The organism is Citrobacter sp. Cy070 (assembly GCF_030332245.1).
GTDB lineage: Bacteria > Pseudomonadota > Gammaproteobacteria > Enterobacterales > Enterobacteriaceae > Citrobacter > Citrobacter youngae.
The window spans coordinates 86,932-202,274 of sequence record NZ_JAOWIG010000091.1 but is presented as its reverse complement, the minus strand read 5'-3'; the positions used below and the strand labels follow the sequence as shown (position 1 = coordinate 202,274).

At 52.4% G+C, this 115,343-nt stretch carries 103 protein-coding genes, 1 tRNA gene, 1 other RNA gene, 3 pseudogenes and 1 other annotated feature (2 of these 109 only partly in view); of the genes and pseudogenes, 54 read left to right on the top strand and 54 right to left on the bottom strand.

All coding sequences use genetic code 11. The annotated features are described in order from the left end of the window. Together OGY19_RS22840 and OGY19_RS22835 are read right to left on the bottom strand one after the other, a co-directional pair. Window positions 1–27, bottom strand: partial view of a TonB-dependent receptor gene (locus OGY19_RS22840; RefSeq protein ID WP_286597260.1) — the start only. Its footprint begins 2,172 nt before the window's first position; only the first 27 of its 2,199 coding nucleotides appear in the window; the start codon lies at window positions 25–27; its stop codon lies off the left edge, out of view. 59 nt (window positions 28–86) lie between these two features. Next, on the bottom strand, window positions 87–1,169 hold the full coding sequence (locus tag OGY19_RS22835; protein ID WP_115600798.1) for a YncE family protein: 1,083 nt from the start codon (window positions 1,167–1,169) through the stop codon (window positions 87–89). A 300-nt stretch (window positions 1,170–1,469) separates the two neighbouring features. On the opposite strand from OGY19_RS22835, the gene OGY19_RS22830 reads away from it, so the two are divergent. The 4 genes from OGY19_RS22830 to OGY19_RS22815 all read left to right on the top strand — a co-directional run bounded on the left by OGY19_RS22830 (window position 1,470) and on the right by OGY19_RS22815 (window position 13,488). Beyond that, window positions 1,470–2,645, top strand: a complete 1,176-nt coding sequence (locus OGY19_RS22830; RefSeq protein ID WP_048212354.1) for a coiled-coil domain-containing protein — start codon at window positions 1,470–1,472, stop codon at window positions 2,643–2,645. Between the two features lie 784 nt (window positions 2,646–3,429). After that, the gene (locus tag OGY19_RS22825; protein WP_286597259.1) at window positions 3,430–3,780 is read left to right on the top strand and encodes a hypothetical protein; all 351 of its coding nucleotides are present in this window, start codon (window positions 3,430–3,432) and stop codon (window positions 3,778–3,780) included. Between the two features lie 20 nt (window positions 3,781–3,800). After that, the gene (locus OGY19_RS22820; protein ID WP_286597257.1) at window positions 3,801–3,959 is read left to right on the top strand and encodes a LuxR C-terminal-related transcriptional regulator; all 159 of its coding nucleotides are present in this window, start codon (window positions 3,801–3,803) and stop codon (window positions 3,957–3,959) included. Window positions 3,960–4,155: 196 nt separating this feature from the next. Then, entirely contained in the window at window positions 4,156–13,488 is a 9,333-nt protein-coding gene (locus OGY19_RS22815) for an autotransporter outer membrane beta-barrel domain-containing protein (RefSeq protein WP_286597255.1), read from the top strand. Window positions 13,489–13,682: 194 nt separating this feature from the next. On the opposite strand, the gene OGY19_RS22810 is transcribed toward OGY19_RS22815, so the two are convergent. The 6 genes and pseudogenes from OGY19_RS22810 to rclA form a co-directional block, all read right to left on the bottom strand. Continuing rightward, window positions 13,683–14,450, bottom strand: coding sequence for a putative bifunctional diguanylate cyclase/phosphodiesterase (locus OGY19_RS22810; protein ID WP_048212357.1), 768 nt, complete (start codon window positions 14,448–14,450; stop codon window positions 13,683–13,685). 102 nt (window positions 14,451–14,552) lie between these two features. Then, the gene (locus OGY19_RS22805) at window positions 14,553–15,134 is read right to left on the bottom strand and encodes a helix-turn-helix transcriptional regulator (RefSeq protein WP_170927356.1); all 582 of its coding nucleotides are present in this window, start codon (window positions 15,132–15,134) and stop codon (window positions 14,553–14,555) included. A gap of 21 nt (window positions 15,135–15,155) precedes the next feature. After that, window positions 15,156–15,851, bottom strand: coding sequence for a flagellar brake protein (locus OGY19_RS22800; protein WP_061067471.1), 696 nt, complete (start codon window positions 15,849–15,851; stop codon window positions 15,156–15,158). A gap of 583 nt (window positions 15,852–16,434) precedes the next feature. Further along, window positions 16,435–16,674: pseudogene (locus OGY19_RS22795) on the bottom strand (DUF417 family protein); the annotation flags it as partial. 65 nt (window positions 16,675–16,739) lie between these two features. Further along, a pseudogene (locus tag OGY19_RS22790) lies at window positions 16,740–16,889 on the bottom strand (YdgH/BhsA/McbA-like domain containing protein); the annotation flags it as partial. Window positions 16,890–16,939: 50 nt separating this feature from the next. Then, a complete protein-coding gene (rclA, locus tag OGY19_RS22785) occupies window positions 16,940–18,265 on the bottom strand; it encodes a reactive chlorine resistance oxidoreductase RclA (RefSeq protein WP_115600799.1) in 1,326 nt (441 codons plus the stop codon). Window positions 18,266–18,501: 236 nt separating this feature from the next. On the opposite strand from rclA, the gene rclR reads away from it, so the two are divergent. Beyond that, window positions 18,502–19,356, top strand: a complete 855-nt coding sequence (rclR, locus tag OGY19_RS22780; RefSeq protein WP_048212362.1) for a reactive chlorine-specific transcriptional regulator RclR — start codon at window positions 18,502–18,504, stop codon at window positions 19,354–19,356. A 40-nt stretch (window positions 19,357–19,396) separates the two neighbouring features. Here rclR and OGY19_RS22775 read toward each other — a convergent pair whose 3' ends face one another. The 4 genes from OGY19_RS22775 to OGY19_RS22760 form a co-directional block, all read right to left on the bottom strand. After that, window positions 19,397–22,540: a CusA/CzcA family heavy metal efflux RND transporter gene (locus OGY19_RS22775; RefSeq protein ID WP_115600800.1), complete on the bottom strand. Its 3,144-nt coding sequence runs from the start codon at window positions 22,538–22,540 to the stop codon at window positions 19,397–19,399. Between the two features lie 11 nt (window positions 22,541–22,551). After that, window positions 22,552–23,844, bottom strand: coding sequence for an efflux RND transporter periplasmic adaptor subunit (locus OGY19_RS22770; protein ID WP_115600801.1), 1,293 nt, complete (start codon window positions 23,842–23,844; stop codon window positions 22,552–22,554). 77 nt (window positions 23,845–23,921) lie between these two features. Next, the gene (cusF, locus tag OGY19_RS22765; protein WP_061067467.1) at window positions 23,922–24,269 is read right to left on the bottom strand and encodes a cation efflux system protein CusF; all 348 of its coding nucleotides are present in this window, start codon (window positions 24,267–24,269) and stop codon (window positions 23,922–23,924) included. Between the two features lie 32 nt (window positions 24,270–24,301). Beyond that, a complete protein-coding gene (locus OGY19_RS22760) occupies window positions 24,302–25,684 on the bottom strand; it encodes an efflux transporter outer membrane subunit (protein WP_048212366.1) in 1,383 nt (460 codons plus the stop codon). A gap of 182 nt (window positions 25,685–25,866) precedes the next feature. Here OGY19_RS22760 and cusR point away from each other — a divergent pair, with 182 nt between their 5' ends. The 5 genes from cusR to uspF all read left to right on the top strand — a co-directional run bounded on the left by cusR (window position 25,867) and on the right by uspF (window position 30,000). Beyond that, window positions 25,867–26,550, top strand: a complete 684-nt coding sequence (gene cusR, locus OGY19_RS22755) for a copper response regulator transcription factor CusR (RefSeq protein ID WP_048212367.1) — start codon at window positions 25,867–25,869, stop codon at window positions 26,548–26,550. Next, window positions 26,540–27,991 carry a Cu(+)/Ag(+) sensor histidine kinase gene (locus OGY19_RS22750; protein WP_101742357.1) on the top strand — a complete coding sequence of 484 codons (1,452 nt, stop codon included), beginning with the start codon at window positions 26,540–26,542 and terminating at the stop codon, window positions 27,989–27,991. The genes cusR and OGY19_RS22750 overlap by 11 nt, the downstream gene beginning before the upstream one ends. 143 nt (window positions 27,992–28,134) lie before the next feature. After that, on the top strand, window positions 28,135–28,461 hold the full coding sequence (locus OGY19_RS22745) for a PcoE/SilE family metal-binding protein (RefSeq protein ID WP_115600802.1): 327 nt from the start codon (window positions 28,135–28,137) through the stop codon (window positions 28,459–28,461). Between the two features lie 161 nt (window positions 28,462–28,622). Then, a complete protein-coding gene (locus tag OGY19_RS22740; RefSeq protein WP_286597251.1) occupies window positions 28,623–29,426 on the top strand; it encodes an MBL fold metallo-hydrolase in 804 nt (267 codons plus the stop codon). Between the two features lie 145 nt (window positions 29,427–29,571). After that, window positions 29,572–30,000, top strand: coding sequence for a universal stress protein UspF (gene uspF, locus OGY19_RS22735; RefSeq protein WP_115600803.1), 429 nt, complete (start codon window positions 29,572–29,574; stop codon window positions 29,998–30,000). 148 nt (window positions 30,001–30,148) lie between these two features. Here the strand turns inward: uspF and OGY19_RS22730 are convergent. Continuing rightward, a tRNA-Arg gene (locus OGY19_RS22730) sits at window positions 30,149–30,225 on the bottom strand. A gap of 39 nt (window positions 30,226–30,264) precedes the next feature. After that, window positions 30,265–30,444 (bottom strand): hypothetical protein, encoded by a 180-nt coding sequence (locus tag OGY19_RS22725; protein WP_040232627.1) that lies wholly within the window; start codon window positions 30,442–30,444, stop codon window positions 30,265–30,267. Between the two features lie 36 nt (window positions 30,445–30,480). On the opposite strand from OGY19_RS22725, the gene fimW reads away from it, so the two are divergent. The 4 genes from fimW (at window position 30,481) to fimZ (ending at window position 33,938) form a co-directional block, all read left to right on the top strand. After that, a complete protein-coding gene (fimW, locus tag OGY19_RS22720) occupies window positions 30,481–31,074 on the top strand; it encodes a fimbria biosynthesis transcriptional regulator FimW (protein WP_048212373.1) in 594 nt (197 codons plus the stop codon). A gap of 167 nt (window positions 31,075–31,241) precedes the next feature. Beyond that, window positions 31,242–31,970: an EAL domain-containing protein gene (locus OGY19_RS22715; protein WP_075551397.1), complete on the top strand. Its 729-nt coding sequence runs from the start codon at window positions 31,242–31,244 to the stop codon at window positions 31,968–31,970. A gap of 23 nt (window positions 31,971–31,993) precedes the next feature. Further along, the gene (fimY, locus tag OGY19_RS22710) at window positions 31,994–32,716 is read left to right on the top strand and encodes a fimbria biosynthesis regulator FimY (RefSeq protein WP_115600804.1); all 723 of its coding nucleotides are present in this window, start codon (window positions 31,994–31,996) and stop codon (window positions 32,714–32,716) included. Window positions 32,717–33,305: 589 nt separating this feature from the next. Next, complete coding sequence (gene fimZ / locus OGY19_RS22705) at window positions 33,306–33,938, top strand: fimbria biosynthesis transcriptional regulator FimZ (protein ID WP_286597249.1); 633 nt, start codon at window positions 33,306–33,308, stop codon at window positions 33,936–33,938. Window positions 33,939–33,988: 50 nt separating this feature from the next. Here the strand turns inward: fimZ and sfmF are convergent, their stop codons facing one another. From sfmF to fimA, 6 genes are all read right to left on the bottom strand, one after another. After that, on the bottom strand, window positions 33,989–34,507 hold the full coding sequence (sfmF, locus tag OGY19_RS22700; protein WP_048212618.1) for a fimbria assembly protein: 519 nt from the start codon (window positions 34,505–34,507) through the stop codon (window positions 33,989–33,991). 10 nt (window positions 34,508–34,517) lie between these two features. Then, on the bottom strand, window positions 34,518–35,525 hold the full coding sequence (gene fimH / locus OGY19_RS22695; RefSeq protein ID WP_005122052.1) for a type 1 fimbria D-mannose specific adhesin FimH: 1,008 nt from the start codon (window positions 35,523–35,525) through the stop codon (window positions 34,518–34,520). Window positions 35,526–35,529: 4 nt separating this feature from the next. Continuing rightward, on the bottom strand, window positions 35,530–38,151 hold the full coding sequence (locus tag OGY19_RS22690; RefSeq protein WP_286597246.1) for a fimbrial biogenesis usher protein: 2,622 nt from the start codon (window positions 38,149–38,151) through the stop codon (window positions 35,530–35,532). Window positions 38,152–38,158: 7 nt separating this feature from the next. Then, window positions 38,159–38,851, bottom strand: a complete 693-nt coding sequence (fimC, locus tag OGY19_RS22685; RefSeq protein WP_005122054.1) for a type 1 fimbria chaperone FimC — start codon at window positions 38,849–38,851, stop codon at window positions 38,159–38,161. 41 nt (window positions 38,852–38,892) lie between these two features. Then, a complete protein-coding gene (gene fimI / locus OGY19_RS22680; protein WP_048212376.1) occupies window positions 38,893–39,426 on the bottom strand; it encodes a type 1 fimbrial protein subunit FimI in 534 nt (177 codons plus the stop codon). 76 nt (window positions 39,427–39,502) lie between these two features. Beyond that, window positions 39,503–40,057 carry a type 1 fimbrial major subunit FimA gene (gene fimA / locus OGY19_RS22675; protein ID WP_005122056.1) on the bottom strand — a complete coding sequence of 185 codons (555 nt, stop codon included), beginning with the start codon at window positions 40,055–40,057 and terminating at the stop codon, window positions 39,503–39,505. Window positions 40,058–40,631: 574 nt separating this feature from the next. On the opposite strand from fimA, the gene folD reads away from it, so the two are divergent. The 3 genes from folD to OGY19_RS22660 all read left to right on the top strand — a co-directional run bounded on the left by folD (window position 40,632) and on the right by OGY19_RS22660 (window position 42,361). Next, window positions 40,632–41,498, top strand: coding sequence for a bifunctional methylenetetrahydrofolate dehydrogenase/methenyltetrahydrofolate cyclohydrolase FolD (gene folD, locus OGY19_RS22670; protein WP_005122057.1), 867 nt, complete (start codon window positions 40,632–40,634; stop codon window positions 41,496–41,498). A gap of 1 nt (window position 41,499) precedes the next feature. After that, window positions 41,500–41,712 carry a ribosome-associated protein YbcJ gene (ybcJ, locus tag OGY19_RS22665; protein ID WP_048212377.1) on the top strand — a complete coding sequence of 71 codons (213 nt, stop codon included), beginning with the start codon at window positions 41,500–41,502 and terminating at the stop codon, window positions 41,710–41,712. Between the two features lie 124 nt (window positions 41,713–41,836). Continuing rightward, on the top strand, window positions 41,837–42,361 hold the full coding sequence (locus OGY19_RS22660) for a metal-dependent hydrolase (protein ID WP_048212378.1): 525 nt from the start codon (window positions 41,837–41,839) through the stop codon (window positions 42,359–42,361). A 91-nt stretch (window positions 42,362–42,452) separates the two neighbouring features. On the opposite strand, the gene cysS is transcribed toward OGY19_RS22660, so the two are convergent. Further along, entirely contained in the window at window positions 42,453–43,838 is a 1,386-nt protein-coding gene (gene cysS / locus OGY19_RS22655; protein ID WP_286597244.1) for a cysteine--tRNA ligase, read from the bottom strand. Between the two features lie 173 nt (window positions 43,839–44,011). Here cysS and ppiB point away from each other — a divergent pair, with 173 nt between their 5' ends. From ppiB to mnmH, 5 genes are all read left to right on the top strand, one after another. Beyond that, window positions 44,012–44,506 (top strand): peptidylprolyl isomerase B, encoded by a 495-nt coding sequence (ppiB, locus tag OGY19_RS22650; protein WP_003021875.1) that lies wholly within the window; start codon window positions 44,012–44,014, stop codon window positions 44,504–44,506. Between the two features lie 2 nt (window positions 44,507–44,508). Beyond that, on the top strand, window positions 44,509–45,231 hold the full coding sequence (lpxH, locus tag OGY19_RS22645) for a UDP-2,3-diacylglucosamine diphosphatase (protein WP_048212380.1): 723 nt from the start codon (window positions 44,509–44,511) through the stop codon (window positions 45,229–45,231). Between the two features lie 117 nt (window positions 45,232–45,348). Beyond that, on the top strand, window positions 45,349–45,858 hold the full coding sequence (gene purE, locus OGY19_RS22640) for a 5-(carboxyamino)imidazole ribonucleotide mutase (protein WP_005125240.1): 510 nt from the start codon (window positions 45,349–45,351) through the stop codon (window positions 45,856–45,858). Continuing rightward, the gene (gene purK, locus OGY19_RS22635; protein WP_115600807.1) at window positions 45,855–46,922 is read left to right on the top strand and encodes a 5-(carboxyamino)imidazole ribonucleotide synthase; all 1,068 of its coding nucleotides are present in this window, start codon (window positions 45,855–45,857) and stop codon (window positions 46,920–46,922) included. Before purE ends, purK begins: the two co-directional genes overlap by 4 nt. Window positions 46,923–47,018: 96 nt before the next feature. Further along, window positions 47,019–48,104 (top strand): tRNA 2-selenouridine(34) synthase MnmH, encoded by a 1,086-nt coding sequence (gene mnmH, locus OGY19_RS22630; RefSeq protein ID WP_115600808.1) that lies wholly within the window; start codon window positions 47,019–47,021, stop codon window positions 48,102–48,104. Here the strand turns inward: mnmH and OGY19_RS22625 are convergent, their stop codons facing one another. From OGY19_RS22625 to ybbA, 6 genes and pseudogenes are all read right to left on the bottom strand, one after another. Next, window positions 48,105–48,764 carry a methionine ABC transporter permease gene (locus OGY19_RS22625; protein ID WP_048212383.1) on the bottom strand — a complete coding sequence of 220 codons (660 nt, stop codon included), beginning with the start codon at window positions 48,762–48,764 and terminating at the stop codon, window positions 48,105–48,107. It abuts the gene before it with no gap. Continuing rightward, on the bottom strand, window positions 48,757–49,773 hold the full coding sequence (gene sfbB / locus OGY19_RS22620; RefSeq protein WP_115600809.1) for a virulence-associated ABC transporter ATP-binding protein SfbB: 1,017 nt from the start codon (window positions 49,771–49,773) through the stop codon (window positions 48,757–48,759). Before sfbB ends, OGY19_RS22625 begins: the two co-directional genes overlap by 8 nt. A 63-nt stretch (window positions 49,774–49,836) precedes the next feature. Next, window positions 49,837–50,667: a MetQ/NlpA family ABC transporter substrate-binding protein gene (locus OGY19_RS22615; RefSeq protein ID WP_115600810.1), complete on the bottom strand. Its 831-nt coding sequence runs from the start codon at window positions 50,665–50,667 to the stop codon at window positions 49,837–49,839. A gap of 256 nt (window positions 50,668–50,923) precedes the next feature. Then, window positions 50,924–52,057, bottom strand: coding sequence for a porin (locus OGY19_RS22610; protein ID WP_048212385.1), 1,134 nt, complete (start codon window positions 52,055–52,057; stop codon window positions 50,924–50,926). A 188-nt stretch (window positions 52,058–52,245) separates the two neighbouring features. Continuing rightward, window positions 52,246–54,660 (bottom strand): annotated as a pseudogene (gene ybbP / locus OGY19_RS22605) (putative ABC transporter permease subunit YbbP). Next, window positions 54,657–55,343, bottom strand: coding sequence for a putative ABC transporter ATP-binding protein YbbA (ybbA, locus tag OGY19_RS22600; RefSeq protein WP_048212387.1), 687 nt, complete (start codon window positions 55,341–55,343; stop codon window positions 54,657–54,659). Before ybbA ends, ybbP begins: the two are co-directional and overlap by 4 nt. Between ybbA and tesA the strand changes: the two genes are divergently transcribed. Genes tesA through OGY19_RS22585 form a run of 3 tightly spaced genes read left to right on the top strand, consistent with a single transcriptional unit; the run spans window position 55,314 to window position 57,649 of the window. Beyond that, on the top strand, window positions 55,314–55,937 hold the full coding sequence (gene tesA / locus OGY19_RS22595; RefSeq protein ID WP_147293157.1) for a multifunctional acyl-CoA thioesterase I/protease I/lysophospholipase L1: 624 nt from the start codon (window positions 55,314–55,316) through the stop codon (window positions 55,935–55,937). The genes ybbA and tesA overlap by 30 nt on opposite strands. A 28-nt stretch (window positions 55,938–55,965) precedes the next feature. Further along, window positions 55,966–56,736: an SDR family oxidoreductase gene (locus OGY19_RS22590; RefSeq protein WP_003021847.1), complete on the top strand. Its 771-nt coding sequence runs from the start codon at window positions 55,966–55,968 to the stop codon at window positions 56,734–56,736. 58 nt (window positions 56,737–56,794) lie between these two features. Further along, on the top strand, window positions 56,795–57,649 hold the full coding sequence (locus OGY19_RS22585) for a co-chaperone YbbN (RefSeq protein ID WP_048226259.1): 855 nt from the start codon (window positions 56,795–56,797) through the stop codon (window positions 57,647–57,649). 45 nt (window positions 57,650–57,694) lie between these two features. Here the strand turns inward: OGY19_RS22585 and fetB are convergent, their stop codons facing one another. Both fetB and fetA read right to left on the bottom strand, forming a co-directional pair. Next, window positions 57,695–58,474, bottom strand: coding sequence for an iron efflux ABC transporter permease subunit FetB (gene fetB / locus OGY19_RS22580; protein ID WP_016149725.1), 780 nt, complete (start codon window positions 58,472–58,474; stop codon window positions 57,695–57,697). After that, complete coding sequence (fetA, locus tag OGY19_RS22575) at window positions 58,461–59,138, bottom strand: iron efflux ABC transporter ATP-binding subunit FetA (RefSeq protein ID WP_115600814.1); 678 nt, start codon at window positions 59,136–59,138, stop codon at window positions 58,461–58,463. Before fetA ends, fetB begins: the two co-directional genes overlap by 14 nt. Window positions 59,139–59,397: 259 nt before the next feature. Between fetA and OGY19_RS22570 the strand changes: the two genes are divergently transcribed. From OGY19_RS22570 to OGY19_RS22555, 4 genes are read left to right on the top strand one after another with little or no spacing between them, the layout of a single operon-like run. Next, window positions 59,398–60,315 carry an SPFH domain-containing protein gene (locus OGY19_RS22570; RefSeq protein ID WP_003021835.1) on the top strand — a complete coding sequence of 306 codons (918 nt, stop codon included), beginning with the start codon at window positions 59,398–59,400 and terminating at the stop codon, window positions 60,313–60,315. Next, window positions 60,312–60,770: an NfeD family protein gene (locus OGY19_RS22565; protein WP_101741765.1), complete on the top strand. Its 459-nt coding sequence runs from the start codon at window positions 60,312–60,314 to the stop codon at window positions 60,768–60,770. Before OGY19_RS22570 ends, OGY19_RS22565 begins: the two co-directional genes overlap by 4 nt. Window positions 60,771–60,789: 19 nt before the next feature. Further along, the gene (locus OGY19_RS22560; protein WP_115600815.1) at window positions 60,790–62,931 is read left to right on the top strand and encodes a PA5441 family protein; all 2,142 of its coding nucleotides are present in this window, start codon (window positions 60,790–60,792) and stop codon (window positions 62,929–62,931) included. Then, entirely contained in the window at window positions 62,901–63,617 is a 717-nt protein-coding gene (locus OGY19_RS22555; protein WP_115600816.1) for a DUF3142 domain-containing protein, read from the top strand. The genes OGY19_RS22560 and OGY19_RS22555 overlap by 31 nt, the downstream gene beginning before the upstream one ends. Here the strand turns inward: OGY19_RS22555 and cueR are convergent. After that, entirely contained in the window at window positions 63,614–64,024 is a 411-nt protein-coding gene (gene cueR / locus OGY19_RS22550) for a Cu(I)-responsive transcriptional regulator (protein ID WP_003021822.1), read from the bottom strand. The two genes, OGY19_RS22555 and cueR, sit on opposite strands and share 4 nt — an antisense overlap. A 290-nt stretch (window positions 64,025–64,314) precedes the next feature. Here cueR and OGY19_RS22545 point away from each other — a divergent pair, with 290 nt between their 5' ends. The 10 genes from OGY19_RS22545 to ybaK all read left to right on the top strand — a co-directional run bounded on the left by OGY19_RS22545 (window position 64,315) and on the right by ybaK (window position 75,806). Further along, window positions 64,315–66,459: a TonB-dependent receptor plug domain-containing protein gene (locus tag OGY19_RS22545; protein WP_115600817.1), complete on the top strand. Its 2,145-nt coding sequence runs from the start codon at window positions 64,315–64,317 to the stop codon at window positions 66,457–66,459. Window positions 66,460–66,461: 2 nt separating this feature from the next. Then, window positions 66,462–67,286: a heme/hemin ABC transporter substrate-binding protein gene (locus tag OGY19_RS22540; RefSeq protein ID WP_115600818.1), complete on the top strand. Its 825-nt coding sequence runs from the start codon at window positions 66,462–66,464 to the stop codon at window positions 67,284–67,286. 18 nt (window positions 67,287–67,304) lie between these two features. Then, a complete protein-coding gene (gene hutW / locus OGY19_RS22535; RefSeq protein ID WP_115600819.1) occupies window positions 67,305–68,642 on the top strand; it encodes a heme anaerobic degradation radical SAM methyltransferase ChuW/HutW in 1,338 nt (445 codons plus the stop codon). Window positions 68,643–68,654: 12 nt separating this feature from the next. Then, entirely contained in the window at window positions 68,655–69,149 is a 495-nt protein-coding gene (gene hutX, locus OGY19_RS22530) for a heme utilization cystosolic carrier protein HutX (RefSeq protein ID WP_003847520.1), read from the top strand. Continuing rightward, window positions 69,149–69,772 (top strand): anaerobilin reductase, encoded by a 624-nt coding sequence (gene chuY / locus OGY19_RS22525; protein ID WP_048212395.1) that lies wholly within the window; start codon window positions 69,149–69,151, stop codon window positions 69,770–69,772. Before hutX ends, chuY begins: the two co-directional genes overlap by 1 nt. Window positions 69,773–69,823: 51 nt before the next feature. Further along, window positions 69,824–70,816, top strand: a complete 993-nt coding sequence (locus OGY19_RS22520) for a FecCD family ABC transporter permease (protein WP_003021806.1) — start codon at window positions 69,824–69,826, stop codon at window positions 70,814–70,816. Then, a complete protein-coding gene (locus tag OGY19_RS22515) occupies window positions 70,813–71,583 on the top strand; it encodes a heme ABC transporter ATP-binding protein (RefSeq protein ID WP_115600820.1) in 771 nt (256 codons plus the stop codon). The genes OGY19_RS22520 and OGY19_RS22515 overlap by 4 nt, the downstream gene beginning before the upstream one ends. A 145-nt stretch (window positions 71,584–71,728) precedes the next feature. Next, window positions 71,729–74,230: a copper-exporting P-type ATPase CopA gene (gene copA / locus OGY19_RS22510; RefSeq protein ID WP_115600821.1), complete on the top strand. Its 2,502-nt coding sequence runs from the start codon at window positions 71,729–71,731 to the stop codon at window positions 74,228–74,230. A 100-nt stretch (window positions 74,231–74,330) separates the two neighbouring features. After that, window positions 74,331–75,125 (top strand): TraB/GumN family protein, encoded by a 795-nt coding sequence (locus OGY19_RS22505; RefSeq protein ID WP_115600822.1) that lies wholly within the window; start codon window positions 74,331–74,333, stop codon window positions 75,123–75,125. Window positions 75,126–75,326: 201 nt separating this feature from the next. Beyond that, entirely contained in the window at window positions 75,327–75,806 is a 480-nt protein-coding gene (gene ybaK, locus OGY19_RS22500) for a Cys-tRNA(Pro)/Cys-tRNA(Cys) deacylase YbaK (protein WP_003021794.1), read from the top strand. Window positions 75,807–75,858: 52 nt separating this feature from the next. Here the strand turns inward: ybaK and ushA are convergent, their stop codons facing one another. Next, the gene (gene ushA / locus OGY19_RS22495; RefSeq protein ID WP_115600823.1) at window positions 75,859–77,511 is read right to left on the bottom strand and encodes a bifunctional UDP-sugar hydrolase/5'-nucleotidase UshA; all 1,653 of its coding nucleotides are present in this window, start codon (window positions 77,509–77,511) and stop codon (window positions 75,859–75,861) included. Between the two features lie 174 nt (window positions 77,512–77,685). Between ushA and fsr the strand changes: the two genes are divergently transcribed. Both fsr and ybaL read left to right on the top strand, forming a co-directional pair. Next, complete coding sequence (gene fsr / locus OGY19_RS22490) at window positions 77,686–78,906, top strand: fosmidomycin MFS transporter (RefSeq protein ID WP_003021788.1); 1,221 nt, start codon at window positions 77,686–77,688, stop codon at window positions 78,904–78,906. A 225-nt stretch (window positions 78,907–79,131) separates the two neighbouring features. Beyond that, the gene (gene ybaL / locus OGY19_RS22485) at window positions 79,132–80,811 is read left to right on the top strand and encodes a YbaL family putative K(+) efflux transporter (protein ID WP_003835904.1); all 1,680 of its coding nucleotides are present in this window, start codon (window positions 79,132–79,134) and stop codon (window positions 80,809–80,811) included. A 92-nt stretch (window positions 80,812–80,903) separates the two neighbouring features. Here ybaL and gsk read toward each other — a convergent pair whose 3' ends face one another. Beyond that, window positions 80,904–82,208: an inosine/guanosine kinase gene (gsk, locus tag OGY19_RS22480; protein ID WP_048212401.1), complete on the bottom strand. Its 1,305-nt coding sequence runs from the start codon at window positions 82,206–82,208 to the stop codon at window positions 80,904–80,906. A 152-nt stretch (window positions 82,209–82,360) separates the two neighbouring features. Between gsk and aes the strand changes: the two genes are divergently transcribed. Further along, a complete protein-coding gene (gene aes / locus OGY19_RS22475) occupies window positions 82,361–83,320 on the top strand; it encodes an acetyl esterase (RefSeq protein WP_115600824.1) in 960 nt (319 codons plus the stop codon). Here aes and hemH read toward each other — a convergent pair. The 8 genes from hemH to OGY19_RS22435 form a co-directional block, all read right to left on the bottom strand. After that, on the bottom strand, window positions 83,317–84,279 hold the full coding sequence (hemH, locus tag OGY19_RS22470) for a ferrochelatase (RefSeq protein ID WP_048212403.1): 963 nt from the start codon (window positions 84,277–84,279) through the stop codon (window positions 83,317–83,319). The genes aes and hemH overlap by 4 nt on opposite strands. 163 nt (window positions 84,280–84,442) lie before the next feature. Next, on the bottom strand, window positions 84,443–85,087 hold the full coding sequence (gene adk / locus OGY19_RS22465; RefSeq protein WP_003021773.1) for an adenylate kinase: 645 nt from the start codon (window positions 85,085–85,087) through the stop codon (window positions 84,443–84,445). Between the two features lie 231 nt (window positions 85,088–85,318). Further along, window positions 85,319–87,193, bottom strand: coding sequence for a molecular chaperone HtpG (gene htpG, locus OGY19_RS22460; protein ID WP_115600825.1), 1,875 nt, complete (start codon window positions 87,191–87,193; stop codon window positions 85,319–85,321). Window positions 87,194–87,303: 110 nt separating this feature from the next. After that, window positions 87,304–87,909 carry a recombination mediator RecR gene (recR, locus tag OGY19_RS22455; protein WP_003021767.1) on the bottom strand — a complete coding sequence of 202 codons (606 nt, stop codon included), beginning with the start codon at window positions 87,907–87,909 and terminating at the stop codon, window positions 87,304–87,306. Then, window positions 87,909–88,238 (bottom strand): YbaB/EbfC family nucleoid-associated protein, encoded by a 330-nt coding sequence (locus OGY19_RS22450; protein ID WP_003021764.1) that lies wholly within the window; start codon window positions 88,236–88,238, stop codon window positions 87,909–87,911. The genes recR and OGY19_RS22450 overlap by 1 nt, the downstream gene beginning before the upstream one ends. Window positions 88,239–88,295: 57 nt before the next feature. Continuing rightward, a complete protein-coding gene (gene dnaX, locus OGY19_RS22445) occupies window positions 88,296–90,227 on the bottom strand; it encodes a DNA polymerase III subunit gamma/tau (protein ID WP_115600826.1) in 1,932 nt (643 codons plus the stop codon). Continuing rightward, window positions 88,899–88,963 (bottom strand) — a sequence feature (DnaX frameshifting element). Its footprint overlaps the gene before it by 65 nt. Window positions 90,228–90,328: 101 nt before the next feature. Continuing rightward, window positions 90,329–90,880, bottom strand: a complete 552-nt coding sequence (gene apt / locus OGY19_RS22440; protein ID WP_005125198.1) for an adenine phosphoribosyltransferase — start codon at window positions 90,878–90,880, stop codon at window positions 90,329–90,331. Window positions 90,881–91,073: 193 nt separating this feature from the next. Then, on the bottom strand, window positions 91,074–91,451 hold the full coding sequence (locus OGY19_RS22435) for a DUF454 family protein (protein ID WP_003847534.1): 378 nt from the start codon (window positions 91,449–91,451) through the stop codon (window positions 91,074–91,076). A gap of 69 nt (window positions 91,452–91,520) precedes the next feature. Between OGY19_RS22435 and priC the strand changes: the two genes are divergently transcribed. Together priC and rsmS are read left to right on the top strand one after the other, a co-directional pair. Further along, on the top strand, window positions 91,521–92,048 hold the full coding sequence (gene priC, locus OGY19_RS22430; protein WP_186336723.1) for a primosomal replication protein N'': 528 nt from the start codon (window positions 91,521–91,523) through the stop codon (window positions 92,046–92,048). A 14-nt stretch (window positions 92,049–92,062) separates the two neighbouring features. Beyond that, window positions 92,063–92,224, top strand: coding sequence for a pleiotropic regulatory protein RsmS (gene rsmS, locus OGY19_RS22425; protein ID WP_071887323.1), 162 nt, complete (start codon window positions 92,063–92,065; stop codon window positions 92,222–92,224). A gap of 74 nt (window positions 92,225–92,298) precedes the next feature. On the opposite strand, the gene mscK is transcribed toward rsmS, so the two are convergent. Both mscK and acrR read right to left on the bottom strand, forming a co-directional pair. Then, window positions 92,299–95,664, bottom strand: a complete 3,366-nt coding sequence (gene mscK, locus OGY19_RS22420; protein WP_115600828.1) for a mechanosensitive channel MscK — start codon at window positions 95,662–95,664, stop codon at window positions 92,299–92,301. A 127-nt stretch (window positions 95,665–95,791) separates the two neighbouring features. Then, window positions 95,792–96,442, bottom strand: coding sequence for a multidrug efflux transporter transcriptional repressor AcrR (acrR, locus tag OGY19_RS22415; RefSeq protein WP_061067439.1), 651 nt, complete (start codon window positions 96,440–96,442; stop codon window positions 95,792–95,794). A gap of 141 nt (window positions 96,443–96,583) precedes the next feature. Between acrR and acrA the strand changes: the two genes are divergently transcribed. From acrA to OGY19_RS22385, 6 genes are all read left to right on the top strand, one after another. Then, window positions 96,584–97,777 carry a multidrug efflux RND transporter periplasmic adaptor subunit AcrA gene (gene acrA, locus OGY19_RS22410; protein ID WP_101741783.1) on the top strand — a complete coding sequence of 398 codons (1,194 nt, stop codon included), beginning with the start codon at window positions 96,584–96,586 and terminating at the stop codon, window positions 97,775–97,777. Window positions 97,778–97,799: 22 nt separating this feature from the next. Next, on the top strand, window positions 97,800–100,949 hold the full coding sequence (gene acrB, locus OGY19_RS22405; RefSeq protein WP_286597227.1) for an efflux RND transporter permease AcrB: 3,150 nt from the start codon (window positions 97,800–97,802) through the stop codon (window positions 100,947–100,949). 488 nt (window positions 100,950–101,437) lie between these two features. Next, complete coding sequence (gene tomB / locus OGY19_RS22400) at window positions 101,438–101,812, top strand: Hha toxicity modulator TomB (protein ID WP_003021733.1); 375 nt, start codon at window positions 101,438–101,440, stop codon at window positions 101,810–101,812. Between the two features lie 27 nt (window positions 101,813–101,839). Beyond that, window positions 101,840–102,058 carry a hemolysin expression-modulating protein Hha gene (gene hha, locus OGY19_RS22395; RefSeq protein WP_002892050.1) on the top strand — a complete coding sequence of 73 codons (219 nt, stop codon included), beginning with the start codon at window positions 101,840–101,842 and terminating at the stop codon, window positions 102,056–102,058. 188 nt (window positions 102,059–102,246) lie between these two features. Continuing rightward, window positions 102,247–102,798 (top strand): maltose O-acetyltransferase, encoded by a 552-nt coding sequence (gene maa / locus OGY19_RS22390; RefSeq protein WP_115600829.1) that lies wholly within the window; start codon window positions 102,247–102,249, stop codon window positions 102,796–102,798. A gap of 116 nt (window positions 102,799–102,914) precedes the next feature. Next, window positions 102,915–103,385: a YlaC family protein gene (locus OGY19_RS22385; RefSeq protein ID WP_040232692.1), complete on the top strand. Its 471-nt coding sequence runs from the start codon at window positions 102,915–102,917 to the stop codon at window positions 103,383–103,385. Window positions 103,386–103,463: 78 nt separating this feature from the next. On the opposite strand, the gene ykgO is transcribed toward OGY19_RS22385, so the two are convergent. After that, a complete protein-coding gene (gene ykgO, locus OGY19_RS22380) occupies window positions 103,464–103,604 on the bottom strand; it encodes a type B 50S ribosomal protein L36 (RefSeq protein ID WP_005125190.1) in 141 nt (46 codons plus the stop codon). A gap of 1 nt (window position 103,605) precedes the next feature. After that, the gene (locus OGY19_RS22375; protein ID WP_005125189.1) at window positions 103,606–103,866 is read right to left on the bottom strand and encodes a type B 50S ribosomal protein L31; all 261 of its coding nucleotides are present in this window, start codon (window positions 103,864–103,866) and stop codon (window positions 103,606–103,608) included. 188 nt (window positions 103,867–104,054) lie between these two features. Between OGY19_RS22375 and pdeB the strand changes: the two genes are divergently transcribed. Beyond that, window positions 104,055–105,608 carry a cyclic di-3',5'-guanosine monophosphate phosphodiesterase PdeB gene (pdeB, locus tag OGY19_RS22370; protein WP_115600830.1) on the top strand — a complete coding sequence of 518 codons (1,554 nt, stop codon included), beginning with the start codon at window positions 104,055–104,057 and terminating at the stop codon, window positions 105,606–105,608. A 54-nt stretch (window positions 105,609–105,662) separates the two neighbouring features. On the opposite strand, the gene OGY19_RS22365 is transcribed toward pdeB, so the two are convergent. After that, window positions 105,663–106,016 carry a DUF1428 domain-containing protein gene (locus OGY19_RS22365; protein WP_061067436.1) on the bottom strand — a complete coding sequence of 118 codons (354 nt, stop codon included), beginning with the start codon at window positions 106,014–106,016 and terminating at the stop codon, window positions 105,663–105,665. Between the two features lie 48 nt (window positions 106,017–106,064). Beyond that, a complete protein-coding gene (gene yczE, locus OGY19_RS22360; RefSeq protein ID WP_115600831.1) occupies window positions 106,065–106,709 on the bottom strand; it encodes a membrane protein YczE in 645 nt (214 codons plus the stop codon). Window positions 106,710–106,795: 86 nt separating this feature from the next. Between yczE and yczR the strand changes: the two genes are divergently transcribed. Further along, window positions 106,796–108,223 carry a MocR-like transcription factor YczR gene (gene yczR / locus OGY19_RS22355; RefSeq protein ID WP_115600832.1) on the top strand — a complete coding sequence of 476 codons (1,428 nt, stop codon included), beginning with the start codon at window positions 106,796–106,798 and terminating at the stop codon, window positions 108,221–108,223. Window positions 108,224–108,282: 59 nt separating this feature from the next. On the opposite strand, the gene OGY19_RS22350 is transcribed toward yczR, so the two are convergent. The 3 genes from OGY19_RS22350 to ffs form a co-directional block, all read right to left on the bottom strand. Beyond that, a complete protein-coding gene (locus OGY19_RS22350; RefSeq protein ID WP_005125184.1) occupies window positions 108,283–108,501 on the bottom strand; it encodes a hypothetical protein in 219 nt (72 codons plus the stop codon). Continuing rightward, on the bottom strand, window positions 108,498–108,749 hold the full coding sequence (locus tag OGY19_RS22345; protein WP_048212417.1) for a hypothetical protein: 252 nt from the start codon (window positions 108,747–108,749) through the stop codon (window positions 108,498–108,500). The genes OGY19_RS22350 and OGY19_RS22345 overlap by 4 nt, the downstream gene beginning before the upstream one ends. 198 nt (window positions 108,750–108,947) lie before the next feature. Next, window positions 108,948–109,044, bottom strand: an RNA gene (gene ffs / locus OGY19_RS22340) — signal recognition particle sRNA small type. Between the two features lie 84 nt (window positions 109,045–109,128). On the opposite strand from ffs, the gene OGY19_RS22335 reads away from it, so the two are divergent. After that, on the top strand, window positions 109,129–109,518 hold the full coding sequence (locus OGY19_RS22335) for an MGMT family protein (protein WP_086523608.1): 390 nt from the start codon (window positions 109,129–109,131) through the stop codon (window positions 109,516–109,518). A 31-nt stretch (window positions 109,519–109,549) separates the two neighbouring features. Here OGY19_RS22335 and OGY19_RS22330 read toward each other — a convergent pair whose 3' ends face one another. After that, window positions 109,550–110,119 (bottom strand): YbaY family lipoprotein, encoded by a 570-nt coding sequence (locus OGY19_RS22330; RefSeq protein WP_048212418.1) that lies wholly within the window; start codon window positions 110,117–110,119, stop codon window positions 109,550–109,552. A gap of 212 nt (window positions 110,120–110,331) precedes the next feature. Between OGY19_RS22330 and tesB the strand changes: the two genes are divergently transcribed. After that, window positions 110,332–111,192, top strand: coding sequence for an acyl-CoA thioesterase II (tesB, locus tag OGY19_RS22325; protein WP_061067433.1), 861 nt, complete (start codon window positions 110,332–110,334; stop codon window positions 111,190–111,192). Window positions 111,193–111,242: 50 nt separating this feature from the next. On the opposite strand, the gene amtB is transcribed toward tesB, so the two are convergent. The 4 genes from amtB to OGY19_RS22305 form a co-directional block, all read right to left on the bottom strand. After that, window positions 111,243–112,529, bottom strand: a complete 1,287-nt coding sequence (amtB, locus tag OGY19_RS22320; protein ID WP_115600833.1) for an ammonium transporter AmtB — start codon at window positions 112,527–112,529, stop codon at window positions 111,243–111,245. A 31-nt stretch (window positions 112,530–112,560) separates the two neighbouring features. Further along, the gene (gene glnK / locus OGY19_RS22315; protein WP_003021657.1) at window positions 112,561–112,899 is read right to left on the bottom strand and encodes a P-II family nitrogen regulator; all 339 of its coding nucleotides are present in this window, start codon (window positions 112,897–112,899) and stop codon (window positions 112,561–112,563) included. Window positions 112,900–113,155: 256 nt separating this feature from the next. After that, window positions 113,156–114,934 (bottom strand): SmdB family multidrug efflux ABC transporter permease/ATP-binding protein, encoded by a 1,779-nt coding sequence (locus OGY19_RS22310; RefSeq protein WP_286597221.1) that lies wholly within the window; start codon window positions 114,932–114,934, stop codon window positions 113,156–113,158. Next, window positions 114,927–115,343, bottom strand: the final stretch of a protein-coding gene (locus OGY19_RS22305; RefSeq protein ID WP_115600835.1) for a SmdA family multidrug ABC transporter permease/ATP-binding protein. It continues 1,356 nt past the right edge of the window; only the last 417 of its 1,773 coding nucleotides appear in the window; its start codon lies beyond the right edge, outside the window; the stop codon is at window positions 114,927–114,929. Before OGY19_RS22305 ends, OGY19_RS22310 begins: the two co-directional genes overlap by 8 nt.

Below are 115,343 nucleotides of genomic sequence, written 5' to 3'. Positions count from 1 at the left end.
TTGTGCGTATGTTTTAGTGTTGTCCATAGCCATGCCATTTAAAGTCTGACGACGTTGCCGGAGAGCGCCCCGGCAACATGTTGTTATTATTTATTCAGTTCAATACGCACCACGTTATCTGGCGCGGAGGTGGAGTGGTCTTTATTGAATTTCTGTTTCACGGTGACAAACAAGGTTTGGCCATCAGCAGAGAGCAACAGGCTGTTTGGATTGGGGAGGAGCTCCCAGCTTTTCTTCACGCTGTAATCCGTTGCGTTCAGGCTAAGCAATTTTCCGGAATCACGCTGGGTAATATAGATTTCATTACGCTTCGCATTGAATTTCACCGCCAGAGAATCCCCGATATCCAGTTGTTTGAGCAGCTTGCCCGTATGAATATCCAACACCAATGTCGTTTTCGCTTTGGAATTGTCGGTGACAAACAGGCGACCGGTTTGCGGGTCTTCCGCCATATTCAACAGCAACGCGGGTTTATCGCCCAGCGGCTGCCAGCGTTTTTCAACGCGCTGAGTACGCGGGTTGATAACCAGGATTTCACCGCCGCCATTTGCCGCATAAATACGCTGCGTCATTTCTGAGTAATGCAGTCCGGTCATCCATTTACCGGTATTTTTAATCCGGGTTTTTAGTTTCAGCGTTTCGGCATCAACCACCCAGATCACCGCCGGATCGGCAACGGCGCCAATATAGAGCAGACCGTTATGCAGCAGTACCTGACGCGCACCGTATGGGAAACCTTGCGGGTTACGTTCCGGGAACAGCACGCGATTCTTCACTTTGCCGTCTGCGGCATTCAGCGCGCTTAGACCACCATCCAGAGAGTTGGTGACATACACCGTTTTACCGTCTGGCGAGATAGCCATACCAAAGTTTTTCAGATCGGTGTGGCTCAGACCGATGGTCTTCAGCGTTTGCGGATCCAGCTTGTAAACCACCCCACCCTGAACATCTTTGAACCCTTCCGCGCTGGCGACGTACAGCGCATCACCCGCAGGACTCAGCGCCATTTCATACAAGCCGTCAGCCAGTGCGCGTTGCTGAATATCCGTTGCTGCCGGTGCGATTGCTTTTTCCTGTGCCAGCGGGTTACTGGCTGGCGTGGCGTTAGCTGTGCAGCCACTCAATGCAACGGCAGCCAACAATGCCAGAGCGGATGTTGTTTTTTTCATTGTCAGGATCCTTACCAGAATTCACGCAGATTGTTAATATCAAAAGAGAATGAGAACTATACGCATTATCTTTATCAGATCAAGAATAATTAGCCGGTGAATAAAAAAGATGAAACGAGGGTTTAAAGACATGAAGAAGTGCGCGCCAGTACCGCTTTTTCATAATTACAGTTAATTATTCTGGACGAAAAGGCATCGCAGGCCACAGAATGCACTTTACTGTTTTTCCAACATTTTCAAACGGGTGAACCTGTCGTGGTTCAGTCACTCGTTTTTGAACCACGCCAGGCAACGACTGTCATGAATAAGATCATTAAACGACTTGAGATCGTCAAAAGCGCCATCGAACTGGAAGATGAAGAGATTATTTTCCAGCAGCTGGCGCATCTGAAAAATGAACCTTTGCCAGTCATTCCCGGCGTCATCGTGCAGGCGATTGAAGAACGGCGTTTCGGCGATGCCCTGCGTGAAATTACGCACTGGCTACAATCCCAGCGCGCAGTATCAACGTGGCAGGACCCCGGCATTGCCGCCAGTAAGCTCGAACTGAAAGCGCTTGAAACCCAACTGCGTGATCTGATTGATAAGCGCAACACGCGCATTCAAATCCTCGATGATTTCAATGACCTGTATCATCTTCGCCTCGGACCGTTAATGAGCCGAATTCTCGAACTGCGTAAGCAGTTGGCCGCCAGCGCACAACGTAAGCAGGAAGCAGAACGAAAACGTCGCGAAAAAGATTATCAGTCCTGTCTGCACTATATTTCACAGGCCGTTGATCAACTGGCGAAACTCAAGCAGCACTGGGTAAATCTGAGTTCGGACTCCCGCGAATCCGTGGAAACTCGCCAGCGCATTCAGCAACAGACTGAGCTTATCACCGCCCTGCTGGCGGAAATTCGTGAACTGGAAAACGACTTTTCTCGCCAGGACGACAGCGCGACCCGTCAGGCACAGGAGGAAGCCAGCCACGAATATGATGAATATCAGGAACAACAGCAGGATGCGCAGCACCGCTACACCCGCGACCAGCGGCTTTCAGCGGATGAACGTAATGAGTTAAAACGCCTGTGGCGTCAGGCCAGTCGCCTTTGCCACCCGGACGTGGTAGCGGATGACCTGAAAGAGAAAGCCCATCAGATGATGGTGCAGCTTAATCAGGCACGACAAAATGCCGATCTGGCCGCAGTTCGGGCATTGCTGACCCAGTTACAAAGCGGACTCGAACCGATGATGGCAAGTGACCGATTAAACGATCTGCAGCATTTACGTAGCAAGATTCAGCAGCTCAGGGAGCAAATTAATGCGCTGCTCAAAGAGATTAGCGATCTGGAAGCGGAAAACGCCTGGCGTCTTGCTACTTCAGTAACAGACAAAGAAGCCTACTTCTCCGATCAGCAACGGGCACTGACCGAAATCCGCACTACGCTGGAAATGCAGGTACAACAAGTGGAGCAAGAGCTATTGGCTGGCTGAGAAAATGCGCGTACAAAAAGCAGACAAAAAAGCGGCTGCAAGACTGATTTTCAGATTAAGCACAAAAAGCTTACTTCAGATTAAACACCTTAAAATATTAACAAAACAAGAATATAAATCTAAATTATTTTCATTTTCAGCCCATTAATTCAAATTAAACACTATTTTCTCCTTCCAAACATTTAGCTCCTTCCCTGCCCGGCCTTTGATTAAGAATTCTCCTGGTTGTTTCCTACCCCGTTAAGAAAATCACATATCTGTTTGAAATTAATAACAATTAACAGTATTCCCCCTCTAAACCTATAGGAATCCCCTGTCATTATCGAATCGACGGACACAAAACTTCGCAGATCAATAAGCGAAATCTATCAATCATCTTCACAGAGGTGATATAAACGATTTATCTTAAATTTTAACAAAGTGTAATATCCACTTTAAGAATAGTTAATGATTTAAATAAAGACAGATATTATCTGTTGATATCCGAATAAATAAGGATACGTTCAAAGCAAAGAGCGAAATATACCCGTCATACTTCAAGTTACATATGCGTTGGCTGCGTTAGTTCACCTCAGCCACATAGTATCTGTACGCCAGGGAATTCTCTCCCCGGACTTCCTGTAACTTGAATTATTTAGGGCATACGAGAATTAATTAACATTTCATGCATCGCGAGAAACTCTTTTTTAACCAAAAAAAGAGGCGACTGCTTGCACCAAAATTTCAAGGAGATCGTTATGTCTAAAGCTATTTTTTGGGTGACTCAATTTACCCCTGGCTAGGCATGCGAGAAATCCTACGTGGCTCATCATTATATATTGATATCGCGTACCATTCCTCCCAGACGCTTTCTGCCGTCCAAACGCTATCTTATGAAACGGATTGCATCATTATTAATCCTGACAAGTCAGATTTTTTAAAATATGCCAGGATTATCCGCAACATGGCTATACGACCATCCACAACGATCATCGTGTTAGCCGATGAAGCCACTTTTTCTATTTTTCAAACAGTGTGCGGAATGGCCCTGCAGTTCCTCGATCAGGACACCAGTCTTGATCAGCTATTGCAAACAATCACTCGTATCATCGACAGAAAAATCCACGCAATATCAAAGAACTACAAACAAAAATAACGACCAACGAATTCAATGTGATGATGATGCTAGCCCGCGGGTGGTCACTGGCACAAATCGCCGGAGTATCGCAAAAAAGCGAAAAAACAATCGGGGCGTACAAAAGCAACATTGCCAGAAAGCTGGGTAAAAGTAATACCCGGCTCAAGTACACCATTTCTCACTATAGCCAGCCGTAACTGACTTATTTAAGGATAGTAATCACAGTTAATTATTAACAGATTTTCTTTCGGCTCATTTTTTAATTCCGCCTGGCCCGGAAGGGATCGCTATTTTCGAAAATCGACATACCGGGTAGCACATCCGCGTGCCAACCATCGCCAACAACTCAACGCATTAACACATACATAACAGGAATGTAAACGAGGGTTATATATGAATAAGGTTTACAGCATTATTTGGAACGCGGCACTCGGCATCTGGGTTGTCGTCTCTGAATTAACCAGAGGTAAGAAAAAAAGCAGTTCACGTAAAACTGTTGCGGTACTGGCCGCCAGCGCATTAAGTGGCGCTACGATGATGGCCTCAGCTGCGCAGATTACCACTACGGGCGATCGAAATATTTCTGACGACTTCCAGAACGGTATTTCTGCGGGCGTTTATCAGGTTCCCCACGACTACGGCTTCTTATATGAAAATAATACTACCAGTCAGACACTCAATATCAGCGGCGCAATCCCGACGATTAATCCGGGTCAAAGCGGCGTTGTAGAATCAACCACCATCAGTGAGTTACTGCGAACAGGAAAAATCACGCTGCAGGCTACCAGCCCAGGCCAGGGTGCAAAAACAATCACCACAGCAGAAGAGCTGGCGGAATACCTGACGTATAACCAATCGGCTACGCCTTCTCAAAGCGAAAACTTCGAGGTGGTTGACCCGGCATTCCCGGACGGCACAGAAACCATTAAGGTCTATGATACCAATGTGTTAAGTCGCTTTCTTACTAAATCGCAAATCGGCGATTCCGTATTAAATACTTATGATGCAACCAGGTCTGAAATCTATAAGCAGTTTGGTATCGCGCTGGCAACCAATGGTGCTACGGCCAACCTGAACATAGGTAATGACACGCTCAATGTACGCGACAAAGCCAATACCATCGAGTTACTGGCCAAAGACTCCTCCTTACTGGAAGCACAAGGCGCCAACAGCCAGGTAAACTGGCAGTCTGACAACTATATAAAATTTAACGCAGCACCCGTGATCCCCACACAAACGTTCACCGGCTCAGCGCAAACCTCTGTCTTTGGCGATGATGTGTCGCTGATGACTTATGGCTATGATGCAGATGGCAAGGTTATCGAAACCGGGGTGCGCACATTCACCATTACCAGTACGCAGGAGTTGGCTGATTTTAACGACTTCCTGTTGGGCAGAAGTGCCGACGCCGCAGAAAATGCCAATGGCGATAAGGTCAGCCAAATCCAATTGTGGCTGGAGGCTGAAGAGGTCACCACCGTCACAGCAGCACAAGCAAAGTATGCCGGGTATATCGATAGCTTAATTAATTCCAGTCAGCCGTCTGATGAACTCACCTGGGACTACAAAGTCTGGACCGATGGAAAGTCACATATCAACAACGCCACTGCCGCCCGCGGTGAGTTGCATGCCATTTATGCCAACGGCGCTGGCACCACCGGTACTCTGAACAAAGAGGCGATAATTGCCGTTGACGGCAGTATCAATGGCGTCATGAAAGCCATTGACGGTGGGGTTATCAACAACCTCGGCGAGCTGAACGCGCTACGCAGTTCTGGCGGGCAAAGCCTGGCGATTGGCATGTTGGCGCAAAACGCCGAGGCAACCAACCGCGGGACTATCAACTCAGGTCTGTTCATTGATAAAGATGGTAATCAGAACGTTAACAGCTACGGCGCATTCGGTATGCAGGGACAAGGTACCAGCGTTATCACCAACGAAGGCACCATCAACCAGGCGATCACCACCGATAACTTCGGCACCGCATCTGCCGCCGATCCCTGGAGCAAGGATAAACCTGATACTTCGCTGACGTTGGCTATTGGTATGCAGTTGTCCGGCGAGGCAAAAGGTGTCAATAACGGCAATATTAACGTCGTCGACGGACGTAAAAACGGTGCATCTTACGGTGACGGCACCGCCTTTGGCGTGGAAGTCGCGGGAAATGCGACCTTTACCAACAGTGCTGATGCCGCTATTTACCTTGGTCGTGACGCAAGTAACCTGACCCAGGATGTCATCATGCCAGGTGGTGCCAGCCTGAGCGCCGGAATTATGACCAAAAGCGCCAAAGAGGTTATTAACAACGGTCTCATCACGTTGGGCACCGGTGTCAGTAACGCGGCAGGAATTTTGATCGGCAACGCAACAGGCAACGTACTGAATACGGGCAACATCGTCATCAATGGTAATGGGGATGCGGGGAACAACAAGAACTACGGTATCTCCGTGCGTGACAGCGGCACGGAAAATAATCAGGAAATCCGCAACGACGGCAAGATTAACGTCAACGGCACGAATAACGTGGGGATCCACGTCAGCGCCAATAACAAAAATGCCGAAGTAACCACCAGTGCCACAGGCTCTATTATCGTGGGCGGTACGGGTGGCATCAACGATCGTAACTACGCCATCTGGGCTGAAGGAGGCGCCAAAGGTCAGGCCGTGGTCAACGTCTACTCCAACATTACGCTGGACAAAGCCGGGAACATCGGCGTACACGTGCGTGATAACGCCATTGCTAACGTTGATAGCCTGAGTAGCCCGGTGTTCAACAACACCGATCAGATTGGCTATTATCTGTATGGGAAAGACGCGATCGCCAATATTGGTCAGGCGGTGATGAATGACAACGGTCAGGATCGCACCACCATTTTCCGTATCGCCAATGGCGCATTGCTGGCCGGTAACACCACCCCTCCTGGCGGCCAGGCCAGCTCCAACCTTGACCTTACCCTCAGCGGTAAGAACTCCGTTGGCGTTCTCGCTACCGGTGCAGGCAGTCAAGTCGATACTGGTGAAGCCACATTTACCGTGCAGGGTAGCGATTCCGCAGCACTGGTCATCGAAGGCGGCGCCAGCGGTAATATCAGCGACAAAACCACCATTAATTTAACAGGTGAACGTACCGTTGCCGGGGTGGTTGATGGCCAGGCGCATCGGTTGAATGGCAGCGCAGAGGGTAATGCCACCAGCACTACGCTTACTTCAAACGCGAAGATCACCTCTGAAGCCAGTGGCAATGAAGTGATCGCCTATATAGCGAGAAATCTGGGTAACCTGATCCTCGATACCAAATCAATTATCGATCTGGCCAGCATCGACAGTATCGGCGTGGACGTTCAACAAGGCGGTAGCTTAACCAACAACTCCTCCAGCGCCCTGCATGTCAGCAACGGCATCGGCGTTCGCGCGTCGGGTGCCAGTGCACAAATTAATCAACTGGGCCAGGTTAAGGTTGATGATGGCACCGCTGGCGTATTACTGACGGAAGGGGCCAGCCTGCAGATTAACGGCATTAGTGGCGACAGCATTACCACCAACGGTACTGCTGATGGCATTCGCCTGGCAGATAAAGCCGGCGACCTGTCAGCGCAGCATGTGAAGATCCGTGCTGATGGCACGGGCGCAGGCATTCAAAACGATGCTAACAACACCAATATCACACTGCAAAATGTGACCATCGATTCCAACGATGGCGCGGGGATCCGCACCAGCGTAGCCCTGAACATGAAAAATGGGCTTAACAACATCCTTAACGTCAATGGTAAAGGTACCGGCTTCGCTTTTGAGCAGCACGACGGGAGCGCGACAACGGGTAACCTGGACATCGGCACAGGCTATACCATTGAGGTACTGAACAGTGAAGGCAGCGGTATCCGCGCCAATACTGATGGCCGCATCGACACCAAGGCCGACATTAACGTACACGACAGCGCTGGCGGTTCGGCAATCATCGCGAAAAACGTCAGCGCGTTAACCAACCGTGGCAAGATTATCTCTGCCAGCACCACCTCCCCGGTAATCGACGCCAGCGGTGACAGCAGTAAAGCCATTACCAACACCGGCACCCTGCAGGCCATCACCGACACTGCGGTGGCCATTCAGTCTGGTAAAGGCAATGACACCATTGATATCAGCGGCGGTGTCACCAGCGGCGTAATCAATACCGGTGAAGGTATGGACACCTTCAACTGGCGTAGCGGCACCTATGCCGGTGAAGTGAATTTCGCCGGTACTGGCGGTAACAATAAAGCCAACATCGGCAATGTGACGCTGGAGAACACGCGCCACATCATTACCGCTGCCGGTACGGGCAACGCCCTCACCTTCACCGATACAAAAGATGCGAAGATTGGAACGCTGGTCAGCGACAACCTGACTACCGGCACGAATATTGGCACCGGCTGGGATTCGCTGACACTCAGCGGGTCAAACGCGGATGTCCGCATCGTTGAAAACCTGAGTCTGGCAAGCAAAACTATTGCTGTAAACAATGGTGCAACGCTGCGCACCGGCGACCATGTCGAGCCAACCAGTACTGCCGCCAGTATTGGCGACTACAATGTCACAACCCAGGGCGCAGGCAGCAGGGTTATCTTCGATACCCAGGGTGATAACACCGCGGCGCAAATCTATAACGGTACTATCAGCGGTGACGGGAAGTTTGAACGTGCGGCGGGCGGCACCACGGTCTTTACCGCCAACAACAGCTACACAGGCTCTACCACCATTGCGCAAACAGGTACGTTGCAGTTAGGTTCCGGCGGAAACACGGGCGAAGTCAGCACCGAATCTGACATCATCGATAACGGCATACTGGCAATTAATCGCGCCAACGACGTCCTGCTGAACGGCGTTATATCCGGTATCGGTGCACTGCAGCAAATAGGTGGCGGCATTACCCGTCTGACCGGCAACAACACCTATACCGGCGACACAACTGTCACCCATGGCACGCTGTTGGTGAATGGCGATCAAAGCGCGGCACGTGGCGCAACCACCGTCAGCGGCACCTCCACACTGGGTGGGAATGGCATTATCGGCGGCAACGTGTTGATGAACGACGCCACAACGATTAGCGCTGGTGACGGCGGTGCGGGTACGTTATCCATTAACGGTAATCTGCAGCTTGGCAGCAAAACGACTTCCGCCTTCGAACTGGGCCAGGCCTATACGCCGGGCGGTAAGCTGAATGACCTGATTAACGTCACAGGCGATCTGCAACTGGACGGGACTCTGGATGTCACCACGTCATCGGGCGGGAATTTCGGGCCTGGTGTGTACCGTATTTATAACTATGGCGGTACGCTGAATAACCAGACGCTGGAGTTAGGTGCTGTACCGGACACTCAGGATAAGAGCAACATCTTTGTCCAGACCTCTATCGACAAACAGGTCAACCTGGTGAACGCCAACGGCGTTACCCTGCAGTTCTGGGACGGTGCAACCGTCAATCAGAGCCATGGTGCATCCGGCATCGAAGGCAACAGCAAGATTGACGGTGGCGATGGTAAATGGATGGCGATCGGTGCTCAGGGCGACAACAACTGGACAACATCCACCGGTGAGGGCAACGCCCCGTGGGCGCAGAAATCCTTTGCTGTCTTCACCACCAAGGGCGGTACCGTTACCGTGGATAACGCTGCAGGTGAGGTTAACTTCTCCGGGGCACAGTTTGATGCCGATGGCTATGTCGTAAAAGGTAATGCACTTAACGCATATGCCACCACGGAAAGCGCGACCCACGCAGGCCAGACGCCGGGAACCGGTGAGCTGATGCTGCGCGTCGGAGCCGGTGGCGCGGGGCAAAACTATACCGCGACCATTGAGTCCGTCATCCGTGAAGCCAGCACCAACGACAAACTGACACTGGTGAAAACCGACCTCGGTCGCCTGATCCTCAGTGGTGATAACGCGTATCGTGGCGGTACGCGCATTGATAGCGGCACGTTGCAGATCTCCTCCGACAACAACCTCGGACAGAGCGGAACCGATTTGGCGATTAACAACGCCTCGACGCTGCAATTAGGCGCGGATTTGACCAGCAATCGCACCATCGAGCTGGGCGCCAATGCTAATGCGGCCGTATTCGATCTCAATTCGCACCACTTCACGCCGACCGGGGAGATTACCGGTGATGGCAAACTGAAAGTCACCAGTAGCTCAAGCGATGCCGGCAGTATTCTGACGCTCGACCGTACCAACAGCTACAAAGGCGACACAGAAATTGCCGGTACCGGTAATAGCAACAATGTGACGGTCAATGCCAGCAAAACCGGCGTGTTCGGCAGCAACGAGAGCAGCACCATCACGGTTAATAATGGGGCAACGCTCAACGTCAGCGGCGCAGACACCCGTCTGCAATCACTGACCATGAACATTGCCGACAGCCTGTTAACGCTGGCCGATACCGTCACAGCAGCCAGTGCCAAACTGAATCTGACAGGTAAAGCCAAAGCCGTACTCTCAAACAATGCAACAGCCGGTGACGCGACGGTCAGCGTGGCAAAAGACAGCACGCTGGCGCTGGAAGACAATGCCAGCGGCGGGAATGCCATGGTGACCAACAGTGGGCTGATGACCATGGCCGATGAGGCGATGGCAGAAAATACCCGCGTGGTTAACCTTGCAGGCGGTCTGGTAGATGTCAGCGCAGTCAACAGCAAGACTTCCATCGGTTCATTGTCCGGTGCGGGTAATGTCGAACTGGGTAATAAGCAACTGTCGCTGGGGAATCTACACCTTCCAGACACCATCAGCGGCATTATCAGCGGCAACGACGGCAGCCTGGTGAAAGTGGGTAACGGTACGTTAATCCTGACAGGCGACAACACCTACACCGGTATCACGGATGTCAATGAGGGTGTGTTGCTGGTCAACGGCAATCAATCTGCTTCTACCGGACAGGTCACAGTGAAATCGGGTGCCACCCTCGGTGGAAACGGTATTATCGGCGGCGCGGTTGATGTGCTGGACGACGGTCATATTACCGCCGGTGCCGCCATCAACAGCGTGGGCAAACTGACCACCGGTTCACTGACGCTGAGCGATAACGCCCAACTGGATTATCAGTTTGGTCAGGCTTATACCCCGGGCGGTGCTTTCAACGACCTGATCGACGTGAATGGCTCCCTGACGCTCGACGGTAAGCTCAACATTGAAACCTCACCGGGCGGTAGCTTTGATGTTGGTGTCTATCGCGTCATCAACTACACCGGCACATTGACTAACAATGTGATGGATATTGCTAACGCGCCGGAAGCGGCTGACAGCCTGTATGTACAAACATCGGTGAAAAATCAGGTCAACCTGGTCAACCATGCCGGACTGACGCTGCGCTTCTGGGACGGCACCGGCGGTGAGAATGGCGAGCTGAAAAATAACGGCGTCATCAACGGCGGCGACGGTATCTGGCAATCCAGCCAGGGGAACGACAACTGGACCACCGATGAATCGACACCAGAAGGCGCGCTGAATGCACCGTTTACCGATGCCGCATTTGCCGTCTTCCAGGGGGAAGCCGGTAATGTGACCGTCGATAACAGTAAAGGCGATGTCATCATCAGCGGCGCGCAGTTCGCTACCGATGGTTATCGCGTCGGCGGTGAAGCCATTACTACCGATACCGCCAATACGTTGATTCGCGTCGGTGATGGTACGGTCGATGGCGTCAACTACACCGCAACCATTGACAGCGTGATCCGCGGTACCGGTGGTCTGAATAAAGGCGACCTCGGTACGTTAATTCTGACGGGCAACAACACCTACAGCGGCGGCACGACTATCACGTCAGGGACGCTTCAGGTTGCAGGCGATACCAACCTCGGCGCAGCAGAGACCGGAATCACCTTTAACGGCGGTACGCTGAAATATGGTGAAGCGTTTGATACCGCCCGTCAGGTGACGCTGGAATCTGGTGGTGGGACATTCGACACCAACGGACATGATGTGTCCCTGCTGACGGAAGTCGAAGGTAACGGTCAACTGACCAAAACCGGTAAAGGTTCACTGACGCTGACGCTGGATAACACCTATACCGGCGGCACCACCATCGAACAAGGTGTATTGCAGCTCGGCACGGGCGGTACGATAGGGAGTATTGAAGGGGATATCGTTGATAACGGCGTGCTCAACGTTAATCGCGCCGATACGTTGGCGTTAAGCGGAAACATCAGTGGTGCAGGCCAACTGCATCAGACCGGTAGCGGTACAACGGAGCTGCAAGGCCAAAACAGCTACAGCGGTGCAACGCTCATCACCAGCGGGGTATTGCAAGCCGGTGATACCAATACTCTGAGCGCCGCCTCGCACCACTATGTTGTCGCGGGCACCACCCTGAATACCCAGGGTTATAGCCAGACAGTCGCAGGGCTGAGCAACGGTGGCGATGTGTCGCTCACCGGCCAGCAACCAGGCACAACCTTAACGGTTAAAGGGGATTACAGCGGCGAACAAGGCACTATCAACATGGCTGCCCGGCAGAATGCCGGCGGCACAGGTATTGCTGACCGACTGATTATTGATGGCGGTAAAGCCAGCGGAAGCACGCTGCTGGATGTCGACGGCTCCGGCCTTGGCGCACCGACCGTGGGTGACGGTATCGAAGTGGTCACGGCGCTCAACGGTGCAACGACGACGGCGCAAACGTCGCGGGATGCCTTCCATCTTGTCGCTGAACGTATGGCTGCGGGTGCCTTTGAGTATCAGCTCCACGCCGGAAACGCTCAGGGCCAGGGCGAAAACTGGTACCTGAGGAGTGAATATCGTCCGGAAACCATGCTGTATTCCGGTCTCGCCAGCGTGGTTCGCCAGGGGGACATCAGTCTGTTGGGCAACATGCACCAGCGTATGGGTGATGAGGTTAAACCGGGTATTGATGAAGACAATCGCGCCTGGGCGAGAATGATTGGTTATTCCGGTAAAACCAAACTGGATGATGCAGCCGGTACGCAAACCAGTTCCCATACCATGGGTATTCAGGTCGGCGTCGATATGTACGCCAATGAAAGCTGGAAAGCCGGTATGTATACCAGCATTCTGGATATCGACAGCAATGTAAAAGGCAGTAAAACGGGCAGCAACGGCAAAGGCGGCAACATCGACGACAACGCATTTTACGTTGGCGGTTATGCTACCTGGTTCTCTGGTGACGGTATGTATGTCGATAACGTGCTGCAATACGGGAACCATAAATCCCGCCTGTCAGCATCGGGTAACAACGGCTCTTACACCGTCAAAGGCAATACGCTGACGGCCTCAACTGAAGTGGGTAAAGCATTCCGTTTAGGTGCCAGCGCATGGAGCCTGGAACCGCAGGCCCAGTTGATCTATCAGTACAGCAACTTTGATAACAGCACGCTGGATGGTGTGACCCAAACGAAAGTGAAAATGGATACCGCCGATTCGTTTACCGCGCGTCTGGGCGTGCGTCTGGTCGCGGACTACGACACCAACCATGGCAAGTTCCAGCCGTACGGCCGGGTAAACGTCTGGCAGGGTCTGGGTTCCAAAGATAAAACGCACTTCAGCAACGCGGTCGCCACCACCACGCTGGAATCTTCACAGCAGTACTCCAGCACCGAGGTTGCAGCGGGTCTGTCATGGTCTATCGACCGAAATCTGCAGGTCTACGGCGAACTGGGGACACAGTTCAGCAACGGCAGCAATAAATCGCAGGTTGAAGCCCCGGTCAATGCGTCGATTGGCTTTAAGAAATCGTTTTAAGCAGGCATAAACTCGCAAGCCCCCTGTTCACAGGGGGCTTTTTTTGTCACTCCAGAATACAGCGCTGCCTGAAACGCTGCACTTATCACGCCTACGGATTAGTGTTCGTTCTTGCAGGTCGGATAAGGCACAGGCGCCGCCACCCGACAACGCGAAAGAATTCAGACTAAGGGGAACAACAAAGAGGGATGAGATTAACGGCTATATTGCGCTAAGAGTGAAGGAATCTCTTCTGCCAACACCGGGGGAGAAATGAAGAAGCCTTGAATTTTGTCACAGCCAATCTGCGTCAGGCGATCAAGTTGAGACTGGGTTTCAACCCCTTCGGCCAGGACTTCAATGCCAAAATTGTGCGCTAAAGAAATGATACCCTCAATAATCCTTGTCGATTTAGTGTCGGGCTCTATTTCGGTGACAAACTCTTTATCAATTTTTAAGGTATCAAAAGGATATTTCAACAGATAATTAAGATTAGCGTGCCCGGTACCAAAATCATCAAGCGCTAACTTGACCCCGATAGCCTTCAGTTCCGTCATATTTTTCGCCGCTATTTGGCTGTCACACAGCGGCGATGTTTCCGTTACTTCAATCTGGCAGCGATGAACCGGAAGGCCGGAAGCGGCCAGGTTTTGTCTGATTCGTTGAGGTAAAAGAGGATCGCAGAATTCAAGCGCAGAAATATTTACTGATAATACAAGAGGTTCGGGCCAGGTACTCGCAACATTCCACGGCGGGCTGGCAACCATATCTTCAATTGAAAATATATTGCCGCTGTCTTCCAGTAACGTAATAAATACATCAGGAGAAATCATACCCATCTGAGGGCTGTTCCACCGCATTAATGCTTCAAATCCGCTAATACACTCGGTATGTAAATTAAAAATAGGCTGATAAACCATATAAAGTTGACTGGTATTCAATGCCTTTTCAAGCGCGGTGAGCACCTCATCGGAATTAAACATTCCCCCTCTCCCTCTACAAATCATATAAATTAAAAACCAGTCAAAGTCACTCCCGAGTTGTACCTGCTGTTAAATGCGTTACATCAGAAAAGAATAGCCAGGTTAGGGTAAAAAAGACATGCTGTGGGTAAATCTGACAATCAGTTTATTCAGATCAGAGGTATTAGTCAGTCCCAGCTTGGCGACAACTCTCATCTTATGCGCCTGAATAGTCTTATAGTTCAGACTAACCAACTCAGAGATTTCCTTGGCAGAATAACCACTTACCAATAGATTGAGGATTTGTTGTTCTCTTTCCGTCAATCTCTTCTGCGAACGATACAGTCGGGGATTCCATTTCCCGACCGACAACGTAGCCAACTGAGCAAAATCACGCAATGAGGATTTCTCAGTCAATACTATGGTTTTTTCAACGTATAATAATTCAACACATAATTTCGCCACCAAACTATCAGCAACGATAACGACAACGCTATTATAAAACTTGAACCGGTTTTTATTCAAAAACTGCACAATGGCAGAACAAGGCTGTTCATTGTTAATGATATTAAAAACCATTGTCTGATGCTGGCATAATGACGACTGCTGCAACATATCCTCAAACTGGAATGTTTTTATCGGCACATGTTTGCTTGTCAGGTAGGCAAACATACCGTTGCCCACAAAATTATCACTGCCACACATCAACATCCTGTTCACCGCTCCTTATAAGCTTCTAATTTTATTACTCATTAAAAATTTAATAATGGTTTTCTCAACTTCAGCCTCTTCACGACGGTTCTTAAAATCGAACTCGCAAGAAACCTGATGACAGGAATACAATTGATTATCCTCATCAAATTCGTTGATCGCGACGACATCAATGACTTTTAGATCAAGCTGAAAACTGCCGAACGTATCAAAATCCAGAGCAGCATTTTTAATCACTGCATCCTTGTAAAGAAAACGGGCATTAACATCTTTAGCGATTAACGCACAACCACCCTGAGAGATGTTTTTAATCTTAAGTGAGTAGTTCTCTCCGTTTTTGTAACGACCAAAACAGAAAAAATCGAACCCCTTCAGAAAAGAAAACCGCTGATTCTGTCGCTGTTGGGCAAAGAAAATCATATCCGGGATGAGGTAGGATAATCCTGCCTCAGCACCTGTTGATGGGGTGGCTTCAAATCTGGCGCTAAATTTTATAATCCCGCTGTCACTGTGCAGGATAAAGTATTGGATCTTTTCAGGAATGATGTCTTCATGACCGGTGACCACAAAGCGTTCGAAATCGATCCTTTCTAACTGCGTGATGACGCTGGTGTTTTCACATAAAACTTCCAGCTTCGTCTTCTTATGCAGCTCTTCACGAAGGATAGCGATGATCTCAAACTTGTTGTCCTTTGCTAATCCAAAGTTCATTCTAAAACCCTTATTTCCATATTTAAGATATGTCTCGGCCCCGGTCTGATGACAGACAAAAACGCGAGATCAGCATCCACCCCTGGTGCCTAATTACCATAGTGGATTCCATGTCGAACAGTTGATTAAAACTTAAGTTTTTAACTATCTTTCGTCATTTATTGATACGTAAAAACATTTAATCAGAATTAATTTTAGCTTAAGCCATGCCTAAAACCATGCAAACCTACGCAATAGCTATAACAAAAGCGAATAACAAGACTTTTCAAAATGCGATTTTGAGATAATAAATAGCAATAATCGCATAGAAATAAAATAGAAAAAATGCTGTAAAACTAAGGAGTTGACAATACAGAGCGTGGACGGGGGGGCTGAACCTATAGGCACAATATCCAGCAGGTGGTCATTAGCCAACTGATACCAATACCATGACGTCTCATTTCACAGGAATGAATGTATCATTCAGGTATATTAATCGTAATTTAACTTAAGTGATAAAAAGGCCAGCATGATGCTGGCCCCGGTAAATACCGAATTAAATTAGAGTGGCAAACTCTCTTACAGAGGGTACAGCGTTAAAAATTCAATACCGTTGTTTAACGATTGCCCGGGCAGAATCAGCAATTATCATCACTGCCCCAGCCAACATTAACGTGTTTTTTAGCACCAGACGTCCCGCCCCCGATAAATACGGAAAGCCGTAGTGTAAATCACCCAATGGCATAACCCATACTTCTGGTGTGGTAATTAAAAGCAACAAGGTGACCACCGGCGTTGCAAATGCCAGAATTTCCCCCATCAATCCTGACCAACGGCTAATCGGTCAAGGTTAATCCAATTCGATCCCCCTGCCCCAGTAAACGAAGATATTTTTCCATGATGGCAATCCTACTTGTACAAAATTGCAGTGACATAAGTACTGCTATCAATTCTCATCGAAGTAATTTTCCATGATGATGCCAGCTTTTCTTGCGCCAGTTTAGCAATGTCCTCTTCGACATCAGAAGGTGCCGCTGAAACAGCGGATACACTGACGTGGGCCAAAAAACCCCCACACAGGTGGGGCAAAGATGCAGACTCTATATTTATTATTGAACGAGAGAAAACAGATCGTTTAATGACTCACTCATACTTGGATGGGTAAATATTTGGTCACGCAACACGGTATAAGGTAACCCGGCATCCATCACAGTTTTAATGATATTAATCATCTCATGCGAATCCACACACAGCAGTGAGACACCTAATATCTGCTGCGTATCCGTGTCCACCACAGCTTTAAGTACACCACGCGTATCATCCATGACTCGCGCCCGTGGAATCGCAGCGACGGGAAGCGTCACCACCTGTACCGCCGCACCGCTGGCACGGGCCTGCTCTTCTGTCATCCCCACGCGGGAAAGTGGTGGTGTCATAAAGACGGAATATGGCACATTTTGCCGATCGCCGGTGTTTCTCACCCCTTCGCCTAACAGGCCATCACGCACAATACGGAAGTCGTCCAGTGAGATATAGGTAAATTGCAGCCCCCCTGTTACATCTCCCATAGCCCAGATGTTATCCGCCGACGTCCGCAAATATTTATTCACAATAATGCTGCCACGATCGTTCACATCGACACCGGCTTTTTTCAGTTGCAGTTGTTCCGTCGCCGGCTTGCGGCCTGATGCGACCAACAGTGCGTCAACAACCTGTTCCCCTTCCGGCATCTGTAGCTGCACCGCGCCATCATGAGACGAAACCAACTGCACCTTAGCATTGAGGATCAGCTCTACGCCTTTATCGCGTAAAATATCAGCGATCGCATCGGCGATATCCCGGTCCTCGCGGGGCAAAAACAGCGGTGCAGCCTCAAAAATAGTGACCTGACTGCCGAAGTTGGCAAACATCGACGCGAACTCAACGCCGATATAGCCACCCCCCAGGATACCCAGGCGCTGTGGGCGTTGGGTCAAATTCAGCAACCCGGTGCTGTCAAAGACGCCCGGCGTACTGGATAATCCCTCAATATCCGGAATCGTCGACTGTGCACCGGTATTAATAAAAATCTTCTCACCGCTCAGCTCAAGCGTTCCTGTCGACTGCATTACCCGCACGGTATGGTTGTCGACAAATTCAGCACGCCCTTCAATCACGTCCACATTTTCCAGATTGGCCAGATTATGGAAGTTTTTATCGCGCAGAAAACTGACCACGGAAGCCTTACGCTGCATCGCAGTTGCAAAGTCATGCTGCAGCTCAGCATCGTGTACCAGGGTTTTGGTTGGAATACAGCCGATATTAATGCATGTTCCGCCATACATGGTGTTGGATTGCTCAATAATTGCTACCCGCCAGCCCGTCTTTGCCAGCGTAGCCGCCAGCGTCTTACCTGCTTTGCCAAATCCAATAATGATCGCCTGATATTGTTTCATGCTGCCTCTCCGCAAAGTCATTGTTCATTTGTTACTCTGGATTATAGGCAGTGCCCTGTCAGGCCAGCATATCCATAACGCGCATTTTTTTGTTCAATCGTCTAAGACCAAATAATAAAAACTAAAAACCCGCCAAACGAAAAAAAAAGTAACTATTTGATAAAATTAATTTAATGTAAAAATATAGCGATAATTACGGTTCTATCAACAACAATAAAAATTGTTCAGGAGTCTTTATGGATGCACTTAGCCGCTTGCTAATGCTTAACGATCCGCAGGGTTCTATTGATCAAAACTGCGTATTGAGCAGAGACTGGCAACTCCCTCATGCAGCAGGTGAGTTATCCGTGATCCGCTGGCATACGGTAACCCAGGGTAGCGCTTTACTGGAGATGCCTGATGGCAACACTTATACACTGCGTCCTGGTACGGTAGTCATCTTGCCGCAAAACTCCGCGCATCGGTTGTGCCAGTCAGGTGAGGAGCAAACGCATATTGTCTGCGGAAGTCTGCAACTACAGACATCCTCCCGCTATTTTTTAACCGCGCTGCCGGAAGTTTTGCTGCTGGCACCTGGCGAAAATAGCCCCGTTTACCACTGGCTTAAGGCGATGATCGGGCTGATGCAGCAGGAATCATTGAGCATGCTGCCCGGTTCCAACGTTGTGTGCAGCCAGCAATGCGCCACGCTGTTCACGCTTGCCGTTCGCGAATGGTTATCTCAGGCCCCCCCTGCCAAAAATGTGTTGAATCTGCTATTACATCCCCGACTGGGAGCGGTGGTGTTCCAGATGCTGGAATCACCCGCACATCCCTGGAGTGTTGAAGAACTGGCGCAGCGCGCGCATATGTCCCGGGCCAGTTTTGCTCAACTGTTTCGCGAGGTTTCAAACTCCACGCCGCTCGCCGTACTCACTACATTGCGTCTGCAATTCGCCGCCCAGATGCTGTCGCGCGGCGCCCAGCCGTTGGTCGTGATTGCCGAATCGGTGGGATATGCCAGTGAGTCATCTTTTCACAAAGTTTTTCTGCGTGAATTCGGCTGTACGCCTGGTGAGTACCGTAAACGGGTGAAGGCGCTGGAATCATAGCGCCCACCTTCAAAGGATTGAAGGCGAGCGCTACCAGGGGCTATTTCTGGGTGCGATGCCTGTGTAGCCACATCAGCTTATACGCTGCCGGAATGATGAACAGTGACAGCAAAGGTGCCGTGATCATGCCGCCAATCATCGGTGCAGCGATACGACTCATGACTTCAGACCCGGCTCCCGTTCCCCATAAAATCGGCAGCAGACCCGCAATGATGACCGCGACAGTCATTGCTTTAGGACGCACACGCAGTACCGCTCCGTGGTACAACGCCTCATCCAGTTTATCTACGGTAAAGGTTTGCGGGTTTTCCAGCGCAGGCTCTGCTTCAATGGCGTGGCGCAGGTACATCAGCATCACCACGCCAAATTCGGCAGCCACGCCTGCCAGTGCGATGAATCCTGTCCCGGTCGCGACCGACATATGGAATCCCATCCAGTAGAGAAACCAAATTCCGCCTACCAACGCAAAGGGCACACTGGTGATAATCAACAGTGCTTCGCCAAAACGACGGAATGCCAGATACAGCAGCACGAAGATAATCATCAGCGTCATCGGCACCATCAGTTTAAGCTTGTGGCTGGCGCGCTCAAGCAGTTCAAACTGCCCGGAGAATGCCACGCTGGTTCCCGGTTTTAGCTGGACGTTTTCAGCAATCGCTTTTTTCAGATCGTTCACCACCGACACCATGTCGCGATCGCGGGCATCAATATAGATCCAACTGGTTGGCCGCGCGTTCTCGGTTTTCAACATCGACGGCCCCGAAACCACCTGCACATCTGCAACATCAGCCAGCGTGATTTGCTGTTTCATTGGCGTCAGTATCGGCAGATGCCGTAGCGTTTCCGGGCTATCGCGATAGCTTTGTGGATAACGCAGATTGATCGGATAGCGGGCGATACCTTCAACCGTTTCACTTACCATGGCACCGCCTACCGCTGAGGTGATAAACAGTTGCACATCGCCGACGGTCATCCCATAACGGGCGGCCTTTTCACGATGAATATCTACGCTAAGATAACGTCCGCCGACCAGACGTTCAGCCAATGCGGATGCCACGCCAGGCACCGTTCTTGCGACTTCTTCGATTTGCTCTGCCGTGGCGTCAATATCCGACAACACGGTACCCGAAACCTTAATACCGATAGGACTTTTAATCCCCGTAGAGAGCATATCGATACGGTTACGAATTGGCGGGACCCACAGATTCGCCAGCCCCGGTAAACGAACGGTTTTGTCCAGTTCCTCAATGATTTTGTCCATCGTCATCCCCGGACGCCACTGATCCTGCGGCTTCAGTTGGATGGTGGTTTCCACCATTTCCAACGGCGCGGAGTCGGTCGCCGTTTCAGCTTTACCGGTTTTACCAAACACGCGCGCCACTTCAGGAACCGTCATGATGAGCTTATCGGTTTTTTGCAGCATATCTGCCGCCTGCACTGCGGAAATCCCCGGCAAGGTTGAAGGCATATACAACAGATCGCCTTCGTTAATCTGCGGTAGGAATTCGCCCCCAACCTTATTCAGCGGGAAGATGACGGTCAGGATCGACAGCACCGCCACCAGCAGGGTCGTTTTCGGCCAGTGCAGCACTTTCAACAATAACGGGTGGTAAAGACGAATCAGGAAACGGTTAAGCGGGTTGCTGCTTTCCGCCGGGATCTTGCCACGGATCCAAAATCCCATCAGGATCGGGATCACCACAATGGCCAGAAACGCAGCACCTGCCATAGCGTAGGTTTTGGTAAACGCCAGCGGACCAAACAACCGCCCTTCCTGCCCTTCAAGGGTGAAGATAGGGATAAACGACAGCGTGATAATCAGTAAGCTAATGAACAGCGCCGGACCGACTTCCACCGAGGCGTTGGTGATGACTTTCCAGCGAGTTTCGTTATCCAGCGTTTCACCCGGATGCTGATGCCCCCACTCTTCCAGCCGCTTATGCGCGTTCTCAATCATCACGATTGCGGCATCGACCATCGCCCCGACCGCGATGGCTATCCCCCCAAGCGACATAATGTTGGCGTTCAGTCCCTGGAAATGCATCACGATAAACGCGATACACAGTCCCAGCGGCAGAGAAATAATGGCCACCAGCGCCGAGCGGATATGCCACAGGAACAGCGCGCACACCAGCGCCACAACGATAAACTCTTCCAGCAGCTTGTGGCTCAGGTTATCAATCGCGCGATCGATCAGTTGACTGCGATCATATGTTGTAACTACTTCAACGCCTTCCGGCAGACTGCTCTTCAGCGTTTCAAGTTTAGCCTTAACCGCGGAGATCACCTCGCGCGCATTTTTACCGGAGCGCAGGATCACTACGCCGCCTGCCACTTCGCCTTCGCCATTCAGCTCGGCGATCCCGCGGCGCATTTCCGGCCCAATTTGTACGCGGGCAACATCACGCAGATAGACCGGAACGCCATCTGTGCCAGTTTTCAGCACGATATTATTAAAGTCATCAAGGGACTGCAGATATCCACTGGCGCGGACCATATATTCCGCTTCTGCCATTTCGACAGATGAACCACCGGCTTCCTGGTTTGAGGCATCCAGCGCCGATTTCACCTCACCCAGACTGATGCCATATTGCGTCAGCTTCATCGGATCGATGACAACCTGGTACTCTTTGACCACACCACCCACCGAGGCAACTTCCGCCACGTTAGGGATAGTTTTCAATTCATATTTTAAGAACCAGTCCTGCAGGGAACGTAATTGGGCAAGATCATGTTTGCCGCTGCGATCCACCAGCGCATATTCAAATATCCAGCCGACCCCTGTCGCATCTGGTCCCATTTCAGCACTGACGCCAGCGGGTAATTTCCCCTGCACCTGGTTGAGATATTCCAGGACACGGGAGCGCGCCCAATAAGGATCGGTCCCGTCTTCAAAAATGACATATACGTAAGAGTCGCCAAATTGCGAGAAACCACGCACCGTTTTCGCTCCCGGCACCGACAGCATGGTGGTGGTCAGCGGATAGGTCACCTGATTTTCAACAATTTGCGGCGCTTGCCCCGGATAACTGGTTTTGATGATCACCTGCACATCAGAGAGATCGGGCAGCGCGTCAACCGGCGTATTCACAATGGTCCAGGTGCCCCAGATGCTGAGAAACAGCGCCCCCATCATCACCAGGAAACGGTTTGCCACCGAGCGGCGAATAATCCATTCAATCATTTATCATGTCCTCAGTGTGAATGGGTCGCCTGGGCTGGCATCGCGAGTACAGAGAGCGTCCCGTTTGCCTGGGCGCGCATACGATCCAGGGCGCCAGAAATATTCGCTTCGGAATCGATCAGGAACAGACCGCTGGACACCACGTTTTCACCTTCGCTCAAACCAGAGCGAATGGCCGTTAACCCCTGAGACTCATGGAATACCGCTACCTGCTTAGGTACAAATCGTCCTTCATTATCGACGGTGATAACCCGCTGTTCGGTACCGGTATCAATCAGCGCTTTAGACGGGATCAGCAGCATCGGCTCGCTTTGCGTTTTTAGTTGCAGATAGGCATTCATTCCCGGCTTAAGGGCCTCATCCGGGTTATCAACCTGTAGACGAAGCTGGAGCGTGCGCGTCGTGGAATCCACACTCGGCAAAATACTCCATTTGCTAATGGTGAAGGATTTACCCGGCCAGGCAGGTACGGTAATGGTGAATTGCGAGGCGTCTTTAATCAGCCAGGCGATAGATTCCGGGACTGAAGCACTGACCCAAACCGGATCCATTCCCTGAATTTTCGCGACCACATTATCTTTTGAGATGTTCATACCAGTACGTAAATCAAACGCGGTAATCACCCCATCAATAGGGGCCTTCAGGGTAAAGCGGGTCTGAATTTTCCGCGTCGCTTTCAAGCGTTGAATGTCCGCCTCCGGCATTCCCGCCAGGCGTAATCTCTCCAGAATACCTTCAACCTGCGTCGCGCTGCCGCCCGTTTCCCGCAGCAGTAAATATTCACTTTGTGCTTCTACCCAGTCAGGAATTGTCAGATCGATAAGCGGCGAGCCCTGCTTAATTTTGTCGCCCACAGTCAGCGGATAAACTTTCTCGATAAAGCCTGCCGAACGCGCCTGGACAATGACAAATTGATATTCGTTATAACTGACGTTCGCCGGGAAAGTTTGTGCATATTGCAATGGCCCACGGCGCACGGGTTCGGTTTTTAGCCCCAGATTCTGAGTCTGTGTCGGGTCAATACGCACACCCGGTGCGGATGTACTCGCCGTCTCTTCATCGGCATATTTCGGGATCAAATCCATATCCATAAACGGAGATTTACCCGGTTTATCAAAACGCGTATTGGGATACATGGGGTCGTACCAGAATAAAACTCTACGCTCTTCTTTTTTTTGAGCAGCGCCGGTATCGGCCGATACTTTTGCGGATGAATAATAGGTATACACACCGACAGAAATAATTCCGCCGACAATCATGCTGCCGAGAATAAGCGCGGTATTTTTAATATTTAAAGACGCCATAGTGATTTCCATTGCGCGATAGTCTCGCCCGTGTCCAGGAAAACCCGGGCAAGAATAAAAGAGACCAGCGAGATCCGTTATTTACTGATGTGAATATCGCGTAAGACAGAGAGATTTCCCTGCTGAACAAACGTAAATGCAACTTTATCGCCTGGCTGAATATCGTCGGCCCTGGTATCAGATACCAGCGTGAAACGCATCGTCATTGCCGGCCAGTTCACTGCGGGAATAGGTTCATGTTTAATCGTGACTTTTTTGCTATCCATATCAATAGATTCAATCACGCCTGTCGCACTAATCACTTGCTCCTGCTGGGCCGCAGGCGCCATATTCATCATCTCGCCATGCTGATGTTCATTGGCCTGAGCGTTAAACATGACTACAGATAACACAGTAAACAAAGCGGCTTTAGCGGTAGTTTTCATGCAATATACTCCTGAGAATTTAAGATTAAAGATCATTCAACCCAGCCACCGCCTAAGGCAGCAAACAGCTTAATTTCATTAACCTGTTGGGCATAGTTAAGGTCGAGCAACGATTGCTGTGTAGTGAATAAAGAACGCTCGGCGTCCAGTACTTCGATATAACTAACCGCACCATGTTGATAGAGTGCACGAGCGCGTTGCAGCGTGATTTGTAATGAGTCCAGATAACGCTGTTGTCCGGTAATTTGATCGGCAAGGCTTTGACGCAACACCAGTGCATCCGCAACTTCTTTAAATGCGTTCTGAATTTTTTGCTCGTAATTCACCACCGATTGCTGCTGGCGGATTTCTGCTAAATCGAGATTTGACTGATTACGTCCAGCGTTAAAGATCGGAATGTCTATTTTCGGGACAAAATTCCACATGCCGCTGGCCGCATTAAAGAGGCTGGAGAGATCGCCACTGCTGCTGGATACAGAGCTGGTCAGCGTAATCGATGGGAAAAATGCGGCTCGTGCAGCGCCAATATTGGCGTTCGCCGCCAGCAATCCATGTTCGGCCTCCATAATATCCGGGCGCTGCAATAATATTTGCGATGGGAGTGCGGGGGGCAGTGTCACGGGTTTTATATCACCGCGACTGCGCACGCGGTCGTCCGGTAATTTTCCGTACGTCCCCAGCAATAGCTGCAGTGCGTTGTTCGCCTGCGCCAGTTCGCCTTGACGTTTGGCAATATCGCTGCGTGTGCTTTCAATCACGCCGCGAGCCTGCTCCAGTGCCAGCACGTTCGTACTGCCGGTCATCAACTGTTTCTCGACAAACGCATATGAGCGCTGGTAGTTTTGCAACGTTTCTTCGGCAATTTGCAGTTGCGCATAAGCCAGACGCTGGTTGAAATAACTTTGCGCCACGTTAGAAATTAATGAGATATGCACCATTCGACGCGCTTCTTCACTGGCGAAAAAATTCTGCCGATCGGCTTCACTCATATTTTTCAGTCGTCCAAAGAAATCCAGATCGAAACTGAGATTCAGTCCCGCTTCAAATTCCCGGTTGGTGCTGCTATCGCCTTTTAATTTCCCGCTATAGGTACCGCTGGAGCCAGCGTTAAGCTGTGGGTAACGATCGGCATCCGTCACACCGTATTGCGCTTTCGCTTCCTGAACCTTCAGTACCGCCATGCGTAAATCACGGTTATTGACCAGCGCCTCACCAATCAACGCCTTCACCTGGGAGTCAACAAAAAAGTTACGCCAGCCCGTATCCTGATATCCCGTCGGGGCCGAAACCAGCGTGTGCTGACTTAAGGAGAATTGCTGCGGAACCGGCAATGCCGGACGTTGATAGTCCGGAGCCAACGAGCAGCCAGCCAGAACAAAAATAGCGCTGAGGGTAAGAAGCTTAAATTTGTACATAGTTCTTCTCGTCCAGACCGGACTGATAACCATAAAAGATGTGTGAATTTATACCTGAATGACTCTGTTTAAGCGGTGACAGGAAAATGACAAAACTGTCATTTTCCCAATAACCGATTGCTATCCGATCCGCCTTCTCTAGAATTGAAAATCCGCACAGCCAGTGCGTGATGGAGAATGTCATGAAGATTTTGATTGTCGAAGATGAAAAAAAAACCGGCGAATACCTGACGAAAGGCCTGACGGAAGCGGGTTTTGTTGTGGATTTGGCGGACAACGGTCTGAACGGATATCACCTGGCAATGACCGGTGATTATGACCTGCTCATTCTCGACATCATGCTGCCCGATGTAAACGGCTGGGATATCGTGCGGATGCTGCGCACCGCCAATAAAGGCATGCCCATTCTGCTACTCACCGCACTGGGTACCATTGAGCATCGGGTCAAAGGTCTGGAGCTGGGGGCTGATGATTATTTGGTTAAACCGTTTGCCTTTGCAGAATTGCTGGCGCGGGTCAGAACGCTGCTGCGACGGGGAGCCGCGGTCATTGTCGAAAGTCAGTTTCAGGTCGCGGATTTAATGGTCGATCTGGTCAGCAGAAAGGTCACCCGCAACGGCACACGCATCACCCTGACCAGTAAAGAGTTTACGCTGCTTGAATTTTTCCTGCGTCATCAGGGAGAAGTGTTGCCGCGTTCGCTGATTGCCTCTCAGGTTTGGGATATGAATTTTGACAGCGACACCAATGCGATTGATGTCGCCGTGAAGCGTCTGCGGGCCAAAATCGATAATGACTTTGAGCCGAAACTGATTCAGACCGTGCGTGGCGTGGGGTACATGCTTGAGGTGCCGGATGGCAACTAAACGATTACAGCGCCCTTTTTCGCTGGCAACACGGTTAACCTTTTTTATCAGTCTGGCGACTATCGCCTCATTTTTCGCTTTCGCATGGATAATGATCCACTCGGTGAAAGTCCATTTCGCAGAGCAGGATATCAATGATTTAAAAGAGATCAGCGCGACGCTGGAGCGTATTATTAACCACCCGAACGAACCGGAATCGCGTCGGCTGGAAACACTAAAAAACGTAGTTTCGGGTTATTCTAACGTCATTATTTCTCTGGAAGATGCCAATCAGAGGGCCATTTTCCATTCACCTAATGCGCCGGATCTTCGTCAGTTTATCGCCACGGCAACGCCGGATAAAAATGCACATACCCGTAATGTCTTTTTAATTTCCGGCCCAACGCTGCAAACATCAGAACATGCGCACGGGAAAAACGCATCCTCCAACTGGCGAATGATTCGTTTACCCATTGGGCAGTTGCCAGACGGAAAACCGGCCTATACGTTGTTTATGGCGTTATCGATTGATTTTCATCTGCACTATATTAACGATCTGAAAAACAAACTGATCATGACGGCATCGTTAATTAGCATGATGATTGTTTTTATTGTGCTGTTCGCCGTCTATAAAGGTCATGAACCGATCCGTAATGTCAGTCGGCGCATCCAAAATATCACCTCTAAAGATCTCGATGTTCGCCTGGACCCGCAGGCCGTGCCGATTGAGCTTGAGCAACTGGTCGAGTCATTTAATCATATGATTGAACGAATCGAAGATGTGTTTAAACGTCAGTCCAATTTTTCTGCTGATATTGCTCACGAAATCCGCACGCCAATCACCAACCTGGTCACGCAAACAGAAATTGCCCTCAGCCATCCCCGCAGCACGAAAGAGCTGGAAGATGTGCTCTACTCTAATCTCGAAGAGTTTGGGCGTATGTCGAAGATGGTGAGTGATATGTTGTTTTTGGCACAGGCAGACAATAATCAGTTGATCCCGGAAAAAACAGCGCTGAATCTTGCGGATGAGGTCAGTAAAGTGTTCGACTTTTTCGAAGCCTGGGCGGAAGAACGCGAAGTCAGCCTGCGCTTTGAAGGTCGGGCATGCCGGGTTTCTGGCGACCCGTTAATGTTACGCCGGGCAATGAGCAACCTGCTCTCTAACGCAATGCGCTATACGCCCAAAGGCGAATCTGTCACCGTGCGAGTGAAAGAGGCTGATGATCTCGTGCATATTATTGTGGAAAATCCTGGTACGCCAATAGCCGCGGAACATCTGCCACGACTCTTTGACCGGTTTTATCGCGTCGATCCCTCACGACAGCGTAAAGGCGAAGGTAGCGGTATTGGCCTGGCGATAGTGAAATCGATTGTGATTGCCCACCAGGGAAAAGTCTCCGTGACATCCGACGCTCGCGCTACCCGCTTTATTCTGACATTACCCAAATATGCCGCTTAATAATTATTGGTGGCGCTAATGCGCCATCGATTAAACCTGATATTAATATTATTATTCTCTGACATCATCGTCATAATCCTGTCACCTCACTGACAGCCCCTGATTATTATAATTCTCCTGTAAACCGACACTGGAGAAATATGATGAAGAAGATATCTTCCTTTTTAGCTATCGCCTTTTTTATCTCAGCTGGCGTTAATGCGGCAGAAACATCCACAACGCATCAGCAGGCAGCTATGGCTCACGAGATGGTGAATAACAGCGATACACCTGCTCATCAGCAAATGGCACAAACACATAAAGCACAGGTGCAGAATAGCCAATCCACGCGGGCTAGTGCACCGTCTTTTTCGCAAATGAATGAACATGAAAAAGCGATGGTCGTTCATCAGTCAATGAATAACAGTCATTCATATTCACATGAGCTGCAGGCGAAAAAACATCGCGAACAGGCAGCAACGCAAGGGTAATCCATCTCTCCACCAAGACACGCGTGCGGGCCAGGATAGCAACATAGCCTGCGCGCTTTCCCGTGGTTAGTGTCAATTTTAACCGTCCCAAAGAGCGCTGAGATCACAGCGCTCTTACATTCTGTGCGTTACAGTATGCTGCTTTAACGCTGGAGTCAGGCATGGCTTTAACCCTTACGGTGTTACTTGAAAACAGGCGCGCCCGCGGTGCAGAAAAAGTCCTACGGGCAAAACCTGGATTAAGTCTGTTAGTTCAGGATGAAACTACCACGATATTATTTGATACCGGGCCTGATGACAGTTTTAGGCACAATGCCGCATTAATGGGCGTAGACTTGTCTCAGTTAACCGCTGTCGTGCTCTCACATGGTCACTATGATCACTGTGGCGGCGTCCCGTGGCTTCCCGATAACAGCCGCATCATCTGTCATCCACACATTGCCTGCGAACGTTACGCTGCGTTCACGCTTGCAGGATATACCCGTAAAATCAAGAAATTATCGCGCGATAATGATTACTCTCGTCTGCAGATGGCGTACTCCCGTGAGCCTTTGCCCCTTAGCGAACGCTTTCTGTGGTCAGGAGAAATATCCGTATCCGCACCGCAGGCCTACGGTGTCATCAATGAGAATCCTCCCCAACGCGACTACATCACTGACGAAGGGGTATTGATCTACAAGTCAGACCGTGGATTAGTCATCATTACCGGCTGCGGACACCGGGACATCGCCAATATCGTCGCTCACTGCCAGCAAATAACGGGCATCAGCAAAATTCATGCCCTGGTCGGCGGCTTCCATTTACGCTGCGCATCGCCCTATACGTTATGGCAAACCCGACGATTTATTAAACAACAGCAGCCAGAAAAACTTCTCGGCTGCCACTGCACCGGCGCGTGGGGACGTTTGTGGTTACCAGGACAAGAAGCCCCCGCGACAGGAGATGTTATTGTGCTGGCCGAATAATAATCACCATTGTGGTTGTTGTATCTTCATCACATAACATTCATGAATATCAAAATGCGCGCACAATCTTGATCTGGTCACTTATTATACAGAAATAAAGTTCGCTACACTCAGGACAGAGGTAAACAAACAGGAGGTAGTGAATATGTATCGCTCTATTCTGGTGCCCATTGATATCTCTGAAGCCGATTTAACTCGCCATGTTATTCCGCAGGTTGAAGCGCATGCAAAAACCGCTAAGGTCCATTTTTTAGCGGTCATTCCTACCGTTCCGTTCTACGCATCACTCGGGCTTGCCTACTCCAACGAGTTCCCGGACAGAAGTGGTATACAGGCGAAAGCCACCGAAAAGCTCGACGACATTGTTACGCAATTCAATATCCCCGCCGGCAGAACGCAGACCCATGTGGTTTATGGCCCACCGAAAGATCAGATCCTTAAACTGGCAGATGCCGTAGACGCCGAATTGATCGTCATTGCATCCCATAAACCGGGTTTCAGCACCTATCTGTTGGGGTCAACCGCCGCTGCCGTAGTACGTCATGCCAAATGCCCCGTACTTGTTGTGCGGTGATATTGGTTAGAAAAACAGGAAAACGGGAGCGATCAGGCTCCCGTTTTTATATCCCCAAAACGCTGCAGAAAAAGTTAAATTCAGAGCCGCTGATGTAGACGTTATGCCTACTGGAATAAAACTTTGCCGGGAGGATATTTTATCGAAATGGTACGCCCTGTAGGATTCGAACCTACGACCTACGGCTTAGAAGGCCGTTGCTCTATCCAACTGAGCTAAGGGCGCATAGAGAAGTGATGACTTCATGCAGATGAAACGCGTGAATTATACGGTCAGCGCCTGCTGAGTCAATGCCTTTTGTTCCGGTTGCTGACGAAGTGTACGAATGTTGTTTTTTTCTGGTCGTTCATGGGGTTCCAGGAAATCACCTGGTAATAACTCAGCCAGCATAATGCGGGATTTAAGGTTACAAGTATTTAGAAAATTAATGATTTTGCTTAACATTCCCCAACCCCTTCCCTGCTGTTCAGGACCTCGTCAATGTTAAGTATCGCTATCAAGGAAGAAAATAGTCATTTCGAACATGGGCTGAAAATCATCATCTCCCGCCTGGCAAATGAGTGGCATCAGGACATCTGCTTTTTACCTACCGAAGATATCGATCGCGCAGACATCGCCTTTATTTCACTGGATGACGATTGGCTCAGCGCAGGATGTTATCAGGTTCCCGTCCACACCAGACGCCAGCATCGGGTTATCATCTGCAACGGAGGCGATAAAGATAAGCTGATGTTTCGTCCCTGCCTGTATATGCTGCCGCTGATCTATCGCGAAGATAATGTTGAAGCGATAACCCAAAAATTGATCCTGATTCTGCAAAAACGCGCGCTCCGCCACAGTGTGCCTGCAACCATCTGCCATTACTGTACCACCCGCCACTTTTCAGTGGAGGAACGCCAGTTTTTAATGCTACTTGCCAGCGGTAACACGCTCGCTGAAACAGCACATCTTCTCTCCATCAGCGATATCCAGGCCAGAGCAACTCGCCGCCGTATTATGAAAAAGCTGGATGTGAAAAATGATCAGCAATTTTTAAGGTATATCAGGGCGCACCTGAGTTTTCTGCAACAGTAGAGTGAATCTTGCGGTCGGGCATTTTATTGAGAAATGTCTCATCATCAATTAAGTATCGGCACCTACTGTACCTAATCGCATGCTGCCAGAATACCCTATGTATATTATTTCCGGGGAAACAAATAGACACACTCGGTAATATTTGCTCTGACGCCAGGGGGGATATCGTGGCACCGAGCCTGCTATTATGGAATGATAAATCTGAGTACTCGGTCTTTACCGCCAAAAACAGCGATGCAGAACCCCTGCAATTCGCACTTAAATTCGAGCCCATTGTCGATTTGTCTACCGCGTTGAGATACGGTTGTGAGGTCCTCACACATCTTCCCGCCAATATAAACAGTGAGAAATATTTTCACCAACTGTCGGTTCAGCATCGACAGCATCTGTTTTATCAGCAAATTGACAAAATTAAGTGCTACCAACAGGGACTGCGCTACTCACTGAATTTACCGATGCAAGCCTTTCTGAGTTGGCCGCTATTCCATTCCCTGATTACGCCCTCTCCGTCCAGCTTGATTATCGAAATACAAGATCCAAATACGTTTTATTCTTTAAGTACACCCCAGCGGGCGATCGTCTACGGCGTAATTCAACATCTTGAAGACCATGGTATCCCAATATGGCTGGATGACGTCAATGAGGAACTGCTTGGCACATTCACCGCAGCCAACTGGCATTTGTCAGGGGTGAAGTTAGATAAAAATACGTTCTGGACACTCAGTCATGTGCCGGAAAAACTCCGCCAGGTTATTCAGATGGGGCGCGCAATCGCCAGCCTGGTGGTAGTTGAAGGAATTGAAACGCAAAAACAGCAGGAAATTGCCCTGCGCGCTGGCGCAAATTTGGGTCAGGGATATTTGTGGCCAGCCATTTATCCAGAGCAGGCGCAATAGATACGGACAGGGAAAAAGGAAGGATGCGCAGTGTAAAACGCCGGGAACGGCATCGCCGTTTACGAAACGCCCACTGTACCTGGCAATATGATCACTGTGCGCCGCAGGAATTTGACAGAATTGAGTATCTGGCTCAAAAACTTGATTACACATTACCGGGCGACACAATATCTCAAGCGATTATCACAACAGACAACTATCTCGGCTATACGTTAAATCGCTATTTATTTTCTGGTACACACACGGCCATCTTCCAGACGATTGAATCGGCCCTGCCACTGTTGAAAGAGTCTGAAGCGAGTCAGTTAGTGGTTGATATGGATGGTGCATCAAGCTCATATTTCGATGTTCTGGAATATCTTCGCCGACTCATTAAAGAACAGGATAATATTCAAATTTTCATATTACTTCCCAGTCGCCACGAAGCGCTCAGGCACTTTATTGCGATGGCTGGGCCATTCTATATCCTGTCGCGCCGTCAGCGCCTCCCGGAGATGCGCCATGCTTTATTATCTATGCCGCCAGACCATATTCACTCCGGGCACATAAATCAGGCTGACTGGGAGATGATCTCATTACTGTCACAAGGTAAATCATTAAAGAAGATTGCTCTGCTGCAGGCTCAACCCTATCACCGCGTTATCTATCGCCTGAACCAGCTGATCACGCTGCTGGGGTTGCCACATCGTCAGCGTTTTTTGCATCTGATACATCGCCTCAGCGTTACCTATCCCCATTTAATTTAACACCCTAACCCTCTGTGATATAAGAATTTATAGGAAATTACTTATTTTCAACTGAGAAAACGAATGTGATTTTTACAAACATTTAATATTTACAACTATTCCTGGTATTATATGTCGCGCAGGTATCCTGCTTTAGCTGACAGATTCAGTACATTTCGACAAAAAAGAATTGCCTCGCCGCCTTAACAAAACCTAAACAATTAGTCCATTGTGTCGTTTTTACTATTTAAAAAATTTTTTCAATCTGCCATAATTCAAACAGCAGGAGATTAATATCAATAGTCATTACCATGCCCTGATCTTTCAGGATATCCTAACAGACATTATGAACTTACGTGCTGTAAGCCTTTTCCGAAAGTGCAGAGCAGGTATAATCCTCACTGTTTTCTGATTAATTGTAAGTTTTCCCTGGTGTGAAATGGATATTCCACAAACTCATTGTTCTGACGTAGAACAACCGAATAAACAAGGATGACATAATATTTATTCGGTTCTTCTTCCAGAGCAATCCTTGGCTATTTGACAATATTATAACGCCTGATGTTTTATCAAAATCGCAAGATACACAAACAGTTTGAGGCATACAACAATGAAACCAGCATCCGTTATCATTATGGACGAACCCCCTATTGTCAGAATGTCGATAGAAGTACTGCTCGAAAAGAATAGTAATATTCAGGTTGTTCTGGAAACCGATGACAGCCGCGCAGCAATAGATCATCTACGGACTTATCCAGTCGATCTGGTCATTCTGGATATTGAACTACCTGGCTCCGATGGGTTTACATTACTCAAGAGAATAAAATCTCTGCAGGAAAAAACCCGGGTACTGTTTCTATCCTCAAAGTCTGAATCATTTTATGCCGGACGGGCGATCCGTGCCGGTGCCAATGGCTTCGTCAGCAAGCGAAAGGATCTCAATGATATCTATAACGCGGTGAAAATGATTTTATCAGGATATTCATTTTTCCCTTCAGACACGCTTAACTTTATTAATAATATTAATATACGTAAAGGTGTGCTGAATGACATGCCGTTATCGAACCGCGAGGTAACGGTTTTACGTTATCTGGCGAATGGGTTATCTAATAAAGAAATTGCTGAGCAACTTTTATTGAGTAATAAAACAATCAGCGCTCACAAAGCTAACATCTATTCCAAGCTCGGACTACATACCATTGTTGAGCTTATTGATTATGCAAAGATGCATGAATTAATGTGATCGCACTCCCGGCGAGGCGTCGTTCGGGAGTGCGTTATCAGCGCATGATGTCAATTGTAGTTAATCATAAACGTAGCATCTGCTTTCGCGATCCCCGGTTGAACGCCATCTGCCAGCGCAATATAGTTGGCAAAAAAAGTCAGCATAGCGTTGCCATTTTCATCAATGCTTACTGTCTGGCTGGCTTGTTCAAGCGGTAATCGCGTACGGTCGCTATCGTGCAATTCAATCGCGACCTTTTGTGCCATCACGGCATCGTCCAGCGCCAACAACGTGGTACCCGCTGCCGGCGTGCCGGAAAAGGTTATCGAGGCCGACCCCGGCGGGCAGCCTTCAAGTTTCAACGTGAAGGGAACCGGTTGGGTCGTATCCCCGGTGGTCTTTAATTGTTTTGTCGGCCAGGTGCCTAGTTCAACCAACTTATTATTGTCACTGGCAATAACCGCACAGGTAAAGTCCACAATATTACCGTGCAGTTCGATATTAATCTCACCCAGCGAGGTATCCGCCTGGCATAGTGAACTGGCTGACACTGCGGATATCAATACAAAAAGTGCACGACGTCTCATTGTTTTCTGCTTATTCATAATCAACTCGCAGATAGCCACGGGCGGTGAAAGGCCCTTCCGCTGGTTTATTGCCCGTCACGCTGACTGGCCATGCTCTAATGCCAACCCGCGCGGCAGCGTTATCATCCAACTGAAAGGGAATGGTGCTGGACAGATTGTTGGGTGTCAGCGGTTTACCGCTGCTGTCGGCCACGATAAAACCTAAATCCGGGTTGTCCGATATCATCATTTGCCCGGACGCTTTTTCGGCCTCGACCCGCATGGTCAGATAAGCTTGCGCGGCAACATTTGTACATTTTATGGCGACCGTTTTCGTTTGCGTATTGATACCTTCGGGCCGGTTACCGGCTCCCGCCTTGCTGAACAGCGAGGCACCAATATCGCCAAAATCAAACTCCACGATTTGCCCGGCATTCACCTCGCAGTTTTGTGGAACTTCCACCTTGCCGCTGTAGCTTATGGTGTAAACCGGCGTACTCAGCGCATCTCCCGTACTGGTAGTGACATAGACGCTGAACATCGTCTGTCGCGGGATCGGCACCATGTTGATAAATGAACGAATCACTTTTAATTTAAACACCAGCTTCGAATCCATCACGCCAAAAGGCTGCTGTTTGGAAACGTTTGGGTGATTCCCCATGCGGATATAATTACGTGGAGGATAAAACAACCCCGCGTAGCTATCGGTAATACTCATGGCCCCCAACAGGTAATCATTGAGTTTCAGATACTGAAAGTTATTTTCCGTACTTTGCACGGGGAGTTCTGTCACATAACTTCGGTAGGTGTAATTCACCGTCGTCCCTGCCGGGCAGGTTGCATTCACCCCAACCCAGCCTGACTTTTCAGGCAATGTCACTACCTGGCCCGGTTGGTTATTGCTGCTGTTAAACACATTCGACAGATCGTAATAAACGTCCGTTGGCGTTCCGTTCGAGTTATGGCAGACCGTCGCCCATGACGTATTAGCTATAAGCAGTAAAGCGCTTCCCAGTAGCAAACCGGTTTGTCGTTTCATCATATTATCCCTGTCGTGCCGACGGTCGTTGGCACATCACGTTGGTGAGCGTTACAGCCTGTTTCAGGCTCTCTTCAGGCAAGGTATAGTGCGCTTCACAGCGTGCGTTTGCGCCTTCACCCCATTGGATCAACAAGTTGCCTTTGAGCGGCAGACCACTCAGATAAATTTGTCCATCCTCACCGACCATGCTGGTGACGCCGCTCGTGGTTTCGCGAACCATCGACCCAAATGGCACCGGTTTTCCATCCCGATTCACCGTGATAAGCGCCCGCACGCCAATGCGTGTATCAAACGCCGCACGTACCAGTGCCCCCTGCGTGGGCACGACGCTGCTAACGTTATTTTCCACATCGGTGTTGTTATTCATTGAATTGGTATCCAGCGCGACGCGGTTGTAACGATAAACGGTGGCATACGGCATGACCGCGTAGCCACGCCAGTCGGTCTGCACGCCGGTCTGGTTTTCTATCCGCACCCCCTGGGCCCCAGGTGCTTTTATCAGTACGTTGGTATCGCCCAGTGGTTGGCTGAGCGTAATGCCGTCCGCATGTCCGATGACGCCACCGGAGAGTTGCCAGTTATAGTCATGCTGGTCACGGTCATAGTTGTAACCCACGCCCAGCGTGCCATAGGCCGCCTGCCAGTTCGCGTTAGCGCTCCCGCTGTATCCGTTGGAGCTGCTGTGTCCCTGATTAACGCTGTAGCTGAGATTGCGTCCATCTAACAGCGTGCCGCCAATACCGCTTTGCCAGCTGTTTTGTCCATTGCTGTTACGGTTCGCATTGAAAGTGGCGTAGGTGCGATCGAGTGCGTTATCACGCGAGTAGCGCCGCCCGGTCAGCAGACTGAACGGTACAGACACATTGAAGGCCAGGATGCGGTCGGTATCAGAGATCCCGACCGATTCATTCCATGACCAGGAGAGTGAATAGCTAATCCCCTGCCAACCGCTGGCATACCCCAGCTGGTACCAGGTATTGGTATCTGAGGTGTTCCAGTACGTTTGCTGGCTACCCGATACATAGAGTGATCCGTAATCGCCAAGGTTCTGCGAAATGTTGATCTGAAAACGTCCCTTTTTGCTGTAGCTCAGATTGTGGTAGCTCTTCACCTGTGGAACATCGTGGCGATTCCCTTCGCTGTCATATTCGTACTCGTAACCTTCCATACTGCGATACGCCACATCATCGAGGGTATAAAACCCGCGCGTCGAATAGCGGTACCCCAACAGCTGGAAGTTGGTACCGAAGTTGTTCAGTGATTTTGCATACAGAAAACGCAGCGATTGCCCCTGATGCGTACTGTCATCCGCCAGTTGGCTCCGGGCATGCGTTAAATCGACAGAGACAGCTCCCCAGTCTCCCAGGTTGCGGCCAGTACCTAGCACCAGTGCGGTGTAGCGTGAAGCTAACTGCGTGCCGCCATACGCGGTGTAACCTTCTGGTAACCCGGCAATTAACGTTCCCTGGAAAAAGAATGGCGAAGACTGCTGGCTATTACCGCTGCGAAAATCCCCGGCGACAACATCATATTTGAAACGTCCTTCACGCTGGAGCAGAGGTACCGTGGAATACGGCACCGTATAGCGCTGTTGACTGCCGTCCTTCTCATCAACCGTTACGTCCAGGTCACCACTCGACGAGGTGGGGTTAAGATCGGTTATCGAAAAAGCGCCTGGCGAAACATAGCTTTGATAAATCACGTAGCCATTCTGGCGAATAGTCAGTTTCGCTGCGGTACGCGCAATCCCACGGACGGTTGGCGCATAGCCCTGTAAGCTGTCGGGATACATGCTGTCGGACGAATAGAGACGAGCACCACGAAAACCGATACTGTCAAAAACGTCGTTGCCGGTGTTGCTGTCCCCCATAACCAGCTCACCCTTCAGCGGAATAATCGCGCGCTGAAGCCATGTGCCAATATTTTTCCAGCTTTGCGAATGGTAGCCGTCACCTTTCGAGTAGTTCCATGCACCGTTATTCCTCAGCCGCCATGGGCCATAGTTCAGGCCGCTTAACATGCTTAAGAAATAGCTGTCGGTATCGCTGCCGCGACTGCCGGTAAAGCTGTAGTTAACCAGCGCCGCCGGAATACCTTCATCCCACTCCTCTGGCGGAATATAGCCACGCGCACTGTTCAACATTGAGGCTTGCGGCAGGCTGACATTTAAACGCAGTGTAGAAAAATCGAAGGCAATTTCGCTACCAGGAATCGCCTCTGGCAAATTAATACAGGTATTGTTCGCATCCTGACTGAGTGCCGGAAACGCAGTGATATTGACGCCAAGGCGTTTAACCCAGTCGAGATCAAAGCACGGCATCAGCCCGCCGGATTTTTCTCCGGCTTTCCCCGCACTGGTGGCGAAACGAATATCCTGGGTAGCCACAAACTCATCATTGCGCCAAATATCCACACGATAAACGCCTTCAGGCTGGTGATTCCCTTTTTCGAAACGAGACAAATCCGCCACAGTAGCGGTATCGGCAGATAAAAACGCCGGATTGAAATAGCTTTCACCCTGGCTGAAGGAGGGAAAGAGCGCGGCCAGCGTGGACAACGCCACCCCCGCCAGCGGTGGCGTAACCCCCGGTAACAGGCCAGGAAAATACGTTGTCTTATTCATCGTTTTCTCAACGCACGCTAACCGTTTTAGCGGTGGTGACTGCGCCATAATCGTTCACCGTCTGGAACGTAACGTTTCCCTGAACGCCAGTCGGCAACAGGACCTGCGTGTCATTTTTTGGCGCAACCATAACGTTATCAATCTTCGTATTTCCGACATTGAGATTGACCAGCGTGACGTAATACGCTGACGGGTTGGTGATTTTCAGGTGGTTGCCAGTACGGGAAAACTGCAGCATGCCTGGCGCATCTTCCGCGATTTGTGGCAGATTATTTGGGCGGACAAAGAGTTTGATGCGCGACAAAATCGCCAGTTGCAGAACGTTTTTCCCCTCAAGGCTATTTTTATTGACCGACGGAATAGCCTTCACATTCATCCAGAACAGCGATTCACGGTCTTTGGGCAGCGGCTCGCCCGCGTAGATGATACGCAGCGTGTTTTCGCTTTTAGGTTCACTGACAAACAGCGGCGGTGTGACCACAAACGATTTATCTTTGACGCCTGCGCTGTTCTCTATCCATGAATTAATCAGGAAACGTTCTTTGGTATCACTATTACTAATGGCGAGGGACGTTTGTTTAGCCTCGGCAGGATAAATAACGCGAGTTGCACCTAATGCAATTCCACCAGATGCCTGCACACTGGTGGCAGAAAATAAGGCCAGTAAAATGATAAAGCCTGATTTTAGATAATTAAACATAGCTACAAATACCTTTGGCGTGATTATCGTTAGGAAATAAATCAGGGATACACCAACGTAAACCACACATCTGAACGAAGCGTTCCCGGCGTTATATATTCCGAGACAGCCCGATAGCGAGCAGTGAAATGAAACGTCATCTCTTGCGTTAAAATCGGGGCATAATGAAGCGGCAGCGCATTCGGAATTATTTGTCGCTGTCGCTCATCAAACAACGCCAGACCAATACCCGAAACCGCAGACGCATCGCCGCTGGCAAGAAAGACCTGTGGATCTTCGGCTGGCGTAACGCCCGCAAAGGCAATCCCCACATGGTCATAAACATCAGCACTGCACGACGTTAGTCGCAGCGAAAACGGTACGCTGGTAGAAGCAAAGCTTCCCGTCCCGGAAAACGCGTTAGTGCGGTACTGCCCCATCTGCACCCGTAAGCTCTGGCTGTCTGTGGCAACCGTACAGGCACCATTAACCAGTTGCCCACGTAAATGAAGACGGCCACTTTCCAGTATCACGGTGTGAGCAAACGCCGGCATTACGCAGACCATTCCCGCCAGCGCTACGCCTTTCCCTATCATCTGCCACATCCTTCATCATCCCCGGATAGTGCCTCATCCCATGAGGCGGTAGTCTTCCCTGCAAGAATCAAACGGCTTATTCGTACTTCATGATGAAGGTCGCATCCGCATTTGCCTGACCCGGCGTGGCGCTGGTTGCTGTGGCTTTATAACGCGCGGAGAAACGCAGGGTGTTGGTGCCTTCCACCAGCGCCTGAGCGGTTGAGAAGGTCGCGCCATCTGGCTTCAGTGCGGTAGAGGTGTTGTCCAGGATTTCGATCCCTACGCCGCCCGCTGTGGTGCTGTTATCCGAAGAGGAGAGAGCCAACAGGCTGTTGTTGGTGAGGTCCGTCTGGCCCGAGAAAGCAACAGCAGCAGTCGCAGCAACTTTCGGGTCACAGTCGTTCAGCACGATGGAAAACGGAATTTGCGCCGTGGTGTCACCGACTGCGGTGAAGCTGGCGGTACGATATTGGCCTAATGTGACAACCTGGTCGGCTGACTGAGTGCTCACTGCACAGGCTGCATTGACCAGCTCACCTTCAAAGTGAACCGTACCGCCGCTCACGCTTACCGGATCTGCCGCCACCGCTGCGCCCGCCATTAACATCATGCTGGCAAAAACAGAAGAGGTCATTAATTTACGTTTCATGGATTTCCCTTGAATTACACACATCCGGCTCCAGCGTCCTGCGGGATCCGTTTGAATCATTATCGACATTAAATGTCAGGCAAATTATCTCTGCATCCTGTAAAGATATATATCGAGAGAGAATTAGCGAAACATGTACTCCCACTCTCCTGAGTATTTGATTCACTAATTAATCTTCACGAATATGACAATTCGTCACCGGGATAAATTAAACATTTCAATTAATGAAAAATACCTGCAATTCCTTTTAATGACCCTGGCTTATTCTTATTGGACTCTAAGAAAATTCCGGATGGAAATGAGGCAAAAACGGCCATAACAAGACGTAACAGTCTGGTTTCTGAGATATTACCCATGAAAATAGCAGGGTGATGAGTTGTTTCATTTAGGTTAAGTTTCGTTAGCATGCTTATGAATTACGTACCAACGTCCAACACCTGTTGCCGCGCTCACGGGCTATGCGAAACACTCCACCGCACGTAAAAACGCAAACGAAAACTGACAGCACGCCCCGCTTCTGACAAAATAGTGACATCCCCTTCGACTTAACGTAACAGACGGAATCCTCTCTCTGATGGCAGCAAAGATTATTGACGGTAAAACGATTGCGCAGCAGGTGCGCTCTGAGGTTGCTCAAAAAGTTCAGGCGCGTTTAGCGGCTGGATTACGCGCCCCAGGACTGGCTGTTGTGCTGGTAGGTAGCAACCCGGCTTCGCAGATTTACGTGGCAAGTAAACGCAAAGCTTGTGACGAAGTGGGTTTTGTCTCCCGCTCCTGGGACCTGCCTGAAACCACCAGCGAGGCGGAACTTCTTGAGCTGATCGATACGCTCAATGCAGATGCCACCATCGATGGTATCCTGGTACAACTGCCGTTGCCGGCGGGTATCGACAACGTCAAAGTGCTGGAGCGTATTGCACCGGATAAAGACGTTGACGGTTTCCACCCGTATAACGTCGGTCGCCTGTGCCAACGCGCGCCGCGCCTGCGTCCATGTACCCCACGCGGTATCGTGACCCTGCTTGAACGCTACAACATCGACACGTATGGCCTGAACGCCGTGGTGATTGGCGCCTCCAATATTGTTGGTCGCCCGATGAGCATGGAACTGCTGCTGGCTGGCTGCACCACCACCGTTACCCACCGGTTCACCAAAGATCTGCGTCGCCACGTTGAGCATGCTGACCTGCTGATCGTCGCCGTCGGTAAACCAGGCTTTATTCCCGGTGAGTGGATTAAAGAAGGTGCGATTGTGATTGATGTCGGCATCAACCGTCTGGAGAATGGTAAGGTTGTTGGCGATGTGGTCTTTGAAGATGCTGCCGCACGCGCGTCATATATCACGCCAGTGCCGGGAGGCGTTGGCCCTATGACCGTCGCCACGCTTATCGAAAACACGCTGCAGGCGTGTGTTGAATATCATGATGTAAAGGACGTTTAAGATGGCCACATTTTCACTGGGTAAACACCCACATGTTGAACTCTGCGATCTGCTGAAGCTGGAAGGCTGGAGCGAAAGTGGCGCCCAGGCAAAAATCGCCATTGGCGAAGGGTTAGTGAAGGTCGACGGCGTTGTTGAAACGCGTAAACGCTGCAAAATCGTTGCCGGACAGACCGTAAGCTTTGAAGGCCAAAGTATTACCGTCGTGGCGTGATCCCCGGTGCCGGATGAGGCTAACCCCCTGTCCGGCCACTTCCTCTCTCATTTTCAGATAATCACTTCATCACCACTTCACAGTGAATTGTTAGCATGTCGTTTTTCCACACGAAGCGATCATCATGCCAACAATTGTTACCCACGCGGCCGTGCCACTCTGCTTAGGGTTAGGTCTCGGGCTTAAAGTCATCCCCCCGCGCTTACTGTTTACTGGCGTCATTCTGGCTATGTTGCCGGATGCCGACGTGCTGTCGTTTAAGCTTGGCATCGCCTACGGCAACGTATTTGGTCACCGTGGTTTTACCCACTCGCTGCTGTTCGCCTTTGTCGTGCCACTACTCTGTGTTTTGATTGGCCGACGATGGTTTAAGGTGGGATTGATTCGCTGCTGGTTATTCCTGACGGTTTCACTGCTGTCGCACAGCCTGCTGGATTCTGTCACTACCGGGGGAAAAGGCGTCGGCTGGCTGTGGCCGTGGTCAGATGAACGCTTCTTCGCACCGTGGCAGGTCATTAAGGTCGCCCCGTTTGCGCTATCACGCTACGCCACGCCGTACGGGCATCAGGTTATTCTTTCGGAGCTAATGTGGGTATGGCTGCCGGGAGCCGTCATGATGGGTGTGTTGTGGTGGTACAGACGTCATTAATAGTGCCTGATGGCGCTACGCTTATCAGGCCTACCGATCATTCCATCGTAGGCCGGATAAGGCACTAGCCGCCATCCGGCAATATAGAGATTTACTTACGACGCCAGGTGGTGCCCTGCGGACCGTCTTCCAGCACGATGCCCATCTCATTGAGACGGTCACGCGCGGCGTCAGCTGCCGCCCAGTCTTTCGCCTTACGGGCATCCAGACGTTGTTGGATTAACGCTTCAATTTCAGCAACTTCACCATCATCCGCCTGCGCACCGATTTGCAGGAAGGCTTCTGGCTCCTGTTCCAGCAGGCCCAGCACGCCGGACAGCTTACGCAGATGCGCAGCCATAGCGTTAGCTGCCGCCATATCTTCGCCCTTCAGACGGTTAACCTCACGCGCCATATCAAACAGCACGGAGTAGGCTTCCGGCGTGTTGAAGTCGTCATCCATCGCTTCAATGAAGCGCGCTTCAAAGGCTTCGCCACCGGCTGGAGCAACGGACTTGTCAGTGCCGCGCAGCGCGGTGTACAGACGCTCCAGCGCAGAGCGTGCCTGTTTCAGGTTCTCTTCGCTGTAGTTCAACTGGCTGCGGTAATGACCCGACATCAGGAAGTAACGAATGGTTTCGGCGTCGTAGTATTTCAGCACGTCGCGCACGGTAAAGAAGTTGCCCAGCGATTTGGACATTTTCTCACGGTCAACCATCACCATCCCGGAGTGCATCCAGTAATTAACGTATTCACCGTCATGCGCACAGGTGGACTGAGCAATTTCGTTTTCATGGTGCGGGAACATCAGGTCCGAACCGCCGCCGTGAATATCGAAATGGTTACCCAGCTGTTTGCAGTTCATCGCAGAACATTCAATGTGCCAGCCAGGACGACCTGCGCCCCATGGAGACGGCCAGCTCGGCTCACCCTCTTTGGACATCTTCCACAGCACAAAGTCCATCGGGTTGCGCTTCACATCAACCACATCAACACGCGCACCCGCCTGCAGTTGATCCAGATCCTGGCGGGACAGCTGACCGTAGTTCGGGTCAGTCGGCACGTCAAACATCACGTCACCGTTATCAGCAACGTAAGCGTGACCTTTGGCAATCAGCTGTTCGGTGATTTCGATAATCTCGGCGATATGGTGCGTCGCGCGCGGTTCAAGATCCGGGCGCAGAATATTCAGCGCATCGAAATCGTTGTGCATTTCCGCAATCATGCGATCAACCAGCGCCACAAAGCTCTCGCCATTTTCATTCGCGCGCTTAATGATTTTGTCGTCGATATCGGTAATGTTGCGCACATACTTCAGCTTGTAGCCGAGGAAACGCAGATAACGGGCAACAACGTCGAAAGAAACAAAGGTACGCCCGTGTCCAATATGACAGAGATCGTAAACGGTGATGCCACACACGTACATGCCGACTTCCCCGGCATGAATGGGTTTGAATTCCTCTTTTTGGCGCGTCAGTGTATTAAAGATTTTTAACATCGAAGATTCCGTGTAGACGTGTGTGGATAACAAAGCCCTATAATACCTATAAATTGGCCCCGAAGCAGCACACTTTGCAAGGTGATCGAACCTTGCGGTTATGCTATAACAAGCCCCTATCATGTGACCCTGACCAGGGTCGAAGCACCACTCTATCGGAACAGGATGCAAAAATGGTTACTTTCCACACTAATCACGGCGATATCGTAATCAAAACGTTTGATGATAAAGCGCCTGAAACAGTTAAAAACTTCCTGGACTACTGCCGCGAAGGTTTTTACAACAACACCATTTTCCACCGTGTTATTAATGGTTTCATGATCCAGGGCGGCGGTTTTGAGCCGGGCATGAAGCAAAAAGCCACGAAAGAGGCTATCAAAAACGAAGCCAACAACGGTCTGAAAAACACCCGTGGAACGCTGGCAATGGCGCGTACTCAGGCTCCGCACTCCGCGACTGCTCAGTTTTTCATCAACGTTGCCGACAACGACTTCCTGAACTTCTCCGGCGAAAGCATGCAGGGCTGGGGTTACTGTGTGTTCGCTGAAGTTGTCGAAGGTATGGATGTCGTTGATAAAATCAAAGGCGTTTCCACCGGTCGCAGCGGTATGCATCAGGACGTACCAAAAGAAGACGTTATCATCGAAAACGTGACCGTCAGCGAGTAATCGTGACAACACTGTTTATTGCAGATCTTCATCTCTGCACGGAAGAACCGGCGATCACCGCCGGTTTTCTGCGTTTTTTAGCCGGCGATGCACGAAAGGCTGATGCGCTGTACATTCTTGGCGATCTGTTTGAGGCCTGGATAGGCGATGACGATCCCAATCCCCTACATCGTGAAATGGCCGCAGCGATAAAAGCGCTGACGGATTCCGGCGTTCCCTGCTTTTTTATTCACGGCAACCGTGATTTTCTGATCGGCAAGCGTTTTGCCCGTGAGAGCGGCATGACCCTGTTACCTCAGGAAAAAGTGCTCAACCTGTATGGTCGCAAGGTACTGATCATGCATGGCGACACCTTGTGCACCGACGACGCAGGCTATCAGGCGTTTCGGGCTAAGGTTCATCAGCCCTGGCTACAAAAATTGTTTCTCTCCCTGCCGTTATTCATTCGCCAACGTATTGCCGCGAAGATGCGCGCCGGAAGCCTTGCCGCCAACAGCAGTAAATCGCTGGAGATCATGGATGTGAATCCACAGGCCGTCATTGCCGAAATGGAGAAACATCAGGTCCAGTGGTTAATTCACGGACATACACACCGTCCTGCTGTCCACGAACTCACGGCCAATGAGCAACCCGCTTTCCGCGTGGTGTTAGGTGCCTGGCACACCGAAGGTTCGATGATTAAAGTCACACCTGACGACGTTGAACTGATCGCTTTTCCGTTTTAATCACGGCTGAAAACGTCTGCATACACGCAACGCAATCGTTTTCCTTGTTTTTAAAACGTGCTATTCTCTCTCGCCTCTAAAGCAGTGTGAAGCACACCCACAGGAGTTTTTAGACGCATGTCTTCCCGCAATAATCCGGCGCGAGTCGCCATCGTGATGGGGTCCAAAAGCGACTGGGCTACCATGCAGTTCGCCGCCGAAATCTTCGAAATGCTGGACGTTCCGCATCATGTTGAAGTCGTCTCCGCTCACCGTACCCCTGATAAACTGTTCAGCTTCGCCGAAAGCGCTGAAGAAAACGGTTATCAGGTGATTATTGCCGGTGCTGGCGGCGCAGCGCATCTGCCGGGCATGATTGCAGCGAAAACGCTGGTCCCCGTGTTAGGCGTTCCGGTGCAAAGCGCAGCGTTGAGCGGCGTAGATAGCCTCTACTCCATTGTTCAAATGCCGCGCGGCATTCCCGTTGGAACACTGGCGATCGGCAAAGCGGGTGCGGCAAATGCGGCCCTGCTGGCAGCACAAATTCTGGCAACACACGACAAAGCATTACATCAGCGTCTGAGCGACTGGCGCAAAGCGCAAACCGATGAGGTACTGGAGAACCCGGACCCGCGAGGTGCGGCATGAAGCAGGTCTGCGTACTCGGTAACGGTCAGTTAGGGCGCATGTTGCGTCAGGCCGGCGAGCCGCTGGGCATTTCGGTCTGGCCCGTCGGACTGGATGCAGAGCCCGCCGCCGTCCCCTTTCAGCAAAGCGTCATTACCGCTGAGATTGAGCGCTGGCCGGAAACCGCGTTAACCCGCGAACTGGCGCGCCACCCGGCGTTTGTTAACCGCGACGTTTTCCCGATTATTGCCGACCGTCTGACGCAAAAGCAGCTTTTCGACAAGCTCGGCCTGGCAACTGCGCCGTGGCAACTGTTGGCGGATAAAAGCGAGTGGCCTGCGGTATTCGACAAACTGGGTGCGCTGGCTATCGTCAAGCGTCGCGTCGGCGGCTACGACGGTCGTGGACAGTGGCGTTTACGCGCCAATGAAACCGAACAACTGCCGGATGATTGCTACGGCGAGTGTATCGTCGAGCAGGGAATCAATTTCTCTGGTGAAATGTCGCTGGTAGGCGCTCGTGCGCACGACGGCAGCACCGTCTTCTATCCGCTGACCCATAACCTGCACCAGGACGGTATTCTGCGCACCAGCGTGGTCTTCCCGCAGGCTAACGCCAGACAGCAAGAACAGGCCGAAGCGATGCTCTCTGCCATCATGCAGGAACTGGGGTATGTCGGCGTGATGGCGATGGAGTGTTTCATCACCCCGGAAGGTCTGTTGATCAACGAACTGGCGCCTCGCGTGCACAACAGCGGGCACTGGACGCAAAACGGCGCCAGCATCAGCCAGTTTGAGCTGCACCTGCGCGCCATTACCAGCCTGCCATTACCGACTCCGGTGGTGAATAATCCTTCGGTGATGGTAAACCTGATTGGTAGCGACCTGAACTACGACTGGCTGAAGCTGCCGCTGGTACACCTGCACTGGTATGACAAAGAAGTGCGTGAAAGTCGTAAGGTGGGTCATCTGAACCTGAGCGACAGCGATACTGCACGTCTTAGCGCGACGCTGGAGGCGCTTATCCCCCTGCTGCCACCGGAATACGCCAGCGGCATTATCTGGGCGCAGTCAAAGCTGAAATAAGCCATTAATGCCGGGTAATGGATTTTATCCTTCCCCGGCCCCTCCCCTGGCGCGTAAAATCCCCTCCATTGCTGTTTTGTATTTTCAGGACTGAACATGAACGATGGAACGGACTATCGCGCGATTCTGCTCGCCGGTACGCCTTTAATCGATGTACGCGCCCCCGTCGAATTTCAGCAGGGCGCAATGCCGGGCGCAATAAACCTTCCCTTAATGAACGATGACGAACGTGCCGCCGTAGGTACCTGTTATAAACGTCAGGGGCCTGAGGCCGCCCTCGCGCTTGGCCATCAACTGGTTTGTGGCGAGACTCGCCAGCAACGCCTGAAGGCATGGCTTAATGCCTGTCGTCAAAATCCTGCGGGCTACTTATGTTGCGCGCGCGGCGGCCAGCGTTCGCACATTGTGCAGCAGTGGCTGCACGAGTCCGGTACTGACTACCCGCTAATACAAGGCGGTTATAAAGCATTGCGCCAGGCAGCGATTCAACTGACGGAAGAACTGGTGCAAAAACCGATTGTCTTAATTGGCGGCTGTACCGGGAACGGTAAAACGCAGTTGGTGCAACAGCAGCCAAACGGCATTGACCTTGAAGGTCTGGCACACCATCGAGGTTCCTCGTTTGGTCGCACCGTTGAGCCGCAGCTGAGCCAGGCAAGCTTTGAAAACCTGCTGGCGGTCGAAATGCTGAAAACCGACAGCCGTCAGGATCTGCGTCTGTGGGTACTTGAGGACGAAGGCCGCATGATCGGCGCTAATCATCTGCCCGAATGCCTGCGCGAGCGCATGACCCAGGCATCTATTGCGGTGGTGGACGATCCTTTTGAGCTACGGCTGGAGCGCCTGCGCGAAGAGTATTTTGTACGCATGCACCACGATTTCACTCACGCTTATGGCGAGAATCAGGGCTGGCAGGAGTACTGTGAATATTTGCATCACGGCCTGTTTGCTATCCGCCGCCGTCTGGGTTTACAGCGTTTTGCCGAGCTGACCGCACTGCTCGACGTCGCCCTGCAAGAGCAACAAGCCAACGGCAGTACCGACGCGCATATGGGCTGGCTGGTGCCGTTGCTCAACGAGTATTACGACCCGATGTATCGCTATCAGCTGGAAAAGAAAGCCGCGAAAATCGTCTTTCGCGGCTCATGGCAGGAGGTGGCTGACTGGCTTAGCGTACAGTAATCAATGTCTGTCGCGCTTGTCTGCGCGTTTCGCCAACCAGTCGCCCAGCACCTGAACGACCTGCACCAGAATAATCAGCGCCACCACGGTGACTACCATGACCTGGGTTTCGTAGCGGTAATAACCAAAGCGAATCGCCAGGTCGCCTACCCCACCGCCGCCAACGATCCCGGCCATTGCGGAGTAACCGATCAAACTCACCAGCGTTATCGTCAACCCACGCAGCAGACCCGCGCTCGCCTCCGGTAACAGAACGGTGCAGATGATGCGCATCGGGCTGGCGCCAAAGGCTTCCGCCGCCTCGATAATGCCTTTATCGACTTCGCGCAGCGCGCTGTCGACCAGACGGGCATAGAAAGCAATTGCTGCTACCGAAAGTGGGACCGACGCCGCGATGGGTCCAATGGTATTGCCGAGCAAAAACTGGGTGAGCGGCAACAACAGAACCAGCAGGATCACAAACGGCACCGAACGGATAATATTCACCAGCACGGAGCTGAGCAGATACACAAAACGGTTTTGCCAGAATAAATGCCGATCGGTAACGAAAATAAGAAAACCGAGCGGCAGACCGCCAATAATCGCCAACAGCGTAGAGATGCTCAGCATCTGGAAGGTTTCATTGAACGCCAGCGTCAAATCAGGCAATAAATCATCCACGAATCACCTCCACCTGTGCAGTACGTTGACGAATATGTTCCACGGCGATATCCACCGCAGAAGGGTTATGCGGCGCGGTGAGTTGCACCACCAGAATCCCCAGCGCACGTTCGCCGATATATTCAATTTTGCCGTGCAGAATGTTCACCGCCACGCCAAATTTAACCGCCACTTCTGACAACACCGGCTGTTCTGCCGAATCACCGATGAACAGAATTTTTAGCAACTGACCGGGCAGATGCTGGCGCAGACGGTCGGGTAGCGTCAGATTGAGAGTATGCGACACCAGTTGCTGAGTGAAAGCGTGCTGCGGGTGAGCAAAAACATCAAACACCTCACCAGACTCCACTACCTTGCCACCGGACATCACCGCCACGCGATCGCAAATGGATTTGATCACGTTCATCTCATGGGTGATCAGCACGATCGTGATCCCCAACTGTTTGTTGATCTGCTTAAGCAACGTCAGAATCGTGGCTGACGTTTCCAGATCCAATGCGGAAGTCGGTTCATCACACAGCAACACATCCGGGTGATTAGCAATCGCACGGGCAATACCCACGCGCTGCTTTTGCCCACCGCTGAGCTGAACCGGAAAGCGGTTCGCCTTGTCTGACAGCCCCACCAGCGACAGGATTTCGCCCACGCGCGGGCCAATTTTACTGCGTTCCCATCCGGCAGCCTTCAGGCTAAAGGCGACGTTTTGCGCCACGGTACGGGTATGCATCAGATTAAAATGTTGAAAAATCATCCCTATACGCTGACGGGCTTTACGTAGATGCGCGCCTTCCAGTGCGGAAATTTCTACGCCGTTCACCTTCACGCTTCCCTGGCTCGGTCGCGTTAAGGCGTTCAGGGTGCGCAGCAGCGTACTTTTCCCCGCGCCACTGGTCCCGACAATGCCAAATATCTCACCTGCGCCAATGCGCAAGCTAACGTCATCAACCGCCCGGGTTGATGGTCCACGGCCTGCGGCGAAGTCCACGCAAACCTTTTCTATCTCAATCATAGCCACCTCAGAAATGCGAAAAGGGCAGTCGTCGCTGCCCCTGTTAACCCTTGTGCGCAGCGATTATTGGGCTGCCGACATCCATTCCGGTTTCTGGAAGGCGCTGTAGATATTTTTCGGGTCGTCAATCACGGCGCGATATGCCGGAGATTTCACCGCCTCAACAATATCTTTGGCGAACGGTTTATCCGCATCTTCACTGCGTACCGCAATGATATTTTTAAGATTTTCATCCAGATGCTCTTGCTTGATGGCGCTGGCAAGATCCAGTTTTGCCGCTACGGCAAAGTTGCCGTTGACCAGCGCGCCGGTCACGCCGTCCAGCGTGCGCGGCAGCTGTGCCGCTTCCAGCGGTTTAAACACCAGCCCTTTCGGGTTGCTGGCGATATCGCGCTCAGAGGCTTTAGTCGGGTCGATGTTATCTTTGATGGTGATAAGGCCAATTGACTGCAGGAAACGCAGACCGCGAGCCAGGTTGGTGGGATCGTTGGAAAGCGTGATCACATCCCCTTTTTTCAACTCATCCAGACTTTTGATTTTATGTGAGTAAAACCCCATCCCGGCCGTTGGAACCACAATCAGCTTGCTCAGCTTCAGGCCTTTATCGGCGGTGAATTTGTCAAAGTAAAGCGAGTGCTGGAACAGGTTGGCATCAATGCTGCCGTTGGAGAGCGCCATGTTAGGCTGCACGTAGTCGCTGAATTCGCGCACCACGACCTTATAGCCTTTCTCTTTCAGCGTAGGGGTAATGGCTTGTTTTACCATATCGCCGTACGGCCCAGGCGCGACGCCAAATACGATGGTGTGCGGATCACTGTTCGCATGAGCAAATTGTAATCCACAGGCCAGTAACAGCGCCCCGGTCGCGACGCGTAAACTCTGACGCAATCCCATAATCTCTCCATTTTAACGTTGTGGTGTCATGTCTCACGCCGTTCTTGCGGCGTTGTTGTTGTTAACCTGTTTAACAGGCTGATTGTTAACATGACACAGATCACAACCTGCTGTCCTTGAAATTAATTCATGATGTTGCAGAATGTGTTTTCAAATGAGAGAAGGCATGAAAAAGCCGGATGTCGGCACAAGTGCCTTATCCGGCCTACAACAGCTTTCTTAGGCCCGATAAGCGCATCGGGCGGCGGGCGTTTGATTAGAAATCGTAACGCAGACGAACCAGGTTCATATCACCCAGATTGTCGGTGCTGGAGGTGAAGACGTGTTCGTAATCCACACGGAAACCGTAATCCAGCTGGAAGCTGATACCCACACCGTTGTCGGTGCGCAGGTAGTTACGACCATTCACGTATTCAATACGATCGCCCATAAAGTATGGCTGAACGGATTTCAGCGCATACTGACCAACCGGGAAGGTGTAACCCGCGAAGTATTCCAGACCCCAGGCATCACCGGCAAAGTAGTCGTTAACCGAGACTTTTTTGGTGGTCATGAAGTTCTGATACCAGCCGCCGCCCATTGAGAAGGTCCAGTTGTCCGGTTTCCAGCTCAGCGCGGTACCGACGATGTTTTGATCGTAGGTTTTGCTGGTGTTACCACGCATTTCCGCGCGGGTGTAGTTCCACGCCGTACCCCAGGTCAGGTCATCGGTAATGTGATAATCCACACCCAGCGAGCCGCCGCCTTTACGTTTGTAACGCAGGCCGTTATTCGGGTTGTAGTCATCGCTGAACAGATAAGACGCGTAAAGATCAACATCGCCTACCGTATTTTTATACTTCAGTGATTTACGTGTACGATAGGAACCGTCGTAGTCGCCATTGATACCGTTACCTGGCGCCTGGCCGATCATGTCGTAGTCCCAGATATCCGTTTTCGCACCCACCACATCATAGTAAATGCTGTTCTGTTGACCGAAGGTCAGCGTACCCCAGGTCGCGCTCTTCAGACCGGTGTACAGCATACGACGCGTGGTATCGTTGGCACCGTTAGCATAGTGATTGTCCCAGTTGAACATCGCCGGGAAGTTAACACCCAGCTCGTAGTAGCTCACCCAACTGATGTCATCAAACAGATAGTAGTCAGCGGCGAAGCGGAAACGCGTCCCGCCGTCGAAGCCATTACGTTTGTAGCCATTCTTCCCATCGTCACCAGCCATATTCTGGAACTGCGGACGAATACTCCCGCCGACGGTGAAATTAAGACGGCTCAGCGGATTGCCCGCTTGCGGATCTTGTTTCAGGACCGTGATTTCCGCCTGAGAGGCGAAAGTCGTTAATGCCACTGCTGCGCCGATCGATACTGCCAGCGCCGTTTTTTTTATAGTCATTATTTGTACCTTGATAGATAGCCTGCCAATTATTCAGCATACAAATATTAACGTTTATTAATACACTCGTGTTGTCGGGTTTTTATTGATTTGTGCTGTTAAATATCAAGTAGTTATCAATTTGTGCTACATAGATAAAAAAACGCACCGATTTAAAAAAACCGGTGCGTAATCATCACGAATATGAATTAACTGCTGAACTGACGGAACAACGCTTTGCCTTTAAGAAGACGTGAACCGAGCCATCCGCCGCAGAGAGAGAGCAGCAATGCCCCACAAAGCGGCAACACAACCCACAGCCGCCAGTCTGGTTCCCACGGGAAATCAAACACGTGGGTTTGCAGCACCGCCAGCGCCGTTTCCGCCCCGATGGCCGCCACCAGGCCGGCGACCATCCCGAGCATGGCGAACTCGCACCACAGCGTGGTACGCAGCAGCTTCTTGCCCGCGCCCAGCGTACGCCAGACCACCAGTTCCTGATGACGCTGACGCATCCCCACCTGCACCTGCGCCAATAGCAGCAACATACCGCAGGCGGTAACCAGCACCACCATCACCTCCAGCGCGCGGCTCACCTGCTCCAGCACCTGACTCACCTGTTTGAGAATAGCGCCAATATCCAGCAGGCTGATAGTCGGGAATTCGCGGTTAAGCTGCGTCAGCATGCCGTTGCCGTTCTCCCAACGAAAGCTGGTTAACCAACTTTGCGGCTGCCCGTCCAGCGCACCGGAGGGGAAAATGAAGAAGAAATTCGGTCGCAGGCTTTCCCAGTCCACTTTGCGCAGACTGCTGACTGTGGCGCTGAAATCCTGGGTATCGCCCATAAAGGTCACACGATCGCCAGGCTTTACGTTTAACCGCTTCGCCAGCCCCTCTTCCATCGACACTTCACCCGCTTTTGGCGGCCAGCTTCCGGCGGTAATCGGGTTATGATCCGGCCGGGTATCCTGCCAGGTCAGATTCAATTCACGATTAAGCGCCTCGTCCTGATTACCTTCGGTCGCTTTGTCATTGATTGCCGTCAGACGCGCCCGCACGATGGGATAGAACGACTCAGGGATCACCTGATGCTCAGCAAGGAAAGCCTTCAGCGGAGCCACTTGCTCAGTGGCAATGTTGATCAGAAAATAGTTTGGACTTTCCGGCGGCATTTGCTACTGCCAGCGGTCGAGGAGATCGCCGCGCAGCACCAGCAACAGCGCCAGCAGCATAAAGGACAGCGAAAATGCCGACAGTTGGCTCAGCGTTGACCACGGCTGGCGCAACAGCCGGCTGACCGCTAAACGTAGCGGTAGCGACGTTAACGTCAGGCCACGCAGTACGTTGAGCAGCATCCAGCCCAACACGCCGCACAGCAGCGCCAGCACCACCGCCCCGGCCAGTACCGCCCACAGCAGCATACTTCCGCCCATCAATCCGGCCAGCAGCGCAACCACAACTATCGTTGCTACGGGCAGATAGACCTTAAGCGGCCAGACGTTTGCCACCACGTCGCGACGCAGTACCCGCAATGGTTGTGTCGCCAGCAGCAGGCGATAAGGGCGTAGCCCCACCAGCAGAGAAATGACGGTCATCGTACCGAGTGCCCACAGCCACGGCCACAGGCTGGCGGGCGGCAGCTCACCGGGCAGAACTGGCTTCAGTAATACCACCAGCACCCGCTCAAATAACAGCCCGAACAGGCCGCCGGTCACGCCAGACAGCACCAGCACCATCAGCCACTGGCCGATAATCAGCTTGCGCAACTGCGCCCTGCCCGCACCGAGCGTTTTTAATATCGCCACCAAATCGTAACGGCTACGGCAGTAATGATTCATCGCCACGGCAACGGCAGCAACCGCCAGCAGTAGCGTTAACAATGCCGACAGCAGCAGGAACTGTTGCGAACGCTGCAGAGATTTCCCCAACGCCCCTTCATCCTGCTCCAGCCCATACCAGCGCTGTTCCGGCTTTAACTGCGGCAGCAGCCATTTTTCATAGGCTTCCAGTTGCTGTGGCGTACCGCCAAATTTATAGCGCCAGGTCACACGGCTTCCCGGCTGGACCGCCGCCGTTTTTTCGACATCCGCCATGTTCATCATCAGGCGCGGCGCTATCTGGAAAGGATTAAAACCGGAATCCGGTTCCTGTACCACTTCCCCGGCGATGCGCAGGGTGGCATCGCCAACGTCGATGGAATCACCGATTTTTACGTTGAGCAGCGCCATCAGACGCGGTGCCAGCAGCACTGAGCCCGGCTGCGGTTTCAGCCCCGGCGGATTGGTTTGCAACGTGCCGTACATCGGATACACATCATCCACCGCTTTGACGTTCGCCAGCTGCGGCGTATCCCGGGCAAAGGTCATGGTGGCAAAGGTGAGCTGTTCACCCACCTTCAGACCACGCTGTCGCGCCTCGTCAATCCACGCTTTCGGTACGGCGCGCGAACTTTGCAGCGACCGATCGCCCGCCATAAACTCACGACTTTGCTGGCTCAACCCTTTTTCCATGCGATCGCTGATATTGCCCAGCGCCAGTACGCAGGCCACCGCCAGGCTTAACGCCAGCCAGACAATCAGTAATGAAGGCGAGCGCCATTCGCGCCAGAACCAGCGTGCAATCATGCCTCCTCCTGCAACTGTCCGTTCACCAGGCGTAAACGCCTATCGCAACGCGCCGCCAGCTGCGGGTCATGGGTCACCAGAATCAGGGTGGTACCGTGTTCCCGGTTCAGAGAAAACAGCAGGTCGGCGATTTTGTCTCCGGTCTGCCTGTCCAGATTGCCCGTTGGTTCATCGGCAAACAGCACATCAGGGCGTCCGTTAAACGCCCGCGCCAGCGCTACGCGCTGCTGCTCCCCGCCGGAAAGCTGGGCCGGAAGATGATCAAGGCGTTTTCCCAACCCCAGTTGCTCCAGCAGCGTTTTTGCCCCGTCACGACTTTTTCCGCTGTTTTCGCCGCGTAGCAGCGCGGGCAGTTCGACGTTTTCCAGCGCGTTGAGGGTTGGAATTAACATGAATGACTGGAAGACAAAACCCACGTGTCGCGCCCGCAGCTGCGCCCGGGCTTCTTCATCCATGGCGTGCAGCGCCTGCCCTACCAGGCTGACTTCACCGCTGGAGCCATCGTCCAGCCCGGCGAGGATCGCCAGCAGCGTGGATTTCCCCGATCCCGACTCGCCAATCAACGCAATGGTCTCGGCGCGTTTGACAACCAGTTCAACTCCGGTAAGGATGGATAGCTCATGATCACCCTGACCGACGGATTTCTTAAGATGATGAACTTCAACAATGTTTTCCGCTGGCATTGGCCTTTCCTGTTCCTGGTCCTGTTAACTTTCCGCGCCGCCACTGCGGACACGTTATTAATTCTGGGTGACAGCCTGAGCGCCGGATACCATATGTCCGCCAGCGCCGCGTGGCCTGCGCTACTTAATGATAAATGGCAAACCAAAACGCCAGTGGTGAATGCCAGCATTAGCGGCGACACCTCGCAGCAAGGTCTGGCCCGTCTGCCTGCATTACTCAAGCAGCACCAACCGCGCTGGGTGCTGGTCGAACTTGGCGGCAACGATGGCCTGCGCGGCTTTGCGCCTGCGCAAACCGAACAAACCCTGCGCACAATCCTACAGGATGTGAAAGCGGCAAATGCCGAACCGCTACTGATGCAAATTCATCTGCCAGCTAACTACGGTCGCCGTTATAATGAAACCTTTAGCGCGATTTATCCCAAGCTTGCCAAAGAGTTTGATATTCCTCTGCTGCCCTTTTTTATGGAAGAGGTCTATCTGAAACCCCAATGGATGCAGGATGATGGTATCCATCCTAATCGTGACGCCCAGCCGTTTATTGCCGACTGGATGGCGAAACAATTGACCCCTTTAGTAAATCACGACTCGTAATTCAACGGAGATCCTGACAGGTAAAGTTATGCAAAAATCGGTCTTAATAACAGGATGTTCCAGCGGAATCGGTCTGGAAAGTGCGCTTGAGCTTAAACGCCAGGGTTTTCAAATTCTGGCAGGCTGTCGCAAACCTGACGATGTCGCGCGTATGAACAGTATGGGATTCACTGGCGTATTGCTGGATCTGGATTCACCCGAAAGCGTGGATCGCGCCGCCGATGAGGTGATCGCCCTGACCGATAATCGTTTGTATGGGATCTTTAACAACGCCGGATACGGCGTCTATGGTCCCCTGCCCACCATCAGCCGCGAGCAAATGGAACAGCAATTTTCCGCCAACTTTTTTGGCGCACATCAGCTCACCATGCGCCTGTTGCCTGCCATGCTCCCTCACGGCGAAGGACGTATCGTGATGACCTCGTCGGTGATGGGATTGATCTCAACGCCGGGACGCGGCGCCTATGCCGCCAGCAAATATGCGCTGGAAGCCTGGTCCGACGCGCTGCGTATGGAACTGCGCCACAGCGGCATTAAGGTCAGCCTGATTGAGCCCGGCCCCATCCGTACCCGCTTTACCGAAAACGTCAACCAGACCCAGAGTGATAAGCCCGTCGAGAACCCCGGCATTGCCGCGCGTTTTACGCTGGGACCAGAAGCGGTCGTCGCTAAAGTGCGTCATGCGTTTGAGAGCGACAAACCGAAGCTCCGTTATCCGGTTACGCTGGTGACCTGGGCAGTGATGCTACTTAAACGCCTGTTGCCAGGCCGCATAATGGACAAAATTTTACAGGGTTGAGTTGAAGCACGCGCGTCAGCCCCCATGTAACAAGAAATCGACAAAAGAGAGTAACTCCATGTCCACACAGAATATTGTTAACATTAACGAATCGAACCTGCAGCAGACCCTTGAACAGTCGATGACCACGCCGGTCCTGTTCTATTTCTGGTCTGAGCGCAGCCAACATTGTCTGCAATTAACGCCGGTACTGGAGAGCCTTGCCGCCCAGTACAACGGCCAGTTTATTCTCGCCAAGCTCGACTGCGACGCCGAGCAGATGATCGCCTCTCAGTTTGGCCTGCGCGCCATCCCTACGGTTTATCTGTTCCAGAACGGTCAGCCAGTGGACGGATTCCAGGGCCCGCAGCCGGAAGAGGTTATCCGCGCGCTGCTGGAGAAAGTGTTGCCGAGCGAAGAAGAGCTGAAAGCGCGTCAGGCTATCGAGTTTATTGAGGCTGGTAATCACGCGGATGCACTGCCGCTGCTGAAAGAAGCCTGGCAGATCTCCAACCAGAGCAGCGAAATTGGCCTGCTGCTGGCGGAAACGCAAATCGCCCTGAACCGCTCTGACGAAGCCGAAGCGGTGCTGAAAACCATTCCGTTGCAGGATCAGGACACCCGTTATCAGGGGCTGATCGCACAGATCGAACTGCTGAAGCAGGCGGCGGATACACCGGAAATCCAGCAACTGCAGCAGCAGGTCGCCAGCAATCCGCAGGATGCGGCGCTGGCAACTCAACTGGCCATCCAGTTACATCAGGTCGGACGTAACGAGGAATCACTGGAACTGCTGTTCAGCCACCTGAAGAAAGATCTCACTGCTGCCGACGGTCAGGCACGTAAGACCTTCCAGGAGATCCTTGCCGCACTCGGAACCGGCGATGCGCTGGCCTCAAAATACCGCCGCCAGCTGTACGCGCTGTTGTACTAATCTGCCGCATTTGCCGGATAGCGCTAGCCGCCATCCGGCATCACATCACGTCTTCTTCAAATGCGTTACGACTAATTGGTGGCGCGAATTGTAGAATTTCCGATAAGTCAGGTAGCAGGCAATAATGGTCGACAGGCTGGCGGTAGAAAGCAGCATAAACGTCACCATAATCTGATACTTAATCGCTTTTACTGGATCAATACCCGCGAAGATCAATCCGGACATCATCCCCGGTAAACTCACCAGCCCTACCGTTTTAGCAGAGTCGATCGTTGGGATCAGCGAGGCGCGAATGCTGTCGCGAATCAGCGCCGCGGAGGCCACTTTCGGCGTCGCGCCGAGGCTGAGTTTTTCCTGAATTTGCTGCTGTTCGCTGTTAAACCGCTGCCCCAGATTGTTGTAACACAGCCCCACTGCTACCATCGCATTGCCTGCAATCATGCCGGAGATCGGGATGACCTGCATCGGCGTGAACTCGATAGAGCCAGACAAAACCAGCACCGCCAGCGTTAATCCCGCCCCCACCGTGATAGCGATAAACGACGAGAGGAAAGCTTTATCAATATATTTACTGCGTTTTTGTGCGTTATAAGCCGCGTTAAAGCAGATAAACAGCACCATCAGTAAGGTCAGAATACTGTGGTTAACGCCAAAAATATATTTCAGCACATAGCCGACGATAATAAGCTGAACCACTGCCCGGCAAACGCTCCAGAGAATATCTTTCTCCAGCGCCAGTTTTTCTTTGTGGCTAATCAGGATCGCCACCACCACCAGCATCATCGCTAATGCCAGGGACTCATTGGTAATATTATGCTCGTTCATTGCGTGCTTCCTGCATTTCTCCGGCGTGCGGTTGAAGGGTTATGACATTATCCGCATGCGTAATTTCATCTTTGTCGTGCGTCACCCACAGCACCGCAATATTCTTATCGCGAACATAGTGGTGAATTAATTCGTTCACATTACGTTTATTAGCCTCATCCAGCGCGCTGGTGATTTCATCAAGCAGCAGGATTTTGGGCAGAAACTGCAAATTACGAATTAACGAGATGCGCTGCTTTTCGCCACCGGACAGCTCATTTATGCTTTTTCTGAGGATCGTCTCGGGGAGTTCAAAACGGGCCAGATCGCTCAGAAACGCATCCGGCTCCGGACGTTTATTACGGATTTGCCAGGGGAAAATGAGGTTGTCGTAAACGGTGTCACCAAACAAAGCGGGCGTTTGCGCGCAATAAGAGACCTGCTGGCGATACACTTCGGGTTTGAGGGTGGTTATATCCTTGCCCTCAAACAGAATCTCACCGGCAGTCGGACTCATTAATGACGCCACAATCTTGAGTAACGTACTTTTCCCACAGCCGGACTGGCCGGTAATCAGCTTAAATTCTCCGGCGCGGAGATCAAAACAGATGTTATTGAGAACCTGCGTCTCCCCTGCCTGCCATGCGACATTTTTTAACTGAAGCAGAATGCTGCTTTCTTCCATTACATATCCCTTTTTTACCTCTTTCATGCAGACAGTCTATACCCAAAATAATTCGAGTTGCATGAAGGCGGCAAGTGAGCGAATCTCCAGGAGCATAGCTAACTATGTGACTGGGGTGAGCTAACGTAGCTAACGCACATGCAACTTGAAGTATGAAGGGTATATGCCTGTAATTTATTATAAGGGAACCCCCCTTGATTAATCGGGTATAATTTGATTAATGAGGCAGTAAAGGACAGCACAACAGGAGGTTTCATCAATGCTCATTTTTATTCCTATTCTTATTTTTGTCGCGCTGGTCATCGTCGGCGCTGGCGTCAAAATCGTCCCGCAGGGATATCAGTGGACGGTAGAGCGTTTTGGCCGTTACACCAAAACCCTGCAACCAGGTTTAAGCCTTGTTGTGCCGTTCATGGACCGCATTGGTCGTAAGATCAACATGATGGAACAGGTGCTTGATATCCCTTCTCAGGAAGTCATCTCCAAAGATAACGCCAACGTCGCCATTGATGCCGTGTGCTTTATTCAGGTGATCGATGCGCCGAAAGCGGCCTATGAAGTTAGCAACCTGGAACTGGCGATTATCAACCTGACCATGACCAACATTCGTACCGTTCTCGGTTCGATGGAACTCGATGAAATGCTCTCCCAGCGCGACAACATCAACACGCGCCTGCTGCATATTGTTGATGAAGCCACGAATCCCTGGGGCATCAAAATCACCCGTATCGAGATCCGCGACGTGCGTCCTCCGGCCGAACTTATCGACGCGATGAACGCGCAGATGAAAGCCGAACGTACCAAGCGCGCCTACATTCTTGAGGCCGAAGGGATCCGTCAGGCAGAAATCGTCAAGGCCGAAGGTGAGAAGCAGTCGAAGATCCTTAAAGCGGAAGGTGAACGCCAGTCCGCGTTTTTACAGGCTGAAGCGCGTGAACGTTCCGCAGAAGCCGAAGCTCGCGCAACGCAGATGGTTTCTGAGGCTATTGCCGCCGGGGATATTCAGGCCGTGAACTACTTCGTGGCGCAGAAGTACACCGAAGCGCTGCAACACATCGGTTCGTCAAATAACAGCAAAGTGGTGATGATGCCGCTGGATGCCAGCAGCCTGATGGGCTCCATTGCCGGGATTGCCGAACTGGTTAAGGACAGCGCCAGCGAGCGGAAAAAATCATGATAGCGATGATTCTGGTGCATCCGCACATCTTCTGGCTCAGCCTCGGCGGTTTGCTACTCGCCGCCGAGATGCTGGGCGGTAACGGCTATCTGCTGTGGAGCGGCGTAGCGGCGGTAATTACCGGCCTGGTGGTGTGGCTGGTCCCGCTTGACTGGGCGTGGCAGGGGGCGATGTTCGCCGCCCTCACCCTGCTGGCGGCGTGGCTGTGGTGGAAATGGCTGGCAAGGCGCGTTCAGGAGCAGAAACCCGCCGACAGCCATCTTAACCAACGCGGGCAGCAGCTGGTTGGCCGTCGATTTATTCTGGAAACTGGCCTGGTCAATGGCCGTGGACATATGCGCGTCGGCGATAGCTCATGGCCCGTCAGCGCCCGCGACGATTTGAGCGCCGGAACGCAGGTTGAAGTCATTGCCGTTGAAGGGATAACCCTGATTATTAAAGCGGTATCACACTAAAAAGACAGGAAATAAGACTATGGTCAGGAAGACACCCCTTGCCTTTGCCCTTTGCACATTACTGACCGCCGCCCCGCAGGCATTCGCCTCTTTCGATATGGAAGACTGCAAATGGAGCGACGACAGCTGCCTGCTGAAAGGCACGCCGACCTTTAATCCGGAAAACGACAGCCGCGACAACCTGCTGCGGCTGCTGAGCCAGGAAAAATCATTTGCTCTGCCGGTGCAATCAATGCCAGCGGACATCACCCGCTCCCGGGATTTCTATTTTGCCTATCACCCGCAGTGGGATGAGGCTTCCCCGCAGCCCGCTGCTCCGGCATCCGGCGAAAACAGCCCACTCTCCCGACAGATGGCCGAACTGAACATTAGCGCAGACGAAATAAACGTCAACGACGCTGAGCTTGAGAACCGTCATGTTTCGAATAACACCGGGAGCGTCAGCGCGTTTTTTGCCGCACTGCTGGCCGACCCGACGTTAACGACGGAACAGCGCCAGGCCTTAGCCCAGGCGCGTACGGGGCTGCTATCCGGGGCAACCCGCGAGCAAATTGAGTCTTCGCTTGCCACACTCCCGGCTGATTCGCCCGCTCAGTCCTATAAAAATTATCTGGCCGCGGCCGCCAGTTTCTATGCCGGTGATTATGCCAGCGCCGAACGGGATTTTACTCAGCTTGCCAAAAGTGAGCGTCCGTGGCTGGCAGAGACCGCGCAATACATGCTGATGCGTGCGGCGTTGAACAAGAGCAGCCAGAACAGCGTGGGCGAGTACGGCGATTTTGATATTGCAAAAATTAACCGCGAGGACGCGACTCAGGCTCAGACGCAGGCGCAAGCCTATCTGCAACGTTACCCGCAAGGCCTGTATGCCGACTCCGCGCGCGGTATGCTGCGTCGCATCAACTGGTATTTACAGGCGTGGCCGCAGCTGGCCGGGTTGTATGAGCAGACGCTCCAGCAGTCGGCTGACGCTCGGCAACTGCGTGAAATTGTCATCGAATACGATAATGTCTACGGTATGGCGTTCTACGAACAGTCCGTGGTGGAAGCATTCCCCGATGCGCCGCATGTCAGCTATATCGAACTGCTGCGCGCGCTGCGTCTGGATAACAACAGTAAACCCACGCTGACCCAGGCGCAGCTCGATGCCAGCAAACCGGTGTTTGAGCAGAGCCAAAAATTGCCGCTATGGCGCGATCTGCAACTGAATCTGTGGCTGGCGACGGAGAACTACGCGGCGATTATTCAGGCCGTTACGCCAGCGCAGAAACTTGCCGCTCACGATACGCTCGCCTTCAGTGAACAGGTACTGTACGGCGAAGCGCTGATGGGCCAGAAGAACTGGCGCGCGGCGCGTGATTTCTGGCAGCAGTTGCTAAAACTCAGCCAGGACAACGAACAGCAGCAGTATGTACAGGCTAAGCTCGCCGCAACGCTGGTTTATAGCGGCGACGTGGCGGCGGTTTTTGCCCCAGAAAGCGCAGTAACCAACCTGCGTTTTCGCTCGCAGATACTGAAAACACAGGCCTCGCCTGAACTGCTGCGCCAGCAGGCCGTCCATGGGCCTAACAATGAAGAGCGTACCATCGCCCTGCATACGCTGCTGGTACGCGATCTTACCGAAAACCGCTTTGGCGACTGGTTGAATGACAGAAAGCTGGCCAGCGCCATTACTCCACCGGTTATTGGCGACGCGTTTGATGACGTTAATCTGAGTATTTTCGACTGGAACGGCGATGCCGCTCAAGCCGGTTACACCTGTCGCAGCCTCAATGAAACGGTAACGGTATTGAGCAAAAAAGCGGATGATGCCCACGCGCTGAACTGCTTAGGCGAATTCTTCCGCACCACGCAAACCCACGTTGATTTGTGGAAAAACAGCGCCGGTAACGATGTACTTGAATCAGCAATCTCGCGCAAGGAGCCGTTCGGCCAGTTCGACAGGCAAAGCTACTATCAGCAGGTAATCACTTCGCCAAAAGCAGAGGTTGAAGACAAGAGCTTCGCGCTGTATCGCGCCATCATGTGCTATGCGCCGTCAGGTTCTAACGAGTGCGGCGGTGAGGACGTGGATAAACTGCAGCGTAAAGGCTGGTTCACCCAACTGAAAACGCAATATCCGGGAAGTCCGTGGGCGCAAAAACTCAAATACTACTGGTAACCGCGCTGCTGACAGGCCAGGCACAGGCGGCGGATATCGTCGCCGCCCGTGAACATCCGGCCTTCTGGCTGTGGTCCGGCGTGAAGGCCAGTGATGAGCTGAAAGACGCACAAACGGTCTATCTGCATCAGGGTGAGGTGCTGATTCGTTCGGGTAACGTGGTTTTCCAGCGTCTCGGGCTGCCGGTCAGCCGCCTGTCTTTTCCCTCAATCTGGCTGACCGTGCGCTTTACCACGCTCGACGTACCGGAGGCGATCCCGGCTCGCATCATCAGATTGATGCAACGCTGGCAGACCACCGGGAATCACGTGGTCGGCCTGCAGGTTGATTTTGACGCGGCGACTCATCAGCTTGCCGATTACGCCCGCTTTCTGCAGCAATTACGCCAACAGTTACCGGCCGAGTTCGCGCTTGGCGTGACTGGACTTCTGGATTGGGCAAAAACGGGCGACGTCGCCACGCTGAATGCGCTGGCGGTCGATGAACTGGTGGTCCAGAGCTATCAGGGCCGTCATACGGTAACGAATTATCAGGCGTATCTGCCTGCACTCAGTCGTCTGCGCATTCCGTTTAAGCTGGGGCTGGTGCAAAACGGTAGCCGGGACCCGCAGGCTGAAGCGCAGCTTGAGAAATCCCCGTGGTACCGCGGCACGGTGGTATTTATGCTTAATCCCCCTCGCCGTTAAGCCTTTGCTTTATGGTGGCAGCAGCCGGAGAGGTTATCGATTATCGGGCATTCGGCGCTGTCATCGCCAGGGCAACTCTCCGCCAGTGCCAGCAAATGCAAGCGCATGGCCTGCAGCTCGCTGATATGCCGCTCAATGTCCGCGACCTTTTCTAAGGTACGCTTTTTCACATCTGCGCTATGACGCGCCGGATCGTTAAACAGATTCACCAGTTCGCCGCACTCTTCGAGATTAAAACCCACCTGGCGTGCCTGGCGCAGCAGCGTCAGTTCATTCAGATGCTGTTGGTTGTATGTGCGATAACCATTTTCGCTACGCAGCGGCGGCGTCACTAAGCCTTTTTCTTCATAAAAGCGTATCGCTTTGCTGGTCAAACCGGTTCTTTTCGCAACATCGCTAATATTCACATTTCCCCCGCGGATCTTGTTGGTACTGAGCCCCATTATAGCCCAGATTGTCGTAATGATTTACCCGAGAACTCTGCACATTTTCCACCATCACCGCGATGCACAAATCCTTTTAATTCACATTGTTATATCCGATTCAGATCACATTTATGCATTTAATGACTGCACGAAATTGACTCAAATCAAAAGATATATTGGTTCTACATCTTTCATCTTGAACAAAGGGAAACAATTTTATATATAAACGCGAATGATAATTATGATCATTTACATTCAATAAAGGTTCTCTTATGTTGCCACGGAATAACCAAAGGCCATTTATTCTTTCAGCCCTGACATTATGCATGTCCGGCGCCGCTTTTGCAGCTACCTCTCCAGCACACGCTTCTACGTCCGACGAAGACACGGTGATCGTCACGGCTAACCGCACAGAAAGTAGTCTTTGGGATAGCCCGGCAACCATCCAGGTTATCGATCGTCAGACGCTGCAAAATTCCACCAACGTTTCTATTGCTGATGATTTACAAGATATTCCCGGCGTCGAAGTCACCGATAACGCCCTCGCAGGGCGGAAACAAATTCGTATCCGTGGCGAAGCCTCTTCGCGGGTGCTGATTTTGATCGACGGCCAGGTCGTCAGTTACCAACGTGCCGGACAAAACTACGGAGCCGGTTTGCTGATTGACGAATCCGCGCTGGAACGGATTGAAGTGGTCAAAGGTCCCTATTCTGTCCTCTACGGTTCGCAGGCGATTGGCGGCGTCGTGAACTTTATTACCAAAAAAGGCGGCGATAAGCCCCTCGGCGGCAGCGTTAAGGCTGTTTATAACTCCGCAACGGCAGGATGGGAAGAATCAGCAGCGGCCTGGGGCAGCATCGGAAACTTTGACTACCGCATCAATGGCAGCTATTCCGACCAGGGCGACCGCGACACACCTGACGGAAGATTGCCCGACACCAATTTCCGTAATAACGGCCAGGGCGTGTGGCTTGGTTACAACTTCGATCGCCACAAAATCGGACTCTCCCTCGATCGTTACAAACTGTCCACTCAAACCTGGTTTGACGATCCGGAAGGCCAGTTCGACGACTTTAGCGTCAAAATACCTAAGCTGGAACGCGAGAAAATCGGTCTTTTCTACGACTACGCGGCCGATGGGGATTACCTGAAGAGCATCCATGTTGACGCATACACCCAGACAATAGAGCGCAAATTTGAAAACCGGGTCAAAACGACCCAGGTTATCCCCAGCCCGATGATTAAAGCGCTGACGGTCAGCAATCAGACCAATACCAACGACAAACAGTATACCCAGGGGGTAACGCTACAGAGCAACTTCTCCCTGCCTGCTAACAACGAGCTGGTGATTGGCGCTCAGTACCAGCATGACAAAATAAAACAGGACACGGACGGCAGCACGCGCCAGACCGCGGCTACCGGCTTCTTCGATACACAAACACGCACCCTGTCATACAACGAAGCGGAGCAAAGTAACACCTCGTTATTCGCGCAAAACGACTGGCGCTTTGCCGATGACTGGACGTGGACCGTGGGCGCACGCCAGTACTGGCTGTCCTCGAAACTCAATCGCAACGATACGCAAACTATCCAAAGCAGCGGTACGACCTGGCAATCCACCGGGGGAAATTCCGTTCACGATGATGAACTGGTGACCTCAACCAGCCTACGCTATTCCGGTTTTAAAGATCTTGAACTCCGGGCTGCATATGCCCAGGGCTATGTCTTCCCTACGCTGACTCAGTTGTTCACACAGACGTCCGCAGGTGGCAGCGTGACCTACGGCAACCCAAATCTGAAGGCGGAACACTCGAATAACTATGAGCTGGGCGCGCGGTATAAAGGGAATATGTGGCTGATAGACGGTGCCATTTATTACTCCGAAGCTAAAGACTATATCGCCAGTCTGGCTTGTTCAGGTCAACCCGTATGCAGCGGTAATACCACCTCTTCACGGGGCGGCTATTACTACTACGACAACATCGATCGGGCCAAAACCTGGGGCATGGAACTCACCGCAGAATACAACGGCTGGGCGGTATCACCTTACCTGAGCGGTAATCTTATTCGCCGTCAGTACGAAGGCAATACCCTTAAAACCTGGGATACCGGCGAACCTACGCTGACCGGGCGCGTCGGCCTGAAACATACCTGGTTGATGAACGTCGCTAACCTGACGTCCGATGTCTTTATCCGCGCGGCGTCCAGCGCCAAAGATAATACCGGCACCACGGAAATCAACTACCCAGGCTGGGCCACGCTTAACCTTGCATTCAACGCCGAGTTCGGTCCGCAGGATCAGTATCAGGTCAACCTCGCGCTCAACAACCTGACCGACAAGCGTTACAGAACCGCGCATGAATCTATTCCAGACGCTGGTTTCAATGCCGCCGTTGGCTTTGCGTGGAATTTCTGACGATGAAAAATCTCTTGATTGGCTTACTGAGCCTCGCCTGCGTTTTTAGTGCCCAATCCGCCAACCGCCTGGTGGTGGCGGGCGGATCGCTTAGCGAACTGATTTACGCCATGGGTGTCGGCAACCGGGTGGTCGGCGTCGATGAAACCACCTCGTATCCGCCCGAAACTGCCGCACTCCCGCATATCGGCTACTGGAAGCAGTTAAACAGCGAGGGCATTTTATCGCTGCATCCGGACAGCTTTATCACCTGGCAGGATGCAGGCCCTCAAATCGTGTTGGATCAGCTGCGGGCGCAAAAAGTTAACGTCGTGACGTTGCCGCGCGTCCCGGCCACCGTTGAGCAGATGTACGCCAACATTCGGGAACTGGCTCAAACCCTGCGCATTCCCGAACAAGGTGAGACGTTGATCGATCGCATTCGTCAACGTCTGGATCGCGTTCAGCACAGCGTGGCAGCAAAAAACGCGCCGGTCAAAGCCATGTTCATTCTCTCCGCTGGCGGCAGCGCGCCACAGGTCGCCGGCAAGGGTAGCGTTGCCGATGCCATTATGACCCTTGCGGGCGCACAAAATGTCGCCACTCACGCGCAGTACAAAAGCTACAGCGCGGAATCGCTGATCGCCGCCAACCCAGAGGTGATCGTGGTGACGTCACAAATGGTGGATGGTGGTCTGGCTCGTCTGAGCGCAATAGCCGGTATTACCCACACTGCGGCCTGGAAAAACCAGCGCATTGTGGCGGTAGACCAGGCGCTGATTCTGGGTATGGGGCCGCGCGTCGCCGATGCGGTTGAAGCCCTGCACCAGCAATTCTGGCCTCACTAACTGGATTTATAAAGAACAATGAAAACTGAACACTCGCTGGATCTCACCGCGCATTTTGCGCTCGAGGGAAGTCAGCCATTTAAGGATCGCCGCGCCACGATGCCCTGGCGTGGGGCGATCCCGGTTGCCAAAGAGCTATTGTCACAAACCTGGCAGGAGGTCATCAGCCAGCCAACCCCACCGCGGAAACGGTTGGTGTACTTGCATATCCCTTTTTGTGCAACACATTGTACTTTCTGCGGTTTTTATCAAAACCGCTTTGAAGAGGATCACTGCGCCCGCTACACCAACGCGCTATTACGCGAAATAGAGATGGAAGCCGATAGCGCATTACATCAGTCGGCCCCGATTCACGCCGTCTATTTTGGCGGCGGTACACCGTCTGCGCTGTCAGCACGGGATCTGGCCAGAATCATCACCGCACTACGTGACAAGCTACCTCTGGCGCCGGACTGCGAAATCACTATTGAGGGGCGGGTACTCAATTTTGACGATGCGCGAATAGATGCCTGCCTTGACGCTGGCGCCAATCGATTTTCGATCGGTATTCAGTCTTTTAACAGCCGGATCCGCAAGAAAATGGCGCGCACTTCGGACGGCCCGACCGCGACGGCCTTTATGCAGGGACTGGTAAAACGGGATCGTGCCGCCGTGGTGTGCGATCTGCTGTTTGGTCTGCCAGGACAGGACGCAAAGGTGTGGGGCGAGGATCTGGCGATTGCTCGCGACATCGGCCTCGACGGTGTAGATCTTTATGCGCTGAACCTGATCCCTAATACACCGCTTGGCAAAGCGGTTGAAACCGGGCGCACAACCGTTCCCTCTCCTGCCGAACGCCGCGATCTCTATCTTCAGGGCTGCGATTTTATGGACAGCGCGGGCTGGCGCTGCATCAGTAACAGCCACTGGGCGAGAACGACGCGGGAACGCAATCTGTACAACCTGCTGATTAAACAGGGAGCAGACTGTCTGGCATTCGGCTCTGGCGCAGGAGGGTCAGTCAATGGCTATTCCTGGATGGTCGAGCGCAACCTGACCACATGGCATGAATCCATCGCCGCCGGAAAAAAACCGCTCATGATGATGATGCGTACCGCCGAGCGTGGTTTCCAGTGGCGACACACCCTCCAGGCCGGTATTGAAACGGCCCGCGTCCCGCTGGATGAACTGACGCCTCATGCACAAAAACTGGCCCCGCTACTGACCCAGTGGCATCACGCAGGACTGACGCGAGATGCCAGTACCTGTTTGCGCCTGACCAATGAAGGGCGTTTTTGGGCGAGCAATATTTTGCAGTCTCTTGATGAACTGATTCAAACACTTAACGCGCCGCGCATTGCGGTAGAGCAACCATAAAAGGAGTGAAGTATGAGCCATGTCTCTTTACAGGATTTTTTGAAAACTGAGCCGGACGGTACGCTGGAAGCTATCGCAGCCCAGTACAACACCACGCTGCTGGAGGTGGTGAAAAACCTCCCCTCCCCGACGCTGGTTTCCGGCAGTCAATTTGATACCGTCTGGGAAACCGTCAGCGAATGGGGCAAAGTCACCACCCTGGTCCATACTGCTGATGTCATACTGGAATTCACGGGTGAATTACCTTCAGGATTCCACCGCCACGGTTACTTCAACCTGCGCGGCAAAAAAGGCATGACCGGTCATATCAAGGCAGAAAACTGCACGCATATCGCCCTGATTGAACGCAAATTTATGGGCATGGACACCGCGTCTATTCTCTTCTTTAACCAGGCGGGTAGCGCTATGTTCAAAATTTTCCTCGGTCGGGATGAGCATCGTCAGCTACTGGCCGACCAGGTCAGCGCCTTTCACGCGCTGTCTTCATCCTTAAAGGAACATGCCTGATGGCTCCATGGCTCATTTTTGGTGCGGGTGGTAGCGGCGTCGGCGCGAAAACGCTGGCACTCGCACTGGCGGAACAACGTCCGGTGATTGCCGTCGTTCGCAACGCGCAGGTCGCTGCCGGGTTGCAGGAAAAAGGAGTGCAGGTCTTCATTGGCGACGCCTGCGACAGCCAGGTCACCGCCTGTGCCTGTCGCGCAGCGGGTCAACATGCCACGGTGATCTCCTCCATGGGCGGTGCCGAGGATTATCTGGCGCACAGAACCGTCATTGATGAAGCAGAAAAAGCGGAGATCAAACGCATGATTCTGGTGACTTCGCTTGGCTGTGGCGACAGTTGGCCCTTTTTATCCCCACGCGCCAGGGCCGCATTTGGTCAGGCTGTACGGGAAAAATCGTTGGCTGAAAGCTGGCTACAAACCAGTCAACTGGACTACGCCATTCTCCGCCCCGGCGGTTTACTGAACGGTGCAGCCACAGGTCAGGCGCAACGGATACAGGCCGAGGAGTGCCATGGTTTTGTGATGCGCGCAGATGTTGCCAGGCACATTCACGAACTGGCTACAGCTCCGTCACTCAATAACCAGATTTACAGTTTGGTTGAGCCAGGACTGAAACCCGCGTAAACCCCTCGCGGCGCGGGAACTTCGCGCCGCAAAGACGTTATGGAGCGTTGCGTGCTTAAGGACTCGCTTTCTTCCGTCAGCATTCTGACGGGTCTTTCTCTGTTGTTGGTCGCTCTGATGCTCTTCGGAGCCAGCCAGGGGGCGCTGAACATTAGCTTCAGCGCGCTGTTCAACGACGAATACCGTGACATCTGGTTGAACATCCGCCTGCCCCGCGTGTTGCTGGCCGTTCTGGTAGGCGCAGCGCTGGCAACGGCAGGGGTTATCATGCAGGGGCTTTTTCGCAATCCGATGGCCGATCCTGGCCTGCTTGGCGTCAGTAGCGGCTCCGCGCTGATGGTCGGCATCGCGATAGTTATCCCCTTTTCGTTTCCCGTGGTGTTGGTGCTGTATGAGCAGATGATTTTTGCCGTCGCGGGCAGCATGGTGGTCTGCACGATTATTTTCCTGATAAGCCAGCGTCATAGCCACGGCGGAATGATGCAACTGCTGTTAGCCGGTATCGCTATCAATGCTCTGTGCGGTTCAGCTATTGGCGTGCTGAGCTATGTGGGCGATGAGCAGCAGCTACGTCAACTTACGCTGTGGATGATGGGCAATCTCGGCCAGGCCCAGTGGCCAACGCTGCTGGTTGCCAGTACCTTTGTTCTTCCAGCCATTGCTGTCACCGTCTGTATGGCGGGCACGCTTAATTTGCTGCAATTGGGTGATGAAGAGGCGCATTACCTCGGCGTGAACGTCAAACGTAAGCGCCAGCAGTTACTGTTGCTCAGCTCGCTACTGGTTGGTGCTGCAGTTTCCGTCAGCGGCGTAATTGGCTTTATAGGCCTGGTGATCCCGCATCTGATTAGAATGACTACCGGCGCCGATCATCGCTGGTTGATTCCCTGCTCTACGCTGGCGGGCGCCTGTCTACTCCTGATTGCCGATACGCTGGCCCGCACTCTGGTGCAGCCTGCCGAAATGCCCGTTGGTCTGTTAACCAGCCTGATCGGAGGACCGTATTTTCTGTGGTTAATCCTGCGTAGCCGGAGGGTGTCATGATCGTCGCTGAAAATCTGGTCTACCACATTCAGGGCAGACGATTGACCGACGATGTTTCCCTGACGCTACCCCAAGGAGAGATCGTCGCGATCCTTGGCCCGAATGGCGCCGGGAAATCGACGCTGCTACGCCAGCTCACAGGTTATCTGCAACCTCACAGTGGGCGCTGTAGCTTATTCGGCAAGCCACTAGACGAGTGGTCAATCACCGAGCTGGCAAAAACCCGTGCCGTGATGCGCCAGAACAGTCATATGGCCTTCCCGTTTAGCGTTCAGGAGGTCATTCGCATGGGCAGGCATCCGTATCGCACGCGCAATACGGGCGATGAAACGGAACACATCATGACGTTGTGCGACTGCCAGGCGCTGGCCGCGCGCGATTATCGGCATCTGTCGGGAGGAGAACAACAGCGGGTACAGTTGGCACGTCTGCTGGTTCAGCTTTGGGAGCCCGAACCTGTGCCAAAATGGTTGTTTCTCGATGAACCCACCTCCGCTCTGGATATTCACCACCAGCAGCACCTTTTTCGTCTGCTGCGTCGTCTGGTGCGTGAACGGCAGTTTAGCGTCTGCTGCGTCCTGCACGATCTCAACCTCGCAGCGCGTTATGCCGACCGCGTGGTATTGATGGAACGCGGCAGGATTGTTGATAACGGGTATCCGCAGGATGTCCTGAAGCAACGGGCACTGAACGCGCTGTACGGTGCCGATCTCACGGTCATAAATGAACCGGAGCATCGAACGCCGCTTATCGTCCTCAATCAATAACAGACCGGGAACGCTCTGAGGTGACGTTCCCGTTTTTCCCCTTCGCCCCTTTTTTCATCTTTTCTAAAAACACCCTTGACCTTCCCCTTGCTGGAAGGTTTAACCTTTATCACAGTCAGTTAAACCTGCAATGAAGGAGTTGGTTATGTCTCAAACAATCGATCTAACCCTGGACGGTTTGTCCTGTGGTCACTGCGTAAAACGCGTTAAAGAAAGTCTGGAACAACGTCCGGATGTTGAGCAAGCGGATGTCACCGTGACAGAGGCCCATGTTACCGGGAGCGCCAGCGCAGAAGCGCTGATTGAAACCATCAAACAAGCCGGTTACGGCGCGGAGTTAAGCCACCCAAAGGCTAAACCGCTGACGGAGTCATCAATCCCGTCGGAAGCACTGGCAGCGGTCCCTTCCGAGCTTCCGGCAGCTACGGCTGATGATGACAGCCAACAGTTGCTGTTAAACGGCATGAGCTGCGCCAGTTGTGTGACCCGTGTACAAAATGCATTGCAAAGCGTACCGGGCGTCACCCAGGCACGGGTAAACCTGGCGGAACGCACTGCGCTGGTAATGGGCAGTGCCTCCGCCGCAGATTTAGTCCAGGCGGTGGAAAAAGCCGGCTATGGCGCGGAAGCGATCGAAGACGACGCTAAGCGTCGCGAACGCCAGCAGGAAACCGCCGTGGCAACCATGAAGCGTTTTCGCTGGCAGGCAGCCGTCGCGCTGCTGCTGGGTATCCCGGTCATGGTATGGGGAATGATTGGCGATAACATGATGGTGAGTGCCGACAACCGTAGCCTGTGGCTGGTAATTGGTCTGGCAACACTCGCCGTGATGGTTTTCGCGGGCGGTCACTTTTACCGCAATGCGTGGAAAAGCCTGATGAACGGCACCGCGACCATGGATACATTGGTCGCACTGGGCACGGGGGTGGCATGGCTTTATTCCATGAGCGTCAACCTCTGGCCGCAATGGTTCCCGATGGAAGCGCGACACCTCTATTATGAAGCCAGCGCCATGATTATCGGTCTGATTAACCTCGGACACATGCTGGAAGCGCGGGCTCGCCAGCGCTCGTCCAAAGCGCTGGAAAAACTGCTCGATCTGACGCCGCCGACCGCACGCGTCGTTACTGACGAAGGTGAAAAGAACGTACCGCTGGCAGACGTTCAGGCCGGAATGTTACTGCGCCTGACCACCGGCGACCGCGTTCCGGTCGATGGCGAAATTACCCAGGGCGAAGCCTGGCTGGATGAAGCGATGCTGACCGGTGAGCCGATTCCGCAACAAAAAGGCGAAGGCGATAGCGTCCACGCCGGTACGGTCGTCCAGGACGGCAGCGTCCTGTTCCGCGCCAGCGCTGTTGGCAGCCACACCACGCTATCGCGCATTATTCGCATGGTGCGTCAGGCGCAAAGCAGTAAGCCCGAGATTGGTAAGCTGGCCGACCGTATTTCCTCGGTGTTCGTTCCGGTGGTGGTGGTGATCGCGCTGGTGAGTGCCGCTATCTGGTATTTCTTTGGCCCGGCGCCACAAATTGTTTATACGCTGGTCATCGCCACCACCGTCCTGATTATTGCCTGCCCGTGTGCGTTGGGTCTGGCAACGCCGATGTCGATTATTTCCGGCGTGGGGCGTGCCGCTGAGTTTGGGGTACTGGTACGTGATGCCGATGCGCTGCAGCGCGCCAGCACGCTTGATACCGTCGTCTTTGACAAGACCGGGACGCTGACCGAAGGTAAACCGCAGGTTGTCGCCATCAAAACGTTTGGCAACACCGAGGAAGCGCTGGCAATTCGTCTGGCAGCGGCCCTTGAACAGGGTTCCAGCCACCCGCTGGCCAGAGCGATTCTGGACAAAGCAGGCGATGTCTCGCTGCCGCAGGTCAACGGTTTCCGTACGCTGCGCGGGTTAGGCGTCAGCGGCGAGACCGAAGGTCATACGCTGCTGCTGGGCAACCAGGCACTGCTCAATGAACAGCAGGTAGATACCACTGAAATGGAAGCTGAAATCACCGCTCAGGCTTCCCAGGGTTCAACCCCGGTGCTGTTGGCGATTGATGGTAAAGCAGCGGCGCTGTTAGCGGTGCGTGATCCACTGCGTAGCGACAGCGTGGCAGCGCTCCAGCGCCTGCACCGCGCCGGGTATCGTTTGGTGATGCTGACCGGCGACAACCCAACAACCGCCAACGCCATTGCCAAAGAGGCGGGTATTGATGAGGTGATTGCGGGCGTTCTGCCGGACGGTAAGGCCGAGGCGATCAAGCGTCTGCAGAGCCAGGGGCGCCAGGTCGCCATGGTCGGCGACGGTATCAATGATGCACCTGCGCTGGCGCAGGCCGATGTAGGGATTGCCATGGGCGGTGGCAGCGATGTGGCGATTGAAACCGCTGCGATCACGCTGATGCGTCATAGCCTGATGGGCGTTGCGGATGCGCTGTCTATCTCCCGGGCAACGCTGCGCAATATGAAGCAGAACCTGCTCGGCGCATTTATCTACAACAGCATCGGCATCCCTGTTGCCGCTGGGATCCTGTGGCCGTTCACCGGCACGCTGCTCAACCCGGTAGTCGCCGGGGCGGCGATGGCGCTTTCTTCCATCACCGTGGTGAGCAACGCGAACCGACTGCTGCGCTTCAAACCTAAAGAGTAACCCTTTGCCGGATGGCGCTATCAACTGCGCCATCCGGCAATTCACACATTGCGACTTTTCCGACCACGCGCTAGCATGGTTCTCCACTTAGGGAGGTCGTATGGATTTGTTATACCGGGTAAAAGCATTATGGTCTGCACTGCGCGGTAACCATTATACCTGGCCGGCCATCGATATCTCTTTGCCTGGCAACCGCCATTTTCATCTGATTGGCAGTATTCATATGGGTAGCCGGGGTATGGCCCCTCTGCCTGCCAGGTTACTGAAAAAACTCAGCCACGCTGACGCACTGATTGTCGAAGCCGATGTCTCCGGTGACGATACTCCGTTTGCCAATCTTCCGGCCTTTGCCACGCTGGAAGAACGCATCAGCGAAGAGCAATTGCGCAATCTGCAAAAAGTTTCTGCAGATCTTGGTATTTCCCCTTCCCTGTTTTCGACTCAACCCCTGTGGCAAATAGCCATGATCTTACAAGCCACGCAGGCGCAACAGCTGGGATTACGGGCGGAATATGGCATTGACTACCAACTGCTCAAAGCGGCTAAACAGGCGCAAAAAACCATTATTGAACTGGAAGGCGCCTCCAGCCAAATCGACCTGTTATGTCAATTGCCTGATAACGGTTTGGCTTTGCTTGACGATACCCTGGCGCACTGGCACACCAACGCCAGGTTGCTGCAACAAATGATGGGCTGGTGGCTTGAATCACCACCACAAAATAGCGCACTCACGTTACCCAACACATTCAGCCAGTCATTATATGACGTATTAATGCACCAGCGTAATGAGGCATGGCGGGACAAACTCAAGGCAATGCCTGCAGGCCACTATGTGGTCGCAGTGGGCGCACTGCATCTGTATGGAGAGGGAAATTTACCGGAGATGATGCGATAAAAAAATGGCCAATATTTCTATTGGCCCGTCAAAGAGGAATTTCATCATTATTATTATGCCGACGCTTAAAGCATCGGTGTAGGTCGATTGTCGCTCAAAGTCATCATCCTGCCAATACTATTGCGCAAGATGGTACTATTTTTTCCACCGCCATCAGGCGTATGCTTATGGCGTATTTTGTCTGGGCCAGGAAAAATTGCTATGACACCCGCCGTTAAACTACTCGAAAAAAACAAAATTTCTTTTCAGATCCACACCTACGATCACGATCCGTCCGAGACCAACTTTGGCGACGAAGTGGTCCGTAAATTAGGACTGAATGCGGATCAGGTCTACAAAACGCTGCTGGTTGCCGTGAATGGCGATATGAAACATCTGGCGGTTGCCGTCACACCGGTAGCCGGTCAACTGGATCTCAAAAAGGTTGCCAAAGCTTTGGGCGCCAAAAAGGTCGATATGGCCGACCCCATGGTCGCGCAACGCACTACCGGCTATCTGGTAGGCGGTATCAGCCCGTTGGGGCAGAAAAAAAGATTGCCGACGCTCATCGACGCGCCAGCCCAAACGTTTGACACCATTTATGTTTCCGGCGGCAAACGCGGGCTGGATATCGAACTGGCAGCGAGCGATCTGGCGAAAATTCTGGATGCGAAATTCGCCGATATCGCCCGCCGGGATTAAGTATCTGTAGGCCGGAGAAGGTGCCAGCACCGCCATCCGGCACTCCGCCCTGTTACTGCCAGGTAACTTCGCCCTTCGGCTCATACGCACCGACATCCAGCGGTGAGTTCTTCTGCACGTACTCCTTCAGCACTTCCGCATCAATAAATCCGGTATTCACATAGCCTGGTTTGTTATCAATACGCGGATAGCCATCACCGCCGGTGGCGTTGAAGCTCAGCGTTGCCATACGATAGGTTTTGGCTGGGTCAACGGGCTCGCCTTTGATTTTCAAATCGTTAAGCTTGCCGTCTTTCGCCACAAAGCTGACGTTGGCAAACTGCGGATAGGCCCCGGAGTCCGGCTTCATTTGCGCCACTGCGGTCAGATAGTCAATCACCTCTTTCCCGCTCATATCGGCATACACCACGATGTTGCCAAACGGCTGTACCTTCAGCACGCTCTTATAGGTGATATCGCCGCCTTCGATGGAGTCACGGATACCGCCGCCGCTCATCACGCCAAAATCAGCGCTGGTTCGCGCCATTTGCGCAGTCAGCAGCAGATGTCCCATGTTGGTCTGCACGAAACGGACTTTGCTTCGATCGCCTTCGAGGCGCGCATTGACGCTACCGATTTTCACGTCGAGCTGCGCTTTACCTTTATTCTGGAACGGCGTCAGCAGCGAAAGCATTTGCTGATTTTCAACAATCTCCGGAGTGTAGAGTACGCGCTCACTTTTACCGTTGTCCCAGGTCACTTTTTTCTTCAGGTTGACTGGAATGAGCTGGTAGTTAACCATTTTCATTTCGCCGTTACGGAACTCAAAGTCCGCCCGGCCCACGTATTTCCCCCACTCGTGTGCCTGTACAATCCAGATCCCATTTTGCTTATCTGGCGCACACGGCGTACCCGGTACGTAATCAACCTGCTTCTTGTTCTCTGAAGCCATACACACCGGATCCTGCGAGTGGCCACCGACAATCATCGCCAGCGAACCTGCTGGCAGGCTGCGCGCCATTTCGACATCGCCAGGGGCGTTCGAGCCGTGGTTGCCGTTGTCATAATGTCCCATATGGGTGGTCGCGATAATGATGTCTGGCTTTTCACCCATATTCAGTTCCTGAATAACCAGTTTGGCTTCATCAGCAGGTTTACGGAACTCAATATCGGTAAAGAACTCGGGGTTGCCTATTTTTGCCGTATCGTCGGTGGTTAAACCGAGTACGGCAATTTTTAAATCCTGGCGCTTAAAGATGGCCCACGGCTTAAATAAACGCTCGCCGGTGCTTTTCTGATAGATATTGGCCGAGAGAAACGGGAATTTGGACCATTTTTCCTGCTGGCGCAAGACGGTCAGCGGATTATCAAACTCGTGGTTACCGACCGCCATCGCGTCATAGCCAATCAGGTTCATGCCGCGAAAATCAGGTTCCGCATCCTGCAGATCGGACTCCGGTACGCCGGTATTAATATCACCGCCGGAAAGCAGCAGTACGCTGCCCCCTTCCTCAGCCACCTCTTTACGAATACCGTCCACCAGCGTTTTTTGCGCCGCCAGCCCATATTCTCCGTATTCGCTGCGCCAGAAGTGACCGTGATGATCGTTGGTATGCAGAATGGTAATTTTATAGGTTTTATCTTTTTCGTACGCCTGTGCAGGCTGACCTGCCAGCGCAAATGCGGCTAATAGCGCCAGCGCCACGCCCCGTTTCAAAAACGTCATATTTCTCTCCCTGAGCCAAAATCAACGACTGAAATTACAATGATATAAAATAATAGTCGAAAATGTTTTCAGAAATGAGACTTCCTTCAAACACCTTCCGCAGGTATGTTAGTCAGGTAATAATAACAAAATAGATTACCCTCATAATCGCAACCCAAACAGAAGTGACTTTCTATGGCAATAAGTGAACCAACCCAGCCAGTGGCTGGCGCGTCAGCGTCGGTTGCTAAAGCACGCACCTCATTTGGCATTTTAGGGGCAATCAGCCTCTCCCATCTGCTCAACGATATGATCCAGTCGCTGATTCTGGCGATTTATCCACTTTTGCAGTCAGAGTTCTCGCTGACGTTTATGCAGATAGGGATGATTACCCTGACCTTCCAGCTCGCCTCCTCGCTGCTGCAACCGGTGGTGGGTTACTGGACGGACAAATACCCGATGCCGTGGTCGCTGCCCATTGGGATGTGTTTCACGCTGAGCGGGCTTGTTTTGCTGGCCATGGCCGGCAGCTTCCATATGGTGCTGCTCGCCGCGGCGCTGGTTGGTACCGGCTCTTCGGTATTTCACCCGGAATCGTCCCGCGTGGCGCGTATGGCCTCCGGTGGTCGCCACGGCCTTGCCCAGTCGATTTTCCAGGTTGGCGGCAACTTCGGTAGCTCTCTGGGGCCATTGCTGGCGGCTGTCATCATCGCGCCATATGGTAAAGGTAATGTGGCCTGGTTTGTGCTGGCTGCGCTATTAGCGATTGTCGTCCTGGCACAAATCAGCCGTTGGTATGCCGCGCAGCATCGGATGAGTAAAGGAAAGCCGAAGGTCGCTATCGTTAATCCGTTGCCGCGTAATAAAGTGGTTCTGGCGGTAAGCATTCTGCTGGTGCTGATTTTCTCCAAATACTTCTATATGGCGAGCATTAGCAGCTATTACACCTTTTATCTGATGCAAAAATTCGGATTATCGGTACAAAATGCCCAGTTTCATCTGTTTGCCTTCCTGTTTGCCGTCGCGGCCGGGACGGTGATTGGCGGACCATTAGGCGATAAAATTGGCAGAAAATATGTTATTTGGGGGTCTATCCTCGGCGTTGCGCCATTTACCCTTGTTTTACCCTACGCGACGCTGGAATGGACCGGGATTTTAACCGTGATCATTGGTTTTATCCTCGCATCGGCCTTTTCTGCCATTCTGGTCTACGCACAGGAGCTGCTTCCTGGGCGTATCGGCATGGTTTCTGGGCTATTTTTCGGTTTTGCCTTCGGCATGGGTGGCTTGGGAGCCGCGGTGTTAGGGCTGATTGCCGACCATACCAGCATCGATTTGGTCTACAAAATATGTGCTTTCCTGCCACTTCTGGGGATACTGACCATATTCTTACCTGATAACCGACATAAAGCCTGATTTTCTGACGGCCAAAGGTAAACTTTGGTCGTCATCACTTACAGCGGCCATCAGCGTTTGCCTCAAACATCCCCCCGTAGTTTTCCGATCCGTGCTTTTTTTCCTTTAAAATCCTGTTTTCATCAAAATTCAATAATTATTCATCAACATAAACATCAAAATTGTCATAAACTATTACTCGGAATTTGGGTTTTCAGGATCAACACAGCAACCAAAGGAGACGGAATGCATCACGCCACCCCGCTTATCACCACCATTGTCGGCGGCCTTGTGCTCGCTTTTATATTAGGCATGATTGCCAATAAACTACGTATTTCTCCTCTGGTGGGATATCTGTTAGCGGGCGTTCTGGCCGGTCCATTTACACCTGGTTTTGTTGCTGATACCAAGCTCGCGCCTGAACTGGCCGAGCTTGGCGTGATCCTGTTGATGTTCGGCGTCGGGCTGCACTTTTCGTTGAAGGATTTGATGGCGGTAAAGTCTATCGCCATTCCCGGCGCGATTGCCCAGATAGCAGTGGCAACACTGCTGGGTATGGCGCTTTCAGCCGTATTAGGCTGGTCGCTGATGGTCGGTATCGTCTTTGGTCTGTGTCTTTCAACCGCCAGTACCGTAGTGCTACTGCGTGCACTTGAAGAACGGCAGCTCATTGACAGTCAGCGCGGGCAAATCGCCATTGGCTGGCTGATTGTCGAAGATTTGATGATGGTGCTGACGCTGGTTCTCCTGCCAGCCGTCGCCGGAATGCTGGAAAAAGAAGATGTCGGCTTTGCCTCGCTCGCCGTCGATATGGGCATTACCATCGGTAAGGTGGTGGCGTTTATCGCGATTATGATGCTGGTGGGGCGACGCCTGGTACCGTGGATCATGGCCCGCAGCGCCGCAACCGGGTCACGCGAGCTATTTACCCTGTCAGTTCTCGCCCTTGCCTTAGGTATCGCCTTTGGCGCAGTGGAACTGTTCGATGTCTCCTTTGCGCTGGGCGCATTCTTCGCTGGTATGGTGTTGAATGAATCGGAACTGAGCCACCGTGCGGCGCATGACACCCTGCCGCTGCGCGATGCGTTCGCCGTACTGTTCTTCGTTTCCGTCGGGATGCTGTTCGATCCGTTAGTCCTGATCCAACAGCCGCTGGCAGTGCTGGGTACGCTGGCGATTATCATCTTTGGTAAATCCCTTGCCGCCTATTTCCTGGTGCGCATGTTTGGTCACTCCCAACGCACGGCGCTCACCATTGCCACCAGCCTGGCACAGATTGGTGAGTTTGCCTTTATCCTGGCGGGTCTGGGAATGGCGTTAAACCTGCTGCCGCAGGCCGGACAGAATCTGGTGCTGGCAGGGGCAATCCTGTCCATCATGCTCAACCCGGTGCTGTTCGCGGTGTTAGAAAAATATCTCGCCAAAACCGAAACGCTGGAAGAGCAGACGCTGGAAGAAGCCATCGAAGAAGAGAAGCAAATTCCGGTGGATATCTGCAATCACGCCCTGCTGGTCGGTTTTGGTCGCGTCGGCAGCCTGCTGGGTGAGAAATTGATGGCTGCGGGGATCCCGTTGGTGGTTATCGAAACCTCACGTACCCGGGTGGATGAACTGCGCGAGCGTGGGATCCGCGCTGTGCTGGGCAACGCCGCCAACGAAGAGATTATGAATCTGGCGCATCTGGATTGCGCACGCTGGCTGCTGCTGACCATTCCAAATGGCTATGAAGCGGGTGAAATTGTTGCTTCCGCGCGTGAGAAGTGCCCGTCGATTGAGATTATCGCCCGCGCGCATTATGACGATGAGGTGGAATATATTACCGAGCGCGGTGCCAATCAGGTGGTCATGGGTGAGCGTGAAATCGCCCGCACCATGCTGGAGCTGATTGAAACGCCGCCTGCCGGTGAAGTTGCTACTGCCAGTTAATGTTACGTGCCGGATGGCGGCGTAAAACGCCTTATCCGGCCCACATATTGCTACGCGTAGGCCCGATAAGCGTAGCGCCATCGGGCAAGAACTCAGCGATCCCAGTACGACTCTTCGAGGCTGTCTTCACGTTCCGGCAAACCCCGCGTCAGACGCGGGGAATGCTGGTTCAGCACCTGATAACTCACGCGATTAGCATATTTACATACCTGGGCTAATGACGAATAGGTCAGCCAGGTGAACTTGTGCTTGCTGGAGTTAGGCACGTTACTGCGGTGGTAGCTGTTAGCGGTAATATCATGCAGCAATGCCGCCAGTGCGCCGTCGCCAGCACCGTTGGTATTCATGATCTTTTCTGGCCCGCCCATATACGGTGCGATGTGCGAATACACACGCAGCGGATGAGTACAGTCTTTATGGCGCATGGCGCGACTAAACTCGTACTGGTTGAATTCGGCAATCGCCCCTGGCAGCAGTGGATGCTGAGTTTTGCGTTTCGCCTCTTCTTCAGTAAAGCCGGCCATATACAGACCTGCCGGACCCGCAGTACACAGCACCAGATCCACCCAGTCCAGCGCCTTGTCAGACGCCAGCAGCGGATCGTTCTCGCCGGTCAGCGCTTCGGCTTCTTCTTCGTTCATCGCCAGAATAGAGACATTCTCTTTCAGGAATGTCTGCCACCACTGCGGGTTATCCGCAATAACGAATTTGGTCCCCAGCGTCAGTACCACCGGCACGTTGTGCTTTTTGGCAAATTCAATCGCCTTCATGGTCGCTTCCGGCATCGGTTCGCCCGGCTTACAGCGCACCAGATAGGAGGTCAGCACCAGCGCGGAAGCCCCGGCAATGACTGATTCAGGGATGCTATCCGCGCGCAGTTGGTTCATGTGACCGGGGCTGATGGCAAATGTGCGTTCGCCGGATTCACCAATCAGCGTAAAGCAGCGGCCAATAGGGCCATCTACACCCTGTAGATAGTTCAAATCGGTGCGGCTGGAGGTGTTGCATAAATAGCGATACGCGTAGCTACCAATTTCGATATTACTGCACATCACCCCCAACAGTACCGAACGGTCATCTGCCAGCACGGAGTAGTTATGCATAGTGTTACCGATGGTGCCACCTGCAAACTGATGGGTGATCAGGTTTTCGCGTACCAGCTCCTGGTAGAGCGCTTCCGCAACATCATCTTCAATCACCAGAGAGTGCCCGGCGCTTAATCCATAACGTTTTACAAAATCATCATCAACTTTGGCTTCAATATCTACCAGCGTCTGGTCGATACCGACAACCCAGGCTGCGCTGGTTTCATTTTCTGGCTGAATTTGTTGCAGCAACGGATCGCGCGCGCTGACGGGGAAATAGTGTTTGGATTTACGTTTACCGGGAAATTTCATGGTCGATTTTACGGGTGGTTAACTGAGCGATGCATGGTAGCACATTCCCTGCTGCGCATGCGATGCGGCGCTGAGTTTCAATATCGGACGGTGAGATCGCAGTTTATCCGGGATTAATTTCTACAATAACTCACCTTCACAAGGAGCGTTTTATGAAGCCGGAAAACAAAATCCCCGTACTCGACAAAATTTCGGATGAAATGAAAAGCGTGGTGAATTTTCATCGCGACGATTTGCCACCGTGGCCCGCTGCCGATGACTTTGTGGCCCAGCGCCAACACTACATTCATGAGCGGCAGCTGTGGAATGCCGATGCCCCGCAGATGCATACCCGCGAATGCGTGATTTCTACCGCGTGCGGCCCCGTTGCCACACGCATCTACGCTCCGCAGCCCCAAAGCCAGGCGACGCTGTATTACCTGCACGGCGGCGGTTTTATTCTCGGTAATCTGGATACCCACGATCGCATTATGCGTTTACTGGCGCACTACACCCAGTGCACAGTTATTGGCATCGACTATTCGCTGTCGCCGGAAGCGCGCTACCCACAAGCCATCGAAGAGATCGTCGCCGTTTGCCAGTACTATCATCAACATGCTGGCGACTATTCCCTCAATATCAATACGATAGGTTTTGCCGGCGATTCCGCCGGAGCGATGCTGGCGCTCGCCAGTGCGTTGTGGCTGCGAGATAAAAACATTGCCTGCGGCAAAGTCGCTGGCGTGCTGTTGTGGTATGGCCTTTACGGGCTGCAGGATTCACTGAGCCGACGGCTGATGGGCGGCGCGTGGGATGGTTTAACCCGCGAGGATTTGCAGATGTATGAAAACGCGTACCTACGTAGCGCGGACGATCGCGAGTCACCGTACTATTGCCTGTTTAATAACGATCTGACGCGCGACCTACCGCCGTGTTTTATCGCCGGTGCGGAGTTCGATCCGCTGATCGACGATAGCCGCTTATTATTCCAGACGTTACAGGCGCATCAGCAGCCCTGCCAGTACAAAATGTATCCCGGTACGCTGCACGCCTTCCTGCACTATTCGCGGATGATGAAAACCGCCGATGAAGCTCTGCAGGACGGCGCGCATTTCTTTAAGCAACAGTTTTAGCGGTAGGCTTCGGTCAGTTTCACCATCATTTCAATATGCTCCGGCGCGGCATTCAGCGCCGGAATATATTCATATTGCTTACCACCCGCTTCAAGGAAAATCTCCCGGTTTTGCACCGCTATCTCTTCCAGCGTTTCGAGGCAATCAGCCGCGAAGCCCGGACACATAACCTGGATATGTCGGGTTCCTTTCTCCGCCAGCATTTTTAGCGTTTCGTCGGTATACGGTGTCAGCCATGGTTCGCGGCCAAAGCGAGACTGGAAGGTCATCATGACTTTTTCCGGCGGCAGGCCAAGCGCTGAAACCAGCTCACGCGTCGTATCGCGACAGCGCTGCGGGTAGTCATCGCCTTCATCGGCGTAGCGCTGCGGAATACCGTGATAGGAGAGCAGCAGTAAATCAGGTTCGCCATGTTGAGCGAATGAATCCCGGGCACTCTTGGCCAGCGCATCAATGTAGCTGCTGTCATCAGCGTAATCGCGAATAAATGAGACGCCAGGAATACCGCGTTTACGCGCTAAAATGCGCGCCAGCTCGTCCCAGACTGCCGCCACTGTCGAACAGGAATATTGCGGGTACAGCGGTAACACCACCATGTGTTCTACTCCGCTTGCCAGCAGTTCATCGACCGCGCTTTCGAGCGACGGCGAACCGTAGCTCATCCCCAGTGCAACAGGCGTATCAGGCAGACGTTGTGCCAGCGCCTGCTGTTGCGCCTTGCTGTAGACCATCAGCGGGGAACCGTCTTCCATCCAGATTGATTGGTACAGCTTTGCTACACGCGGCGCTCGCAGCGGCAAAATCACACCGCGCAGCAACGGCCACCACAGTGCGGGGGACGTATCGACGACGCGTGGATCGCTTAAAAACTGGCGCAGGTAGCGCTTAACGGCTTCGGGGGTTGGGGCATCGGGAGTGCCGAGGTTTGCCAGCAGGATACCGGTTTTCGTCTGACGCATTACCGCCTCTTATCGATTCAAATTGTTGATAATTGTAGCGGAAAAGCGGTAAAGAAGAACTAATTGCTGTGAGAGGTAAGACGAGAATTTGCCTGATGGCGCTGCGCTTATCAGGCCTACGAGATAATGGCAGGCCTGATAAGAGGTTTATTACGCGAAAAAATTAACCGAGGATTTTTTCCAGCGCTGCGCGAACGTCAGCCACGGCCTGAGTGCCGTCAACTTTCGCGTATTTGGTGTTACCCGCCTGCGCTTCTTTAGAGTAGTAGCCGATCAGCGGCGCGGTCATCTGATGGTATTCCACCAGGCGCTTGCGTACGGTCTCTTCCTGATCGTCTTTACGGGTGGTCAGCTCTTCGCCGGTCACGTCGTCTTTGCCTTCAACCTTAGGCGGGTTGAATTTGATGTGGTAAACGCGGCCAGAAGCAGCGTGTACGCGACGACCCACGATACGGTCAACGATCAGTTCGTCAGGTACGTCAAACTCCAGAACGTAGTCCACGTTGATGCCCGCTTCTTTCATGGCGTCTGCCTGCGGAATAGTACGCGGGAAGCCATCAAGCAGGAAACCATTACGGCAGTCTTCCTGAGCAATACGCTCTTTTACCAGCGCGATCACCAGCTCATCAGTCACCAGCTTACCGGCGTCCATGATGTCTTTCGCTTGTTTGCCCAGCTCGGAGCCAGATTTCACGGCGGCACGCAGCATATCACCGGTGGAGATTTGCGGAATACCATACTTCTCCATGATGAACTGAGCCTGAGTTCCTTTACCCGCGCCCGGAGCGCCAAGCAGAATGATACGCATTACGAAAATCCCCTTAAAGGTTGTCGATATTTTTTAAAAAGCGCTAAACGATACCACCATCACGCAATTGGCTCAAGGAAGCCACCCGCGCTGAAACGGTTAATGATGGAAAATTGAGTTCAGAAGGCGAAAAAAAGCCGGATGGCGGTGTAAACACCGTATCCGGCCTACTATTACGAGATACTGTAGGCCGGATAAGCGCTAGCGCCATCCGGCATTACATTACGGGTATCAGGACACCAGCAACTGGTTCATGCGACGGATGAACTGGTTCGGATCTTCCAGCGTGCCGCGCTCAGCGAACAGCGCCTGATCCAGCAGCAGTTCGACCCACTCTTTAAACTGCGCTTCATCCTGGGTATCCGCCGTGCGTTTTACCAGCACGTGGTCCGGGTTCAGTTCAAAGATATATTTCACTTCCGGTACGGCCTGGCCCGCAGCGGCAAACAGTTTCGCCATCTGGGTGCTCATTTCATCCGCATCGGTGGTAACGATGGCTGGCGTGTCGGTCAGACGGTGAGTCAGACGCACTTCTTTTACGCGATCGCCCAGCAAGGTTTTCACGCGCTCAACAAACGGCGTCAGCGCTTTTTCCGCTTCTTTTGCCGATTCGTCAACTTCATCTGCCAGTTTGTCGATGGACTCGTCGGCTTTCGCCACGGACTGGAACGGTTTGCCATCGAACTCGGTCAGGTAGTTCATCATCCACTCATCGATGCGGTCAGAAAGCAGCAACACTTCGATGCCTTTCTTACGCAGCAGTTCCAGGTGCGGGCTGCTCTTCGCCGCCGCATAGCTGTCTGCAGTGATGTAGTAGATTTTCTCCTGCCCTTCTTTCATCCGCGCAACGTAGTCTTCCAGAGATACGGTCTGTGCGGAAGAGTCAGTGTGCGTAGACGCGAAGCGCATCAGTTTGGCGATGGTTTCCTGGTTGGCATGGTCTTCCGCCGGGCCTTCTTTCAGCACCAGACCGAACTGTTTCCAGAAGGTCTGGTATTTTTCCGCGTCGTCTTTCGCCAGTTTTTCCAGCATCTGCAGTACGCGTTTGGTCAGCGCGCTACGCAGGTTACGGGTGACGGTGCTGTCCTGCAGGATCTCACGGGAGACGTTCAGCGGCAGATCGTTGGAATCTATCAGACCGCGCACAAAGCGCAGGTAGTTCGGCATGAACTGCTCGGCGTCATCCATGATGAATACACGCTGGACGTAAAGTTTCAGACCATGCTTGTGATCGCGGTTCCACATATCCCACGGCGCCTGCGACGGGATGTACAGCAGGCTGGTGTACTCCTGCTTACCTTCCACACGGTTGTGGCTCCAGGTCAGCGGGTCAGTGAAGTCGTGGGCGATGTGTTTGTAGAATTCGTTGTACTCGTCGTCTTTGATTTCCGACTTGTTACGGGTCCACAGCGCCTGCGCCTTGTTGATCTTTTCCCAGGAAACCACGGTCTCGCCGTCTTTCTCTTCGGATTTTTCGATCTCTACCGGCAGCGCGATATGGTCGGAATATTTGCTGATGATGGAACGTACGCGCCAGTCATCGAGGAACTCGTCTTCGCCTTCGCGCAGATGCAGTGTGATTTCGGTGCCGCGATCGTCTTTGGTGATGTCGGCTACGGTGTACTCACCCTCGCCTGCAGACTCCCAGAACACGCCGTTTTCCGGTTTATCACCCGCAGCACGGGTACGCACGGTGACTTTGTCCGCCACGATGAAGGCTGAGTAGAAGCCAACCCCGAACTGGCCGATCAACTGGCTGTCTTTCGCCTGATCGGAGCCCATGGATTCGAGGAAAGATTTGGTGCCGGATTTCGCAATGGTCCCCAGATGATCGATAACGTCATCACGGTTCATCCCCACGCCGTTATCGGCAATGGTCAACGTACGCTTATCTTTATCGAAGGAAACACGCACACGCAGCTCACCGTCACCTTCATACAGGTCCGGGTTAGACAGTGCGCGGAAACGCAGCTTGTCTGCCGCATCCGAGGCGTTAGAGATAAGCTCACGCAGGAAGATTTCTTTATTGGAATACAGAGAATGGATCATCAGGTGCAGAAGCTGTTTTACTTCTGACTGAAAACCACGAGTTTCTTGTCCTTTCATGTAGATCTACCTCAACAATGCCATTTTCAATGGTAAAAACACGTTGAGGGTGAAATGGGGACAAGCGGGAAGGATTTCAAGCGGAAGCCGCCGTCGCGGCCTCCGTTTGTTCAGAATTTAATCTTGTGTCGTCCTGCCAGAGAGTGCGATAGCGTGGTGCCATCGACCATTTCCAGCTCGCCGCCGACCGGAACGCCATGGGCGATACGGCTGGCTTCAACGCCATACTGCATGCAAAGCTCAGCAATATAGTTGGCGGTCGCCTCTCCTTCGACCGTGGGATTGGTCGCGAGGATCAGTTCGTTAATTTGCTCAGACGCCAGTCGCTGTTCGAGACGATCCAGCCCAATGTCATCAGGCCCGATACCGTCCAGCGGCGACAGGTGTCCCATCAGCACGAAGTAACGTCCGGAAAATTGCCCGGTTTGCTCAATGGCGTAGATGTCCGCCGGACTCTCCACCACGCAAATCTGACCGTTTTCCTGGCGACGCGGGTTCGAGCAGATGTTGCAGACGTCTTGCTCTGTGAAGGTGCGGCAATCGGCACAGTGGCCGATTTCCGACATCGCCTTCGTTAACGCCTGCGCCAGACGCATCCCGCCGCTGCGATCGCGCTGAAGCAGCGTGAACGCCATGCGCTGCGCAGACTTCGGGCCAACGCCCGGCAGACAGCGCAGTGCTTCCATAAGCTGAGTTAACAGCGGGCTGGTTTGCATCAGAACGGCATCTTAAAGCCAGGCGGCAGCTGCATTCCGGAAGAAACAGAGGCCATCTTCTCTTTCTGCGTCTCTTCAATACGACGCGCCGCGTCGTTGAATGCCGCAGCAACCAGGTCTTCCAGCATCTCTTTGTCGTCTTCCAACAGGCTTGGATCGATCTCCACGCGACGGCAGTTATGCGCGCCGTTGATGGTCACTTTTACCAGACCCGCGCCAGATTCGCCGGTCACTTCCAGCTTGGCGACTTCTTCCTGCATCTGCTGCATTTTTTCTTGCATCTGCTGGGCCTGTTTCATCAGGTTACCCAGACCGCCTTTACCAAACATAGGCTTCTCTCTCAATCACGTTAAGGGATGACGACCGTCAAACCATTAGGCTGACGATCAAATGGGGCGAATACTTTCTTCGTCCAGCTCCGCATCGAAAAAACGACGCAGCGTCTGGATGTTATTATCCGCAATAATCGACTCGCGCGCCTGCGCGAGCTTCTCTTCATAAATGGCCTGACGCCACTCCAGCGGCGTGCGCACCGCGGGATTATCATCTTCAACGATGGTCAATTCAACCGTTGACCCTGTTAAGGAACTCAGTGCTTCGGCCAGTTTTTGCTGCGCGCCGCTGGAATTAAGGTGTCGCTGCGTGGAACGCAGGTGCAGGCAAACCACGTTGCCATTCTCTTCTTTCCAGGCATTAAGCGCCACCTGCTCCACCAGTTTAGGCAGCGAGAGCTGGCTCACCTGGGCGGCCCACGGGTCGCGTTCAATGGCTTCAGCCGCAAGCTTTGCCGCCAGTTCCGGCGTTTTTTCATGCTCAAGCGCTTTTTTCAGCGCTTTTGGCGTGGCAACGACTTCTTTAACTTCTGCAACAGGATTGGTCGCTTTCCAGCGATACGCTTCTTTCTTCGTCGATGCCTTTTCCAGCGCAGAGACCGCCGGACGCGCCTGAACACGTTCCGACACCGAAGCCAGTCTTTCCAGCGCAGCATTATTCACCGGCCGCGCGCGGGAAGCGGCTGCCGGTTCACTCTTTTTTGGTTTGGTTGCTCCCTGAGCGCGTTGCAACTGGCTGCGTGCCGCCAGCACCTGGCTGGTGGCGTCGGAGAGCGGCACATTCTGTTGCTGTTGCGCTGGCGCAGGTTGCTGCTGTGGCACCTGCGTCGGGGTCATCACCGCTGTGGGTGCGACCGGGGCAAACGACTGGCGCGGGACTTCAGGTTCCGGGAGCGGCATGCGCGGATGAAAAGCCAGCGCACGCAGCAGCGTCATTTCGACGCCCATTCGCCTGTCCGGCGCATACGGCAGTTCTTTGCGCCCGATTAACAGGGTCTGGTAGTAAAGCTGCACATCGGTTGGCGGGACGATTCGCGCCAGTTCACGCATACGCTGTTCAATGGCGGCCATATCGCTGCCGAGCGCGGCAGGTGAAAGCTGAACCATGGCAATACGATGCAGCAAAGCCGACATCTCAACCAGCAGCGCTTCCCATTCGATACCACGCGCGGCAGCGTCGTTCACCAGCGTCATCACGCGTTCGCCGTCCGCAGCCACAACCGCTTCAACAAGCGAGAGCGCCTGGTCGTCGTCCAGCGTGCCGAGCATGGTGCTGACCGCGCCGGTCGAGACCTGACCATCGCCGCTGGCGATCGCCTGATCGGTCAGGCTCAGCGCATCGCGCAGGCTGCCGTCCGCGGCGCGGGCCAGCAGTTGCAGCGCACGTGGTTCATGAGCGATATGCTCTTCTTTGAGAATATGCTCAAGCTGATGGCGAATCTGTTCGACATCCAGCGCTTTAAGGTGGAATTGCAGACAGCGCGACAGAATGGTCACCGGCAGCTTCTGCGGATCGGTGGTCGCCAGCAGGAACTTGACGTGCGCGGGCGGCTCTTCGAGCGTTTTCAGCAGGGCGTTAAAACTGTGCCGCGACAGCATGTGCACTTCGTCGATCAAATAGACCTTAAAACGGCCGCGCGCAGGCGCATACTGGACGTTATCCAGCAGATCGCGTGTGTCTTCGACTTTGGTGCGTGAGGCGGCATCGATTTCAATCAAATCGACAAAACGCCCCTGCTCAATTTCCCGACAGTTATCGCACACGCCGCACGGTGTAGCGGTGATGCCGGTTTCACAGTTTAATCCCTTCGCCAGCAAGCGGGCGATAGAGGTTTTTCCGACGCCACGGGTGCCGGAAAACAAATAAGCATGATGAATACGCCCTAACGACAAGCCGTTCGCCAGTGCCGTCAGCACATGTTCCTGGCCGACGACGTCAGCAAAGGTTTGTGGGCGCCATTTTCGGGCTAAGACCTGATAACTCATTGGCAGGCTCTGAAAGGCTGGAGGGTGGATTCACAGGAGGGTAATGCTAACACAACCTCGCAGCAACGGCGAGGTTGTGTCGTCAGGTACTGCTTAACTGATTAGTGCCCTGGAAAAGGCACCAGGCTATAACAGGTCAGCCCCTGTTTTTCCAGGCGCTGTTCGCCGCCCAGATCAAACAGGTTAATGATAAAGGCAGCATCGGTTACTTCGCCACCCAGACGGCGGATCAACTTCACGGTCGCTTCAATCGTGCCGCCGGTTGCCAGCAGGTCGTCCACAACCAGGACTTTATCGCCCGGTTTGATGGCATCAACGTGAATTTCCAGCTGATCGGTGCCGTATTCCAGCTCATAGCTCTCAGCAATCACTTCACGCGGAAGCTTACGCGGTTTACGTACCGGAACAAAGCCGACGCCCAGACCCAACGCTACCGGCGCGCCAAACAGGAAGCCACGCGCTTCGGTGCCAACCACTTTAGTGATACCCGCATCTTTATAGCGTTCAACCAGCAATTCAATGCTAAGGGCGTAGGCTTTCGGATCTTCCAGTAAACTGGTGACATCACGGAAAAGAATGCCCGGTTTTGGGTAATCGTGGATGCTTTTGATGCTATTTTTGAGAAACTCAAGCTGCTGTGCAGTCGCGGTCATAAGTTTGTGCCTGATTGATACAGTATTACTTCACGGCGCACTATACACTTCATCCTCGACGTATCTTGAATGATTTTGTGTCTATATTAGGGCCAGGGTTACACTTGGTTAACCTTTGACCATCTGCGCCTGTGCTCGAAAACGGTCGAATTTACTGGCTGCGAGAGACAATTGCAACAGCGATTATTGCGCTTTACTGCTTTTGTTGTTTTTCATCAATCACCGGGATCCGCCACATAAAAATCAGTAAACAGGCGAGAATAACCAGCAGCAGGCCGCGTACCCACATCATATTGACCAGCCAGAGGGAAATAGCAAACGTCACCAGGATCAACAAAATCGCGCGCGGTTTTGCTCCCGGCGGCATCGCGCGGTGTTTTTGCCAGTGACGCAGATACCCACCGAACCACGAACGGTAAAGCAACCAGTCGTGAAAGCGCGGCGATGAGCGGGCAAAACACCAGGCGGCCAGCAGGATAAATGGCGTCGTGGGCAGCAACGGCAATACAACGCCCAGCGTGCCTAACACTACCGCTATCCAGCCAATGATGATTAGAATAATGCGTTGCATAATATCAGTACTTAACACAGAGAATCGTTACTTTAGCATAACAGTTCTCATTTTCATCGGAGTGTTGTCGTGAAAACCGTCATGCTGCTACAGACGCTTGAAAACCAGCTTAACCGCCTGCGGCAGCAGTGTGCTCCGTTGGCGCATCACGCCACGCTGAGCGCCCGCTTTGACAGGCATCTGTTTCACACTCGCAGCACGTTGCTGCAGGCCTGTCTGGATGAAGCTGACGATAATCTTACTGCCCTACGTCGCGCCGTTGAGCAGCAACAACTACCACAAATTAGCTGGCTGGCGGAACACCTTGCCTCACAGTTAGAGGCGATTTCGCGTGAAACCGCCAGTTGGTCGCTCCGCGAGTGGGACAGCGCATCTCCAGGCCTGGCGCGCTGGCAGCGCAAGCGGGTTCAACACCAGGAGTTTGAACGCCGACTGGTGGAAATGACGCGTGAACGCAAAGAGCGTCTGGCCCAGGCAACGGGTTTTGAAGAACAGCAAAAACTGCATCGTGAAGTAGAAGCATTCGAGGCGCGACTGGCTCGCTGCCGCCATGCTCTGGCAAGAATAGAAAACGTGCTGGCGCGTTTAACCCGTTAATCCCCGGAGAATTTATGTCATTAGAGAACGCCCCGGACGAGGTCAAACTGGCCGTCGATTTGATTGTTTTACTTGAGGAAAACCAGGTTGCACCTGAAACCGTACTGAAGGCGCTGGAGATTGTTAAACGGGATTACGAAAAGAAACTGCTCTCTTTATCTAAAAAAGAGCTGTAACTGAAAACCTGATGGCGTTTCAATTATCAGGCCTACGAATGAATCGAAGCTCGCAGGCCTGATGATTTTTTCTATTAACCTACCGAAGGCGTCGGATCGTCACCTTTAATGATGTCACGCTTAACCTCAGTCACGCTGTCGCCCTTCGCGTTGTGCAGGTGCACTTCGAGCTGGTTAAAGGCAATATCAATGTCGTTTTCACGGCACAAACGATCGACCGCACGGTTAAGTTCATCAACCGTATGGCTGCGATCGCGCAGTTCGCGCACGTATAAACGCAGCTCATGATCCAGCGTGCTGGCGCCGAAGGCGGTAAAGAACACCGCAGGCTCCGGATCGTGCATTACTTTCGGGTGCTCCATCGCCGCCTGCAGCAGCACTTTCTTCACTTTGTCCAGATCCGAACCGTAGGCCACGCCGATGCGGATCACCAGACGCGTGGTGGTATCGGAGAGCGACCAGTTGATCAAACGCTCCGTCACGAATGCTTTGTTCGGGATGATCACCTCTTTGCGATCGAAATCGGTAATGGTGGTGGCACGGATACGGATCTTGCTGACCGTTCCTGAGAACGTACCAATGGTAACCGTATCGCCGATACGCACCGGGCGTTCAAACAGAATAATCAGACCGGAAACAAAATTACCGAAAATTTCCTGCAAGCCAAAACCCAGACCAACCGACAGAGCGGCGGCCAGCCATTGCAGTTTATCCCACGAGACGCCGAGCGATCCGAAGACCGTCATTGCGCCGATGGCGATGATCGCGTAGTTGAGGATCGTGGTGATCGCGTACGATGCCCCCTGGCGCATTTTGAGTCGCGACAGTACCAGCACTTCCAGCAGGCCGGGTAAGTTGCGGATTAACGCCCACGCCACCATCGAGGCAATAATGGCAAACAACAGGCTACCCATGGTGACGTCTTTCACCACTGCCGCACCCGCTTCGGTGCCGTTGTAATGCCAGAGCGTAATGCTGTCGAGATAGCTGAACACGGTGATCAGATCAGACCAAATGGCCCAGAACAGAACACCAAACAGAGCCACCATCACCAGCATGGTGATACGCAGCGTTTGCTGGTTAACCTGCTCCAGCGCGATGGTCGGCTCTTCCTGCGGCTCTGCGCCCTCCGCCCCTTCTTTCACCAGGTTCTGACGACGCGCCAGCGCACGACGCCAGGCGATACGGCGTGCCGCGACGCTTAATCCACGCAGCACGGTCTGGTACAGCAGGTTCCAGAGAATGACCAGATAAACCGTTTCAATCCAGCGTCCCGCCAGGCGCAGCGTGGTGTAGAAATAGCCGGTTGCCGTCAGCACCATTAATGCTATCGGGATAATCGACAGCACGGTAATCGTCACCAGACGCAGACCATGCGACTCTTTATCGCGCCAGCTTTCGCGGCACATTGGCCATACCAGGAAGGCGATCAGCAGCAGGTTGAGGAAAATGACCACCTGACCCAGCACATCGTCCATCAGGTTGAGCGGCGACAGCTCAGCAATAACCGACCAGAAGTTTAACGGCAACAGCGCGAGGCTGATGCGCACAATCTGGCGACGCCAGTGGCTAGTTTGTTTTGCTGGCATACCAAAATGACGAATCGCCACGCCATCTTTTTCCAGCACCTTCCAGCACAGACCAAACACCAGCCAGAAGACGGTCATCTTCTTGCTGAACGCCCACAGCAGGTCGCTGATATTCAACTGCATAGTCAACAGAATCAGACCTACCGCGAGGATAATCAGGCACGCCGGCAAGGCTCTGATGAGATCGATCAGAATCGCTTTTGGCGTGTTGAGCTGACTGTCATTACGCAGGTTACCTACCGCGGCGGCTAATTTCGCCTGGTACTCTTTCAACCATTTAAGACGCCAGCGGATGAGCCCGGCAATGAGCAGCAGCGGCAATCCCGCCAGAAACGCAATAAACACTGCGGGCCACGCTTTTTCCCAGTTCACCGTGATTTTCATCGACTTAAACTGGTCTTTAAGTGTTTGCGGGAAAGCTTTGATCCAGTCCCAGTCCATCGGACGGTTACTGTTAACCCAGAAAATCTGCTGCGTGAGGATCCCTTTCAGGTTTTTCGACACGCTCATTAACTGCTGCTGATTAATTTGCAGATTAATCGCCATCATCAGCTGGTTGCCCAGTTGCTTATTGAGCTGATCCAACAGTTCACGGCGCATATCCACAACCTGCAGTAAGGCATCATGGACTTCGCCGTTAACTTCGTTGCTGTGCCCTTCTTCCAGTTTGGCGACAAACGCATCATTCTGGAACAGCGCGTCGCGCTGCTGGTTGACTTCGAACTGCTCCAGACGCAAGTCGGCGATCCGGTTGGTCATATCGGCAAGTTCATCCGCCGACGGCAGCGTTTGTTGTTGCTGATACAGAATACGCGACAGCAGCAGACTGCCTTTCAGAACGGCAATCTGCTCTTTAATGTTGCGTTCGGATTGCAGCGCGCGGTCAAGCCAGTTTTTGACTTTAATATTTTGCTGCATCAGGCTGTTGCCGTTTTCGGTCGCGGCAATCAGACGCTGGCTGAGCTGATGGTTAATATCAAGTTCTTGCTTAACTAGCGGGTTGGTCTGGATACGGGCCGCTTCGTCTGGCGTTACCGCTTCCTGCGCCGTCTTTTCGGTTAGCGTCAGACGTTTGCTGTTCACCGCTTCCTGCAGCAACTGAAGCTGGTGTTCGAGACGATTCGTATTCGCCGTTACATAATCACGCTGTTTCTGCAAGGTATCCTGCAAAACAGTGTTGCCTTCCAGACTTTTACGCTGTTGATCGATCTGCGCGCTCAGCAACGCTTGCTGCGCCTGCAGCAACACCTGTTGGCTGGGGCGTAATGCCACCTCACCCACATTAGTTCCATCCAGGCGATTACGGATTTGCTGCATTTGCTGTGATGCGGTGTACATCGCATTTTGCACGCGCTCTGGCTGCGTTTGCAGCGAGACCAACTGACTGTTGTAGGCTGCAAGGTCGTTTTGCGCGCTTTGCAGATCGTCCAGCACCTGGGCGACACGAGATTCAAGCTGGCGCAGAGAGAGCGTACTCAGCGTTTTCCGCGTTTCGTCATCATTATCGACATCGCTGAGCGAATTTAGCGCATCCGTTGCCTGGCGCATTTTCTCCGGCGCCTGGGCCACTTTCTGGCGAAGCTGTACGGTCTCATCTTTCACGCGATCGATTTTATCCAGCGTGGCGATGGTATCGATGAGATCCTGTTGGACCAGCTTATCCTGCGCGGAGAGATCTTTTTGTTTACTCAGCGTGTCTAACTGGCTCTGGATATCCGCTTTCGTCGGCAGTTCACCACTCTGTTGCGCCCGCGCAAATGCAGATGACTGGCAGGATAGCAATAGAATGAAGAAAAGAATGCTAATAGCAATTACATGCTGTGAACGTTTATAGAGCTGCAACATAGTCATGAGAATGAATGTTTCTGAACCGGGAAAGTGACCGGAAATAGTCAAGCGGCAAGAATATCACGGCTGTGACCAGCAGAATAGCAGGAGGCAAAATGACCAGGAGAATTCCTGGTGCAGAAATGGTAAGTTAGCGTGTCTCCCCTATCTGCAGGCGCAAGGTTGGACAAAGCAGGCACATCTCCAGCAACACCGCCACGTAGTGGCGAGCCTCATTTTTCAGATCAAATGATTCGGGGGCAAATAACCAGTTCTCCATGATTCCGGAAATATAGCTACGCATTAACACCGCAACACGACGTGTGTTCAGGTTTTCCGGCAGCATGTTGACATCCATACAGTGGCGTAACGTTTTTTCTATACGGTCATAGTTTTCCAGGCACAGGCTACGTTCGACTAACTGAACTGATGCTATTTCCCCGACAAATTCGCATTTGTGGAATATAATCTCCATCAATAAACGTCGGCGTTCTTCTGTCACGGTAGTTTCAAGAACGTAAATTAAAATTTCTCTTAATACTGATAGTGGATCGTCGGGGAATTTTGCCTGATACTCAGTTTCTAACTCATCAATGTTAGGTTTTGCTAGCTCCCAGATTTCACTGAATAAATCCGACTTATTTTTGAAATGCCAATAGATAGCACCGCGCGTTACACCAGCGGCTTTTGCGATCTCCGCAAGCGAGGTGGATGATACCCCTTGCTGCGAAAACAAACGCAGAGCAACATCCAGAATGTGCTGCCGTGTTTCCTGTGCTTGTTGTTTGGTTTTTCGTGCCATATGTCAGTGAATTTACAGGCGTTAGATTTACATACATTTGTGAATGTATGTACCATAGCACGACGATAATATAAACGCAGCAATGGGTTTATGGGCTTTAAGCCATTGATCAATTTGAAATCGGACACTCGAGGTTTACATATGAACAAAAACAGAGGGTTAACGCCTCTGGCAGTCGTTCTGATGCTCTCAGGCAGCTTAGCGCTAACAGGATGTGACGACAAACAGGCCCAACAAGGGGGCCAGCAGATGCCAGAAGTTGGAGTTGTGACGCTCAAAACTGAACCTCTACAGATCACAACTGAACTCCCAGGTCGCACCAGTGCGTTTCGCATTGCGGAAGTTCGCCCTCAGGTCAGCGGTATTATCCTGAAGCGTAACTTTACCGAAGGCGGCGACATTGAAGCAGGTGTGTCTCTCTATCAGATTGATCCTGCTACTTACCAGGCCGCGTACGAAAGTGCGAAAGGCGATCTGGCCAAAGCACAAGCAGCGGCAAATATCGCTCAGCTGACGGTTAAACGTTATCAGAAACTGTTAGGTACGAAGTACATCAGTCAACAGGACTACGATAGCGCGCAGGCAGATGCACAACAGGCGAACGCTGCTGTTGTCGCTGCGAAAGCCGCAGTAGAAACCGCACGTATCAACCTGGCCTATACCAAAGTCACGTCGCCAATCAGCGGCCGCATTGGTAAGTCATCTGTTACTGAAGGCGCACTGGTGCAAAACGGTCAGGCGACCGCACTGGCGACCGTTCAGCAGTTGGATCCCATCTATGTCGATGTGACGCAGTCAAGTAACGATTTCCTGCGCCTGAAACAAGAGTTGGCCAATGGCACGCTGAAGCAAGAGAACGGTAAAGCAAAAGTCGAACTGGTTACCAGCGACGGTATTAAATTCCCGCAGTCCGGTACGTTGGAGTTTTCGGATGTGACGGTTGATCAAACCACTGGGTCAATTACGTTACGCGCAATCTTCCCGAACCCGGATCACACCCTACTGCCGGGCATGTTCGTCCGTGCGCGTCTGGAAGAAGGGACAAACCCAACGGCGTTACTGGTTCCACAGCAAGGCGTTACCCGCACACCGCGTGGCGATGCCAGTGCATTAGTTATCGGTGCTGATGACAAAGTTGAAACGCGTCAAATTGTGGCAGCACAAGCAATTGGCGACAAATGGTTAGTCACTGAAGGACTTAAGCCAGGCGACCGTGTGATTGTAAGTGGGCTGCAGAAAGTTCGTCCTGGCGCTCAGGTTAAAGCGCAGGAAGTCACCGCGGATAATAACCAGCAAGGCGCAAGCGGTAGCCAGCCTGAACAGTCCAAGTCTTAACTTAAACAGGAGCCGTTAAGACATGCCTAATTTCTTTATCGATCGCCCCATATTTGCGTGGGTGATCGCCATTATCATCATGTTGGCAGGGGGGCTCGCGATCCTCAAATTGCCGGTAGCGCAATATCCTACTATTGCACCTCCGGCAGTGACGATCTCCGCGACCTACCCTGGCGCTGATGCCAAAACAGTACAGGATACTGTTACGCAGGTTATCGAACAGAATATGAACGGTATCGATAACCTGATGTACATGTCCTCTAACAGTGACTCAACCGGTACGGTTCAGATCACCCTGACTTTCCAGTCAGGTACTGATGCTGACATTGCGCAGGTTCAGGTGCAGAACAAACTGCAGCTGGCAATGCCGCTGCTGCCGCAGGAAGTACAACAACAGGGCGTGAGCGTCGAGAAATCGTCCAGTAGCTTCCTGATGGTTGTCGGCGTCATCAACACCAACGGCACCATGACGCAGGAGGATATTTCCGACTACGTGGGCGCCAACATGAAGGATGCGATCAGCCGTACTTCAGGTGTGGGCGACGTGCAGCTGTTCGGTTCCCAGTACGCGATGCGTATCTGGATGGATCCGAATAAACTGAACAACTTCCAGCTGACGCCGGTTGATGTGATCAGCGCCATTAAAGCGCAGAACGCCCAGGTTGCAGCCGGTCAGTTAGGCGGTACGCCGCCAGTGAAAGGCCAGCAGCTTAACGCGTCGATCATCGCGCAAACCCGTCTGACCTCCGCAGATGAGTTCGGCAAAATTCTGCTGAAAGTGAACCAGGATGGCTCTCAGGTACGTCTGCGTGACGTCGCGAAAGTCGAACTGGGTGGCGAGAACTACGACATCATTGCGAAGTTCAACGGCAAACCTGCGTCTGGTCTGGGTATCAAGCTGGCGACAGGCGCTAACGCCCTCGACACCGCGAACGCTATCCGCGAAGAGCTGAAGAAGATGGAACCCTTCTTCCCGTCAGGCCTGAAGATCGTTTACCCGTATGACACTACGCCATTCGTGAAAATCTCTATTCACGAAGTAGTGAAAACGCTGGTGGAAGCAATCATCCTCGTGTTCCTGGTCATGTATCTGTTCCTGCAGAACTTCCGCGCGACGTTGATTCCGACTATCGCCGTGCCGGTGGTGCTATTGGGTACGTTTGCCGTCCTTGCGATTTTCGGCTTCTCGATAAACACGTTGACGATGTTCGGGATGGTGCTCGCCATCGGCCTGTTGGTGGATGACGCCATCGTGGTGGTCGAGAACGTTGAACGTGTCATGGCCGAAGAAGGGCTACCACCGAAAGAAGCAACGCGTAAATCAATGGGCCAGATTCAGGGCGCATTGGTGGGTATCGCGATGGTACTGTCAGCGGTATTTATCCCAATGGCCTTCTTCGGGGGTTCTACCGGTGCGATTTACCGCCAGTTCTCCATCACCATTGTTTCCGCAATGGCGTTGTCTGTACTGGTGGCGTTGATTCTGACCCCTGCCCTGTGTGCAACAATGCTTAAACCGATTGCTAAAGGCGATCACGGTGAAGGCAAAACGGGCTTCTTCGGTTGGTTCAACCGCATGTTCGATAAGAGCACGCACCACTATACCGACAGCGTAGGCGGTATTCTGCGCAGCACCGGTCGTTATCTGGCGCTGTATCTGATCATCGTCGTGGGCATGGCCTATCTGTTCGTTCGTCTGCCAAGTTCGTTCTTGCCGGATGAAGACCAGGGGGTATTCCTGTCAATGGCTCAGCTGCCAGCGGGTGCAACGCAAGAGCGTACCCAGAAGGTGCTGGACGAAATGACGGATTACTATCTGACTAAAGAAAAAGCGAACGTTGAATCGGTGTTTGCCGTTAACGGCTTCGGCTTTGCGGGTCGTGGTCAGAACACCGGTATCGCGTTCGTCTCGTTGAAAGACTGGAGTGAACGTCCGGGCGAAGAGAACAAAGTTGAGGCCATTACTCAACGTGCGATGGGTGCATTCTCGCAGATTAAAGACGCCATGGTATTCGCCTTTAACCTGCCAGCAATCGTAGAACTTGGCACCGCGACGGGTTTCGACTTCCAGTTGATTGACCAGGCTGGTCTGGGCCATGAAAAATTGACTCAGGCGCGTAACCAACTGTTTGGTGAAGTCGCGAAACATCCAGATCTGTTGGTAGGCGTACGTCCTAACGGTCTGGAAGATACTCCGCAATTCAAGATCGATATCGATCAGGAAAAAGCGCAGGCTCTGGGTGTTTCCATTAGTGACATTAATACAACGCTGGGCGCTGCATGGGGCGGAAGCTACGTTAACGACTTCATCGACCGTGGTCGTGTGAAGAAAGTTTACGTCATGTCTGAAGCCAAATACCGTATGTTGCCGGAAGATATTGGAAACTGGTATGTCCGCGGTAGCGATGGACAAATGGTACCGTTCTCTGCGTTCTCTTCCTCACGTTGGGAATATGGTTCTCCGCGTCTGGAACGCTATAACGGTCTGCCTTCCATGGAAATCCTGGGCCAGGCCGCACCGGGTAAAAGTACCGGTGAAGCGATGGCAATGATGGAGCAACTGGCCAGCAAACTGCCATCCGGTATCGGCTATGACTGGACGGGCATGTCCTACCAGGAACGGCTGTCCGGTAACCAGGCACCTGCCCTGTATGCGATTTCACTGATCGTCGTCTTCCTGTGTCTGGCGGCATTGTACGAGAGCTGGTCAATTCCGTTCTCCGTTATGCTGGTCGTTCCACTGGGGGTTATCGGTGCGCTGCTGGCGGCAACATTCCGTGGTTTGACCAACGACGTTTACTTCCAGGTGGGCCTGCTCACAACCATTGGGTTGTCGGCGAAGAACGCGATATTGATCGTCGAATTCGCCAAAGACTTGATGGATAAAGAAGGTAAAGGCCTGGTAGAAGCGACGCTGGACGCAGTTCGTATGCGTTTACGTCCGATTCTGATGACATCGTTAGCCTTTATCCTCGGCGTAATGCCACTGGTTATCAGCTCCGGTGCAGGGAGTGGCGCGCAGAACGCCGTCGGTACTGGCGTAATGGGCGGGATGGTCACAGCAACCGTATTGGCTATCTTCTTTGTTCCGGTGTTCTTTGTGGTGGTCCGCCGCCGCTTTAGCCGCAAGAACGAAGATGTTGAACATAGCCACTCAGTTGAGCATCATTGATACATTCCTAAAGATAAGGCCGCGCAAGCGGCCTTTTTTCTGGAAAAAAATCATAAAAAGCGCTTATTGCGATTTCGTTTATTTTCTCTTGTTTAAATAAGCGATATAATCCTTGTGAGTCTAAAGGCTATTCTTAAAAAGCGTCATGAACCCTTATTTACTTAAATAAATATTAAGACTATTCCTAGTTTTCGTTCACAGAGTCGGTTGTCGCCTTTCGTTGCTAAACCTAAACAAGATAACGTGATGATTGGCCGAGAATAAAGAAGTTGTTCCATTTCGAATACCGGCATTTATCTGTTAAAATGTAAAAATGGGACTGCGTCATAATTTTGCATAATTGTAATTTTTCGTGATATGACGATGAAATCTTTTTTAGAGTAGATTATAGTTAAATCATCAGGAGTCGCGGGCAAGTTCCAGGTCGTTTGTTGTATCCATCCCGAAAGGTGTTCGGTTAGTCTAAACCACTAAGAAGGGGATGCGTTATGGATGAATACTCACCGAAAAGACATGATATCGCGCAGCTTAAATTTCTCTGCGAAACCCTGTATCATGACTGTCTTGCAAACCTTGAACAAAGCAATCATGGTTGGGTAAATGACCCTACCTCTGCAACCAGCTTGCAGCTCAATGAACTGATAGAGCATATTGCAACCTTCGCACTTAATTATAAAATTAAGTACAATGAGGACAATAAGCTGATCGCGCAGATTGATGAATACCTGGATGACACTTTTATGTTGTTCAGTAGTTATGGTATTAATACGCAGGATCTACAGAAATGGCGGAAGTCAGGTAATCGACTGTTTCGCTGTTTTGTCAATGCCACCAGGGCTAATCCTGTCAGTTTGTCTTGTTAAAAATTATTACAATCATAGGTAAGAGTTATGTCCGATAAACCATTAACTAAAACAGATTATTTGATGCGCCTGCGACGCTGTCAAACAATTGACACGCTTGAACGTGTTATTGAGAAAAATAAATATGAATTGTCTGACAATGAACTGGCTGTATTTTACTCAGCCGCCGATCATCGTCTTGCTGAATTGACAATGAATAAGCTCTACGACAAGATCCCAACATCTGTTTGGAAATTTATTCGTTAATTGCTCATGAGGTTAAGTCAGGTATCGCGAAACATTTGTTTGTCTGGCTGACCATTTCCCGCACCAACTATCATTATTTAATTCAAATCACGTGATTGCGATCACAGTGAGAAAACGGGAACGTTCCCCTTCCCTGCATTGCGTTTTACTGTACTGTGACTGCCTATCAGCAAACGGGAAAGTTCGTAATGAGTGAAGATAAGAAAAAGATGATCGCCGGCGAATTGTATCGCCCGGCAGATGAAACGTTGCGCAACGACCGTCTCCGCGCACGCCTACTCATCCACCGATACAATGCCACCGCACCCGATGCGCAGAGTGAACGTCAGGCTATCCTGCGCGATCTGTTGGGGCAAAGCGAAGGCGCTTACATTGAGCCCTCTTTTCGTTGCGACTACGGGTATAACATTTATCTCGGCAAAGCGTTTTACGCCAACTTCGACTGCGTCATGCTTGATGTCTGCCCAATCCACATCGGTGATAACTGTATGTTGGCACCGGGAGTCCATATCTATACGGCAACTCATCCACTGGACGCTAACGAACGCAATAGCGGGGTTGAACTAGGGAAACCTGTAACCATCGGGAATAATGTCTGGATCGGTGGTCGCGCAGTCATAAATCCGGGGGTAACACTGGGCGACAATGTGGTTGTGGCGTCAGGCGCAGTGGTGACGAAAAGCGTTCCGGCAAACACCGTCGTCGGAGGCAATCCGGCACGGATCATCAAAACACTGTGATCTGATATGTAACTGTTATGCTAAATTGTGGTTAATCTGTTACTTTTCTCAGACAGTATCCCCTTTTAAAATGGGCTGATCCCTCCTGACTATTGCAGACTTCACGAAGGCAAGAGATGACAGAAATACAACGCCTGCTTACCGAAACCATCGATGACTTAAATATTCGCGAAAAGCGCGACAACAAACCGCGCTTTAGCATCAGCTTTATTCGTAAACATCCAGGGCTATTTATCGGCATGTATGTTGCGTTTTTTGCCACACTGGCGGTTATGCTGCAATCAGAAACGCTGGTCGATTCGGTATGGCTGTTGGTTGTACTGTTCGCCTTACTCAACGCCTTTTTCTTTTTTGACGTTGCGCCACGTTACCGCTTTGAAGACATTGACGTACTGGATTTCAGAGTCTGCTATAACGGTGAATGGTACAACACACGCTTTGTGCCACCCTCGCTGATCGACACTATTCTGCACTCTCCCCAAGTCGACAGTGAGCATAAGGCCCAACTGCAAAAAATGATAACGCGGAAAGGCGAACTGTCATTTTATGATGTCTTCACACTAACCCGCGCGCAGGCTAGTCAGTAATCACAGCCTGTCACAAACAAAAAAAAGTGCGTCCCACGAGGGGAACGCACTTCAGTCCCTGTAATGCTGGCGAAGTGACTAACGTCTTTTTTTACGGCCCTGTACCGCTTTAAACCGCGGATTCGTTTTGCAGATGACGTACAAACGCCCTTTGCGTTTGACTATCTGGCAGTCAGGGTGCCGCTGCTTTGCGCTGCGAAGTGAATTGAGTACCTGCATCTTAACCTCGCTTAGTGCCAATGAAGTGGCCGAAACGTTTCTGGAAACGAGCCGCGCTGCCTTCATTATCGAAGGTTTTCTGTTTACCGGTATAGTACGGATGTGACTTAGACGAGATATCAAGCGTTACGTACGGGTACATTTGGCCCTCGAACTCAATCTCTCGTTCGGTTTTAATCGTCGAACCGACCTTAAAGTATTCATTGGCACTGGTATCGTGAAACACCACTGGGCGATAAAAAGGGTGGATATCCGGTTTCATGGCAACCTCAATTTGTTACGTTATAACATACCCAACAAAATACACCACTCTTGTACGAATCACAACCCGATTTACGTTGTGGGTTACTAAACGGGATGATAAGTGGCCGTAAATATATGATGCCAATCGAATAGCTTTTTCGGCTTTCAGATATACTTTCCCTATGCTGTGTAAATAAGGATATCACCGTGACAACACGACATCTGATTGGCCTGGTGACGGGAATACTGGTTCTGTCCATCCTCGTACCGGTGTGTTTAAGCCTGTGGCTGGCACATCGTCAGGTCGAAACGAAATTTATCGATGAACTTGATTCATTTTCTACCCGCGTCGCTTTGCGTACAGAACGCGTCGGCGAGCAGGCCAAAAAAGCGCTACGCAAAATAGAAGCCTTCCAGGGTGTGCCCTGCTCAGAGGAACATTTGCTGGAAATGCGCCGGTTGTCATACAGCTACCGTTATATTCAGGAAGTGATGTACCTCAAAGGCAATGTTCCACAATGTTCCTCCCTTGAGAAAAGGAGCCTGGCTGCTGCGTTTCCGCCACCAATGAAAATGACACCTGATGGCTATCGCGCCTGGTTAACTTCGCAAAACGACCTCGGAATACAACGTTTTATGGCGGCGCTCGGCAGCGAACATTATGTCGTGATGATCGATCCGGGATCGTTCATTGATGTCATTCCATTTGGTTCATGGCCTATCGAAGTCGCCATTGTGGGTACAGTAAGCAACGTCGTGGTGGCCAGTAGTGCCGATCTCCCTTCAGACGTGTTACATCATCTGCAAAAAGACCGTTCTATCAGCCATTTTCAAAAAGAGGGCAGTATTTATAATTCTCGCCCTTTCCCCGAACTGGGCATCACTATCGTAAGCTGGGCGTCGACATTACCTTTGCAAAAATCCTGGCACCGACAGGCGCTGATCTGGCTCCCGGCAGGGCTCATTATTGGCCTGCTCACCGCCCTCTTTATCCTGCGTATTTTGCGCCGCTTGCAGTCCCCCCATCACCAATTGCAAGATGCCATTCAGAACCGGGCTATCAAGGTCCATTACCAGCCCATTATTTCGCTCAAAACAGGAAAGGTCGTAGGTGCGGAAGCACTGGCCCGCTGGCGACAAGCTGACGGTAGCTATCTCTCACCCGATATTTTTATCCCGCTGGCCGAAGAAACCGGCCTGACAGAACCACTCACACGTTTGATTATTGAAAACGTCTTCGAGGATCTAGGTAAATGGCTGCATCAACATCCTCAACAGCATATATCACTCAACCTTGAGTCGGCCGATTTGAAGTCCGAAACGCTTCCGGCGCTGCTAAGCCGCATGGTTAACCACTGGCAACTAAAACCCGCACAAATTGCCCTGGAACTGACTGAACGCGAATTTGCCGACCCGAAAAACAGCGCGCCGTTTATTGCTAAATACCGTCAGGCGGGTCACTCAATCTATATTGATGACTTTGGTACCGGTTATTCCAGTCTGAGCTATTTGCAGGATCTGGATGTAGACATCCTGAAGATAGACAAATCGTTCGTCGATGCGCTGGAATACAATAACGTCACGCCACATATTATCGAGATAGCCAAAACGCTGGAGCTGGAAATGGTGGCAGAAGGCATCGAGACCGAGAACCAGGAAAGCTGGCTACGTCAACATGGCGTGCAGTATGGTCAGGGCTGGTTGTACAGCAAAGCACTGCCAAAGGCGGAATTTATTCTGTGGGCGGAAAAACGACTTTAGCATGGCACTGGCGTGTATTGAGATGGCTGGCGGCACGCCGCACAGCCAGTCATGTCACTCTTCCATAATGGGCGAGAATCCACCGTAGATCATTCGCTTGCCATCAAATGGCATAGATTCACCAAACTCCTTCATACGGGGATCGGACATCATCTTCTGGTTCGCCGCATCGCGGACTTCTTTGGAAGGGTATTCAATCCAGCTGAATACCACTTCTTCATGATCCTGCGCTTTCACCGCCATACGAAAATCGGTCAACTTACCGTCGGGAACATCATCAGCCCAACACTCCACAACGCGCAGTGCACCGAATTCCTTGAAAAGCGGCGCAGCCTTTGCCGCCATCGCGATATATGCCTCCTTGTTTTCGGCAGGAACGGCAACAACAAAACCATCAACATACTTCATCAGATAAACCTCCGAAGTGTACTGCGCGGCAAGCCGATTCCAGCCGCGTCAGTCGAGGTTAAGTTTAGTCGTCAGCAGGCAATCACGCGTAGGCTCATTCCGAACACAAATACGTGACTGCGGCAGATGACGAAACCACGGCAGGCAAATCTGAATTAACGGTCCAATAGCTAACGCATACAGTACCGTTCCAACACCCACGGTTCCGCCAAGAAGCCAACCGCTGAGCAAAACCGACACCTCGATTGCGGTCCGGATGGTCCGTACAGACCAACCAGTACGCGCATGAATGCCGGTCATCAAGCCGTCACGTGGGCCCGCACCAAAACCGGCGCCAATGTACAGACTGGTGGCTAACGCATTCAGGATCACCGCCGCAACCAGCAGTCCACTGCGCGTCAGTAGCGATTCGAATCCTGGGATCACCGCCAGCGCGGCATCTGCCGCCAAACCAATCATAATGACATTACTGAGAGTGCCAAATCCGGGGCGCTGGCGCAGTGGTATCCATGCCAGCAGGACCAGTACACCCACGGCGATGATCACCAGGCCGATATTCATCGATAATAGATTTGCCACGCCCAGATGAAATACGTTCCACGGATCAGCCCCTAAATCTGCACGGACAAACATCGCCGTCGAAACGCCGTACAGCGCCAGTCCAACATACAGCTGAAGTAAACGACGCAGCATAATTTTCTCCTCGCCTCTCAGATAGCTTTCATCTTCACCGCAATTGGCACTATGATTAATGTCCAGTTTTCAAAAAGTGGACTGCTATGTCATCTCGCCGTTACGGAAGTCAATCTTTGCAGCGCCTGCTAGGGCACTGGCAGGAAAGCCCCTCGCGAACGCCTATCTGGCGACAACTGGCGGAAGCGTTACGTCTGCTGATCCTGGATGGTCGACTGGCACTGGATAGTCGCTTGCCCGGCGAACGCGAGCTCGCTGCCGTTCTGGAAGTGAGCCGAACCACCGTCGCCAGCGCCATGGCGCAACTGCGTGAAGAGGGATATCTGGAAAGCCGTCATGGGAGCGGCTCACGGGTGATCCTGCCGGAACACATTCGTCATGTGCCTACGCGAACCAGTACCGGTACAGCGTTGGATTTGTCCACAGCGGCCCTCAGCGCCGGGCCAGAAATTCATCAGGCTTACCAACAAGCGTTATTTGCGATGCCGCAGCATTTGCTGAGCTCCGGGTATCTGCCGCAGGGACTGGCGGTTTTGCGTGAATCCATCGCCCGGCATTATTGCGAACGTGGATTACCCACACAGTCGGATGAAATAATGGTCGTGAACGGCGCGGTCAGCGGCCTGGCGTTGATCCTGCGTTTACTCACCGGTCCCGGCGATCGCGTAGTGGTCGATCACCCCACGTATCCGCTGGCGATTGCAGCAATACAAGGGGCATCATGTCGCCCCGTCGGCGTTTCGCTGCCTGAGCACGGTTGGGATACAGCGGGTCTGGTTGCCACCCTCGCGCAAACAGCCCCGAGAATGGCCTATCTGATGCCGGACTTTCACAACCCGACCGGACGCTGTATGGACGCCGAAACTCGCCAGGTTGTGGCGGATATTGCGGAAAGAACCCGCACCACGCTGGTGGTCGATGAGACCATGGTGAACCTGTGGTATGACGCCCCGCCTCCGCCTCCACTTGCTGCATTCAATCGCGATGCGCCGGTGATCCTGCTGGGATCGGCAGGGAAAAGCTTCTGGGGAGGTCTGCGTCTGGGATGGATTCGGGCTTCGTCACGTACTATTGCCGCGCTGGTACAGACTCGCGACACATTTGATTTAGGATCACCAGTGCTTGAACAGCTTGCCACGGGTTGGTTGCTGGACAATGCGGCCGATTTTCTTCCCGACAGACGGCAATTGCTCACCACCCGGCGCGATCTGTGCCATGACCTGATGAAGACACATTTCCCGGAGTGGCAGTTTACTCAACCACAGGGGGGACTCTCTTTCTGGGTTGAATTACCCGATACGCTGGCAACGCTCTTTGCCACCCGTGCCGAAAGTGCAGGTATTCAGTTGGGTACCGGGACGCGCTTCGGCCTGGATGGCGCATTCGATCGCTTTTTGCGTATGCCCTTTGCTCTGCCCGATGACACAATGCGCTCGGCTTTCCGGACGTTGCAACCCATTTGGGATAATCTGCGTTTACAGGCAAGTCACGGGAAAATGCGCAAAATAATCTAAGCGACGAGTCAAAAGACTCGTCCTGGAATACCGTGATGGACGAGGATGTCTGGGCATTATTACCGCTGAGGAGGAACCGGGAACCCCTTCAGGGAAATCACAAAATTCTCGCCGTCTTTCTTAATTTTCGCCCCGGCATCGCACCAGTCAGAAGCAATACGGAAAAACTCATCGCTACCGACATTCCAGCTCAGACGAACATGTTTCACATAACCGGAACGTAGCAATTCACAGGCTTCGCCATAATTACAGGCGGTTGAGAGCGGTTGTTGTTTCATTTTTTCTTCTTCAGTAATCTGCGCAATGCTTTGATTTCTTTAGGAGTCAGTGCTTCAACCACGGATTCTTCCGTATGCTGGCTATCAATATCATCAGCGGAGACTCCCGCCTCTTCAATGGCGGAAAACGCGATAAGTAGCAATTTTTCCGTCGAGATACTTAGGTTCTCATTATTCACTTCAGCGTAGTGACGCAGCTTTTCTTTTAGCGCCTCATCAATTTTGACATTCAATACAGCGGTCGACATCGTAGAAAATCCTTGTGGTCAGCCAAAACACACCGGATGTAAGACCATGTCGTTACAGCGCGATGGCAGCGGCAAAAGCATCAAATAACATCCCCGAAACACATTGACAGCATTTGATGACAATAAAATGACAATACGATGACAAAGAAAAGAAGATGAGAAGAATTGAGATTGCCGGACGGCAGAATTGGGTGGGGGCCCTGCCAGCTACATCCCGGCACACACGTCATCTGCCCTGGCTGCTTCCTTCCGGACCTGACCTGGTGAACAGAGTAGCGTTGCGGGAGAACCAACAGAGCCCCCATTGAGAGCGTTGTCAACCAACGCGCAGGCGCATTATCACTGCTGCCCCCGGTAATTGCAACCCATCCAGCACCGGATGCTGTTTTCTTGTGCAATGAAGCTTCACTACCTCGTCATTCGGGATTATGCTGGAGGATTAGCGCAGGAAAAAACGATGGATATACAAGACTCTTTCCCTCAACGCGTCTGGCAAATCGTTGCCTCAATCCCCGAAGGATTCGTCACCACCTATGGCGATGTTGCCAGGCTTGCCGGTTCGCCGCGTGCTGCTCGCCAGGTAGGCGGCGTGCTTAAGCGTCTCCCCGAAGGCAGCACTTTGCCCTGGCATCGGGTGGTTAATCGTCATGGTGCCATTTCGCTTACAGGTCCAGACCTACAACGACAGCGTCAGGCGTTGCTGGCGGAAGGTATTGTGGTTTCAGGGAGTGGACAAATCGATTTACAGCGCTATCGCTGGGTGTACTAACCCCCTCCGGATGGAGAGGGTTAGAATGCCCTTAGTACTGTGTCGGGGCAGGAACGGCGGAAGACGGATTCACCTGTGTGGGTGACGTTGACGGTACCGTTGTCGCGGCACCACCACTCGCCTGTACTGGAACAGCCGTCTGCTGGACCGGGACCAGGGTCAGGTCGGCTTTAGTCCCCCCCTGATTGATCACCGTCTGGACGGTATCAGTAATAAAGACCAGTTTATCATTCACCGTAATCGCCGCACTCAGCAGAATACGGGCGTTCGGCTGAATATCTGCCGGGTTAAACGGGAGTACGAAGCTGAATGGTGCTTGTTTACCCTCGGTACGTACAACTTTTTGCGACAGCACTTTTGACGGTGCATCGGCAAGCGATGCATCTGACAGTGTTACGGTCAGCACGGCATCCGGCGGTAAGGCAACTTTCTGGCGGATCCATACCGTACCAGACACATTCGGCTGTTGAATTTTTGACTGTGTGTCAGCAATTGACGTATTAGGGCTTGGCGCAGGTGTCTGAATATCCGCGCTTTTATCAGCACAGGCCGCCAGAGCGACCGCAACCGCTAAACCACTTACCATGTGCACGAGTTTCATTAAATTCTCCTTATCATCTATGCACCAGCGAGAACTTTCCTCGCCAGAAGAGTGGTTAACAAAAACATAACGTGACTAAGTGTGGCACAAGACAGCTGGTTTTGCCTGTAATCGGCCAGTAATTCAGACAATTGCACCCATCGGACCACTTTCAAAATTGCGTTATACTCTGCCTACCTCGCTGCGAGAACGCTATTACCTGGAGAGCACGTATGAGTCTGGCACTGAAAAATTTGCTGACATTGTTAAATCTGGAAAAAATTGAAGAAGGACTCTTTCGGGGCCAAAGTGAAGACTTAGGGTTACGTCAGGTTTTTGGGGGTCAGGTTGTCGGTCAGGCACTGTATGCCGCAAAAGAAACCGTACCGGAAGAGCGCCTGGTGCACTCCTTTCACAGCTACTTTTTACGTCCGGGCGATAGCCAAAAGCCCATCATCTATGATGTCGAGGTGCTGCGTGATGGTAACAGCTTCAGCGCCCGCCGCGTTGCCGCGATCCAGAATGGGAAACCCATTTTTTATATGACTGCCTCTTTCCAGGCACCAGAAGATGGGTTTGAGCATCAAAAAGAGATGCCGGCAGCGCCTGGCCCTGAAGAGCTAAAATCAGAAACTGAGATCGCCCGTTCGGTCGCTCACCTGCTGCCGCCGTTGTTGAAAGAAAAATTTATCAACGACCGCCCGCTGGAAGTACGTCCGGTGGAATTTCATAATCCGTTAAAAGGTCACGTTGCCAACCCGACTCGCCAGGTGTGGATCCGCGCTAACGGCACGCTGCAGGACGATCTACGCGTCCATCAGTATCTGCTGGGTTATGCTTCAGACCTGAACTTCCTGCCCGTTGCTTTACAACCGTATGGCATTGGTTTTCTGGAAAAAGGGATTCAGATCGCTACGATCGACCATTCTATGTGGTTCCATCGTCCTTTTAATATCAATGAGTGGCTGCTGTATAACGTCGAGAGTACTTCGGCCTCCGGTGCCCGGGGCTTTGTTCGCGGGGAGTTTTATACCCAGGATGGCGTGCTGGTCGCTTCTACCGTGCAGGAAGGGGTCATGCGTAATCGCAATTGAGAATTACCGGATGGTGACGCAAAAGCGTTGCCATCCGGCAGATTGAAACATCAAGCGTTGTAAGCGTTCTCGCCGTGGCTGTTCACATCCAGACCTTCGCGTTCCTGCTCTTCTGGTACACGCAGCCCCACCGTCATATCCGCCAGCTTATAGCCAATGAAGGCCACCACGCCGGACCAGACGATGGTGATCGCCACGCTTTCCAGTTGTACCAGCAACTGATGCCCCATGGTAACGCCTTCGGCAAAGCCTACGCCGCCCAGAGAGCTGGCCGCGAAAACGCCGGTCAGGATGCAGCCGACAATGCCGCACACACCGTGAACACCGAAGACATCACACGGGTCATCAACGCGCAGAAAGCGCTTCAGCATGGTTACGCCCCACAGGCCAGCCAGCCCCGCAACGACACCGATAATCAGCGCGCCGCCGACACCGATATAGCCACAGGCAGGTGTCACGCCTACCAGACCGGCAATGGCGCCAGAACACGCGCCCAGCAGGGACGGTTTGCCACGCAGCGCCCATTCACCGAAGATCCAGCCGAGAATGGCGGCCGCGGTGGCAACAACGGTATTGACGAAGGCCAGCGCGGCAATTTCATTCGCCATACCCGCGGAGCCAGCGTTAAAGCCAAACCAACCGATATAGAGAATAGCCGTGCCGGTAAAGACCATTGGCAGGTTATGTGGCTTAAACGCTTCTTTGCCAAAACCGACGCGTTTACCAATCAGATAAGCCCCAACCAGGCCGGCAATCGCAGCATTGATATGTACTACCGTACCGCCAGCAAAATCCAGCGCACCGTGAGTAGCCAGCAAACCGCCGCCCCAGACCATGTGTGCAATAGGGATGTAGGACAGCGTCAGCCATACCACTACAAAAATCAGCACCGCAGAGAACCGAATGCGCTCAGCCAGTGCACCGACAATAAGCCCAACGGTAATGCAAGCGAAAGACCCCTGAAAAGCAACGTGAATGTACTGGTAGAAGCTCCCCGTGACCGCCGTCAGTGCAATATTCTTCAGCATGACCCAGTTGAAGTTACCGAAGAAATTATTTCCTTCGCCAAAGGCCAGTGAGTAGCCATAAACCACCCATAGAATACAAACCAGAGCGAATGTCACCGTAACCTGGGTCAGCATCGACAACACGTTCTTACCGCGAATCAAACCGCCGTAGAACAGCGCAATGCCTGGGATGGTCATAAACAGCACCAGCGCGGTACAGATCATCATAAAAGCGTTATCCGCTTTATCTGCAACCGCCGGTGCCGCCATCGCCAGACCCGGCAGCAGCGCCAGTGAAGCAATACCTGTTTTCATCGTCGCTATCTTCATTTTTTGGTTTCCTATCACTGTGTGCCAGACGTTACAGTGCGGCTTCGTCGGCTTCGCCGGTACGAATACGAATCACACGTTGCAGCTCGGCGACGAAAATTTTGCCGTCGCCAATTTTTCCGGTGTAGGCGGCCTTACTGATGACATCAATTACGCCATCCAGTTGGTCATCAGCAATTGCCACATCAATCTTCACTTTGGGTAAGAAGTTGACGCTGTATTCAGCTCCCCGGTACAACTCGGCATGACCTTTTTGTCGGCCAAACCCCTTCACTTCGGTGACGGTCAGCCCCTGAATACCAATAGACGACAATGCTTCACGGACGTCTTCCAGTTTGAACGGTTTGATTACCACGGTAACCAGCTTCATAGATCCCCTCCAGTCAGAATTCAGTAGTGGCTGCAGATACACCAAATGAATATTGCAAGGGATGTGCCAGGAATGAAAAACGCGGGATGATTCAGCCGCACGGGGTACGGCCAGGAGAGAAAAAGAAAAAATGCACTATAACGGTGCATAGTGCGTTACATTTTTGCACCAGATTGTTGATTGCCGGATGGCGGCGAAAACGCTTTCTCAGGCCTACAAAACCACACTGGCTGTAGGCCTGAGAAACGCAGCGCCATCAGGCGATTGCCGAATCTTCGTTTACGCTAGCCGCCAGCTCTTCGCCCGCCAACTGCAGTTGATACATTTGCCAGTAGCGGCCCTGTGCGGCAAGCAGTTGCTGGTGCGTACCACGCTCAACCGCCTGCCCACGATGCAGCACCAGAATGGTATCCGCATCGACAATAGTGGATAACCGATGCGCAATCACCACCAGCGTGGTGTGTTCACGTACCGCCGCCAGCGCGTGCTGAATGACCTGTTCAGTGCCGGAGTCAATACTGGCCGTGGCCTCATCGAGGATCAGTACCTGCGGCGTTTCCACCAATACCCGCGCCAGCGCCAGCAGCTGTTTCTGCCCAACTGATAGATTATTGCCCTGCTCGCCCAGCCGGGTATGAATACCCTCGCTCAGACCCCGCGCCAGCTCGGCCAGCTGTACGGTTTCCAGCGCCTGCCACACCCGTTCTTCTGAGATATCACGACCCAGCGTGACGTTTGCCAGGAAGGTATCCGCCATCACCACCGGATCCTGTTGCACCATCGCCACGCCCTGGCGTAACACACTGTGGCTCAGTGAAGACAGCGGTCGTCCGTCCAGACGGATTTCCCCCTGCGTCAGCGGGTAGTACCCCATCAGCAGACTGGCGAGCGTGCTCTTGCCGCTACCGGTATGCCCGACCAACGCCACAAAACTGCGCGATGGCACGGACAGACTGATGTTTTGCAGCACCAGATTGTCGTCACGATAGGCAAATGAAACGTTATCCACCTCAATGTCCCCGCTCTTCAGCGGTCGATCATCTTCACCATAGCGCTGACGAGGCCCGTCCATCAGTTCGAACACTCGCTCGCCGGCGACAACCGCCTGCTGCAGCATTGATTGCTGGGTGGTCAGCTCGATCAGCGGCTCGTTCAAACGGCCGAGGTAGCTGATAAACGCGTACAGCACGCCAACCTCAATGGAGCTGCCAGAGGTAAAGCTGAACAGCATCAGCAAACCGCAGAGGATCAGCGCCGAGAAAAGGCTCAGTAGCGGGCGCAACAAAAAACCATCCAGGCGCAGAGTCTGCATACGTGCCATATAGTGCGAGCGGCTGGCTTCGCCCATTCGCTCACCAAAGCGCGCCTGCTGGCGGAACTGTTGGATAACGCTCATGCCGTTGATGACTTCGTTAAAGCCATCGTTAATATCCGCCAGATAAGCGCGCACCCGACGCACAATGGGGGTGCTGTAGCGCTGATAAATGACCATCACCACCAGCACTGCCGGGAATATGGCCATCGCCACCAGCGCCATCCGCCACTCAAGGCTGAACATCGCCACCAGCATGGCACCGATTAAGGCCGCGCTGCGCAGGACCGTTGCGACCACCGTCACATACAGGTCACGGATCACTTCGGTGTCATTAGTCACCCGGGAGATAAGCTGCCCGACGGGCTGAGTATCGAAAGCACTGAGCGGCTGGCGTAGCGCGGCATCCATCACATCGGTACGTAACTGCTGCACCACGCCAACCGCCGCCTGGTTAAACAACAACGACTGCGCGTAATGCAGGCCCGCCGCCAACAGTTGCAGACCGACATATGCCGCCACCAGCCCAGCCACCATCGCCAGCGGCAGATTGTTCTTCGCCACCATGTTATCGATAAAATAGCTAATCAGCAGCGGACCACTCACCTCCGCCGCTGCCGCCACCCATAGCATGACCACCGCAATTGCCAGCTGTTTTCGCCACGGAGAGCCGTACGCCAGTAGCCTTTTCAGGGTCGGCCATAGCTGCCCAAAACTACGCATTAGCCGCCTCCTCGTTTACTTCTGGCGCATCAGACAGCGCCGCTTCCAGTTGCTGATAACGGTACATATCACGATACCAGCCGGGTTGCTGCACCAGCGCATCGTGTTCGCCACGCTGAGCAATATGTCCGTGCTGCATCACGATAATTTCATTGGCTTCTGTCAGCGCAGATAAACGGTGAGCGCTGATTATCACGGTTCTGCCTTCTCCCCACTGGCGCAGGTTATGCAGGATTTGATGTTCAGTACGACCATCCACCGCCGATAACGCATCGTCAAGAATCAGGATTTCAGCATTCAGCAGCAGCGCACGAGCGATAGAAATACGCTGTTTTTGTCCACCGGACAGCATCACCCCGCGTTCACCTACTTCGGTGTCATAGCCTTGCGGAAGACGTAAAATATCCTC

What these genes read in the sequence shown, in the direction of transcription:
- OGY19_RS22505 (WP_115600822.1), top strand. Translation starts at nt 74,331, where the DNA reads ATGGATTTGTTATACCGGGTAAAAGCATTATGGTCTGCACTGCGCGGT.
- OGY19_RS22365 (WP_061067436.1), bottom strand. Translation starts at nt 106,016, where the DNA reads ATGAAGTATGTTGATGGTTTTGTTGTTGCCGTTCCTGCCGAAAACAAG.
- OGY19_RS22570 (WP_003021835.1), top strand. Translation starts at nt 59,398, where the DNA reads ATGCTCATTTTTATTCCTATTCTTATTTTTGTCGCGCTGGTCATCGTC.
- fetB (WP_016149725.1), bottom strand. Translation starts at nt 58,474, where the DNA reads ATGAACGAGCATAATATTACCAATGAGTCCCTGGCATTAGCGATGATG.
- cysS (WP_286597244.1), bottom strand. Translation starts at nt 43,838, where the DNA reads ATGTTAAAAATCTTTAATACACTGACGCGCCAAAAAGAGGAATTCAAA.
- ybaK (WP_003021794.1), top strand. Translation starts at nt 75,327, where the DNA reads ATGACACCCGCCGTTAAACTACTCGAAAAAAACAAAATTTCTTTTCAG.
- acrA (WP_101741783.1), top strand. Translation starts at nt 96,584, where the DNA reads ATGAACAAAAACAGAGGGTTAACGCCTCTGGCAGTCGTTCTGATGCTC.
- ykgO (WP_005125190.1), bottom strand. Translation starts at nt 103,604, where the DNA reads ATGCAGGTACTCAATTCACTTCGCAGCGCAAAGCAGCGGCACCCTGAC.
- fsr (WP_003021788.1), top strand. Translation starts at nt 77,686, where the DNA reads ATGGCAATAAGTGAACCAACCCAGCCAGTGGCTGGCGCGTCAGCGTCG.
- uspF (WP_115600803.1), top strand. Translation starts at nt 29,572, where the DNA reads ATGTATCGCTCTATTCTGGTGCCCATTGATATCTCTGAAGCCGATTTA.
- OGY19_RS22805 (WP_170927356.1), bottom strand. Translation starts at nt 15,134, where the DNA reads ATGTGTGGCAGTGATAATTTTGTGGGCAACGGTATGTTTGCCTACCTG.
- OGY19_RS22835 (WP_115600798.1), bottom strand. Translation starts at nt 1,169, where the DNA reads ATGAAAAAAACAACATCCGCTCTGGCATTGTTGGCTGCCGTTGCATTG.
- OGY19_RS22725 (WP_040232627.1), bottom strand. Translation starts at nt 30,444, where the DNA reads ATGTTAAGCAAAATCATTAATTTTCTAAATACTTGTAACCTTAAATCC.
- tesB (WP_061067433.1), top strand. Translation starts at nt 110,332, where the DNA reads ATGAGTCTGGCACTGAAAAATTTGCTGACATTGTTAAATCTGGAAAAA.
- chuY (WP_048212395.1), top strand. Translation starts at nt 69,149, where the DNA reads ATGGCTCCATGGCTCATTTTTGGTGCGGGTGGTAGCGGCGTCGGCGCG.
- yczR (WP_115600832.1), top strand. Translation starts at nt 106,796, where the DNA reads ATGTCATCTCGCCGTTACGGAAGTCAATCTTTGCAGCGCCTGCTAGGG.
- OGY19_RS22310 (WP_286597221.1), bottom strand. Translation starts at nt 114,934, where the DNA reads ATGCGTAGTTTTGGGCAGCTATGGCCGACCCTGAAAAGGCTACTGGCG.
- acrR (WP_061067439.1), bottom strand. Translation starts at nt 96,442, where the DNA reads ATGGCACGAAAAACCAAACAACAAGCACAGGAAACACGGCAGCACATT.
- OGY19_RS22330 (WP_048212418.1), bottom strand. Translation starts at nt 110,119, where the DNA reads ATGAAACTCGTGCACATGGTAAGTGGTTTAGCGGTTGCGGTCGCTCTG.
- OGY19_RS22385 (WP_040232692.1), top strand. Translation starts at nt 102,915, where the DNA reads ATGACAGAAATACAACGCCTGCTTACCGAAACCATCGATGACTTAAAT.
- fimI (WP_048212376.1), bottom strand. Translation starts at nt 39,426, where the DNA reads ATGATAGGGAAAGGCGTAGCGCTGGCGGGAATGGTCTGCGTAATGCCG.
- OGY19_RS22810 (WP_048212357.1), bottom strand. Translation starts at nt 14,450, where the DNA reads ATGTTTAATTCCGATGAGGTGCTCACCGCGCTTGAAAAGGCATTGAAT.
- fimY (WP_115600804.1), top strand. Translation starts at nt 31,994, where the DNA reads ATGCGCAGTGTAAAACGCCGGGAACGGCATCGCCGTTTACGAAACGCC.
- adk (WP_003021773.1), bottom strand. Translation starts at nt 85,087, where the DNA reads ATGCGTATCATTCTGCTTGGCGCTCCGGGCGCGGGTAAAGGAACTCAG.
- tomB (WP_003021733.1), top strand. Translation starts at nt 101,438, where the DNA reads ATGGATGAATACTCACCGAAAAGACATGATATCGCGCAGCTTAAATTT.
- mscK (WP_115600828.1), bottom strand. Translation starts at nt 95,664, where the DNA reads ATGACTATGTTGCAGCTCTATAAACGTTCACAGCATGTAATTGCTATT.
- OGY19_RS22825 (WP_286597259.1), top strand. Translation starts at nt 3,430, where the DNA reads ATGCGAGAAATCCTACGTGGCTCATCATTATATATTGATATCGCGTAC.
- aes (WP_115600824.1), top strand. Translation starts at nt 82,361, where the DNA reads ATGAAGCCGGAAAACAAAATCCCCGTACTCGACAAAATTTCGGATGAA.
- OGY19_RS22830 (WP_048212354.1), top strand. Translation starts at nt 1,470, where the DNA reads ATGAATAAGATCATTAAACGACTTGAGATCGTCAAAAGCGCCATCGAA.
- OGY19_RS22335 (WP_086523608.1), top strand. Translation starts at nt 109,129, where the DNA reads ATGCTGTTTTCTTGTGCAATGAAGCTTCACTACCTCGTCATTCGGGAT.
- OGY19_RS22750 (WP_101742357.1), top strand. Translation starts at nt 26,540, where the DNA reads ATGGCAACTAAACGATTACAGCGCCCTTTTTCGCTGGCAACACGGTTA.
- OGY19_RS22660 (WP_048212378.1), top strand. Translation starts at nt 41,837, where the DNA reads ATGCCAACAATTGTTACCCACGCGGCCGTGCCACTCTGCTTAGGGTTA.
- OGY19_RS22770 (WP_115600801.1), bottom strand. Translation starts at nt 23,844, where the DNA reads ATGGCGTCTTTAAATATTAAAAATACCGCGCTTATTCTCGGCAGCATG.
- mnmH (WP_115600808.1), top strand. Translation starts at nt 47,019, where the DNA reads ATGAACGATGGAACGGACTATCGCGCGATTCTGCTCGCCGGTACGCCT.
- OGY19_RS22740 (WP_286597251.1), top strand. Translation starts at nt 28,623, where the DNA reads ATGGCTTTAACCCTTACGGTGTTACTTGAAAACAGGCGCGCCCGCGGT.
- OGY19_RS22615 (WP_115600810.1), bottom strand. Translation starts at nt 50,667, where the DNA reads ATGGGATTGCGTCAGAGTTTACGCGTCGCGACCGGGGCGCTGTTACTG.
- OGY19_RS22565 (WP_101741765.1), top strand. Translation starts at nt 60,312, where the DNA reads ATGATAGCGATGATTCTGGTGCATCCGCACATCTTCTGGCTCAGCCTC.
- OGY19_RS22760 (WP_048212366.1), bottom strand. Translation starts at nt 25,684, where the DNA reads ATGTACAAATTTAAGCTTCTTACCCTCAGCGCTATTTTTGTTCTGGCT.
- fimZ (WP_286597249.1), top strand. Translation starts at nt 33,306, where the DNA reads ATGAAACCAGCATCCGTTATCATTATGGACGAACCCCCTATTGTCAGA.
- OGY19_RS22435 (WP_003847534.1), bottom strand. Translation starts at nt 91,451, where the DNA reads ATGCAACGCATTATTCTAATCATCATTGGCTGGATAGCGGTAGTGTTA.
- apt (WP_005125198.1), bottom strand. Translation starts at nt 90,880, where the DNA reads ATGACCGCGACTGCACAGCAGCTTGAGTTTCTCAAAAATAGCATCAAA.
- gsk (WP_048212401.1), bottom strand. Translation starts at nt 82,208, where the DNA reads ATGAAATTTCCCGGTAAACGTAAATCCAAACACTATTTCCCCGTCAGC.
- purE (WP_005125240.1), top strand. Translation starts at nt 45,349, where the DNA reads ATGTCTTCCCGCAATAATCCGGCGCGAGTCGCCATCGTGATGGGGTCC.
- hha (WP_002892050.1), top strand. Translation starts at nt 101,840, where the DNA reads ATGTCCGATAAACCATTAACTAAAACAGATTATTTGATGCGCCTGCGA.
- ybaL (WP_003835904.1), top strand. Translation starts at nt 79,132, where the DNA reads ATGCATCACGCCACCCCGCTTATCACCACCATTGTCGGCGGCCTTGTG.
- ushA (WP_115600823.1), bottom strand. Translation starts at nt 77,511, where the DNA reads ATGACGTTTTTGAAACGGGGCGTGGCGCTGGCGCTATTAGCCGCATTT.
- OGY19_RS22690 (WP_286597246.1), bottom strand. Translation starts at nt 38,151, where the DNA reads ATGAATAAGACAACGTATTTTCCTGGCCTGTTACCGGGGGTTACGCCA.
- OGY19_RS22775 (WP_115600800.1), bottom strand. Translation starts at nt 22,540, where the DNA reads ATGATTGAATGGATTATTCGCCGCTCGGTGGCAAACCGTTTCCTGGTG.
- copA (WP_115600821.1), top strand. Translation starts at nt 71,729, where the DNA reads ATGTCTCAAACAATCGATCTAACCCTGGACGGTTTGTCCTGTGGTCAC.
- cusF (WP_061067467.1), bottom strand. Translation starts at nt 24,269, where the DNA reads ATGAAAACTACCGCTAAAGCCGCTTTGTTTACTGTGTTATCTGTAGTC.
- amtB (WP_115600833.1), bottom strand. Translation starts at nt 112,529, where the DNA reads ATGAAGATAGCGACGATGAAAACAGGTATTGCTTCACTGGCGCTGCTG.
- sfmF (WP_048212618.1), bottom strand. Translation starts at nt 34,507, where the DNA reads ATGAGACGTCGTGCACTTTTTGTATTGATATCCGCAGTGTCAGCCAGT.
- OGY19_RS22540 (WP_115600818.1), top strand. Translation starts at nt 66,462, where the DNA reads ATGAAAAATCTCTTGATTGGCTTACTGAGCCTCGCCTGCGTTTTTAGT.
- OGY19_RS22450 (WP_003021764.1), bottom strand. Translation starts at nt 88,238, where the DNA reads ATGTTTGGTAAAGGCGGTCTGGGTAACCTGATGAAACAGGCCCAGCAG.
- hutW (WP_115600819.1), top strand. Translation starts at nt 67,305, where the DNA reads ATGAAAACTGAACACTCGCTGGATCTCACCGCGCATTTTGCGCTCGAG.
- sfbB (WP_115600809.1), bottom strand. Translation starts at nt 49,773, where the DNA reads ATGATTGAGATAGAAAAGGTTTGCGTGGACTTCGCCGCAGGCCGTGGA.
- fimW (WP_048212373.1), top strand. Translation starts at nt 30,481, where the DNA reads ATGTTAAGTATCGCTATCAAGGAAGAAAATAGTCATTTCGAACATGGG.
- acrB (WP_286597227.1), top strand. Translation starts at nt 97,800, where the DNA reads ATGCCTAATTTCTTTATCGATCGCCCCATATTTGCGTGGGTGATCGCC.
- OGY19_RS22815 (WP_286597255.1), top strand. Translation starts at nt 4,156, where the DNA reads ATGAATAAGGTTTACAGCATTATTTGGAACGCGGCACTCGGCATCTGG.
- hutX (WP_003847520.1), top strand. Translation starts at nt 68,655, where the DNA reads ATGAGCCATGTCTCTTTACAGGATTTTTTGAAAACTGAGCCGGACGGT.
- OGY19_RS22800 (WP_061067471.1), bottom strand. Translation starts at nt 15,851, where the DNA reads ATGAACTTTGGATTAGCAAAGGACAACAAGTTTGAGATCATCGCTATC.
- OGY19_RS22545 (WP_115600817.1), top strand. Translation starts at nt 64,315, where the DNA reads ATGTTGCCACGGAATAACCAAAGGCCATTTATTCTTTCAGCCCTGACA.
- rclR (WP_048212362.1), top strand. Translation starts at nt 18,502, where the DNA reads ATGGATGCACTTAGCCGCTTGCTAATGCTTAACGATCCGCAGGGTTCT.
- fimA (WP_005122056.1), bottom strand. Translation starts at nt 40,057, where the DNA reads ATGAAACGTAAATTAATGACCTCTTCTGTTTTTGCCAGCATGATGTTA.
- OGY19_RS22610 (WP_048212385.1), bottom strand. Translation starts at nt 52,057, where the DNA reads ATGACTATAAAAAAAACGGCGCTGGCAGTATCGATCGGCGCAGCAGTG.
- yczE (WP_115600831.1), bottom strand. Translation starts at nt 106,709, where the DNA reads ATGCTGCGTCGTTTACTTCAGCTGTATGTTGGACTGGCGCTGTACGGC.
- ppiB (WP_003021875.1), top strand. Translation starts at nt 44,012, where the DNA reads ATGGTTACTTTCCACACTAATCACGGCGATATCGTAATCAAAACGTTT.
- fimH (WP_005122052.1), bottom strand. Translation starts at nt 35,525, where the DNA reads ATGAAACGACAAACCGGTTTGCTACTGGGAAGCGCTTTACTGCTTATA.
- OGY19_RS22585 (WP_048226259.1), top strand. Translation starts at nt 56,795, where the DNA reads ATGTCCACACAGAATATTGTTAACATTAACGAATCGAACCTGCAGCAG.
- folD (WP_005122057.1), top strand. Translation starts at nt 40,632, where the DNA reads ATGGCAGCAAAGATTATTGACGGTAAAACGATTGCGCAGCAGGTGCGC.
- OGY19_RS22590 (WP_003021847.1), top strand. Translation starts at nt 55,966, where the DNA reads ATGCAAAAATCGGTCTTAATAACAGGATGTTCCAGCGGAATCGGTCTG.
- ybcJ (WP_048212377.1), top strand. Translation starts at nt 41,500, where the DNA reads ATGGCCACATTTTCACTGGGTAAACACCCACATGTTGAACTCTGCGAT.
- dnaX (WP_115600826.1), bottom strand. Translation starts at nt 90,227, where the DNA reads ATGAGTTATCAGGTCTTAGCCCGAAAATGGCGCCCACAAACCTTTGCT.
- OGY19_RS22745 (WP_115600802.1), top strand. Translation starts at nt 28,135, where the DNA reads ATGAAGAAGATATCTTCCTTTTTAGCTATCGCCTTTTTTATCTCAGCT.
- recR (WP_003021767.1), bottom strand. Translation starts at nt 87,909, where the DNA reads ATGCAAACCAGCCCGCTGTTAACTCAGCTTATGGAAGCACTGCGCTGT.
- maa (WP_115600829.1), top strand. Translation starts at nt 102,247, where the DNA reads ATGAGTGAAGATAAGAAAAAGATGATCGCCGGCGAATTGTATCGCCCG.
- ybbA (WP_048212387.1), bottom strand. Translation starts at nt 55,343, where the DNA reads ATGCCAGCGGAAAACATTGTTGAAGTTCATCATCTTAAGAAATCCGTC.
- rclA (WP_115600799.1), bottom strand. Translation starts at nt 18,265, where the DNA reads ATGAAACAATATCAGGCGATCATTATTGGATTTGGCAAAGCAGGTAAG.
- tesA (WP_147293157.1), top strand. Translation starts at nt 55,314, where the DNA reads ATGAACTTCAACAATGTTTTCCGCTGGCATTGGCCTTTCCTGTTCCTG.
- glnK (WP_003021657.1), bottom strand. Translation starts at nt 112,899, where the DNA reads ATGAAGCTGGTTACCGTGGTAATCAAACCGTTCAAACTGGAAGACGTC.
- fetA (WP_115600814.1), bottom strand. Translation starts at nt 59,138, where the DNA reads ATGGAAGAAAGCAGCATTCTGCTTCAGTTAAAAAATGTCGCATGGCAG.
- OGY19_RS22515 (WP_115600820.1), top strand. Translation starts at nt 70,813, where the DNA reads ATGATCGTCGCTGAAAATCTGGTCTACCACATTCAGGGCAGACGATTG.
- OGY19_RS22560 (WP_115600815.1), top strand. Translation starts at nt 60,790, where the DNA reads ATGGTCAGGAAGACACCCCTTGCCTTTGCCCTTTGCACATTACTGACC.
- htpG (WP_115600825.1), bottom strand. Translation starts at nt 87,193, where the DNA reads ATGAAAGGACAAGAAACTCGTGGTTTTCAGTCAGAAGTAAAACAGCTT.
- purK (WP_115600807.1), top strand. Translation starts at nt 45,855, where the DNA reads ATGAAGCAGGTCTGCGTACTCGGTAACGGTCAGTTAGGGCGCATGTTG.
- OGY19_RS22345 (WP_048212417.1), bottom strand. Translation starts at nt 108,749, where the DNA reads ATGTCGACCGCTGTATTGAATGTCAAAATTGATGAGGCGCTAAAAGAA.
- fimC (WP_005122054.1), bottom strand. Translation starts at nt 38,851, where the DNA reads ATGTTTAATTATCTAAAATCAGGCTTTATCATTTTACTGGCCTTATTT.
- OGY19_RS22820 (WP_286597257.1), top strand. Translation starts at nt 3,801, where the DNA reads ATGATGATGCTAGCCCGCGGGTGGTCACTGGCACAAATCGCCGGAGTA.
- hemH (WP_048212403.1), bottom strand. Translation starts at nt 84,279, where the DNA reads ATGCGTCAGACGAAAACCGGTATCCTGCTGGCAAACCTCGGCACTCCC.
- OGY19_RS22350 (WP_005125184.1), bottom strand. Translation starts at nt 108,501, where the DNA reads ATGAAACAACAACCGCTCTCAACCGCCTGTAATTATGGCGAAGCCTGT.
- cusR (WP_048212367.1), top strand. Translation starts at nt 25,867, where the DNA reads ATGAAGATTTTGATTGTCGAAGATGAAAAAAAAACCGGCGAATACCTG.
- OGY19_RS22375 (WP_005125189.1), bottom strand. Translation starts at nt 103,866, where the DNA reads ATGAAACCGGATATCCACCCTTTTTATCGCCCAGTGGTGTTTCACGAT.
- rsmS (WP_071887323.1), top strand. Translation starts at nt 92,063, where the DNA reads ATGTCATTAGAGAACGCCCCGGACGAGGTCAAACTGGCCGTCGATTTG.